This window comes from Methylobacterium sp. HMF5984 (assembly GCF_045033435.1).
In the GTDB taxonomy this organism is placed as follows: domain Bacteria; phylum Pseudomonadota; class Alphaproteobacteria; order Rhizobiales; family Beijerinckiaceae; genus Methylobacterium.
On the sequence record NZ_JBJFLN010000001.1, the window covers coordinates 3,526,837 to 3,634,467 of the forward strand.

The window sequence follows — 107,631 nt, forward strand, 5'->3', positions numbered from 1 at the left end:
GGAAGCCCGATGCGGCGCCGAACGACGGGGTCGGCGTCAAGGTCCACACGCAGGACATCCTCGCCCTCCTCGATGCGCTCGGCGTCGCCCGCGTCGGCGTGGTCTCGCACGACGTCGGCGCCTACGTCGCGCAGGGGCTCGGGCACATGGCGCCGGAGCGGCTCCGGAAGCTGTTCTTCTTCGACTGCCCCTACGGCGGCATAGGCCCGCGCCTCGGCGCGCCCGAGAAGCTGCGCGAGATCTGGTACCAGTCCTTCCACCTGATGCCCTACGCGGCCGATCTCGTCGGCTCGTCGCGGGAGGCCTGCCGGACCTATATCGGCGGCATCCTGCGGCACTGGTCCGGCCCGAACCCGCACGCCTTCGACGACGTGCTCGACGCCTTCGTCGACAACTTCCTCGCGCCCGGCAACCTGCAGGGCGGGTTCGACTGGTATCTCACCCAGAACGAAGGGCGGCTCGCGATGATCCGCGGCGAGGCGCCCGCGCCGAAGCCCATCGCGGTCCCGACCTGCATCCGCTGGGGCGATTCCTCGCCGCTCTTCCCCTACGCCTGGACCGACCGCCTGTCGGACTACTTCACCGACCTCGACCTCGCGCCGTTCCCCGGCGCGGCGCACTTTCCGCATCGGGAGAAGCCCGACGCGGCAGCGGCCGAGATCGCGCGGTTCTTTTCGGATCTGCGCGGCTGAGCGGCTGCTGAGGTGATCTTCGGCGCGAGCAGGAGTGAAGCCACCGCCTCTTCCCTCCCCCCTCTGCGGGGGAGGGTGGCCCGCGAAGCGGGTCGGGAGAGGGGCAGCGCGACGTTCGGAAACGTGGCTCCCCTCTCCCGACCCTCGCTGACGCGAGGCCCACCCTCCCCCGCAGAGGGGGGAGGGAAACGCGCTGATGCTTCGATATCGACGCGAGAACTCGTCGCCTACGCCGCCCGCCCGCGCCGGCCTTCCACCAGCCACATCGCCAGCACGGCCGCGGCCAGCAGCGCCAAGGCTGCCAGCCCGAGCGCCAGGGGATACACCTCGACGCCGCGGATCACCGCGCTGTCGCTCGGGCGGAAGCCGATCCAGTCGGCGCCGGAGAGGCGGCCGCCGCGCGCGCTCTGGAGGCGGGGCACCGCGACGGCCCCCGACGCGTCCGCCACCCGGCGGATCGAGCCGCCGGAGGCGTCGGCCACCGGCTTCAGGCGCTCGGTATCGCTGAACACGTCGGCGAGCTCGCGCGGGTTCGGCGGGCCGACGCTGACGAAGGCGGCCAGCGTGCCCGAGCGCAGGGTGTGCAGGCCGAGCTCGGCCGCCTCGAAGGTCGCGCCGAACAGTCCCGGCTCCGAGGGCTTCAGGGTCAGAGTGCTCACCTTGCCGGTCGGGCTCGTGACGGTGACCGGATCGGTCGCCTCCGCCATGGTCTGGCGCTCGACGCGGACCTCGCGGCCGCGCCCGGTCATCTGCGCGCGCAGCGCTTCCTCCTCGAGCGCCGGCTCCTTCATCAGCCAGTGCGCGAGGCGGCGCAGCAGGTCGAGATAGGGGCCGCCGTCCTGGTAGCCGCGCGCCCAGAGCCAGGCGTGATCGGACAGCATCAAGGCGACGCGGCCCTTCTCCTCGCGGGAGAGCGCGAGCAGCGGTAGGTTCTCGGCACCCGACAGCAGCGGCTGGTTGCCGGCCCGCGGCTGCGCCGCGACGATGCGGAGCCAGTCGCCCCAGGCCGGCGGCGTGGCGTCGCCCCCGGGCAGCGCCCGCGTCACCGGATGACGGTTGCCGGTGGCCGTCGCCGTCGGCTTGTAGGGCTGCTCGACGACCCGCCCGTTCGGGTCGCCCGGCAGGATGCCGGCGAGCCGGGTGCGCGCGAGGCTCGCCGGGCCGGCGAATTCCGGGCCCGCCGCGATCAGCAGCGCGCCGCCCTCCCGGACGTAGCGGGTGATGTTGTCGAAGTAGGCCGAGGGCAGCACGCTCTGGTTGGCGTAGCGATCGAAGATGATCAGGTCGAAGTCCTTGATCTTCTGGACGAACAGCTCGCGCGTCGGAAAGGCGATCAGTGACAGCTCGGAGATCGGCGTGCCGTCCTGCTTCTCCGGCGGGCGCAGGATGGTGAAGTGCACCAGGTCGACGTTGGCGTCGGACTTCAGCAGGTTGCGCCAGGTGCGCTCGCCCTGGTGCGGCTCGCCGGAGACCAGCAGCACGCGCAGCTTCTCGCGGATCCCCTCGATCGGCAGCACGGCGCGGTTGTTGACCGTGGTCAGCTCGCCCGGCAGCGGCTCGACCTCGATCTCGACGACGTTCGGGCCGCCGTGCTCGATCTTGACGGTGAGGTCGAAGGGCTTGTCCGTCGGCACGGTGCGCCGCCCGATCTCCTCGCCGTCGCGGCGCAGGGCGACGACGGCCGAGCCGGTGCCGCCGCGCTCCATCACCTCGGCCCGGATCGTCAGGTCCTTGCCGACGATGCCGAAGCGCGGCGCCTCCAGCAGCTTGATCTGCCGGTCGCGCTCGTCCGGGTGGCCGGTGACGAGCACGTGCAGCGGCGCCTTGATGCCGAGCGCGGCGAGCGAGGTCGGGATGTCGTGGACCACGCCGTCGGTGAGCATGACGACGCCGGCCAGCCGCTCCGGCGGCACGTCGGCGAGCGCCTGCCCGAGCGCGGTGAACAGCTTGGTCCCGTCGTCGCCGGCGGCGTCCGGCACGTCGATGAAGCGCGGCTCGATGTTGGCCAGCGCGCCGAAGCGTCGCTGCAGCTCGGCCCGGACATGGTCGGTCACCGCCGGCCGATCGCCGAGCGCCTGCGACCCGGACCGGTCGACGATCACCGCGGCGATGTCCTTCACCGGCTCGCGATCCTCGCGCACCAGCGCGGGGTTGGCCAAAGCCGCGAGCACCAGGCCGAGCGCCAGCGCCCGTAGGATCGCCGTGCGGCCGCGCGCCAGGAAGGCGAGGACCGCGAACAGCATCACGACGACGGCGAGCACCGCGAGCACCGGCCAGGGCAGCAGCGGCGTGAAGCTGAGGCTCAGCATGGGGTGAGAGCCTTGTGTCCTGGGCGCGCGCACCGCGCATGCTCCCTCCCCCCTCTGCGGGGGCGGGTGGGCCTTGCGTCAGCGAGGGTCGGGAGAGGGAAGCGCCCGATCCGGCACCGTCGCTCCCCTCTCCCCCCCTGCTCCGCAGGGTACCCTCCCCCGCCGAGGGGGGAGGGAGAAGAGCTGGCCTGAACGCGAAGAGATCTCACTGTCCCAGCCGCTCCAGTAGGGCCGGCACGTGGACCTGGTCCGCCTTGTAGTTGCCGGTCAGCGTGTACATCACGATGTTGACGCCGCCGCGGAACGCCATCTCGCGCTGGCGCTGGTCGCCGCCGACCACCGGGTAGAGCGGGTCGCCGCGGCGGTCGATCGCCCAGGCGGCGGCGAGGTCGTTGCCGGTGATGACGATCGGGCTGACGCCGTCCCCGGCCCGCGCCGGGCGGCGCTCGGTGCCCTCGGCGGCCGGCGGCAGCGCCTCGACCCAGGTCTGGCCGGTGGCATAGCGCCCGGGAAAGCTGTCGACGAGGTAGAACGCCTTCGTCAGCACGTGGTCGGACGGCACCGGCTCAAGCTCCGGGATCTCCAGCGTCGCCAGCATCTTGCGCAGGTAGGCGGCCTCCGGCGTCGGTGGCCCACCGGCCCGCGCCGTCAGCGCGTCTCGGGTGTCGAACAGGACGGTGCCGCCGTTGCGCATGAACGCATCGACCCGCCGGATCGTCGCTTCCGAGGGCTGGGGCCGGCCCGGCGCGATCGGCCAGTAGATCAGCGGATAGAACGCCAGCTCGTCCTTGGCCGGGTCGAGGCCGGCGGGCTCTCCCGGCTCCAGGGCGGTCCGCGAGGCCAGCATCTGAGTCAGGCCGGTGAGACCGGCCCGGCTCGCCTCGTCGACCGCCGCGTCGCCTGTGACCACGTAGGCGAGCCGCGTGACCAGCGCCGACTCGATGCCGTTCGGGCGGTTCGCCGGCGGCTCCTCCGCCCGCGCCGGCGGCGCGCCGAGGCCGCCGAGCATGAGCACGCCCGCCATCGCGAGCATCGCCGCGCGGCCGCGCAGGCGGCCGACCAGTCCGCCTGAGCCGCGGTTGAGGAAACCGCCGAGCCAGAGCCCGGCCAGCGTGTCGAGCACCAGAAGCAGCAGCGCCAGCGTGAACAGGCTCGGGCGCAGGTCCAGGGTCTCGGCGCCGGCGAGCGTCCCGGTGCGGGCGCCGTTCAGCGGCGCGAGGTCGAGCGCCCTGAGGCGGTCTTCGGTCCGCAGGGCGTTCACCGCGGTGCCGCCGTCGGCGGGACCGTAGAAGCCCGGGGGGTGCTCCGGCGAGGCGCGGTCGGCGTAGTCGGCCGGCACCGCGGTGGCCGAGGCCGGCGGGGTGCCGAGCGCGCCGAAGCCGTCGAGCGCCAGCCGCGGGGCGAGGATCGCCGCGGCTGGGCGCGGGCCGCCCTCGGCGGGGGCGGCCGAGGAACCTGCCAGCGCCACCACCCGGCGCAGCATGTCGATGAACAGGCCCGACAGCGGCAGGTTCGACCACGTCGTGTCGGCGGTGACGTGGAACAGCACCACGAGCCCCTGCTCGCGATGCTCGGCGGTGACGATCGGCGTTCCGTCCTGCAACGAGGCCCAGGTGCGGCCGGGCAGGTCGCCGTCAGGCTCGGCCAGGATCTGGCGGCGCACGCCGATGTCGGCAGGCGGCGCCAGGCCCGCGAACGGGCTCTCGGGCGCGAACGGCGCCAGCGTCTTCGGGCTGTCCCACGAGAGGGTGCCGCCGAGCGTCCGCCCGCCGCGGCGCAGGCGCACCGGCACCAGCGGATCGCTGCCGGCGGCGAGCCGCGGACCGGCGAAGCGCAGCAGGAGGCCGCCATTCTCGACGAACGTCTGCACGCGGGCCGCGGTGCGGTCGTCCATGGCGCCGACGTCTGCGAGCACCAGCACCGTCACCTGGTTGTCGAGCAGCTGCCCGACCTGGTCGGCGATGCCCTTGGCGCCGCGCGCCTCCTGAACGTCGGCGAAGGGCTGCAGCGCGCGGGAGAGATAGTAGGTCGGCGCCAGCAGCGGCTGCGCCTGGTCGTTGGTGCCGCCGAAGACGAGGCCGACGCGGCGGCGCTTGCCGCGCTCGTCCACCAGCGTGACGGCGCCGGCCGAGCGCTCGCCCGCGATCTCGATGCGGCTGACGCCGTTGCGCAGCTCGATCGGCATGTCGAAGGCGATTTCGGTGTCGGTGGCGTCGGGTGCGAGGGCGAAGTCGTGCTCGGCGAGCGGCAGGCCCTTCGGGTCGAGCGCCCGCACCAGGCCGGCGTCGCGGCCGTTGGCGGCGGCGCGCAGCACCCGGGCCGTGAGCTTGCCCCCGGTCTCGGACGCGGTCAGCGCCAGGGCCGGCGGCGTCTCGGCGCGCAGAATCGTCAGGGCGGCGCCCGACGACGCGACGAGCTCGGCGAGACGGCCGGGGAAGCCGGCGGGCTCGATGCCGGCGACGCCGTCGCTGATCCAGACGATGCCCGCGCCGGCATTGCGCTCGAGGAAGCCGGCCAGGACCTGGAGATGCGCGTCCCGGTCGGCCAGGTGCGGGCGCGGCGCCAGCGCGCGCAGCCGTTCCAGGCTGGCCGCGGGCGTCCGCGCCTCGATCGCGGCGGCTGCGTCCGCCAGCCCGACCACGGCGACGGGGCGGCCGTCGCGGGCGGCGCCCTCGACGGCATCGGTCGCGACCCGCATCCGGTCGCGCCAGTCGTGGGCGGCGGAGACGCCGTTGTCGACTATCACCAGCAGCGCCTTGCGTCCGCCGCCGGCGCCGACGCCGCTCGGGTTCCAGACCGGGCCGGAGACGGCGAGGATCAGGGCGGCGGCGGCGAGCACGCGCAGGATCAGCAGCCAGGGCGGCGTCCGCGCCGGCGTCTGGCGCTGCGCAGCCAAGTCGGCGACGAGCTTGAGCGGCGGGAAATCGATCCGGCGGGGGCGCGGCGGCGTCACCCGCAGCAGCAGCCACAGGGCGGGCAGGCCGATCAGCGCGGCGAGCGCGAAGGGGGCGGCGAAGGTCAATCCGAGCACGACGCCCTCCTAGCCCGTGCCGCGGGCGGCGGCGACCAGGGTCGCGAGGCGAAGCGCCGCCTCGCTCGCGGGGCGGTCGGTGCGGTGCAGGGTCAGCGTCCAGCCGATGCCGCGGGCGATCTCGGACAGGCCGGCCCTGTGCGCCCGGATGCGCCCGCGATAGGCGTCGCCCCAGGCGGCGGCGTCGCCGACGTCGAGCGAGAACCCGGATTCGAGGTCGTGCAGCACCGCTTGTCCCGCGAACGGAAACGTCTCCTCGATCGGGTCGGCGACGACGACGAGGTGGCCGCGGCTGCCGCGGCCGGCGATTTCCTGGACGGCCGCGGCGACGCGGTCGAGGGGGGTGAGGAAGTCGCTGATCAGGATCACCTCGTCGAAGCGGGCGGGGGCCGCGCGGGGCGGAAGGTCCTGGGTCAGGCCGGGCACGTCCGCGACGAGCGCCTGCGCCATCGCCTCCACGATCTTCCGCGATGCGGTCGCGCGGGTGAGGCCCAGCAGCCCGACCCGCTCGCCGCCGTCGACGAAGGCGTCGGCGAGCGCCAGCCCGAGGACGAGCGCGCGCTCGACCTTCGCGGCCTGCGCGAGATCGGACGCGAAGCCCATCGAGGCGGAGCGGTCGATCCAGATCCAGATGTTGTGGGCGGCCTCCCACTCGCGCTCGCGCACGTAGAGCCGGTCGTCGCGGGCCGAGCGGCGCCAGTCGATCCGCGCCGCCGCCTCGCCGTTCACGAAGGGCCGGAACTGCCAGAAGCTCTCGCCGGGCCCGGCGCGGCGACGGCCGTGCAGCCCGTGCGCCAGCATCGACGAGACGCGGCGGGCTTCCAGCACGAGCCGCGGCATGCGGTCGGAGAGCGCCACCGCGCCCTCGTTCTCCCGCCGGCCCGGGACGCGCGGGATCGCTTCGAGGGCGCGGGCGGCCGCCACGCGCTAGAGCTTCTCGGCGAGCTTGGCGATCAGCCCCTCGACGGTATCGCCGTCGGCGCGCGCGGCGTAGCTCAGCGCCATGCGGTGCTTCAGGACCGGCTCGGCCAAAGCCTTCACGTCGGCGATCGAGGGGGCGACGCGGCCCTCGATCAGCGCGCGGGCACGCGCCGCCAGGGTCAGGGCCTGGCTGGCGCGGGGGCCCGGCCCCCACATCAGCTTGCCCTTCACCAGCGGATCGCCGCTGTCGGGGCGGGCCGAGCGGACGAGGTCGAGGATCGCGTCGACCACCGCCTCGCCAACCGGCAGGCGGCGCACGAGGCGCTGCGCGGTCAGCAGCGCGTCGGTCGACATCACCGCCTTGGCGCCCTGGTCGGCGATGCCGGTCGTCTCGATCAGGATGCGGCGCTCGGCGGCGCGGTCGGGATAGCCGACGTCGATCTCCAGGAGGAACCGGTCGAGCTGCGCCTCGGGCAGCGGATAGGTGCCCTCCTGCTCGATCGGGTTCTGGGTGGCCAGCACGTGGAACGGCCGCGGCAGGTCGTAGCGCTCGCCGGCCACCGAGACGAAGTTCTCCTGCATCGCCTGCAGCAGCGCCGACTGCGTGCGCGGGCTCGCCCGGTTGATCTCGTCGGCCATCAGGAGCTGGGTGAAGACCGGGCCCTTGACGAAGCGGAACGACCTGCGCCGGTCGGCATCCTCGTCCAGGATCTCGGTGCCGAGGATGTCGGACGGCATCAGGTCGGGCGTGAACTGCACCCGGCGGGCGTCGAGGCCGAGCACCGTGCCCAGCGTCTCGACGAGCTTGGTCTTGGCCAGGCCCGGCAGCCCGACGAGGAGGCCGTGGCCGCCGGCCAGGATCGTGACGAGGGCGAGGTCGACGACCTTCTCCTGCCCGAAGATCACCCCGTGGATCGCCTCCCGCGCTTGGCCCACGGAAGCGAGGCAGCTTTCGGCGGTGGCGACGATGCCGTCGTCGAGGGAGGTGGCGGACGAGCCCTGACTCATGCCGATGGGGTTTCCGTCTCGATTGTCGGGCCTTGCGGCCGGGGGCGACGCTGGCGTCGTTCTGGGCTCGGAGTGTGCGGCGGTTCGTGACCGGCTGGCAAGGCCGGCATCGCCGCAGGTTCGCCGGGCGCGGCCCGCGGCGCTTCAGCCGCGGTCTGGTGCCGCCACCCGGGCCAGTCCGTCCGAGGCCTCGACCGCATCGCAGGAAAACGGGTTTTCCGGCGCGTTCACCCCGCGCCAGCGCGCGTAGCGCCAGGGCAGGAACCAGCGCGCCCGCGGAGGCAACGCGTCGGGCACGAGGTCGATGCCGTGGGTGCCGAAGGGCCCGCAGCGGCAGATCCGCGAAAACCCCATCCAGGCGCCGGGCCAGAGCCCGTGCCGGGCGATCGCCGCGTCGGCGTAGTCCGAGCAGCTCGGCCAGTGCCGGCACTGACGGCCGACGAGGCCCGACAGCGTGAGCTGGTAGCCGCGGATCGCGACGTGGGCGGCCCGCCGCAGCATCGCGTCAGGCGGCGGCTTGCTTGCCGGCCTCGATCCGGTCGAGGGCGTCCACCACCGCGTCGAAGGTCAGCAGAGTCGAGGCGTGGCGCGCCTTGAACTCGCGCACCGGCTCCAGCACGGAGAGGTCGGCCCACCGGCCTTCCGGAGCCGGGCCGTTCGCCTTCAGCATCGCGCGCATGGTCTCGCGCACCGCCCGGAGCTCGCCGGGGCTGGAGCCGACCACGTGCCGCCCCATCAGCGAGGACGAGGCCTGGCCGAGCGCGCAGGCCTTCACGTCGTGGGCGAAATCGGCCACCGTCCCGTCGGGGCCGAGCACGAGGTCGACGGTCACCGTCGAGCCGCAGAGCCTCGAATGCGCCGTCGCGCTGGCGTCCGGCGCGGGAAGCCGGCCGAGCCGCGGGATGTCGGCGGCGAGTTCGAGGATGCGCCGGTTGTAGATGTCGTCGAGCATGGGCGCCTGCCGATCCTTGTCCTCGGTTTCGATCGTCGCGCGATCGATCCGTGCGATCGCCGCGCTTCGTCCCCGGACGGTCCGGGCCTGCCCCGCGCGCCGTGCATTGCGCGATCGTGCAAGAACGACGATATAGGCCGCGTGACGCCGTTTCGCGAGGAGGCGGCTCGTCGACCAGGGTCGCGCCCACGGCCACGGACACCGTAACAACCGGGGCGCCGGCCCGGAGCCTTCCGGGCTCCGAGACGGTTCGACCGCATGTATGCCAAGCCGGACAGTACCACGATGAAGGCCCGTGTGGCGCGGGCTGGAGATGCCATGGATGCCGCGCTCAAATCCCTGTCCTACGGCGCCAGCCGGCCCGTTCCCGAGGCCGAGCCGAGCTTGAGCGTCATGCGCAACGACAACGATCGCGTGGTGGCGAGCCTCGCCGAGCGCCGTGCCGAGACGGCCGCGCTGGAGGTTGCGGAGGACGCCACGAAGGACATTGCCAGAAAGCCCGCATCCGCGACGCGCGTGCCCGAGGGCATCGCGCTGGCGCGCCCGAGCCGCGAGGAGGCCGAGGCCGCCGTGCGCACGCTCCTGCGCTGGGCCGGCGACGACCCGAACCGCGAGGGGCTGCTCGACACCCCGGCCCGCGTGGTCAAGGCCTACGGCCAGCTCTTCGGCGGCTACGACGTCGACGCCGACGCCCTGCTCGAGCGGGTGTTCGAGGAGGTCGAGGGCTATTCCGACATCGTGCTGGTGCGCGACATCCCGTTCTACTCCCATTGCGAGCACCACATGGTGCCGTTCATGGGGCTGGCGCACATCGCCTACTATCCGACCAAGGGCGTCGTCGGCCTGTCGAAGCTCGCCCGCGTCGTCGACACCTTCGCCCGCCGCCTGCAGACGCAGGAGACGATGACAGCGCAGATCGCCGACGTGATCGAGAGCATCCTCAAGCCCCGCGGCGTCGCCGTCCTGGTCGAGGCCGAGCATCTCTGCATGGCGATGCGCGGCGTGCAGAAGGCCGGCGTCTCGACCATCACCACCCAGTTCCGCGGCGCCTTCCGCGAGGATGCCAGCGAGCAGGTGCGGTTCCTGACGCTGGTCCGCGGCGGGAAGGCGTAAGGTTCAGGCGCTCCGCGCGGAGATGGTCGTCCATGGTCCCGTTCGATCCGCCCGGTAGCCGTGCCGAGGTCGAGGAAGGCACGGCCTTCACCCCGCGCTTCGACCGCGACGGGCTCATGGCCTGCATCGCCGTCGACGCGCAGGACGGCCGCGTGCTGATGCTGGCGCACATGAACGCCGAATCCCTGCAGCGCACGCTGGAGACCGGCGAGGCCTGGTACTGGTCGCGCTCGCGCCGCGAGCTCTGGCACAAGGGCGCGACCTCGGGGCAGATCCAGCGCGTCGTCGAGATGCGCACCGATTGCGACCAGGACGCGCTGCTGATCACCGTCGCGGTCGGCGGCGACGGCGGCTGCTGCCACACCGGGCGCCGGGCGTGCTTCTACCGCGGCGTCACCCTCGATCCCGACGGCCGCGCGGTTCTGCATCCCGCCGGCGCATGAGCGGCGCGCACGCCCTGCTGCGGCACGCCACACCCGCCGCGATCGCCCCCGGAACCGTCGAGCCGACCCGTGACGCGGCGCCCTGGGAACCGCGGATCGGGCTGGCGCTCGGCGGCGGTGCGGCGCGGGGCTGGGCGCATATCGGCGTAATCCGCGCCCTCGACGAGGCCGGCATCCATCCGGCGGTCGTCGCCGGCTGCTCGATCGGCGCCGTGGTCGGCGGCTGCTTCGCGGCGGGCAAGCTCGACGCGCTGGCCGAGTTCGCGCTCTCCCTCACCCGCCGCCGGGTGCTCGGCCTTCTCGACCCGCGCCTGTCGGGCTCCGGCCTGATCGGCGGCGACCGCCTGCGCCGGCGGCTGGTGCGCGACCTCGGCGACCGCCTCGTCGACGACCTGCCCGTGGGTTTCGCCTCGGTCGCCACCGAGCTCGGCACCGGGCATGAGGTCTGGCTCACCCGCGGGTCGCTGATCGAAGCCTTGCGCGCCTCCTACGCCCTGCCCGGGCTGTTCGCGCCGGTGGAGCGCGACGGGCGCCTGCTGATGGACGGGACGCTGGTCAACCCGGTGCCGGTGACGTTGGCCCGCGCGATGGGCGCCGACCTCGTCATCGGCGTGAACCTCGCCTGCGATCCGCGGCTGCGGGGCGGCGTGATCGAGCCCGAGGCGGTCGATCCGGTCGAGCAGGTCGTCACCGCCGTCGGCGCACGCCGCTGGAACCTGCTCGCCGGCCTGCGCAACCGCCGGGTCGCGCCGTCCGGGCCCGGCATCGGCCGGGTGATGTTCGATGCGTTCAACATCACGCAGGACCGCATCTCCCGCGCGCGCCTCGAGCGGGACCCGCCCGATTGCGCGATCGGGCCCGATCTCGCCGCCATGGGCCAGTTCGAGTTCCACCGGGCGGCCGAGGGGATCGCCGCCGGCCATGCGGCGACGCGGGCCGCCCTGCCCCGCATCCGGGCGATGGTACAGGCCGCGGCCGCGCGGGCCTGATACGCTACGCGACTGTCGTGTCGGCCTGCGATGCGGCCTCACGTCGGGGATCGGCACAGTGCCCGCCCGCCGCGAGGAGCCGACCCGATGGTGTCCAGCCGCCGCCAACTCCTGCTGACCGGCGGGGCCGGGCTCGTCGGGCTCGCCTCCGGCCTCGCCAGGCCGGGCCTCAGCCGCGCCGCCGACCGGCCGATCCTCACCCACGGGCTGCAATCGGGCGACGTCGGCTCCGACTCCGCGATCGTCTGGGCGCGTGCCGACCGGCCGTGCCGCGCGATCGTCGAATGGTCCACCACCGAGAGCTTTTCCGAGATCCGCGGCGGCACCGTCGCCGACGCGCTGCCGGAAACCGACGGCACCGTGAAGGTCGCGCTCACCGATCTGCCGCCGGGACAGGACATCCTCTACCGGATCCGTCTGGAAGACCTGGCCGCCCCGACGATCCGCGGGCCGGCCCAGGTCGGCCGTTTCCGCACTGCGCCGGCCGACCGTCGCTCGGTCTCGTTCTGCTGGTCCGGCGACACGGCGGGCCAGGGCTGGGGCATCGACGAGGCCCGCGGCGGCATGACGATCTACAAAGCGATGTTGGGCAACCGCCCGGACTTCTTCCTGCATTCTGGCGACACGATCTACGCAGACGGGCCGATCGCAGCCGAGGTGATGCTGCCGGACGGCACCCTCTGGCGCAACCGCGTCACCGAGGCGGTGGCGAAGCCGGCCGAGACGCTCGCCGAGTTCCGCGGCCGCTACAAGTACAACCTGACGGACGCGAACGTGCTGGCGATGAACGCGGCCGTGCCGATCCTGGCGCAGTGGGACGACCACGAGGTCACCAACAACTGGTGGCCCGGCGAGCCGCTGACCCGCGCCGAGCACCTCAGGAAGAAGTACGCCGACCCGAACGTGCGGGCCCTCGAGGTGCGGGCGTCCCGCGCCTTCCACAAATACATGCCGATGCGCTTCGAGCCGGCCGAGCCAGGCCGCGTCTACCGCAAGATCGCCTACGGCCCCCTCGTCGACGTGTTCATGCTCGACATGCGCTCGTATCGCGGGCCGAACGGCGAGAACCGCGAGACCCGCTACGGTCCGGACGCGTACTTCCTCGGGCCGGTGCAGCTCGCCTGGCTCAAGCGGGCGCTGGCGGAGTCGCGCGCCACCTGGAAGGTGATCGCCACCGACATGCCGCTGGGGCTCGTCGTCACCTACGATCCCGAGCGGAGCTTCGGGTCGGAGGCGGTGGCGCAGGGCGACGGGCCGCCGCTCGGGCGCGAGCTCGAGATCGCCGACCTGCTGCGGTTCATCAAGACGGCGAACATCCGCAACACGGTGTGGCTCACGGCCGACGTGCACTACACGGCGGCGCACCATTACGATCCGAACAAGGCCCGCTTCCAGGAGTTCGAGCCGTTCTGGGAGTTCGTCTCCGGCCCGCTGCACGCGGGCACGTTCGGCCCGAACAAGCTCGACGACACGTTCGGGCCGCAGCTGCGCTTCGTGAAGGCGCCGCCGGAGGGACAGGCGAACCTGTCGCCGGCGGCGGGCTACCAGTTCTTCGGCCACGTCGCCGTCGACGGGCGGACGGAGCAGATGACGGTGACGCTGAAGGACGCGGCCGATGCCGACCTCTGGCACGTCACCCTCGACCCCGCCCGGGGATGAGCGCGGCCCGATCCGGCCTCAGGCCATCGTGATGTAGTCGCGCATCGCCTGATGCTCGGCCTCGACCGCCGCGATCCGGCGCTTGACCACGTCGCCGATGGAGATGAGGCCGACCAGGCGGCCGTCCTCGCAGACCGGGACGTGGCGGAAGCGCCCGTCGGTCATCAGCTGCATCACGTCCTCCACCGTCGTGGCGCGCTTGCAGGTGACGACCTCGGCGGTCATGTGCGCGGAGACCGGCGCATCGAAGGCGCCGCCGCCGAGCTTGGCCAGCGCCCGCATGATGTCGCGCTCGGAGATAATGCCAGCGACCGACCCGTCGCCGTGGGTGACCACGAGGGCGCCGATCCGCTTCTCGGCCAGCAGGTGGATCGCCTCGTCGAGGGTCCGCTCGGGGGTGATGGTGACGATGTCCCCGCCCTTCTCGGCGAGGATGCGTGCGATGGTCATGAAGATCCCTCCCAGGAGGTGAAGCCGCGCGCGCCGTCAGCCACGGTGCGCGCCGACCGCGACGTGCCCGGGTTGATCCCGGATCGCGCCTGCGCTCCGCGCGAGTGTGTGGCGGATGCCGCGTCATGGCAAGGCCAGGCACGACCGTCTCGGGGGTCCGTTCGCTACGCCAATGCTGATCTCGCCGACCGAGACCGGCGGCGGAACAGTCGTGCCCGCCCGCACCCGGACTATTGCGCGACCGGTTCCCGCGGATCGACGAACGGAAACATCAGGAAGCCGACGACGAAGCCGCCCAGATGCGCGTCCCACGCGACGGCGGCGCTCTCGGCGCCGAGCGGCAGGCTGATCAGGCCGAACAGCAGGTTCGTCGCCATCCAGATCACCAGGAAGGTCACCGCGGTGCGGTTGCGCAGGAGTTCCGGCACCGTCTCGACCGGCCGCCGGGGCGGCAGCTGCCAGGGCTGGGTGCCGTAGCCCGGCAGCGGCGGCTGGAACACGAAGCGGGCGGCGGCCGCCATCAGCGCCGACACGCCGGCCGAGGCGCCGATCAGCGGCGCGGTGCTCAACGGGTCGATCGCCACGTGCAGCGCGCCGCCGGCGACCGTCCCAGCGAGCCCGATCAGGCCGTAGCGCCAGGCACCGCAGCGCCGCGCCACCGGCGAGCCGAAGGCGGCGAGCCAGACGGTGTTGAAGATCACGTGCATCCAAGAGCCGTGCAGCAGGCCGTAGGTCGCGAAGCTCCACAGGTACGGGCCGGGATCGGTCAGCACGTAGCGGGCGAAGGCCTCGCGCGCGGCCGCGAACTGGGCGTCGCCGACCTCGCTCGCCGCCCGCATCACCGCGTCGGCCTGGGCCGGGTCGAGCCACGTCGTCCAGCGGGACGGCACCAGCGCGAGGTCGAGGACCAGGCGGATGTCCCAGCTGTCCGGCAGCAGGATCTCGCGGACCGCGTGGATCGCGAGCAGGAGGCCGATCGAGACGGTGACCACGCCCGGCATGTTGAAGACGGGCACGCGGCCCTGGCGCGGCAGATCGGGCGAGGCATCCATGGCGCCACATGTCGGCGCGGCGGCCCGCGGGGCAAGGGCCTGCGGCGACGGCGGCGGCCGGAATGCCGGTCGGCGAACAAAAAAAGGGAGGCGGCCCGGTGATGGACCCCCTCCCTGAAGCGAAGGATCTCCGAGCCCGCATCGGGTTCGGGCGCCGTCCGGACCAGGAGACGGCGGGGCGCCGAGCGCCCGATCCCTCCGTGCCCCTCGCAAAGGCGACCCGGAGGCGTGGCCGGCGCGGGGCGAACCCGAGCCGTCACGCTGTCGTGATCACTGTCGTGCGGCGGCGCGCGTCACGCAACGTCAACCTCTTCTTAACCTTAACGAAGGGTTGCGCGAGCTTGGCCGCGGCCGGGGGCATAGGCTGTGCGCCGTGGGTCTCGAACTGCCGCCGGATGCATCGCGCCTGATCGCAGGTGTTCCGAAGCGGCACCCATCGTCACGCCGCCGTGCATCGTTCCGGGACACTCATGAAGCATCCGACGAGCCGCATGCTCCACAGCTACTGGGATCGGATCCGCGGCCAGCGCTGTGCGCCGGAGCGCGCCGAGATCGAGCCGGGAGAGATCCGCCACCTGTTGGCCGACAGCCTAATCCTCGAGATCGACATGCCGCACCGGACCGCGACCCTCCGGCTCGCCGGCACCCGGGTCTGCGCCCTGTTCGGGCGGGAGCTGCGCGCCTCGCACCTGTCCGATCTCTGGGGCACGGCGCCCGCCGACCCCTGGCGGATGGTCGAGATCGTGGCGCACGACGCGCTCGGCGTCGTCGCGGGGCTGCGCGGCACCAACAGCGCCGGCGAGGCGATCGACCTCGAGTTCCTGCTCCTGCCGCTGCGCCACCGCGGGCGCACCCAGGCGCGGGCGCTCGGCACCCTGAGCCCGGTGAGCCCGCCGGCCTGGCTCGGCCTGCGGCCGCTCGTCCGCCTCGACACGCTCTCGCTCCGGGTGCTGAACCGGCCCGAGGCCGGGCTGTTTCGGGGTGATTCGGCCGACGGCGATGCCGGCCTCGCGATCCTCGCCTCGGAGGCCGGCTCGTTCGGTGCCCTCCCCCCGCCGGCCAACGACGGCAGCCCCTTCCGTCGCGGCCATCTCCTGGTCCACCGCGGCGGCCGAATCTGACCTGAGATTGCGTCATCCGAAAAAAAGGGTTTCGTAACGAGACCGCGTTAGGTTTTGAGTCCGATCACCAACGGATCAAGCCGGCTTCGGAATGAACACGGCGCAGACACCAGTGGGAACGACCACGTTGCGCCTCGCGCAGGCCTCCGATCTGCGCCGCCACCAGCGCGTGCCGGTGGCGCTGCTCGGTCGCTACATGCTGTCGGATCGCCGCGAATACCCGTGCCAGACCGTCGACATGTCGCCCGGCGGGGTCCGCCTGACCTGCGCGGTCGTGGGCGAGCTCGGCGAGCGCGTGGTGCTGTACCTCGAGCATATCGGCCGGATCGAGGGCGTCATCGCCCGGCATCCGCCGGGGGGATTCGCCGTGCAGCTTTCGGCGACGCCGCGCAAGCGCGACAAGATCGCCTCGCAGCTCACCTGGCTCGCCAACCGCGAGATCCTCGGCCTGCCGGAAGGCCGGACCCACGAGCGCGTCGTGCCCAAGCAGCCGGCGGTGATCGTGCGTCTGGAGAGCGGGCGCGAGATCAAGGCGCGGGTCATCGACATCTCGATGTCGGGCGTGGCCCTGGCCAGCCTGAACGTTCCCCCGCTCGGCGCGACCGTCACGATCGGCAGCACGCCGGGGAAGCTCGTGCGCTACTTCGAGGGCGGGTTCGGCGTTCAGTTCATGCTGCCGCTCTCCCCCGATCGCTTCCACGACGGCATGACGCTGTAGACGCCGCGCGCCCGAGACCTCGGACAGCCGCCATCGCCGGCGACCGGCACGCGCGTCGCGTCGCGCGATCGGCCGATCCCGAGCGATGCCGTCATCGCAGGCGCGCCACCGACCCGACCCGACACCGGCCAGCGCTGCGAGGGGCCGACTCACGCCCGCGGCGTTCGCTCCGATTCGCCATCGGCGTGCGGCTGCGACATCGGGCGGTCGCGATCCGGCGGCACAAGGTTTCCCGATCCTCAACGCGATGCCGACAATCCGCGGCGTCGCCACAGCGTCCGGTTCGGGCTGTTGCGAGCCGGTCCGGTCGCACCGGGGAATCGATAAAATTGCGCGGATCGGCTTCAGCGCCGCGGAGGGCGAGCGGCCCCATCCTGCCTCCATCGACGGAGGGTTGTGGCGATGGGCCGGGTGTTCAGCAGCAAGGGGACGGTGATCCGGGCGCTCGGCCTCGGGCTGTTCGCGCTTCTCGCCCCCGCCGTCGCCCCGGTCGCGGCGCAGACCCTGGCCTCGCTGCCCGCCCCCACCATCGCCGCCGCGCCGGTCGGCGCCGCCAAGCCGATCCTCGCCTGGGTCGCCTTCTGCCAGGGCTACCCGGCCGAGTGCGCGGTCGACCCCGCCGAGCCCGCCCGCATCGCCATGACCCCGGCGATCTGGAACACGATCCAGGCCGTCAACCGCCGGGTCAACGCTACGGTGACGCCGGTGACCGACATGGACCACCTCGGCGTTCCCGACCACTGGGACCTGGCCGAGGACGGCTCGGGCGATTGCGAGGACTTTCAGCTGCTCAAGCGCAGCCTGCTGGCGAAAGCAGGCCTGCCGCGCCGCGCCATGCGGATGACCGTGGTCATCGACGAGAAGGGCGAGGGCCACGCCGTGCTCACCCTGATCACCGACCGCGGCGACCTGGTGCTCGACAACAAGACCAGCCAGATCCTGCCCTGGCACCGCACCGGCTACACCTTCATCAAGCGCGAGAGCCAGGACGCCGTCGCCTGGGTCTCCCTCGGCGGCGTCACCTCCCCGGTCACCACCGCCAACCGCTGAGGCTCAGGCGGCCTGGAGCGCCGGCTCGGCCTCGACCTCGGACGGGACGGGTTCTTCCGTCATCTCGGCATCCGCCGGCACGGGCCGCTGCGCCGGACGCTTGAGGGCGTCGCGGCGGATCCGGCCGAGCTGCATCTCGATCCGCCCGATGAAGGCGGTGATGTGGGGGGCGACGCCGCGCAGGCTGGCCAGATCGCGCAGGAGGATGTCGACGGCGAGCGCGCGGTCGGCGTCGGTGGGCGAGGCGGCGAGGAACATCTCCACCGCGTGCTGGGCGATGTCGATCGCCCCCGGGGCGCCGTTCTCGGCGAGAGCCCGGATCATGAGATGGATGGGGGGTTGCGACACGGTTGCGATGATCCCTGGCGGCGCGTTGGCCGGCGTCTTGCTGGGACCCTCGAATGCCGATCCCATGGCACCGGCACGCCGTCACGCCGGTGTCACAGTCTCAAGCCGCGAATCACGCCGGAATCAAGGGCTGATCGACCGTGCAGGGCACGCATACCCACGGCGCATGTGCGGGTGGCGCCCTTACATCACCGCGCGGGATCGGAACCTTTCGCCGCCGCCGTGGTTAATCCGCCCTTAATTTTCGATTGAGCCGCCGACCGGAGCGTGCCAGCTTGGGCGCTTCGGCAGGGCGGAGCATCGAGCATGCGGCACGCGGTTGTCCAGGCGGCAGGTGCCCTCGGCGGCATCCGATGGCGCGATGCGGTGCGGCGCACGGGACGCGCCGCGGCCCTGGGCTTCGCCGGAACGATCCTGATGATCGGGGGCGCCTCCACCCAGCCGCGCATCGCCGCCCTTCCGCCCGATGCGGCCACCGCCGTGGAGACCGGGCCGGCGGCGCGGCCGGTGGCGGCCTGGACCGAGTTCTGCCGACGCATGCCGGCCGAATGCGACGTCGACACCCGCGAGCCGGCGACCATCGCGATGAACACCGCCCTGTGGCGGACGCTGGCGAGCGTGAACCGCCGGGTCAACGCACGGATCAGGCCGATCACCGACCAGGCGCACTGGGGCGTCGTCGACCGTTGGGACTTCCCGGATGACGGGTTCGGCGATTGCGAGGATTACCAGCTGCTCAAGCGCCGGATGCTGATCGAGCGCGGGCTTCCCCGGCGTGCCCTGCGGATGACCGTGGTGATCGACGACATCGGCGAGGGCCACGCGGTGCTGATGGTGCGCACCGACCGCGGCGACTTCATCCTCGACAACAAGACCAATACGATCCTGTCGTGGCGCAACACCGGATACGCCTACATCAAGCGCGAGGGGCAGGACGGGCGGGCGTGGGTGACGCTCGACGGCGGCGCGTCGCCGGTGGCGACGGCCAACCGCTGACGGCCCGGCTCAGGCGCCGACGACGAGGGCCGCGAGGTCGAGGGCGACGCGGCCCGAGAGCAGCCCCCAGCCGCAGGCGATGATCGTCGCCAGCATCACGAACGGGATCGGGCGCCCCTCGATCCGGCGCCCGCGCAGGGTGTTGCGCAGGATGATGAACGGAGCGCCGAAGGCCAGCATCGGCAGCGCGGCGACGGCGGTGACGCCGCCGAGCCCGAGCAGGTTGAAGCTTGCGCGGCGCGTCGTGCACAACTCGAACGCGCTCGCGAGCAACCCTGACAGGGCCAAGCCCACGCAGAGCGTCCGGATCGTATCGAGGGCAGCGGGGGCGAGGACCATGACGCGCGCACTCCATCCGAGGATGCGCGCAGTCTAGCCCGGATGTTTACGAAGCGTTAAGCACTTGTGCGGGTTAGCGTTAATTCGTGCACAGGCGAGACGCCGGCCTCAGGCCTCTTCCTCGAGGTCGATGTCGAGGATCGCCATCCGGAACACGAAGGAATCGTCGCCGTCCTCCTTGTCGTCGGAGATTACGCCGATCGACTCCTCGCCGATGTAGACCTCGGCGGAATCGCCGTTCTTCAGTGCCACGATGCGGATGCTGGCATTGGCGAATTTGCGGCGCAGGTAGTCCTGCAGCTTCGCGACTTCGGGCTTGGTCACGCTGTCGAGCCTTTCGGGTTCTTCATGCAGGGTGTCTTCGGCGATGCGCGCCGTGATCGGCGGCCCGCCCGGCGGCCGGGCCACCGCTTGCCACGCCCTCGGCGGTGGAGCAAGCGCGGCGGCCCGCCCGCGTCAGATCCCCTCGGCCATGTGGATGAACTGGTCGATGCTGACGAGCTGATCCATGGCGCGGGCGGGCTCGGCGCAGCCGGCGGTGCCGACGACGCGGGCCGGCACGCCGACCACCGTGGTGTTGGCCGGAACCGGACGCAGGACCACCGAGCCGGCGGCGACCCGGGCGCATTCCCCGACCTCGATGTTGCCGAGGATCTTGGCGCCGGCGCCGATCATCACGCCGCGGCGGATCTTGGGATGGCGGTCGGCGCCCTGCTTGCCGGTGCCGCCCAGCGTCACCGCATGCAGGATCGAGACGTCGTCCTCGATCACCGCGGTGGAGCCGACGACGAGGCCGGTGGCGTGGTCGAGGAACACGCCCCGCCCGATCCGCGCCGCCGGATGGATGTCGCACTGGAACACCTCGGACGACCGGCTCTGGAGGTAGAGGGCGAGGTCGCGCCGGCCCTGGTTCCAGACGTGGTGCGCCAGCCGGTGGGCCTGGATGGCGTGGAACCCCTTGAAGTACAGCACCGGCTCGATCGCGCGGCTGGTCGCGGGATCGCGATCCATCACCGCGACGATGTCGGCCCGGAACGCCTCGCCGATGCGCGGGTCCGCCTGGATCGCCTCGTGGAAGGCATGTGCCACGAGCTCGGACGGCAGCGCCGGATGCCCGAGCCTTGCGGCGACCCGGTGCGAGACCGCGCCCTCCAGGCTGGTATGGTTGAGGATCGTCGCCACGATGAAGGACGCGAGCTGGGGCTCGTCGCGGATCACCGCCTCGGATTCGGCCCGCAGGCGCGACCAGACCGGATCGACGGTGCCGGCGAGCCCGTCGGCGACGGGACGCCCGAGGGCGTGACTGCCAGTCATGGTATGCTCCTCGGTGGCGCGGGACGAAGCCCGATGGCCGGTCGGCGCCGGGGCGCCCCGGCCGGGTCGCGCCGGGTCACGGATGATCACGGGTCGGTTGCGGACCGGCGATGCCCGGTCGTCGCCCGACGCACGCCGAAAGCTTGGGGTGACGCCGGCCCACGATCAAGGGTCGGCGCGAGACGCCGGGCACGGCATTGCAACCCTCAGGCGGTCGCCGCCTGCGCCTGGAAGCGCGCCTCGATCGTTTGCGTCAGGCGATCGACCATCACCTCGACGGGGACGTCGGAGGTGTCGACCGTCGCCGAGGCGCGGGCGTAGAGCGGCTCGCGGCTGGCGAGCACCGCCCGCAGCTCCAGCATCGCCGAGGCGTGGTCGCCGGTCATGGCGAGGTGCCCCTGGTCGCGGACCCGCTGCATGTGCTCCTCCGGCCGCGCCTTGAGCCAGACGGTGAAGAACGCCTGCAGCAGGAGGTCGTAGGTCAGGGGCTCGGCGACGATGCCGCCGCTGGTCGCGAGCACCAGCGGGCCGGGATGCTCGGTCAGGCGCCGCAGCGCCGCCTGCTCGAGCCGGCGATAGCCTTCCTGCCCGTAGATCGCGAAGATCTCCTGGACCGAGAGCGCGTTCTCGCGCTCGATCTCAGCGTTGAGCTCGATGAACGGCCAGCCGAGGCGTTCCGCGGTCATCCGCCCGAGCGTGGACTTGCCGGCACCGCGCAGGCCGACCACCGCCACGCGGGGGCGCGGCATGCTGCCGTCGCGCGGGCCGCCGGAGAGCGCTTCCTTGGCGGCCGCGATCTGCGCCGGCGAAGCCTGCCCCAGCAGGTCGCGCAGCACCGGCCAATCCGGAATCGCGTCGTTGCCGGTGATCAGGTCGTCGAGGCGCACGCCCATGGCGTCGGCGACGCGCCGCAGCAGGATGATCGAGACGTTGCCCTGCCCGCCCTCGAGCTGGGCGATGTAGCGCTCGGACAGACCCGACGTCTGCGACAGCAGCTTGCGCGACAGCCCGCGAACCGTGCGCGCATGGCGGACCCGACGACCGAGGTCGTTCAGGAAGAGTGATTCTTGTTCCACCGCGCCGGCCATGGCGTCGTCCGCTTTCCGATTGATCCCAAGCGCGAGACCGGCCTCTCGGCCATCCCGACGCAAGTCATGCGCCGCGAACCTCGCGTGAGGGCGGCCATGACGCGGTCACGCCCGATCTCTCGCGAGACGTCCGGCGCACCCCTGCCCTCGGTGCATGATTGTTCGTCTCAAGGAATTCGAGCGGTTGCGATGCTGCGACGCAAAACACGTCCGCCTCACCGGTCCTCTCGTCCGACGCCCCGTATGTGTTGCGCTGCGGTCCCGCGGTCAACCCGGCGCGGCGATCGTTGTAGGGACAACGGGTGCGGTTTTCCCGCGCGATATGCCCGGTTCTCTCACTCGGTGGTGAGTGCGGTGGCTTCGAGGACGGGCTCCCCGGCGGGTGTCCTGCGGGGCGCCGCGGGCCGTACGACGGCGGCGAGACGCTCGGCCGAAGGCCGGCGCGGCGGCAGCGGCACCGCCACCGTGTCCGCCGCCGGATCGACCGACGTGGCGGCAACCGGCGTCGGCGCTGCCGGCGTCGCGGCGAGGGTCAGGTTGGAAAGGTCGGCGCTGGCCACCTGGACCGGGGCGCCGAAGGCATCGGGCCGGCGCGGCGGCAGCGGCACCGAGACGGTCGGGGCCGCGCCGGCCGAATCGGCCTGGGGCTGATCGGCCGCCGGATCCTGCGTCGGGCGCAGGCTCGCCATCTCCACCGAGTCGCCGGCGCCGAAGGCCGCGGGGCGACGGGGCGGCAGCGGCACCGCGACGGTCTCGGCCGGTGCTGCGGCCGCGGTCGGCGCATAGGCCAGGGCGACGTTGGCGGCGGCGAGGTTGGGGTCGGCCGGGGGGGCGCCGGTGAACAGGCTCGCGACCGCGCTCGCCGAGGCGGCGACCGGGGCGACCACGGAGGCGACCTCGGTGGAGATGCCCTGGCGCTTGGCCGCGTAATAGTACCCGCGATTGTAGTAGCCGTAGGCCTGCGTGATGTTGCCCTGCGCCGTGCGGTAGGCGCCGGCGAGGTAGGCGACGCCGTATTTGAGGTTCGTCGCCGGGTCGAGGAGGCCGGCGGCGTCGCCCTGGTAGCCGAGGCTGCGCGCGGTGGCGGCCTTGATCTGCATCAGCCCGAGCGCGCTGCCGCCCTTGGCCTTCGGGTTGTAGTTGCTCTCGCGCTTCACCACCGCGTGGACGAAGCTCGCCGGGACGCCGTTCGCCTTCGCGTGCTGCTCGATCAGCGCATCGATGTTGTCGCGGGCTCCCTGCGCGATGGCCGGGACGGTCACGACGGCCAGAGCTGCGGCGAGGAGAAGGCGTCGATGCATCCTGAAGACCCGGTCCCGCTTGTTCTGGTCAAGCTAGGTCGGGGTCAAATGAGGCCGGAAAGCGGCTCGGATGCGGTCGCCGGTGGGCGACGAGACCGGGGACGCCGGCCTGTGCCCGGCATGCCACAGACGTCGCCCTCTGGGCGTCAGGGCAGGATCAGCCGATCGACCGCCTCGGCGAAGCCGTCGGCATCGTTGGTGTCGGTGAGGTCGGTGGCCGCCGCCTTCACCGCCTCCTCGGCGTTGCCCATCGCCACCGAAACCCCGCTGCGCGCGAACATCGCCCCGTCGTTGCCGGCATCGCCGAAGGTGGCGATGCGGTCGCGCGCGATGTCGAGATGCCGGGCCATCCAGTCCACGAAGCCGCCCTTGTCGATGCCGGGCGGCGTCACGTCGAGGTAGTAGGCCTGGGAGCGGTGCACGACCGCGCGGCCCTCCAGGGCACCGCCGATCTCGGCCTCGCAGGCGGCCAGGTGCGCGTGGTCCCGGCTGACGCCGACGAGCTTGGAGGCGCGGCCCAGCAGGGGGGAAAGGTCGGCGACCACGTTCGGCTCGGCATCGAGGGTCCGGCGCTCGAGGTCCGTATAGGCCCCCGCCGGGTCGCGCAGGCTCCACGAGCCGTCGGCGAAGACCCAGACGTCGAGTTTCGCGGCGACGAGCCGGTCGACCGCATCCCGGGCGGTGGCCTCCGGGATCAGCCGCTCCTCGATCACGGCGAGGTCCGGGCCGACCACCGTCGCGCCGTTGAAGGCGCCCATCGGCAGGCGGAGCGCCAGGGTCTCGACGAGGCCGCGCAGGCCGACCGGCGGGCGGGCGGACGCCACGGTGAAGCCGATGCCGGCGGCGTGCAGGCGCGCCACCGCCGCGATCGTCCCCGGGCTCAGGCTCTTGTCGGTGCCGACGAGGGTGCCGTCGACGTCCGAAATCACGAGGTCGATGCGCCGTGCGCTCATGCGGATTCGCTTCCGGTTCCGTGGATCTGCGCGACGACCCGCTCCGCGACCGTCTCGGGGGGATCGTCGATCCCGACGACGATCGGGTGCTCGTCGGCGGTCGGCGGTTCGAGGATCGCGAACTGGCTGTCGAGGAGCGCCGGCGCCATGAAATGCCCGTGACGACCGGCGAGCCGGCCGGCGATGAGCGCCCGGCTGCCGTCGAGGTAGACGATCCGCACCTGCCGCGAGCCGCCGGTGAGCACCTCGCGATAGGCGCGGCGCAGGGCCGAGCACACGATCACGCCGGATTCGCCCCGCTCCAGCCGGTGCCGGATCCAGACCGCAATCGAGGCGAGCCAGGGCGCCCGGTCCGCGTCGTCGAGGGCGAGCCCGGCATGCATCTTGGCGACGTGCTCGGGCGTGTGGAAGCTGTCGCCGTCGACGAAGATCCAGCCGAGCCGCTCGGCGACCAGCGCGGCCACCGTGCTCTTGCCCGAGCCCGAGACCCCCATCACCACGAGCACCTGCGCGGCGGGCCGCCCCGCCTGGTCGTTCGATCGGGACGGGCTCACGGGGCTGCGGCTCCGGGTTCGGGTTCGGCGGCGGGATCGCAGCGGACGGATAGCACGCCGCCCGCCCGAGGGGGGAACGGCCGCGTCTCAGCCGGCGCCCTTCCAAAGGCCGGGCTGAAGGTCGGCGAGGATCGGGCGGACCGCCCGGTCGCGGAGGAATTGCGGCCCCAGCACCATCCGGAAATAGTCGTACGGGCCGGGCCGCTCGTTCGACATCAGGAACTGGAAATGCATCCGGAACGGCTTCCGGCAGACCTTGGCGTAGGTCTCCGGCGTGAGGATGTCGCGCACCTGCGCGGAGCGCACCAGCGGGTTGGCGATCGGGCCGCCGGCGAGCGGCAGGTCGAGGTCGAGCACTGGGTTGAAGCCGGGGAAGTTCATCCAGTCCTGCGGCGCCTGCACGTCGAGCCAGACGATCCGGCGCGAGGCGATGAGCGTGGCGACCTCGGCGCGGACGTGATCGGCGAAGGGCTGCGCGGCGACGAGGGGCAGGCCGGACCCGAGCGTGACCAGGGCGAGGGCCATGTCGTCCGCCCCGAGCTTCGGGGCGCGGGCCAGGATCCGGGCGGCGACCTCCGCGGCCGTGAGGCCGCCGGTGGAATGGCCGACGATCATCACCTCGTCCGGACGCTCGCCGCGGGCCTCGGCCTCGGCGATCTGCGCCAGGACGCGATCGGCGAACACCTCGAGCCGCTCCGCGTAGTCGCGCCGCCAGCCGTTTCCGTGCTGCCAGTTGAACACCCAGTCGTTCAGCAGCTGCCAGAAGAAGAACCGGTTGAGCAACGCCTCGATCGCGACGATCCAGGCGATCCCGGCGACGACGGCGAGGGGGAGGGTCACCCAGGGCGGCCAGCCGAGGCTGTGCCCGAACCAGTCGCCGAGATGGGCGTGCACCATCGTCCCGATCGCCGCGGACAGGGCCGTGAGCAGCACGACCATGACGAACGGGTAGATGACGACGTTCCCGTAAAGCCAGTTGAGCCGGTAGAACCGGAAGATCAGCCCGCGCAGCAGGGCATGCACCGTGCCGACGACCAGCAGCAGGACGCTCAGGACCCGCGGCCGGCGGAAATCCCGCGCGACGAGGTCGTCCCAGAGCAGCACGTCGTAGGACGTCGCCGCACGCCCCGGATCCCGGCCCGGACCGACCGTCCAGCTCTGGACGAGGCCGTCCGGGCTGAGGACCGCCGGGGAGATGTCGGGCCGGGGATCGCCGAACCGCTTCGCGTGCCGGAGGAGCTCGCGCACGAACAGGAGGCGATAGCGGGTCCGCGCCTCCGGGTCGTAGCCGGGAATGAAGAACACGTGCCGTCGGCGCACCGTGCCGGGCCGCTCGGCCTGCAAGTCCGGCGGTGTGTAGGAGAGGGGCAGCCTCATGAGCGACGAAGGTTTTCCAAGTCGTGCGATGTATCGCGGGGCGGCTCGATTGCCATCCCATAGAGCTTCATTTGTGCGAAAACCAGATCGCGCTTCCGGCGGGCGGCATCCCCTGCCCTCCGACCATCGGATCGCGACGGCTTCGTGTGTGCAGCGGGGATCATCACCCTCGATCCGGGCCTGCGCGGCTCAGTGTGTCCGCCCCGCTACGGACAGGGGGCTTCCGTTCGGCTAGGCGTCGAAGCCTCGAAAACGATCAGGCGATCCTGGATGCGCGTTCTTCCTCTGCTCCTGCTCACTGCGCTCGCGGTGTCGGGCTGCTCGGTTCTTCCGGCTTCGGGTCCGACGGCGCGTGCCGTGGAGGCGGGGGCGGAGCTGTCGACGCCGGAGGGGCTGCTGGCGCGCTACGAGCTGGTGGACGTGACCCCGGCGGTGATCGAGGCCCTGCGCGGGCGCCCGCTCGACAGCCTGCTGGCCTCCTTCGGCGACAAGCGCCCCTCGATCGAGCCGGTGATCGGCGTGGGCGACTACGTCTCGGTCTCGGTCTGGGAGGCCGGGTCGGGCGGCCTGTTCTCCGGCCCGCTCGTCGCCGACCGCTTCTCCGCCGGCTCGAAGTCGGCGCTGATCCCCGAGCAGGCCGTCGGCCGCGACGGCGCGATCTCGGTGCCGTATGCCGGGCGCATCCACGTCGCCGGACGCCGCACCCAGGACGTCCAGACGCTGATCGAGAACGAGCTCGCCGGCAAGGCGATCCAGCCGCAGGTGCTGGTCTCGGTCACCAAGCCGATCTCCCAGGCCGTCACCGTCACCGGCGAGGCGGTGGCCGGCGCCCGCCTGCCGCTGTCGACCGGCGGCGACCGCCTCCTCGACGTCGTGGCCTCCGCCGGCGGCGTGCGCTCGCCCGTCTCCGAGACCTTCGTGCGCCTCTCGCGCGGGGACCGCACCACCACCGTGCCGATGACGACCCTGGTGGCCAACCCGCGCGAGAACATCTACCTGCGCCCCAACGACGTGCTCACCCTGGTGCGCGACCCCCAGACCTTCCTGGCGGTCGGCGCGCTCGGCAACGCCACCGAGCTGCCGTTCTCGGCCGAGGGCATCACGCTTGCCCAGGCCTTGGCCAAGGCCCGCGGCCTGTCCGACTTCCAGGCCGACCCGGCCGGCACCTTCGTGTTCCGCTTCGAGCCGGCCGCCGTCGTCCGCCGCCTCAACCCGGCCTCGCCGCTTCTGACCACCCCCGTGGTCCCGGTGGTCTACCGCATCGACATGCGCGACCCCAACAGCCTGTTCACCTCCCAGGCCTTCCGCATGCGAAACCGCGACCTCGTCTACGTCTCCAACGCCCCCTTCACCGAAGTCTCCAAGGTCGTCAGCGTCTTCTCCACCGTCGCAGGCCCCGTCGCATCCGCAGCCTCCGTCTACGCCTACTCACGGTAGGCGTTTTCCCCGCCCGACGCGGTGCCTCCGTCCGCGATGCGTCGCCGGCCGACTTGCCCGATCGCGGGTTTTCCCGGAAACAGGCGGCCGTCCGGGACGCGGCTCGGTGTTTGGTCCGCTGCGGTGCCGGAGGTGCGTCGATGCCGAGAAGGGGCCTGATGACGATCGGACGCGCTTCCCGGTTCGACCCGACCCTGGCCCAGTCCCGCATCCGCAGCCTCCGTGCCGGCCTCGCGCTGGCGGTGCTGAGCGTGTTTCCCGCCTGCGCCGACGTGGTGGTCGGCGTCGCGGTCCCGCGCTCGGGCGCCTACGTCTCGGTCGGCGAGCAGGTGCTGCGCGGCGTCGAGGCGGCGGCCCGCGACGCCAACGCGAAGGGCGGCCTCGACGGGCAGGCCATCCGCCTCGACGTGCAGGACGACGCCTGCGATTCCAACACCGCCACGGCGGTCGCCAACCACTTCGTGCGGTCCGACGTGGGCCTCGTCGTCGGCCACGTGTGCTCGAACGCCTCGCTTGCGGCCTCGGAGATCTACAGCCAGAACGGCGTCGCGATGATCACCGCGGCCTCGGTCTCGGCGAGGCTGACCGATCGCGGTCTGCCGACGATCTTCCGCGTCTGCGGCCGCGACGACGACCAGGCGCGCCTCTCGGCGATCGTGCTGGCCGAGCGCTTCCGCGACCGCAAGATCGCCCTGCTCCAGGACCTGACGCCGGCCGCGCGCGCGCTCGCCACGGCGACCAAGGACAACCTCAACCGCATCGGCATCAACGAGGCGCTGCTCTCCGCCTTCTCGCCGAGCGATGCCGACGACGCGGCCTTGGCCGACCGGCTGAAGGCGGCCGGCATCGAGGTCGCCTATTACGGCGGCGACGCCGCCGAGATGGGCCGGCTCGTGCGGATCTCGGCCGAGCGCGGCTTCCGGCCGCAATGGTTCGGCACCTCCGCGATCGCCACGTCGGATTTCGCCAAGATCGCCGGCGGGGCGAGCAACGGCGTGCTGATGACCTTCTACCTCGACCCGAGCCGCCAGCCGGCGGCGGCCGAGGTGGTGAAGGCGTTCAAGGCCGAGGGCGGCGACCCGACGGGCTCGACGATCTACGGCTATGCCGCGCTGCAGGCGCTGGTCGCGGCAGCCAACTTCGCCCACACGCAGGACCCCAGGCGCATCGCCGCGACGCTGCACGCCGAGCGCTTCGACCTCGTGCTCGGGACCGTCGGCTTCGACGGAAAGGGCGACGTCACCGCCCAGGGCTACGTGCTCTACGTCTGGAAGGACGGCGTCTTCACCCCCGCGCCGAAGTAGCCCGTCCGCTCAGGCGGCCTCGGCGGCGTCGACCTCGGGCCCGCGGCCGAGGCCGCGCAGCAATTCGGCGAGGTGCGGGCGTACGCCGAGCTGAAGCTTGTGCAGGCGCCGCACCGCCGCGTCGAGCGTGCCCCGGCGGTCGAGCATCGTGTCCGCGAAGCCGATCATCCGCGCGTTCGGCCAGGCCGGCTCGCGGATCGCGTGCAGGCGCCGGACCAGCACCTCGGCGTCGGCCTCCGGCTCGGCGTCGCTCATCAGGATCAGCAGCGCCGCGGTCGAGCGCGACAGGCCGTAATGGCAGTGGACGAGGAGATGCGCGGCAGGTCCCGCCTCGCGGTCGCGCCCGAAGGCCAGGATCGCGGCGACGTGCTCGGGCTCCGGCGGGACCAGCCCCTCGCCCGGTCCGAGGCAGTCGTGGAAGTGCAGGGTCGTGCGCCGATGGGGGCCGTAGGCGGCGAAGTCCGCCGGCTCCGGCGTGCCCGGATCCAGCAGCGACAGCACGCGGTTGACGCCGCGGTCGCCGTGGCGCGCGAGCTCTTCCAGTCCGCAGACGGTGTGGAGGGTGATGGAGGCGGGTGTCACGACGGCGGGGCCTAGCACGGCACGTCGACGGTTTCGAGACCCGCACCGGACGTGCTAGGGGCCGCGGGATCGCAGCCGATGCCGAGGGAGGTGCCATGACGACCGTGAAGCGACGTGCGCTCCTCACCGCTGGGTTCGGAGCCGCCCTCGCCTCCCCCGCTCTTGCTTCCCCAGCACTTGCCGCCACCCCGGCCCAGGGCGGTCCCGAGGTCCGTTGGCGGCTCGCCTCGGCCTTCCCGAAGAACCTCGACATCCTGTTCGGCGCGTCGGAGACGCTCGCCCGCATCGTCGGCGAGGCGTCCGACGGCCGCTTCGCGATCCAGGTGACGGGTCCCAGCGAGCCGGTGCCGGCCGACGGGCTTCTCGATGCGGTCGCGGCTGGAACCGTCGAGATGGGTCACGGGCCGGCCACCGTCGCGGCCGGCAAGGATCCGACGCTCGCGCTCGCGACCGCGCTGCCCTTCGGCCTCAACGCCCGCGGCCAGAACGCGTGGTGGCTCGCCGGCGGCGCCAACGACCTGTTCGCCGACCTGCTCGCGAAGAACGGCCTGGCGAGCCTGCCGGGGGGCAACACCGGCGCCCAGATGGGCGGCTGGTTCCGGCGCGAGATCAAGACGGTTGCCGACCTCCAGGGCCTGAAGATTCGCATCGGCGGCCTCGGGGCGCAGGTCCTGGCCAAGCTCGGCGCCGTGCCGCAGGCGGTCCCGGGGCCGGAGATCGCGGCCGCGCTCGAGGCCAAGCGCCTCGACGCCGCCGAGTGGATCGGCCCCTACGACGACGAGCGCCTCGGCCTGCAGAAGGCCGCGCCGATCTACCATTATCCCGGATTCTGGGAGGGCGGCGCCATGCTGCACTTCTGGCTCAATGCCGAGACGTGGAAGGCGCTGCCCAAGCCCTACCGGGCAATCCTCCAGGCGGCCTCGGCCGAGGTCGCCGCGGACGTCCAGGCCAAGTACGACGCCCGCAACCCGGGTGCGCTCCGCCGGCTGGTGGCGACCGGGGCGCAGCTCCGCCCGTTCCCGCAGGACGTGATGGAGGCAGCGCTGAAGGCCGCCAACGACGTCTACGCCGAGATTGCGGGCAAGAACCCGGACTTCCGCCGCATCTACGAAGCGATGAAGACCTTCCGCAACGAGGAATATCTCTGGTTTCAGGTGGCGGAGTATACCTACGACAATTTCATGATACGAGCGCGGGCGCGCGGATAAGCGCGGTGCCGCAGTTTCGGTTTTCGTGGCAAGATCGCGATCCTCGGAGGTTTGCCCGCGGCTGCAAGTCCCAAGCCGTCGCGGGATCGCGCCGAAACTGTCGCGGAACAGCGTTCGATGATGCCCGATGACGATCTCGTTCCCGAGACCTTCGACGACGTGCCGGAGCGCTCCGGGCGTTGCCTGATCGTCGGCGTCGGGGCCTCCGCCGGCGGGATCGAGGCGCTGGAGGGCTTCTTCCGCGGCATGCCGAGCCTACCGGGGCTCGGGATCGTCATCGTGACGCATCTGAGCCCGTGGCGCGAGAGCGTCCTCCACGAGATCGTCTCGCGGTTCACGGATCTGCCGGTCGAGGTGGCCGCCGACGGCCACGCGGTCGCGGAGAACCACGTCTACGTCCTGCCGGCCGATGCCGTCGTCGGCATCCGCAACGGGATCCTCGTCGTGCAGCGCCAGGGCGCCGACCAGCGCGAGCGGCACCCGGTCGACATCTTCCTCAGCGCCCTGGCGGCCGACCAGGGCGAGCATTCCGGCGGCGTCATCCTGTCGGGGGGCGATTCGGACGGGACGCTCGGCATCAAGGCGATCAAGGAGCATGGCGGCATCACGCTGGCCCAGGTCGCCAACGGCGACGGGCCGCAGCACCCGGAGATGCCCTCCAGCGCGATCGCGACCGGGTACGTCGATTTCGGCGTTCCCTCCCACGAGATGGGCGACAAGCTCGTCGCCTATCGCCGAAGCCTGTCGATGACCGATGCGATCCTGACCGGCGGCGGTCCCGACGAGGCCGGCCGGTCTCCCGACGAGCTGCGCGGCGAGATCTACGCGATCCTGCGCGCCCAGGTCGGGCACGATTTCGGCGGCTACAAGACCAAGAGCTTCCTGCGCCGGGTCCAGCGCCGGATGCAGATCCTCCAGGTCGAGGCCGTCGCCGCCTACGTCGAGCGGCTCCGCCGGGATCCGGCCGAGGTCTCGGCCCTGTTCCGCGACCTCCTGATCAACGTGACCACGTTCTTCCGCGACGCCGACGCCTTCGCCGTCCTGAGCGAGAGCGTCATCCCGAAGCTCTTCGAGGGCCGCGGCGCCGACCAGACCGTCCGGGTCTGGGTGCCGGGCTGCGCCACCGGCGAGGAGGTGTTCTCGCTCGCGATCCTGATGCTGGAGCACATGGAGACGCTGAGCGCGGTCTGCCGCGTGCAGATCTTCGCCACCGACATCGACGAGCACGCCCTCGGCGTCGCGCGGACCGGCCGCTATCCGGAGCAGCTGCTCGACGGCGTCTCGCCCGAGCGCCGCCGCCGCTTCTTCGTTCGGGACGGGGCGAGCTTCGTGCTGACCAAGCCGGTGCGCGACCTGTGCATCTTCTCGCCCCACAGCGTCATCCGCGACCCGCCGTTCTCGCGGCTCGACATGGTCTCGTGCCGGAACCTGCTGATCTATTTCGGGCTCAGCATCCAGAACCAGGTGCTGCCGACCTTCCACTACGCGCTGAAGCCCGGCGGTTTCCTCTTCCTCGGCATGTCGGAGAACCTGAGCCAGTTCGCCGACCTGTTCGCGCCGATCGACAAGAAGCACCGCATCTTCCGCAGCCGCGCCGACCACGCGACGGAGCCGCGCGTTCCGCTCGCCCTCAGCGGATTGCGCGCGATGTCCCAGATCGGAGATCTGCGGCCGCGTCAGTCGGGCAGCAGCAGCCTGGCGCTTCGCCATTCGGTCGAGGTGCAGGTTCTCGAGCGGTTCTCGCCGCCCCACGTCGCCGTCAACCGCCAGGGCGACGTGGTCTACTACTCGAACCGGACCGGCAAGTACCTCGAGGCGGCGCCGGGCCTTCCCACCCGCCAGCTCCTGACGATGGCGCGCAAGGGCCTCAGGCTCGAGCTCCGGGCGGCGTTCCGCGAGGCGGTCGACACCAACGCTCAGGCGGTGCGCGAGGGACTCGTCGTGGAGGGCGACGACGGCCGCGTGCAGATCGTCACCGTGACCGTCGAGCCCCTGGTGGCGCAGCGCTCCGAGGAACCGCTGTTCCTGGTGCTGTTCAGCGACGAGGGGCCGTCGATCAGCCGCGAGGCGGCGCAGAAGCGCTCGGTCTCGGCCCAGGACGAGGTCGCGCTCCAGCTCGAGCGCGAGCTGCGCGAGACCCGCGAGCGCCTGCAATCGCTGATCGAGGAGTACGAGACCGCGCTGGAGGAGCTGAAATCCTCCAACGAGGAGCTGGTCTCGGTCAACGAGGAGCTGCAATCGACCAACGAGGAGCTGGAGGCTTCGAAGGAGGAGCTGCAATCGGTCAACGAGGAGCTCTACACGGTCAACGCCGAGCTGAACGGCAAGGTCGAGGCGCTGGACCGCGCCAACACCGACCTGCACAACCTCTTCGCCAGCACCGACATCGCGACGGTGTTCCTAGACGCGAAGCTGGTGATCCGCAGCTACACCCCGGCGGTGACGGAGATCTTCAACATCCTGCCGAGCGACCGCGGCCGCCCGATCACCGATTTCGCCGGCCGGCTGACGCTGCCGAACCTCGCCGAGGACGTCGCCGCGATCATGCGGGGCAGCGACACGATCGAGCGGCAGATCGACCGTGGCAAGGACGCCGCACGCTTCCTGGTGCGGCTCGCGCCCTACCGGAACGGCGAGAACCGGATCGAGGGCGTCGTCGTCAGCTTCATGGACGTCACCGTGCTCGCCCGCGCCGAGATGAGCCAGCGCGTCCTGGTCGCGGAGCTGCAGCACCGGACGCGCAACCTCCTGGCGGTGGTCCAGTCGATCGCTCGCCAGACCCTCGGGACCGGGCCGGCGGTCGAGGGCTATGCCGAGCGGCTGAAGGCGCTCGGCCGGGTGCAGGGCCTGTTCGGCCGCTCCGACAGCGGTGCGGTCGACCTCGCCGAGCTGGTGCGGCTCGAGCTGCATGCGCATGGCGGCGAGGAGAACGACCGGATCACCGTCTCGGGGCCGTCCGTCGCCTTCGACTTCGAGCACGTCCAGACCTTCGCCCTCGCGCTGCATGAGCTGGCCACCAACGCGGTCAAGCACGGTGCCCTGGCGCAGGCCGAGGCGCGCTTGGCGATCGGATGGACCTTGGGCGCGAGTCCCGCCGGCGGGCGGCTGCTCGTCCTCGACTGGATCGAGAGCGGCGTCGTCATGCCGGCCGCTCCGGAGCGCCGCGGCTTCGGGCGCGACCTGATCGAGAAGGCCCTGAGCTACAGCCTTCGCGCCCAGGCCCGATTCGAGCTCGGGACGGACGGTGTCCGTTGCCGCATCGAGATGCCCCTATGAGTTGTAGCGTCAAGAGGTTACACCTGTATCCGTCAGGCGGCGTGACCGGCGCGGCCTGCGCGGCGGCCAGGTTCGAGACGGCATGACCAATCCCTTCATTCGGAAGCTGGAGAACTTCACCCGCTTCTCCCTGGCGGATCGGAAGGCGCTCTCCGACGCGACCGCCCAGAACCTCCGCCGGCTCGGCGCGCGCGAGGACATCATCAACGAGGGCGACGAGCCGCGGGCCGTCAACCTCGTCCTGGAAGGCTGGGCCTGCCGCTACAAGCAGCTGCAGGACGGGCGCCGGCAGATCATCGCGTTCTTCCTGCCGGGCGACCTCTGCGACCCGCACATCTTCACCCTGCGCCGCATGGATCACGCCGTCGCTTCCCTGACGCCGGTGACACTGGCCCGGATCACGCAGGAGACCATCGAGGGCATGACGGCGGCCTCGCCCCGCATCGCCGAGACGCTGTGGTGGGAGATGCTGCACAACGCCGCCGTTCAAAGGGAATGGACCGTCAGCCTCGGGCAGCGCTCGGCCGTCGAGCGCCTTGCCCACCTGCTCTGCGAATTGTATCTGCGCCTGCGCGCGGTCGGCCTCACCGAGGGGACGGCCTACGACCTGCCGGTGACGCAGGCCGACCTTGCCGACACCCTCGGCCTGTCGAGCGTCCACGTGAACCGAACCCTCCAGGAGCTGCGCGGCGCGGGCCAGATCACCTGGAAGGGCCGACGCGTGACGATCCACGACCTGCCGGCGCTGATGGCGCTCGCCCTGTTCGACCCCGGATACCTCCACCTCGATCACGAGGGCGCGCATCTCGATGCGAACTGAGGTCGGCCTCGCACCGGACGCCGAGACCTGCCAAGCTGCCCCGGAACGAAGCGACCGCTTCGCAGGGACCGGGGCCCGATGACCATCGACGGTCGGATCGCCGCGCTCGAGGCCGAGAACGCAGCCCTGCGTCGGCACCTCGGCGCGGCCGGGCTCGACCTCGGGTCGCCGCCGGCGACCTCGACCGCACCGGCGATAGTCGCGGTCCTCCATCGGACCCGCAACACCCTGGCGATGATCCGCGCGATCATCCGACGCTCGGCGGACACCGATCGCAGCGTCGAGGAGTGCCTGATGCGCCTCGACGGCCGCCTCGGGGCGATCGCCCGCGTGCAGAGCGCGGGGATCACCGCTGCGTCCTGCGGCATCGACCTGCACTCGATCCTCGCCGACGAGCTGCTGGCCCTCCTCGCCCGCGAGGGCGAGCAGGTCGAGATCGACGGGCCGAAGGTTCTGCTGGCGCCCCGCGCCGCCGAGGTGTTCGCGCTCGCCGCCCACGAGCTCGCCAACAACGCGATGGAATACGGGGCGCTGACGATCCCCGACGGCCGCATCGCCGTCGCCTGGCGCCTGGAGCCCGGCGCGGCGGCTCCGATCCTGTCGCTCACCTGGACCGAGACCGGGCTGCACGACCTGCCGGCCGAGCCCGCGCGCTGCGGCTTCGGCACCGAGATGCTGGAGCACACGCTGTGCTACGAGTTCGGCGCGGAGACGACTCTGGCCTACGCTCCCGGCGGCCTGCGCTGCACGATCCGCTTCGCTCTGGTGCCGAGGATCGGCATCGTGCCCGACCCGTCGGCGGACGAGGACGGGCTCGACGCGTAGGTTGTTTGGATCGGACGGTCAGGCCCCGAACAGCGCGTGGGCGATCGCGCCCGGTTCCACCGGCTTCTCGCAATGGGCGACGTCGGCGTAGCGCGGCGGCACCATCTCCCGGTCGTAGCCGGTCGCGAAGACAAAGGGGATGCCGCGTGCCGCCAGCGCGTCGGTCAGCGGAAAGACCATCTCGCCCTGCAGGTTGATGTCGAGAACGGTGGCATCGAGGTGGCGCGTCTCGGCGAGCAGCGTCAGGCCGTCGGCGACGGTGGCGGCCGGCCCGACCACCTCGGCGCCCCCCGCCTCGAAGCTGCGCGCCAGGTCGGAGACGATGAAGTCGTCGTCCTCGACGAGCAGGACGCGGCGCTTGGCCAGCGGAGCCGGCACGGTTCGGTGGCCGAAGGGGTCCATCGTGCTCACGGTTCTTCCAGCCTCGTATCCGGCGACAGTATCGCACGGATCCGCGCGAGAAAGCGGCCGTGAACGCGCGGCGGGCGCGTCCGGCGGTCAGGGCGTGCGCTTGCGCAGCACGAAGGTGCCGGAGGCGAGGAATTTCTGCGCGCGCTTGCCGGTGTCGACCTCCGTCGTGAACACGTTCCCGCGCGAGTCGACGGCAAGGTTGTGGACCCAGTGGAATTGCCCGGCGCCGCGCCCGTTGCGGCCGAAGGCGCCGAGGGTCTCCCCGGTGGCGCGCGACAGGGTGCGGACCTCGTTGTTCGCCCCGTCGGCGTTGAGGAGGAAGCTCTCGTCGGCATCGGGCCACAGGGCGAGTTCCCAGACCGAGCCGTTGGCGCGGGTGTTGGTCTCGACGAACATCTCCTTCACGAAGCTGCCGTCCTTCCTGAAGACCTGGATGCGGTCGTTGGTCCGGTCGCAGACGTAGACGAGCCCGTCGCGTGCGATCTTCACGCAGTGGACCGGGTTGGCGAATTGCTGCGACGGGGCGGCGGCGGGATCGTAGGGCGGCAGCTTGTCGTCGGTCGGCGGCCGGCCGTAGGCGCCCCACATGCGCTTGAACGCCCCGGTTTCGGAATCGAACACGATGATGCGGTGGTTGTAGTAGCCGTCGGCGACGTAGACCTCGTTGGCGGCCGCGTCGAAGTCGACGTTGGCGGGCTTGCCGAGCCGGCTGGTGTCGCGGCTGTCGGTCTGCGGCCCGGACTTGCCGATCTGCATCACGAACCGCCCGTCGGCGGTGAACTTGAGCAGCTGCCCGTCGTTCGCGCCGTTGCCGGCGATCCAGACGAAGCCCTTCGGATCGACCTGGATGCCGTGCTCGTTCTCGGGCCAGTCGTAGCCCTGCCCCGGCCCGCCCCAGGAGCGCAGCACCGTGCCGGCCTGGTCGAACTCGAGGACCGGGGGCGCCGGCTTGCAGCACTTGGTCCGCGGCGGATCGAGGCTCGCCGCCTTCTCGTCGTCGGTGAGCGTGCGCGGGCGCTGGACCACCCAGACATGGTCCTGGGCATCGACCGCGACGCCGGCCGCCTGCCCCATGATCCAGTCGTTCGGCAGCGGCTTCGGCCAGGCCGGGTCGACCTCGAAGGTCGGCACCTCAACGGCACCGCACGGACCGACCGCCGTCGCGGCCCAGAACAGCCCGACCGCCAGCGTCTCGCCGAGCTTGCGCATGTGGATCCCCTCCCGGCGGCGCACTTCCGGCGCCTGCGGGCGCAGTCTGCGGCGGGTCTCGGCGGGAGGCCAGGGGGCGGGGGTGTCGGCGCGGCGCGACGGGTGACAGATCCACCACAACCGTCGGGCGCAGCGCCTCGCGACGATCGCGCCCGCGGGACGACCACGCCCAAGAAAAAAGGCCACTCCCGAAGGAGCGGCCCGAAGTCTAGGGAGGAAACGCCCAAGAAGGGCAACAGGACCGCGACGCCATCGCCGTCCCGCGCTGCACAACCTGATCCTCCCGATCGGAAATGCAAGGGGTTTCGGTCAGTGATCCTGTCGTTTCTCGCCGGCCGGCTCGGGTCGATCGCGGCATGTGTTGAAAATGTCGCAGGCGCGCGCAGCCATTTTTCGGCCTTCGATGGCCGGGCTGCCGCCGGTCGATTATCGGCAAGTCTCTGACAAGACACAAGTTTTGAGCATTCCCGCCGGAGCATCGAAGCGGGCGGGACCGCTTGCGATCGCGTCTCGCGCGCAGCGGGACGATCGCGCTCCACGCTCTAGCTGAGCCGACACGGTTCCGCGATGCGAGCCGGCGGGGACGACGCGACGACATGGCGATTCACGAAAAGCGCTTCCGGGTCCTCAACGATGCCGCACCGCGGCAGGGCGGAACCTACGTGCTCTACCTGCTGCAGCAGGCGAACCGGGCGCATCACAATCCGGCGCTCGAATTCGCGATCGAGGAGGGCAACCGTCTCGGTCTGCCGGTGGTGGCCTGCTTCGGGCTCCTCGACGGCGCCAGCGGGTTCCCCGAGGCCAACGCCCGGCACTACGCCTTCCTGCTGCAGGGGCTCGCCGATGCGAAGTCTGGGCTCGAAAAGCGCGGCGTCGGCTTCGTGATGCGCAAGGCCTCGCCCGCCGAGATCGCCATCGACCTCGCCCGCGACGCGGCGCTCCTCGTGCTCGATCGCGGCTACCTCGCGATCCAGAAGCGCTGGTACGGCGAGATCGCGAAGGCGGTCGAGGCCCGCGTCGTCCAGGTCGAGGGCGACGTCGTGGTGCCGGTCGAGGTCGCCTCCTCCAAGCACGAGTTCGCCGCCCGCACGCTTCGGCCCAAGCTGCACAAGCTCTGGGACGACTTCCTTGAGCCGCTCTCGGCCCGCAAGGTCGCGCACGGGGCCGACGGCCTGAAGCTCGCCAGCGAGATCGACGTGTCCGACCCGATGAAGGTCCTGGCCGGCATGAGCCTCGACACCGAGATCGCACCGGTGAAGCGCTTCGTCGGCGGCGAGACCCAGGCCCGCAAGCGCCTGAAGGCGTTCCTGGCGGACGGGCTGTCCGGCTACGGCAACGGCCGCAACCGGCCCGAGGCGGCGGCCGCCTCGCACATGAGCCCCTACCTGCATTTCGGCCAGATCTCGCCGGTGGAGATCGCGCTCGCCGTGCGCGCAGCCAAGGACGGCGACGGCGACGACCGCGGGGCGTATCTCGAGGAGCTGATCGTCCGGCGCGAGCTCGCCTCCAACCACGTGTTCTACACCGACGGCTACGACGACTACGCCAAGGCGGTGCCGGACTGGGCGCAGAAGACGCTGGCCGAGCACGCGGACGATCCGCGGCCCTACCGCTACACCGAAGCGCAGCTCGCGGCCGGCGAGACCCACGACCGCTACTGGAACGCCGCTCAGGCCGAGATGCGCGAGACCGGCTACATGCACAACCAGCTGCGCATGTACTGGGGCAAGAAGATCCTCGAATGGTCGCCCTCGCCGAAGGTCGGCTTCGAGCGGACGCTGCGGATCAACAACCGCTACTTCCTCGACGGGCGCGATGCGAACTCGTTCACCAACGTCGCCTGGGTCTACGGCCTGCACGACCGCCCGTGGGCACGCCGCAAGGTGTTCGGCACCGTGCGCTATCAGAGCGAGAACTCGCTCAAGAAGTTCGATGCCAAGTCCTACGTGAAGACCGTCGAGACGCTCTGCGCGGCGGAGAAATAGCCCCCCTGCCCCTCGGGGCATAGCAAGCTCCTCGCGGGAGCATGTTCCAAGATCACCGGATCGGGGAACATGCTCTTCCTTGTCGTGAAGTCGCATTTTTCTCACGCGAGCCGCCATTCACCGCGTTCGAAAATGCTTTAAGCCACGGGGGCTGACGCAACCCGGCTCCGGTCGGCTTGCCGAGGCGAGCGTGCCCCGTCCGTGTCGAGTTCTCGCGCCATGCCGCCCCGTTTCCGCACCCGCGCGTCGATCGCGCGCCTGCGCAGCGCCTCGATCGGGGCCTATCCGCTCTGGCGCGGACGGCTGCTGTTCCTGGTCGGCGGCATCTGCGTCGGCCTCGCCGCCGTCCTGATGGCGCGATGCGCCGACGCGGCGCAGGTCGGCTTCAAGGCGCTCGTCGGCGTATCGCCGCTGGCGGCGCTCGTCGTGACGCCCGCCGGCTTCGCGCTCGCCGCCCTGCTGGCGCGAACGGTGTTCCCGAACTCGCAGGGCTCCGGCATCCCGCAGGTGATCGCGGCGCGCCACACCCGCGATCCGGGCTTTCGCCACCGGCTGATCTCGCTCCGCGTCGCCTTCGGCAAGATCGTGGTGATGACGCTGGGGCTCGCCTGCGGCGCCTCCTCGGGCCGCGAGGGGCCGACGGTGCAGGTCGGCGCGGCGATCATGGCCGCGGTCGGGCGCCTGACGCCGGACCGGCTGCCCGGCCTGATCCTCGCCGGCGGTGCGGCCGGCGTCGCGGCCGCCTTCAACACGCCGCTGGCCGGCATCGTCTTCGGGATCGAGGAGCTCGGCCGCGCCTACGAGCCGCGCTCGTCCGGCCTGATCGTCGCCGGCATCGTCGCGGCCGGCCTCACCTCGCTCTGGCTCGTCGGCAACTACACCTATTTCGGGACCAGCGACGTGACGCTGCCGCTCGGCAAGGGCTGGCTCGTCGTCGTCGTCCTCGGAGCGGCGGGCGGCTTCGCCGGCGGCGTGTTCAGCCGCCTCGTCATCCTGTTCGCGCGCGGGCTGCCGGGCCGCGCAGGCCGCTGGATCGCCCGGCATCCGATCGCCTTCGCGGGTCTCTGCGGCCTCGGCGTCGCGCTCGCCGGGCTCGCCTCGGGCGGGTCGGTCTACGGAACCGGCTACGAGGAGGCGAAGGCGCTGCTGCACGGCGATTCCGCGGCGCGGCTCGACTTCGCGCCGTTGAAGTTCTGCGCCACCGCCCTGTCGGCGATCAGCGGGATCCCCGGCGGCCTGTTCGCGCCCTCGCTCGCGGTCGGGGCCGGCCTCGGGGGCATGCTGCAGGACGTCTTCCCGGGCGTGCCGATCGGCGCGCTGGTGCTCACCGGCATGGTCGCCTACCTGGCCGGCGTGCTGCAGGCGCCGATCACCGCCTTCGTCATCGTCACCGAGATGACCCAGGACCACGCGATGATGATCCCGCTGATGATCGCGGCGGTGCTGGCCGACGCCGCCTCGAAGACGGTCTGCCGCACCGGGCTGTACCACACGCTCGCCGAGATCATGCTCGCGCGCGCCGAGCCGGCGAAGGACGAGACGCGAATCGAGGGCGAGAAATAACGGATCGAACGCGCGCGCGGGCGGGAACGGTTGAGCTTGGCCCGCATTGATCGGTCGCCTTCCCTGCCGGCCGTTCGCCGGTTCGTTCCGGAGTGTTCGGCATGACCCTTCTCAAATGGGCCCTCATCTGCTTCGTCGTCTCGGTGATCGCCGGCGGCCTCGGCTTCACCGGGATCGCCTCGGGCGCCGGATCGCTCGCCCGCATCCTGTTCGGCATCTTCCTGGTCATCGCCATCGTCATCGTGGTCATCGCCTTCGCCGTCGGGCAGGCGGTGTTCTGAGGCCCGGACGGTGGCCTCGGATACGCGGCCGGGCGCCGTCCTGAACGGGCGCACCTGCCTCGTCACCGGCGCCACCTCAGGGATCGGCTACGAGGCCGCCCTGGGGCTGGCGAAGGCCGGCGCCCGGGTCGGCATCGTCGGCCGGGACGCGGGGAAGGTCTCCGCCTCGGCGCGCGCGATTTCTGCCGCGGTGCCCGGGGGGGCGGTCGACACCTTCGTCGCCGACCTCTCGTCGCAGGCCGAGATCCGGCGTCTGGCGGGCGAAGTCCGTGCCGCCTACCCGCGCCTCGACGTGCTGGTGAACAACGCCGGCGCGATCTTCGACCGTCGCCTCGTCACCGTCGACGGGTTGGAGCGCACCTGGGCCCTCGATCATCTCGGCTACGTGCTGCTCACCCTCGAGCTCCTCGACCTGCTGAAAGCTTCCGGCCGGGCAGGGGCCGCGTCGCGGATCGTCAACGTGGCCTCGGCCGCCCACACCCGCGGCCGCATCGCCTTCGACGATCTCCAGGCCGAACGTTCCTACGGCCCGATGCGGGCGTATGCGCAGGCCAAGCTCGGCAACGTGCTGTTCACCTACGCGCTGGCCCGCCGCCTCGCCGGCACGCCCGTCACGGTGAACGCCCTGCATCCGGGGGTGATCGATACCGGCTTCGCCAAGAACACCGGGGGCGCGTTCGGCTTCGCCTGGAACCTGATCCGGCCGTTCCTCACCAAGCCCGCCGAGGGCGCGACGACGACGCTGCACGTGGCGACCGCGCCGGCGGTCGAGGGCGTGAGCGGCCGCTACTTCGCGCGCAGCCGCGAGACGGGGTCGTCGCGCCACAGCCGCGACGAGCGCGTGCAGGAGCGGACCTGGGTGCTGAGCCTGCAGCAGATCGGGCACGCGCCCCGGTAGGGCGCACCCGACCTTTTCCCGCACCGTCAGCCGCCCGTCGCCTCGGCGGCGACCCTGCCCATCGCGGGTACGGATGCCGCGCGCGCCTGCGCCTCGATGAACACGCGGGTCACGTTCGGGACGCGGGCCTTCAGGTCGCGGTCGAGGCGCGCCGAGACCCGTTCGACCTCGCCCGCGCTGAGGTCGTCGGCCATGTCGAGGCTGACGTTCACCAGGATGTCGGACGGGCCCATGTGCTGGGTCAGCACCTCGTTGACGGTGTTCACCCCCGCTTCCGCGCCGACCACCTCCTGGATCGCCGCGACGACCTCGGGGTCGGCGGCCTCGCCGATCAGCAGCCCGTGGGTCTCGATCATCAGGAAGATCGCCATCCCGACCAGCACGAGGCCGATGCCGACCGACGACCATCCGTCGAGGGCCGGCCTGTCGAGCACGTGCGCCAGCACCACGCCGGTCAACGCGATGACCAGGCCGATCAGGGCGGCGACGTCCTCGACCAGGATGGTGAACAGCGCCGGGTCCTTGCTCCGCCGGATCGCGCTGAGCGGCGAGCGGTCGCCCTTCTCGGCCCAGAACGCGCGCATCGCGACGAAGCAGGAATAGCCCTCCGCCGCGACCGAGAAGCCGAGGATGGCGACGTTCACCCAGAACCCCGGCAGCGGGTAGCCGAACAGGCTCGCGTCGGCCGCCGGCTCGGGGTGCCGGATCTTGTGGGCGCCCTCGTAGATCGCGAAGATGCCGCCGCCGAGAAAGATCAGCAGCGCAACGATGAAGGCGTAGAAGTACACCTCGCGGCCGTAGCCGAACGGGTGCTTGGCATCCGCCGGCTTCTTTGCGCGCTTCAGGCCGACGAGCAGCAGGATCTGGTTGGCGGTGTCCACCACCGAATGCGCGCCCTCGGCCAGCATGGCGGTTGAGCCGGTGAGGAAGGCGCCGACGAACTTCGCCACGGCGATGGCGAGGTTGGCGCCGGCGGCGGTGTAGATGGCGCCGGTGCTCTCATGTGCCATGCGTGTGGGGTCCTGTCCGATCGCCGGGTCGGATCGCAGCTGGGCCGCAGCGATCCGACCACAAGCGCATGGACCGCCGGGGAGTTCCGGCGGCGTGGACGCCGGAGGCGGGCCGGTGCATCCTGGAGGCTGCAACCACGGGTGCCTGCATGCCGGATACGACCTACGACGCCGACAACATCTTCGCGAAGATCCTGCGCGGCGAGATTCCGGCGCACCGGGTCTACGAGGACGCCGACACTTTGGCCTTCATGGACGTGATGCCCCAGGGACCCGGCCACACCCTGGTGATCCCGAAGGCGCCCGCGCGCGGGCTGATCGACGCCGAGCCCGCTTCGCTCGCCGCGCTCGCCGCCAGCGTGCAGACGGTCGCACGGGCGGTGAAGGCGGCGTTCAAGGCGGACGGGCTGACGGTGTTCCAGTTCAACGAGGCGGCCGGGGGGCAGACGGTGTTCCACCTCCACGTCCACGTCGTGCCCCGCTTCGAGGGCGTGCCGCTCCAGCGCCACGAGGGCGGGATGGCCGATCCGGCCGTGCTCGCGGACCACGCCGAGCGGATCCGCGACGCCCTGAAGGGCTGAGGCCTCAGGCGGCGGTCGCGGCACCGGTCGGCGCCACCCCGGTCAGGAGCCGGCGCAGGGCCGCATTCTCGGCCTCGAGCTCGCTCACGCGGCGGAGCAGGAAGGCGATGGAGGTCTCGTCCGCTGCGGGTTCGGCGGCGGGCACCGCCGGCGCGGCCTTGGGCGTCTCGACCGCGAAGGTGATCCCGACGCCGTCGGCGCGCCGCCAGCGCATCGCCGAGCGGTAGGTCCGCTCCTTCTGCGGGATGAAGAGGTCGAACATCTCCGGCAGCGTCGCGGTCTCGCTGAGCACGAGACGCGCACCCGTCGAGGAGAAGTCCCGCACGAGGCAATCCATGCTCGAGGAGCCGTTGTTGAACAGGATGCGTCCCTTGAGGAACACCCTCTGCCGGACCTCGTTGCGATTCTCCGACGACATGAAACGAGCCTCAGGACCGAAAATTCAGGCTCAACCGTCCCACGGCGCCCCTTAAGGAATGCTCGCCGCGATCGCCGACTCCGCCCGGCTCACCTATAAAAAGCGCCGGTCTACGGTCTGGAACAGGTAGAAGCCGTTGAAGCGGACCCCGGTCTGCGCGGCGCGGCCGTCGAAATCGAGGGGGAGACCCGAGCTCTCGTCGAGCTTGCCCCCGAAGGTCCAGCGGCCGCCGCCGAGGAAGCTCGGGACGCGGCTGGACTCGGGAACGGCGCAGCACAGACCCTCGACGCTCTTCAGGCGAAACAGGTTGTAGCTCTGCATCGGAGAATCTCCGCTCAGCCGACCCCTCTGGCCGGATCCGTCTTACCCGACGATCCGGCTTGACCGTGTGGTTAATCACACACTCTGTCCGGTTTGTGTCGATCCGGTTTCGGGGACGTTGCGCTCCAGCTCGTCGAGCCAGATCCGGGCCGAGCCGTCGGACGGCGCGCGCCAGTCGCCGCGCGGGGAGAGGGCACCCCCGGCGGAGACCTTCGGCCCGTTCGGCAAGGCCGAGCGCTTGAACTGGCTGAACCCGAAGAAGCGGGACAGGAACACCCCGAGCCAGCGCCGGATCTCGGGCAGGCCGTAGGCGACCCGCTTGTCGGCGGGAAAATCCGGCGGCCAGGCGCCGGCCGCCGCATCGCCCCAGGCATGCAGGGCCAGGAACGCGATCTTCGAGGGCCGGAAGCCGTGGCGCAGCGTATAGAACAGCGTGAAGTCCTGCAGCGCGTAGGGGCCGATCGTGGCCTCGGTGCTCTGCGGCGCCGCGTCGGCCTCGGCGGGCACCAGCTCGGGCGAGATCTCGGTGTCGAGCACCGCGCTGAGCACGCGCCCCTCCTCCGTGCCGAACTGGCCCGAGGCGATCGTCCAGCGGATCAGGTGCTGGATCAGGGTCTTGGGCACCCCGGCGTTGACGGCGTAGTGGCTCATCTGGTCGCCGACGCCGTAGGTGCACCAGCCGAGCGCCAGCTCCGACAGGTCGCCGGTGCCGACGACGATCGCGCCGGCGTGGTTGGCCAGCCGAAACAGGTAGTCGGTGCGCAGGCCCGCCTGCACGTTCTCGAAGGTGACGTCGTAGACCGCCTCCCCCGCAGCGTAGGGGTGGCCCATGTCGGCGAGCATCTGGCGCGCGGCGGGTCGGATGTCGATCTCGGCCGCGGTGGTGCCGAGCGCCCGCATCAGCGCGTACGCGTTCCCCTTCGTCGCGTCCGAGGTGGCGAAGCCCGGCAGGGTGTAGGCCAGGATGTCCGAGCGCGGATACCCGAGCCGGTCGAACGCCTTGGCGATCACGATGAGGGCGTGGGTCGAATCGAGGCCGCCCGAGACGCCGATCACGGCCTTGCGGGTGCCGGTGGCCTCGAGGCGCTGGGCCAGCCCCGCGACCTGGATGTTGTAGGCCTCGTAGCAATCCTGCGCGAGGCGGGCCGGATCGGCCGGCACGAAGGGAAACCGCTCGATCCGCCGGATCAGCCCGAGGTCGCCGGTCGGCGGATCGAGGCGGAACGACGCCCGGCGGTAGGCTGGGCGGGAGCCCGGCCGCGCGTTGTCGTCGAAGCTGCCGGCCTGCAGGCGCTCCTGGGCCAGCAGGTCGAGGTCGATGTCGGCGAGCGTCGCCACCGGCCCGGCGGCGAAGCGCTGCCCTTCCGCCAGCCGCACGCCGTTCTCGTCGATGCTGGTCTGCCCGTCCCAGGACAGGTCGGTGGTGGATTCGCCGAGCCCCGCGGCGGCGTAGACGTAGGCGCACAGGCCCCGCATCGAGGCGGCGCGCGATAGCAGGGCGCGCGACTCCGCACGGCCGACGGTGATCGGGCTGCCCGAGAGGTTCGCCAGCACCGTGGCGCCGGCGAGCGCGGCGTGCATGCCCGGCGCGTCGGGCACCCACAGGTCCTCGCAGATCTCGACGCCGACGATCAGGCCCGGCACGTCCTCGGCCGCGAACAGCTGGTCGGCGCCGAACGGGACCGCGTGCCCGGCGAAGCGCACCGTCTCGGCCGCGATGCCGGCGCCGGAGGCGAAGTGGCGCTTCTCGTAGAACTCCCGGTAGTTCGGCAGGTGGATCTTCGGGACGATGCCGAGGAGGCGGCCGCCCTGGATCGCCAGCGCCGCGTTGTAGACCCGGTTGCGCCAGCGCACGGGCGCACCAACGAGGAGGAGGGGGCGCAGGGCCGCCGAGGCGGCGATCAGCCGTTCCGCCGCCGCCTCGACCGCATCGAGCAGCGTCGCCTGCAGAAGCAGGTCCTCGATGGCGTAGGCCGAGAGGGCGAGTTCCGGGAACACGGCCACCGCGACGCCTTGCCGGTGACAGTCTTGCGCCAGCGCCAGGATCGCGTCGGCGTTGCGCTCGGGGTCCCCCGGATGGCTGCGCCCGGTGCAGGCGGCTACGCGGGCGAAGCCCTGGGCGTAGAGGGACCGGAAGTCCCGTGGGAGTTGGGTGGGTGCCAAGGGCGTCACGACCCGCGCGAGGGAGGAGTTCCGCGCCACCTTACCGCCTGGCGGCCCGCCCCTCCAGCGGCCCGCGCCGGACCGGTTTCAAGGCTCTGTTAACGACGTTCGGCCTAACTCGGATCGACCGTTCCGGGCGGGACGGCCTTCCGTGTTTCGAGTTTTTGAGAACCCATGCGCGCATCGGGACGGCCTCCCTATTCTCATCGCGACCCCTCTCGCCCCAGTCGCGGCGGCGACCGCCCGAGCCTCACGCTCGGCGCGCTGGCCCATCGGCTGATGTCGTTGCGGGCCAGCCTGACGCGGCGCCTCGTCGGCGGGCCGCAGCGCCCGAGCTACGCCATCGCCGGTACCCGGCCGGCGCCGAGCTGGCTCACGCCGCCGAACGCGATGCTGGGTCGCGGCGCCGAGCCGGATGCCGGCGGCTGGACCGATTCGCGGGCCGGCCAGGATGCCGTGTTCGCCCATGCCTGGCCCGCCGAGATCTTCGACGACCGGGCGACCCTCGACATGCTCGACGGCGCCCGGCCCGAGAGCCGGATCGACGCCTCCGCCTCCTCGCCGGGCGTGCTCGTGCGCTCGCCGCGCCGGCCCGCCGCGATCACGCCGGAGGACATCGACCGGCCGCGCGGCGTCGCCCGCTCGGTTCCGGGGCCCTCCGACCGCTCCGGGACGGCTTCGGCCGTCGCTTCGCCCGTCCCTTCGGCCGTGCGCTACACCCGCACCCCCGACACCATCCTGCAGGAGCGCCGCCAGCGCGCGCTGGAAGCCGAGCGCAACGCCCTCGACCTGGCGCGGGCCGAGGCCCAGGCCGCGATGCTGGCCGCGGCCGCCGAGCGCGACGCCGCCGAGCGCGCGGCGCAGGCGCAGGCGGATGCCGAGGCGGCCCGCGCCGCCGCCGAGGCCGAGCAGGCCGCGGCCGAAGCCAGCGCGATCCCGCCCGGGCCGCCGCTGCCGCTCTGGCGCCAGCCCTTCGTCCCGCCGCCCGGCGTCCGCTTCTTCCGCACGCCCGATCGCCGCCCGGCGCGTCCGGCGGTCGAGCTGTCGGCGGGCACCGCGCCCGCCCCGGTCGTGCCGGCGGAAGCCCGCGACCTGTCGGAGCTGCCCGACTGGTCGGACGTCCAGCCGTGGTTCGAGGCCGGCGACTGGTCCTCGGCCGAGGCCTGGGAGGCGATCCAGCCCGAGGCCGCCCAGGGTCGTGGCCGCGATGCGATGCTGGAGACGGACCCGAGCGCGGAGGCAGCGCAGGCGGCTCCCGTCGCCGCGCCGGCCGGGTCCGTCCCGTCCGAGCGCTACGTCTCGGTGCCGGTCGACATCTCCCACCTGCGCTCGCTTCCGCCGGCTCCGGTCTACGTCCTCGACCGTCTCGTGCGCTTCGACCGCCCGCTGCATCCCGCGCACGGTCAGGACAACGCCAGCCAGGGCGGCATCGGCCGCTCGGACGACGCCGGCATGGATGGGTCCGAGCCGATTGTGCCCGCCCGCCCGGCCCTGTCGCTGGTGTTCGGACCCGGAACCCCCCTCCCCTCTCCGCCGCCTGCCGAGACCGTCGAGATCCGCCGTGCACCGGTCCTGTCGGCCATGGCCGCCCGCGCCGCGATCCGGCCCGCGCGCTCGATGGAGCCGGCGGTCGCCTCGCCGCGACCGTTCCTGCCCGAGGTCTCCCTGTCCGAGGTCTCCCTGCCCGAGGTCTCTCTGCCCGAGGTCCGCGAGCCGGAGATCGAGCTCGGCTTCGAGAACGCCGAGCCGGACTTTGCCGAGCCGGATTTCAGCGAGCATGCTTTCGCGGCGCACGCCTTCGAGCCTTCCTTCGCGATGCCGGCCGCCGCGCCGCCGGTGATCGTCCCGATCCCGCCGCGTCCCGTGCTGCTGCGCGGCAAGGCCGCCCCGGCACCGGAGCCGGTCGCGGTCGCGCCGGCCCCCGAGCCCGAGGAGGTCCCCGCCCCCGTGGAGGCCTACGCCGAACCGGTCGTCCAGGCGCCCGCGATCCCCGCCCCGGCGATGCCGATCGTCGGCCGCCCACACCTGATCGCCGCCGGCCGGCACCTCGCCATCGCCTCGGTCGAGAACGCCGACTACGAGCTTCCCGCCCTCGATCTCCTCGCCATGCCGGTGCCCGGCGAGAGCCCCGAGGTCGATGCCGACGTGCTGGAGCAGAACGCCCTCAACCTGCAGCAGACGGTTCAGGATTTCGGCGTGCGCGGCGACATCCTCGCCGTGCGCCCCGGCCCGGTCGTGACCCTCTACGAGCTCGAGCCGGCGCCCGGCACCAAGTCCTCCCGCGTCATCGGCCTGTCGGACGACATCGCCCGCTCGATGTCGGCGGTCTCGGCCCGCGTCGCCGTCGTGCCCGGCCGCAACGTCATCGGCATCGAGCTGCCGAACGAGATCCGCGAGACGGTCTTCCTGCGCGAGCTGCTCTCGGCGCCGGACTTCTTCGCCAGCAAGCACAAGCTCGCGCTGTGCTTGGGAAAAAACATCGGCGGCGAGCCGATCATCGCCGATCTCGCCCGCATGCCGCACCTGCTGGTGGCCGGCACTACCGGCTCGGGCAAGTCGGTGGCGATCAACACCATGATCCTCTCGCTCCTCTACCGGATGAAGCCGGAGGAGTGCCGCCTGATCATGGTCGACCCGAAGATGCTGGAGCTGTCGGTCTACGACGGCATCCCGCACCTGCTCTCCCCCGTCGTCATCGACCCGAAGAAGGCGGTCATCGCCCTCAAGTGGGCGGTGCGCGAGATGGAGGAGCGCTACAAGAAGATGTCCAAGATCGCGGTCCGGAACATCGACGGCTACAACGCCCGGATGGCCGAGGCCCGCGCCAAGGGCGAGACCATCACGCGGACGATCCAGACCGGCTTTAACCGCGAGACCGGCGAGGCGGTGTTCGAGGACGAGGCGATGGACCTCTCCCCGCTGCCCTACATCGTGATCGTGGTCGACGAGATGGCCGACCTGATGATGGTGGCCGGCAAGGACATCGAGGGGGCGATCCAGCGCCTGGCGCAGATGGCGCGCGCGGCCGGCATCCACCTGATCATGGCGACGCAGCGTCCGTCGGTGGACGTGATCACCGGGACGATCAAGGCGAACTTCCCGACCCGGATCAGCTTCCAGGTGACGAGCAAGATCGACTCGCGCACGATCCTGGGCGAGATGGGCGCCGAGCAGCTCTTGGGCCAGGGCGACATGCTGTTCATGGCCGGCGGCGGGCGCACGACCCGGGTGCACGGGCCGTTCTGCTCGGATTCGGAGGTCGAGAGCGTGGTCGCCCACCTCAAGCACCAGGGCCGCCCGGCCTACCTCGAGGCGGTCACCGCCGACGACGGGTCCGACGAGGCGCCGAAATCGGCCGGCAGGGGCAAGGGCAAGGCCGAGGCGGTCGAGGCCGAGACCGAGGAGGCCGACCTTCCGGTCTTCGACGTCGGCGCTTTCGTGGCGGCGTCGGGCGGCGAGGCCGGCGACCTCTACGAGCAGGCGATCCAGGTGGTCTTACGCGACCGCAAGGCGTCGACCAGCTACATCCAGCGCCGTCTGCAGATCGGCTACAACCGCGCCGCGTCGATCATGGAGCGGATGGAGATCGAGGGCATCGTCGGGCAGGCCAACCACGCCGGCAAGCGCGAGATCCTGGTCGAGGGCGCACCCCACGCCGCCAGCATGTACGACGACGAGTGACGACGAGGCGCCGGCCGGAAACGCGGCCGGCGTCGCATCTTCGCCACAGGGCGCCGCTCTAACGGCATCCGACGACACGGCCCGGCGCCCCGAGGGGGCATCACGGCGCGACGGGCGTTTCGCACGCCTTCGCGCTTGAAGCCGACCATCGCTTGCGGGACGCCGCACCCGCCCAGGAGACGCCTGACCATGCTCGGCCGCCGCACCCGACTTGCCGGATCGCTCCTCGCGGTCGCGGCCTGGATCGCCCCGGTGGCGCCGGCCGACGCACAGGTCAGCAGCTTCCTCGACGGCCTGTTCGGCCGCAAGGAGCAGCCCGCTCCCGCGCCCGAGCCCGAGGCGGCCCCCGCCGCACCGGCCGCGGCACCCGCGAAGAAGACGGTCGCCAAGCCTGCGGCCAAGGATGCGAGCAAGGATTCGGTGAAGGACGCGAAGTCGCGCTCGGCCGAGAAGCCCGCCGCCAAGCCGGTCGCCGCCAAGCCCGCCGCGGCGGATGCGAAGGTCGCCGCCGTCGGCGCGCCGACCCCCGCCCCGGCCGCCGCCTCCGACGAGGCGCCGGACGCCGCCACCGTGCTGGCCCAGGCCAACGCCTATTTCAACGGCATGAGCACGCTCACCGGCTCGTTCATCCAGATCGCCGCGGACGGGCGGAAGATCGGCGGCAAGCTCACCATCGCCAAGCCCGGGCGCCTGCGCTTCGACTACGACGCGCCCTCGCCGCTGGAGGTGGTGGCCGACGGCACCTCGGTGGCGGTGCGCGACCGCAAGCTCGCGACCCAGGACCTGTACTTCATCGCGCAGACCCCGCTGAAATTCCTGGTCCGCGAGAAGATCGACCTCGCCCGCGACCTCACCGTCACCGACGTCTCGAACGACCCGGGCGGCGTCCGCATCAGCCTGGAGGACCGCGCCACGCTCGGCGGGACCTCGAAGATCCAGCTGTACTTCGATGCCGACATGAAGGTGCTCGGCCAGTGGCGGATCACCGATCCGCAGGGCTACCTGACCACCGTGCAGCTCTCGAACCTGCAGAAGGGCAAGGCCGTCGACGGCAACCTGTTCTTCATCAATTACGGGCGCCCCGAGGACAAGGCGATGCAGGAGCGGATCAAGCAGTCCCAGACCCCCTGAGGTCCGCGAAAGGCCGCCATGGTGAGGCTTCCTTAACGCTTTCCGCATCGATCCGGGGAAGGACGTCCCGAAGCGCGCCGATCGGCGTGGCCTGGCGCGCCGGTGAACCTGCCGTCAAGGCGCGCCGCCCGATCGTGCCCCTCGATCGATTCGAGGAAGGGTTCGACATGGAAATCGCCAGGCTGCTCCACACCTTCGCAGGTCCCGTCGCCGCGTTCCTCGCGGTGGTGCCGGGCCTTCGCCGCCCGGCCGGCCCGCCGCCGCCGGTGCTGGATGGGCCGACGATGACGAACGTCGACTTCCCGGCCGTCCAGCCGCCGAGCGCGACGTACTGGCCCGAGCGCTCCTGCATCCTCTCGGGCCGCCCCGAGCAGACCGCCACCTACGTCTACGAGAGCCCCGACAAGCTGTTCGCCGCCGGGATCTGGACCTGCCGGCCGGGCAAGTTCCGCATCGATTTCGGCCGGGACGAGTTCATCCACCTGCTCGAAGGCGTGGTGACCGTCACCGACGCCGAGGGCCGTTCGAAGACCTATCGCGCGGGCGACGCCTTCGTCACGCCGAAGGGCTTCTCCGGCACCTGGGACGTGATCGAGCCGGTGCGGAAGCACTTCACCTATTACGGCGCGGTCGATTGAGGGCCCTCACGCCGCCTGCGGGCGCCAGCGGTCGAGCTCGCTGTCGATCGCGCCTTCGGTGCCGCGCATGAACTCGGCGGCCGGCAGGCCCGGCGCCAGGGTGGCGAGGTAGCTCACCGTCACGGTGCCGGCGCGCGTCGACGACCCGGTCGGCCAGTACAGCCCGGAATTGACCGCCACCGGCAGCACCGGCAGGCCGAGACGCCCGTACAGCAGCTCGACGCCGCGCTTGAACTGCAGCTTCTCGTCGATGGTGCCGCGGGTGCCCTCGGGGAAGATCAGCACCGAGCGCCCGTCGGCTACCGCGGCGCGGCTCTCGTCGATCATCGTGCGCAGGGCCTGGGTGCCGTTGGCCCGGTCGATGATGATCATCGGCGAGCGCCGCAGGAACCAGCCGACCACGGGGATCGCGACGAGCTCGCGCTTGGCGATGATCGCCACGTCGGGCACCAAGATGAGGAAGGCCAGCGTCTCCCAGGCCGACTGATGGTTGGCGACGATCAGGCAGGGCTCGGCCGGGATGCGCTCGCGCCCCTCCTCGACGTAGCGCAGGCCGCAGATCGTGCGGAGCCCGAACAGGATGCCCCGCGCCCACAGGCGCGTCGCCGCGCGGATCGGCCGGACCGGCGAGCCGGAGGCGGCCAGCACCGCGAGCGGTGCCAGGAACAAGGCCGTCCAGGCGGCCCAGTAGGCGTTGAACAGGACGGAGCGGATGCGCGGCAAGGGGCTATGTCTCTGGGTGTCGTCGAGCGGGGCCGACCGATGGTCTTTGCGCGGACATACCCCGTCGTCCGGGGCGGAGCACGCCATTTCCGCAGGCCGCCCGGTCGCAGCGTCGATCGCGCCGGCGAATCGCGCTATCCACCGGCCTCCCCCCGACAACCGCGAGCGTTTCCGTTGCGCCTCACCGTCACGTCCTGGAACATCAACTCGGTGCGCCTGCGCATCGATCTCGTGCTGCGCTTCCTCGCCGAGGCGAAGCCCGACGTGCTGTGCCTGCAGGAGACCAAGTGCCCGGACGACGCCTTCCCGCTGAAGGCCCTGCGCGGCTCGGGCTACGAGAACGTCGTCTTCGCCGGGCAGAAGGGCTACAACGGCGTCGCGATCCTGTCGCGGTTTCCGCTCGTCACCCGCGCGGTGATGAGCTTCTGCGAGCGCCAGGACGCGCGCCACATCTCGGCGGTGCTCGGGCCCGAGGCCGGCGCCGCGGCGGGCATCGCGCTGCACGACTTCTACGTGCCGGCCGGCGGCGACGTGCCCGACACCGCGCTCAACCCGAAATTCGCGCACAAGCTCGACTTCCTGCGCGACCTGCGCGCCTGGGGTGGGCGGCGCGTGAAGGGCCCCGCGATCCTCGTCGGCGACCTCAACGTCGCGCCGCTGGAGCACGACGTCTGGTCGCACAAGCAGCTGCTCAACGTGGTGAGCCACACCCCCGTCGAGACCGAGGCGCTGGAACGCTTGCGCAACGAGGCTGGCTGGGTCGACACCGCGCGCCTGCTGACGCCGCCGCCGGAGAAGATCTTCACCTGGTGGAGCTACCGCTCGCCCGACTGGTCGGCGGCCGACAAGGGCCGCCGCCTCGACCATGCCTGGGTCTCGCCCGACCTCGCCGGCACCGTGCGCAAGGTCGAGGTCGCGCGCGAGGCCCGCGGCTGGGCGCGCCCGTCCGACCACGCGCCCGTGACGTTGACGCTGGAGCTCTGACCGGAACGCGAACGGGGCCGGCGCATTGCATCTTCACACGCTCGTGAAGAAGGTTCGCCGACCCCATGCGAAAGATCCTGCTCGCCTTCCTGCTGCCGAAGGTCGTCTCTTATCTCCGCCGCCGCTACGGCGGCGCCCAGACCCCGCACCGCCGCTCGTTCTGAGCGTCCGTACCCAGCCTCATGGGTCAGGCCCCATGAGGCGCGGTTCCAGCTCTAAGCCCGCGACGCGCCCGCCCTCACCCGGCGGGCGTTCCTGCGTCCGTAGCCCACGTACAGGGCGAGGCCGAGCGTCAGCCAGACCGCGAGGCGGATCCAGGTCTGGCCCGGCAGGCCCGCCATCAGCAGCAGGCAGGACAGGATCCCGAGGCTCGCCACCAGCCCGACCGCCGGGACCCGGAACGGGCGCGGCCGCTCCGGCTCGGTCCGGCGCAGGATCAGCACGGCGGTGCAGACCAGCACGAAGGCGAAGAGCGTGCCGATGCTAACCAGCTCGCCGAGTTCCTCGATCGGCACGAGGCCGGCCACGAGCGCGGTCATCAGGCCGATCGTCGCCTGGCTCAGCATGGGCGTGCGCGTCGTCGGGCTCACCCGCGCGAACAGCCGCGGCAGCAGGCCGTCGCGGGCCATGGCGTAGAAGACCCGCGCCTGGCCGTAGAGCGCGGTCAGCGTCGAGGTCGTCAGCCCGATCAGCGCGCCGAGCTTGATCGCGACGGCGAAGCCGCCGAGCCCGATCGCGTCGATCGCCTTGGCGATCGGGTCGGCGACGTTCAGCGCCCGGTAGGGCACGAGCCCGGTGAGCACCGCGGCGACCGCGACGTAGAGCACCGTGCTCACCGCCAGGGACCCGAGGAGGCCGATCGGCGCGTCGCGCTGCGGGTCGCGGGTCTCGCCGGCGGCGGTCGAGACCGTCTCGAAGCCGATGAAGGCGAAGAACACCACGCCGGCGCCGCGCAGGATGCCGCTCCAGCCGAATTCCCCGAAGGTGCCGGTGTTCTCCGGGATGAACGGGTGCCACAACTCCGGCTTCAGGTGCGCCGCCCCGACGCCGACGAAGGCAAGGATGATCGCGACCTTCAGCGCCACCATCGCGGTGTTGACGAGCGAGGCCTCGCGGCTGCCGCGCATCAGGAGCGCCGTCAGCGCGAGCACGATCCCGGCCGCCGGCAGGTTGACGAGGCCGCCTCCGCCGGGCGCCGCGGCGAGCGCCGCCGGCAGGCGCAGGCCCGCATCCGCGAGCAGGCTCTGCGCGTAGCCCGACCAGCCCACCGCGACGGTGGCGGCGGCGAAGGCGAATTCGAGGACGAGGTCCCAGCCGATGATCCACGCGCAGAGCTCGCCGAGCGTCGCGTAGGTGTAGGCGTAGGTCGAGCCCGGCACCGGGATCATCGCGGCCAGCTCTGCGTAGCACAGCCCGACGAAGGCGCAGGCGATCCCGCCGGCGACGAAGGATAGCGCGAGCGCCGGGCCGGCATAGTCCGCCGCCGCGGTGCCGGTGAGGACGAAGATTCCCGCCCCGATCGTCGCGCCGAGGCCGATGCAGACCAGCCCGAACGCCGACAGGCTCCGCGCCAGCGCCGGCCCGTGGTCGTCCTCATGCCCGGCGACGAGCGCGGCGACGGATTTCTTCGCGGCGAAGAAGCCTGTGGTCATGGCGTGGCGATGTCCGAGCCCGCGGAAGATGCAGCGAGGCTGCGGCAAGTGCCGCGCCAGCGATAGCCGCGCCACGGAAAGTTTTTCAGGGTCGTCCGCGACGGAGCGCTCAGGCACCGGCCGGACGCCGAATCGAGCACGGGTCCCTTCGCCCAGGGGGAAAAGGACAGGATGAGGGGCGTGAGCTTTCGGAGAGTCACGCCCCTCTCCCCGACACACTTTTCATGGGAGAGCGAGCGCGGCGTGCTTCGCAGGATCCATCCGGCGCCGTCACGCCGCGATGGAGACCGGATCGATCGCAGGGCGGCGTCCGCGAACGCCCCGCTCAGCGGCGCTCGTACAGCAGCCGCGCGCGGATCGTGCCCGGGATCGCGCGGATCTCGGCGAGCAGGGTCTCGGCGTCGGCGTTGGTGGCGTCGGTCTCGAGCACCACGTAACCGACCTCGCCGTCGGTCTGGTAGAACTGCCCGGCGATGTTGATGCCCGCGCTCGAGAACACCGCGTTGAGGCGGTTGAGCATGCCGGGCAGGTTCTGCTGCACGTGGATGAAGCGCGCGCCGGTCGGGCGCGGCGGGAGCTGCACCTGCGGGAAGTTCACCGCGCCGATGGTCGAGCCGATGTCGGAGTAATCCACCAGCTTGCGCGCGACCTCCGAGCCGATGCGCTCCTGGGCCTCCTCGGTCGAGCCGCCGACGTGGGGTGTGAGGATCACGTTCTCCAGGCCCTGGAGCGGCGAGACGAAGCGCTCCTGGTTCGAGCCGGGCTCGACCGGGAAGACGTCGACGGCGGCGCCGGCGAGGTGCCCGTCGCGCAGGGCCCGTGCGAGCGCGTCGAGGTCGACGACGGTGCCGCGGGCGTTGTTGATCAGGTACGCGCCCGGCTTCATCGCGCGGATCTCGGCCTCGCCGATCATGTTGGCGGTGGCGTCGGTCTCGGGCACGTGCAGCGAGACCACGTCGCTCTGGGCGAGCAGCTCGGCGAGCGAGGCGGTCGGCTCGGTGTTGCCGTGGCGGAGCTTGTCGGTGTGGTCGTAAAAGACGACCCGCATGCCCATGGCCTCGGCCAGCGTCGAGAGCTGCGTACCGATGTTGCCGTAGCCGACGATGCCGAGCGTCTTGCCGCGCACCTCGACCGAGCCGGCCGCCGACTTGTCCCACTGGCCGGCATGCGCCCCGACCGAGCGCGGCACGATCCGGCGCAGGAGCATCACGATCTCGCCGATGACGAGCTCGGCGACCGAGCGGGTGTTCGAGAACGGCGCGTTGAACACCGGCACGCCGCGCCGCCGCGCGGCGTCGAGGTCGACCTGGTTGGTGCCCACCGAGAAGCAGCCGACCGCGAGCAGGCGGTCGGCGGCGTCGAGGGCCGCCGCGTCGAGCTGCGTGCGCGAGCGGATGCCGAGGATGTGGATGCCCTTCAGGGCCTCGTGCAGCGCATCGCGGTCGAGCGCCTTCGGCAGGCGGACGAGGTTGGTGTAGCCGGCCGCGCGCATCAGCCCGACGGCGCTGTCGTTGATGCCTTCGAGCAGCAGCACCCGGATCCTGTCCTTCGGCAGCGACAGCTTCTCGGGCAGGGCCAGGGTTTCGGGCAGCGGGAGCGGTTCGGAGTTCATGGTGCGATCGGCCGTTCGACGAGGGCGCCTCCGGGCGCCGAAGGCCGGCAGCGATAGGAGCGGTGATTTCGCGATGCAACGACGCGGGCGGATGGCTGGGATGCATCGGCTTTCCGGTGCGACCGTTCCGTCATGCGAAATGGCCGCCGCTCACCCGCGCGGGCGGGCGGTCCGCGCGGCGCCGAGTTCGGCGATCTGCCGGGTCTGCGCGCGGATCAGATCCTCCAGCTGCTTGGTCCGGATGCGGTCGAGCTTGTCGTGCAGGGACACGATCTCGATCTCGGCGCGCAGGTTGACCTCGTAGTCGAGGCCGGCGGCGATGCGGTCGCGCTCCGCCTGCCGGTTCTGCGACATCAGGATCACCGGCGCCTGCAACGCCGCGACCATCGACAGGATCAAGTTGAGAAAGATGTAGGGATAGGCGTCGAAGCCGCCCCCCGACCCTGCGAGGACGACGGTGTTCAGGACCACCCAGCCGACGAGCAGGCCGGTGAAGGCGATGATGAACCCCCACGAGCCGCCGAGCCTGGCGACCCGGTCGGCGAGGCGTTCGCCGAAATCCGGGCCCGCGCGCGACGTCGCGGCGGCGCCCGCGTCGCGGGCATGGACGCGCCCGGCGATGTGCGCGAGGACGCGCCGACTGTGCGGCGACAGGCAGCCCAAGCCCTGATCCAGGAGCTGCCGGGCGAGCCGGGCGACCGCCTCGTCTCCGTCGGCGGACATGCCGGTGCCCCTCTCCTGCTACGTCGCCATGCCCTTCACGAGGCGTTCGATGGCGTCGAGGGCATCGCCGATGCGTGCGGTCTGGGCCAGGATCTTCCCGGCTTCGACCTTGGCGTTCGCATCCGTCTGCCACCAGATGCCGCCGTCGATGTTCCTGATCATCGTCGTGAGGCGGTCGTTCTGGACACCCATCGCCTCGATCGCAGTCTGACAGATCATGATGTCGCCCCCTGATGTTCAGCGAACATATCTCAAACGGGCGGGCAGCAGCGAAGAATTCGCATCGCGGCCCGGGAGACGCCCGGTGGCCGGGACTGGCGCCGCGAACCGTTTCGTGTATGGTCCGCGCGGCCTCGGCCCGGCGACGGGCGGGGCCGAAACCGCTTGGACCAACGACCCTGCTGGACGACATCCCGGCATCGGCCAAGGCTCGAGCATGCCTCAGGCGCCGTCCTCCCGATCCGGAGGGGCGGCCGCACGGCGCTTCTGAAAACCTCACCTGAAAGGCACTGCGATGTCGATCTCGGCAGAGCGCAAGACCGCGCTCATCAAGGAATACGCGACCGTCGCCAAGGACACCGGCTCGCCGGAGGTCCAGGTGGCGATCCTCACCGAGCGGATCACCAACCTCACCAGCCACTTCAAGACCCACGGCAAGGACAACCATTCCCGCCGCGGCCTCCTGAAGATGGTCTCGCAGCGCCGCTCGCTGCTCGACTACGTGAAGCGTCGCGACGAGGCCCGCTACCGCAGCCTCATCGAGCGCCTCGGCATCCGCCGCTAATCCAGCCCACGCGGTTCCGAGCCCGGCTCGGGACCGCTTTTTTCAAGATCTCGGGTGGCCGGAACGGGTCCGGCCCCGCGAGCAACGGGCGACTTCGAGGCGCGAACACCAGGGACAGGATCGCAGGGCACTCCTCCAGCCGGAGTGCCCCGCCGTCTTGCCCCTGGCCGCGCCGGGTTCGCCCGCCGCATGATGGCAAGGACGACAAGAATGTTCGACGTACAACGTGAAGAGCTGATGTGGGGCGACCGCCGCCTCGTTCTGGAGACCGGCAAGGTCGCCCGCCAGGCCGACGGCTCGGTGATGGCCACCTACGGCGAGACCTCGGTTCTCGCCACCGTCGTCTCCTCCAAGGAGCCGAAGGTCGGGATCGACTTCCTGCCGCTGACCGTGAACTACCAGGAGCGCGCCTACGCCGCCGGCCGCATCCCCGGCGGCTACTTCAAGCGCGAGGGCCGGCCGTCCGAGAAGGAGACGCTGGTCTCCCGCCTGATCGACCGCCCGATCCGCCCGCTCTTCGTCGAGGGCTGGCGCAACGACACCCAGGTCGTCGTGACCGTGCTCACCCACGACCTCGAGAACGACCCCGACATCCTGGCGATGGTCGCGGCCTCGGCGGCGCTCACCCTGTCCGGCGTGCCGTTCATGGGCCCGATCGGCGCCGCCCGCGTCGGCTACGCCAACGGCCAGTACGTGCTCAACCCGCCGGTCCCGGAGATGGACGGCGCGGTGCTCGACCTCGTCGTCGCCGGCACCACCGACGCGGTGTTGATGGTCGAGTCGGAGGCCAAGGAGCTGTCCGAGGAGATCATGCTCGGCGCCGTGATGTTCGGCCACAAGCACTTCCAGCCGGTGATCGAGGCGATCGTGCGCCTGGCCGAGAAGGCCGCCAAGGAGCCGCGGGCCTTCTCGCCGCCGGAGAATGCCGACGTCGAGGCCGCCGTGCTCGGCGTCTGCGAGTCCGAGCTGCGCGACGCCTACAAGATCACCGTCAAGCAGGAGCGCTACAAGGCCGTCGACGCCGTGAAGGCGAAGGTGGTCGCGGCTCTGTGCCCGGCCGAAGGCGAGCAGAAGTTCGCCCCCGAGAAGGTCAAGGCCGCTTTCAAGGAGGCCCAGTCCAAGGTCGTTCGCTGGAACATCCTCGACACCGGCTCGCGCATCGACGGCCGCGACGTGAAGACCGTCCGCCCGATCGAGAGCCAGGTCGGCGTGCTGCCGCGCGCCCACGGCTCATCGCTGTTCACCCGCGGCGAGACCCAGGCGCTCGTGGTCGCGACGCTGGGCACCGGCGAGGACGAGCAGTACATCGACGCGCTGCAGGGGACCTACAAGGAGACCTTCCTGCTGCACTACAATTTTCCCCCCTACTCGGTGGGTGAGACCGGCCGCATGGGCTCCCCCGGTCGCCGCGAGATCGGCCACGGCAAGCTCGCCTGGCGCGCGATCCACCCGGTGCTGCCGCCGGCCCACGAGTTCCCGTACACGATCCGCGTCGTGTCCGAGATCACCGAGTCGAACGGCTCGTCCTCGATGGCCTCGGTCTGCGGCGGCTCGCTGTCGCTGATGGATGCGGGCGTCCCGCTGCGCCGTCCCGTCGCCGGCATCGCCATGGGCCTCATCCTCGAGGGCGAGCGCTACGCGGTGCTCTCCGACATCCTCGGTGACGAGGACCACCTCGGCGACATGGACTTCAAGGTGGCCGGCACGGACGAGGGCATCACCTCGCTCCAGATGGACATCAAGATCGCCGGCATCACCGAGGAGATCATGCAGGTCGCCCTCGCCCAGGCGAAGGACGGCCGCGCCCACATCCTCGTGGAGATGGCCAAGGCGCTCACCGCCGCCCGCCCCGAGCTCGGCGAGTACGCGCCGCGCATCGAGACCATGCAGATCCCCACCGACAAGATCCGGGAAGTGATCGGCACCGGCGGCAAGGTGATCCGCGAGATCGTCGAGAAGACCGGCGCCAAGATCAACATCGACGATTCCGGCACGGTGAAGATCGCCTCGGCCGACGGCAAGGCGATCAAGGCGGCCTACAACTGGATCCGCTCGATCGTCGCGGAAGCCGAGCCGGGCATGATCTACGAGGGCACCGTCGTGAAGACGATGGAGTTCGGCGCCTTTGTGAACTTCTTCGGCGCCAAGGACGGCCTCGTCCACATCTCGGAGCTCGCCGCCCAGCGGGTCGCCAAGGTGACGGACGTCGTCAGCGAGGGCCAGAAGGTCAAGGTTAAGTTCCTCGGCCAGGACGATCGCGGCAAGATCCGCCTCTCGATGAAGGTCGTCGACCAGGAGACCGGCGAGGACCTCACCGAGAAGCTCAAGGCCGAGCGCGCCGAGCGCGGCGAGCCCGAGCGCGAGGAGCGGGCCCCGCGCGAGCGGAGCGAGCGCAGCAGCCGCGGCGAGCGTCGCCAGTCGAACGACTGATCGTCCGGACCCGCGGTCCTGACGGCGAAGACGGCGCGGTCCCCTCGGGGCCGCGCCTTTTTCGTGGGCGGTTCCGGCGCGGCGGCAAGGAACGCCGGCCTTCGGAGGGCGTTCGATCCGCGACCCCAACAGGAGCGCACCCGACCCCATGGCCAACGACATGATCCACGACATCTTCAGCGGCGAGCCGAACCTCAGCACCACCGAGCGCGCGGTCTCGGTGGTGCTCGGCCTCGGCATCGCGGCGGCGGCCGCGCAGCCGCGCCCGAACAAGTGGCTGAGCCTCGCGGCCCTCGTGGTCGGCGTCGGCCTCGCATTGCGCGGCGCCACCGGCCATTGCGCAATCAAGGCGGCCTCCGACCACATCTGAGCATCGGACCAGTCGCAACGAAGAAGGGGGCGCCTCGCGGCGCCCCCTTTTCTACGTCGTGGTCCGTGTCGGCGAGCGCGACCTCAGAGCGTGGTGGTGCGGCCGCGGCTGGCGATGAAGCCGTAGATCGCGAGGACGACGATCGCGCCGACCACGGCGCCGATGAAGCCCGCGCCCTGGTTCGGGCCGTACCAGCCGAGCGCCTGGCCGAGGAAGGTGGCGACGAAGGCGCCGACGATGCCGAGGATGGTGGTCAGGATGAAGCCCGACGGCTCGTTCGAGCCGGGCATGATGAACTTGGCGACGATGCCGGCGAGGAAACCGATGACGATGGTCCAGAGAATACCCATGACGAACCCCTTGGCGACGTGACGCCTGACGATGTGACGCCGCTTTCGGATGACGCGACGCTGGAACGGTGTTGAAACGCACGGTGGCAGCGGGGGTTGCGACGGATTGGCCGTCGCCGGATCTTTTTCCGCACTGCAATGGGCCAAGGCCGCCGGCCCGGCGCCCCTTTACCTCGCACGCGCCCGGCGGCAGAAGCGATCCGAAGATCAGCCGGGGGACAGGACATGACGATCGAACGCTTCGAGCCGGGCGCGCGGATGGCGCAAGGCGTGGCCTACGGCGACACGGTGTATCTCGCCGGCCAGGTCGCCGCCGACACGGTCGGCACCGGCGTCACCGCGCAGACGCAGGCCATCCTCGGCCAGATCGAGCGCCTGCTGGCGGCTGCCGGCAGCGACAAGGAGCGGATCCTGATGGCGACGATCTACCTGGCCGACATGGGCACATTCGCCGAGATGAACGCCGCCTGGGACGCCTGGGTGTCGAAGGACAACCCGCCCGGCCGCGCCACGGTCGAGGCCAAGCTCGCCGGGCCGGAATACCTCGTCGAGATCGTCGTCGTCGCCGCGCGGTCGGGCGCATGAGGGCCGCCGCCCTCGCACGCGCGATCCTCCTCGCGGGCCTCACGCTCGTGAGCGGGCCGGCGTTGGCGGCGGGGCCGGAGCGGGTCGTCAACATCTACAACTGGTCGGGCTACATCGATCCGAAGGTGCTAGAGGCCTTCACCCGCGAGACCGGGATCAAGGTGGTCTACGACACCTACGACAACAACGAGATCCTCGAGACCAAGCTGCTCGCCGGCAAGTCCGGCTACGACGTGGTGGTGCCGTCGGGGCCGTTCCTGCAGCGGCTGATCCGGGCCGGCGCGTTCCTGCCCCTCGACAAGGCCAAGCTGACGAACCTCGGCAACGTCTGGCCGGAGATCGCCGGGCGCCTCGCGACCTACGATCCGGGCAACGCCTACGCCGTCGACTACATGTGGGGCACCACCGGGCTCGGGCTCAACCTCGGGCTGGTGCGCGAGCGTCTCGGCGCCGGCGCCGCGCTCAACACCTGGAACCTCGTCCTCAACCCGGCCTCGGCGAACAAGCTCAAGGATTGCGGGATCATGATGCTCGACTCGCCCGAGGACCTGATCCCGAGCATGCTGCCGACCTTCGGCCTGAAGAGCGACTCCAAGCGCTGGGACGACATCACCCAGGTCGCCGACGCGCTCTTCAAGGTGCGCGGGACGGTGCGGAAGTTCCACTCGTCGGAATACATCCAGTCGCTCGCCAACGGCGATCTCTGCGTCGCGGTCGGCTATTCCGGCGACGTGCTGCAGGCGAAGAAGCGGGCCGACGAGGCGAAGAACGGCGTCGAGATCGCCTACCTCATCCCGAAGGAGGGCACGCTGATGTGGTTCGATGCCTTCGCGATCCCGAAAGACGCCCCCCATGCGGCGGAGGCGCTGAGCTTCATCGACTACATGCTGCGCCCCGAGGTTGCGGCGGCCAACACCAACTTCGTGTCCTATGCCAGCGGCAACCTGCCCGCGAAGAAGCTCGTGAAGCCGGACATCCTGGCCAATCCCGGCATCTATCCCGACGACGCGACGATGCAGCGGCTCTCGGTCAACACCGCCTGGGACGACCGCACCCAGCGCTTCGTCACACGGGCCTGGACGCGGGTGCGCACCGGCAAGTGAGCCGTCAAGTGAGCCGTCGCCGCGGGGAGCGCGCACGAAAAAGCCCGGCGCGATGGCCGGGCTTCGATCGTCGCGGGCGACCGTGATCAGTCCTTGAGGTCGGCCGGCACCTTGCCGCCGTTCTCCTCGAGCTTCTTGATCACCTGCTTGTGCAGCCAGACGTTCATCGTGGCCGAATCGTCCTTGTCGCCGGTGTAGTGCAGCTCGTCGGCGAGCTGCTTGCGGGCGGTCAGGCTCGAATCGAGATCGAGGAGCTTCATCAGGTCCACGATCGAGGTGCGCCAGTTCAGCGTCTGGGAATTCTTCTGGGCCATGCCGTTGAGCACCGCCTCTACGTCCACGGGCTCGCCCGAGGCGGACGGCGTCGCGTCGGCCGTGGTGGTCGAGGCCGGGCTGCTGGCGCCGCCGGCATCCGCGGTCGAGGGGGCCGCCGCGGAGGAGGCGCCTCCGAACGGATGCAGGATCTTGCTGACGATGCTGCCGAGTAGGCTCATGAGATCATTCCCTCGATCGATGCCGCGGAAAAGCGCCGCAGTCGCGTGACAACGGGAGCCGGACCGGCCTGTTCCGGCCGCGCCGCAACGTCAGCGGAAGAGCGGCAGGGCGGCTCCGAGCAGGGCGAGGCCGGCGAGCAGGCAGAGCCCGCTCCATCGTTCCAGGATCGGCGCCCGATCCGGGTCGCGCGTCGACATGCGGGCAAGGCCAACGCCGCAGGTCAGGCAAGCGAAGCTGAGCATCGCGACAATCATCCCCAAGGCAGACTTCTCTGGTGGAAAGGATGGATGCCTTATACAGAAATGAATGGCAATAAAATTCGACTCTGTGGATATCTCTCAGACACGCTTTCTATGAGTACAGAACCGTTTTCCAGCATCTGAAAGTTGCATTGGAATACCTAGGCGATTTTGCGCGGCTTCATTCTTCGTAACCATGTGGTCGCAATCGAAGTGCTTGCCACGCGCGAGCGAGGGCGGATGGCGTTTTCGGCGCGCCGATTTGCACTTTCGCCGGCCTGTGGCATGGGAGCGGCCGAAGCCGCTCCGCTCCCGAGCCCGGAAATCCCGAGCCCATGCGTCAGTTCCCCAATCGCCGTACGATCCTCGCTGCGGGCCTGCTCGCGTTCGGGGCGGACGCCCTCGGGGCGGGCTCCGCGACGGCGCAGGCCGCGCCGGTGCCCGTCCGCATCGGCGTGATCCCGGTGATCGGCGCGGCGCCGATCTTCGTCGCCAACGGAGAGGGCTGGCTCGAGGCCGCCGGGCTCAAGCCGGGATTCACCACCTTCGAGTCCGGGCCGAACATGATCCAGGCGCTGGCCTCCGGCACCATCGACGTCTACGTCGCGGGCATCGCGCCGCTGGCGGTGGCGCGCACCAAGAACATCGACGTGCGCGTGGTCGCCGCGACCGCGGTCGAGGAGATGGTGTTCGTCGCAGGCCCCAAGCTCGCGCCCTACTTCGCGGCGACCGCCGACAAGGCGGAGGCCTTCCGCCGCTACCGGGAGAAGGAGGGCCGCGCCGCCCGCCTCGCGACCCAGCCGCCGGGCTCGGTGCCGAACACCACGCTGCAGCACTGGCTCTGGCAGGTGGCCAAGACCGACAAGACGAACGCCGAGGTCGTCGCCATGGGCATCGACGCGACGCAGCAGGCTCTGCTCGCCGGCGCCGTCGACGGCGCCTCGATCCGCGAGCCGGCGCTGACGATCGTCCAGCAGCGCAACCCGGCGATCGCCCTGATCGCCACCGGCGCCGAGATGTTCCCCGACCAGCCCGGCACCGTGGTCGCCGTCTCGGGCGCCTTCGCCGACAGGAACCCGGCCGCGGTGCAGGGCCTCGTCGACGCGCTGGTGAAGGCGACCGACCTGCTCAAGACCGATCCGGCCCGCGCCGCGCCGCCGGTCGAGAAGGCGCTCGGCAAGGGCATCACCGATCTCGCCACGATCCGGAAGGCGTTGTCCTCGCCGGCGGCGAAGTTCACCGCCGACCCGCGGGTGATCGTCGAGGCGACGCGGAAGATGCAGGCCTATCAGGTGAGCATCGGCACCCTCGACAAGGACGTGCCGATCGACGGCCTGTTCGTGCCGGGCTTCTACGAGAAGGCGATCGCGCGCTGACCGTCCTCCGCGCGATCCTGCTGTCAACCCTCGGGCTCGCCGCCTTCCTCCTGGTCTGGGAGGCGGCGCCCCGGCTCGGGCTGATCAACCCGGCCTTCCTGCCGCCGCCGAGCACGATCCCGGCCGCGTTCCTGCGCGAGATCGAGCTCGGGGTGTGGTTCGAGGCGGTGGCGTCGAGCCTTAGCCACTACCTCGTCGGCCTCGCCGTCGGCGCGGGCGCCGGGATCGCGCTCGGCCTCGTCGGCGGCATGTCGCGGACCTTCGAGGCCGCGACCGCCTGGGTTGTGCGTCTGCTGCGGCCGATCCCGGGCCTCGCCTGGGTGCCGTTCGCCATCATCTGGTTCGGCGTCGAGCCGTCGGCGGCCGTGTTCATCATCGCCATCGGCGTGTTCTGGATCGTCTTCTTCGCGACGCAGGGCGCCGTGCGCGGCGTCGACCGCGACCTGATCGAGGTGGCACAGGCCTTCGGCTTCCGCTCGGCCCCCGCACGTCTGACCAAGATCCTGCTGCCGGCGGCGACGCCGGGCATCCTCGTCGGCCTGCGCACGGCGCTCGGCCAGGCCTGGATGGCGGTGGTCGCGGCGGAGATCTTCGGCGTGCCGGGCGTCGGGCAGCGGATGATGCAGGCCTCGAGCCTGCTCTCCACCGACATCGTGGTCGTCTACATGCTCACCATGGCCGGGCTCTACGGATTGTTCGATTCGGCGTTCGTCGCCCTGCAGGGCTGGCTCCTGCGCTGGCGGGCCTGAGCGCATGGCGACCCAGGCCGACACCGCCATGCGCGACCCGATCATCGCCTTCCGGGCCTTGAGCCTCGCCTACGCGCGCGGGGGCACGCGCAACGTCATCCTGTCGGACCTCGACCTCACCGTCGCGCGCGGCGAGTTCCTGGTGATCGTCGGCGAATCCGGCGTCGGCAAGTCGACGCTCTTGCGGGTGCTGATCGGCCTCGCCGCGCCGAGCTCGGGCACGGTCGAGCTGGCGACGCGGCCCGGCTGCCGCACGCCGATGGCCCTGGTGTTCCAGGATGCGCGCCTGCTGCCGTGGCGGCGGGTCGTCGACAACGTCGCCTTCGGCCTGGAGAACAGCGGCCTGTCGCGTTCCCAGCGTCGGGCCAAGGCCGCCGAGATGCTGGCCCTCGTCGGGCTCGACGATCTCGCCCAGCGCTGGCCGCATCAGCTCTCGGGCGGGCAGCGCCAGCGCGTCGCCATCGCCCGTGCGCTCGCGGTCGACCCGGACGTGCTGCTCATGGACGAGCCGTTCTCGGCCCTCGACAGCTTCACCCGCGAGGGTCTCCAGGACGAGGTGCAGCGCATCCAGGCCGCCACCGGCAAGACGGTGCTGTTCGTGACCCACGACATCGACGAGGCGGTGACGCTGGCCGACCGGGTGGTGGTGCTGGCCGGCAAGCCCGGCCGCGTGTCGGCGGAGGTGCGGATCGACCTGCCCCGTCCGCGCAGGCGGCGCGATGGCGCATTGCTCGAAGCGGCACGGCGCCTGCGGAGCGAGCTCTCCCGCGATTCGGCCGAACTCTGACGCCGCGATCAGTTGCCGGAATACGCCCGCAGCATGCCGACGATGCGGTTCCGGATCTCGGGATCGCGCACCCGCAGGAACGCCGTCATCAGCAGCTCGCACTCGGCCGCCGAGGGCGTCGCGGCGCTGGAGGCTTGCACCTCGTCGCGGAAGAAATCCTGGACCGGGATCGCGAGCACGGCGGCGATCTTGCCCAGGACCTGCAGGCCGTTCGACGGATGCGGGCCGTCCTGCAGGCGGCGCGTGGTTCCCAGGTTGGTCATCGGCTTCGCCCGCTCAGATTTCCGGCTTCTGTTCGCATAGTCACACGCGAGCGCGAACGGGCCCATCGGTCGAAACCGTATTCACGGAATTCGTTGTGCACGCAACTACAAGTTTCGATGCTGCGTAGAAAATACGAAATGGCGTGAATGCCGGCGCGGCCTCGCGCCGAAGCTGCCCTGGATCAGCCGAACACCGCGGAGACCGCCAAACCGGCCAACGCGATCACACCGAGCAGGCGGCGCCAGGGGTTCACGCCGCGCAGGATCTCGTCCGCCGCCCACCAGGCGAGCGCCGCGCCGGACGCGATCCGAAGCCACATCCCGACGTCATTCTGCCCGCCGTCAGCCTTCGGCGCGAGCAGCCATCGCGCGGCAGACAATCCGAGGAACAACCAGAGCGGCAGATTGGGCCATTGTCCAATCACGATCGCGCCGGTGTTCCGGTCGCGGAACGTCCAGTCGACGGCGCGGCGCAGGGCCGACATCCCGGGGTCAGACCTTGTCGCTGCCCTCGGCCTGCCGGATGGGCGCGCAGATCTGCGGGCTCACCTTGTCGAGGTGGACGCAAGCGTTGTCGCGATACCAAGTGCGCAGGCCGGGCTGGGTCGGCGCGATGTACATCGCGACGAGGACGAAGCCGGCGGCGAGCACGATGAGGGCGAGGAGGAGGTTGCGCATCACGGGACTCCGATCGGGACGGGCTGCCGCCAAGCGACCGGACGTCCATGAAAAAGGCCCGCCTGCCGGGAAAGGCGCGGGCCGAGCGGTCGTCGCGGCACCTCAACGTGGAGGCAGGTTCCGCGCACCCAACGAGTGGGATGCGGCTCGGGTTCCGGCGAGCCGCCGCGGCGGGAACATGGTTGACGGCGGCCTGACGAATGTCGGAGGCCTTAACGAGGCGTGAAGCACGTCTCCGGGAAGTCCGGGACGGCCGGTTAAGAAAGCCTGAAACGATTCGCTCGAAATCGCGCGACGGCGGAGGGTGAGGAGGCCGGGCTGGTCCCGGTCTTCAGCGTTCAAGCACGTGCGGGCGGCGGCCATGACCGAGACGATCGACGACCTCAAGTTCCTGATGACGCTCGCCTTCGTGGTCTTCGGCGGCTTCGGTCTCGACGCCCTGCTGCGCTGAGGCGAGCGCGGAGCGCGCGCCGTCAACGCACCGACGCGCCGAACGCGCTTCGAAGGGCGAGCAGCGCGTCCGAGGGATCGATCGGCTCGGGCGGCCGCATCGTCGAGCCGAGCCGGATGGCAGGCGCCGGGCGGGCGGTGGCAGCCGGTCGAGGCTTCGGCAGCGGCACGTCCGGGACCTGCCCAAACCGCAGGAAGCGGGCGAGCTCGGCGGCCTTGGCACGTTGCTCCCGGTGAAGGCGGAACAGCGCCACGACGATCCCGATGGCTCCGGCGCCTTCCAGACAGGCGGCGATCACGTAACCGGGGGCCATGGTCGTTGCTCCTTCGAACTCGGCCGGGGCGCAGGGGCGAGCCCGCCGCCGTTCAGGGCCCGGTTCTCGAAGGTTATGGTTACCGCGGTGTTAACCGCCCCGGCCGCGGCGCCCAGCTCGGGGTTTCGTGATCGCGACCGCGCGCTCCGCCGGGTTCGGGCCCGGCGGACGCGGATCGCCCTGCGTCCGAATCCGATCGATCGCCGTCGATCAGGCCGCGCGGATGGCCGACAGGAACGCCTCGACCTCGCGCTGCACGTTCACCGATTGCGTGGCCAGCTCGTTGGCCGCCATCGTCACCTGCTGGGCGGCGGTCCCGGTCTCCCCGGCCGAGGCCAGCACCTGCGCCACGTTCCGGGAGACGTCCTGCGTCCCGTGCGCCGCCTCGACAGCGTTGCGCGAGATCTCGTCGGTCGCGGCCGTCTGCTCGACGACGGTCGACGCGATGGTCCCGGTGATCGCGTTGACCGACACGATGGTCTGCCCGACCTGCCGGATGGTCGCGGCCGCCTGGCTGCTGGCGTTCTGGATCGCCAGGATCTGCCCGCCGATCTCGTCCGTCGCCCGCGCGGTCTGGCCGGCCAGCGCCTTGACCTCGGCGGCGACCACCGCGAAGCCGCGGCCCGCCTCCCCGGCCCGCGCCGCCTCGATCGTGGCGTTCAAGGCCAGCAGGTTGGTCTGCCCGGCGATCGCGGTGATGGTGGCCACGGCCTCGCCGATCCGCTCCGCCGCCTCCGACAGCGTCGCCATCGCGGCGTCGGTGGCGCGCGCCTCGCGGGATGCGGTGGCGGCGACCGCGTTCGATTCCTGCACCTGGCGCTCGATCTCCCGAAGCGAGGCGACCATCTCCTCGGCTGCGGCGGCGACCGTCTGGACGTTTGCCGAGGTCTCCTCCGCCGCCGCACTGGATGCCAGGGCCTGGTTGCTGGTGGCGTCGGCCACCTGGGTCATCGAGCGGGCGGTCGCGTCGAGCTCGGTGGCGGCCGAGGTGACGATGCCGATCGCACCCGCGATCGTCCGGTCGAAATCGACCACGAGCTGGTCGACCCGGTCGGCCCGGTGCTGCCGGGCGGATTGCTCCGCGACCTTCTGGGCTTCCAGGGCGAGGCGCTCGATCCCGTTCTGGCGGAAGACGTCGACCGCCCGGGCCATCTCGCCGATCTCGTCGCGGCGCGCGATCCCCGGAATGTCCACGGCGGTCGCGCCGCGGGCGAGCCGGCTCATCGTGTCGGTGAGCCCGTAGATCGGGCGGGTGACCTGCCGCCCGATGAGGAAGGCGGCGCTGCCGACCAGCAGCGCGATGCCGCCGAGGCCGAGCGACAGCTTGATCACGAGGGCCTTGAGGTGGGCCAGCGTGTCGTCGGCGTAGACGCCCGAGCCGATGATCCAGCCCCACGGCTCGAAGCGCTTCACGAACGAGATCTTGTCGACGGGCTGCTCGGCCCCGGGTTTCGGCCACATGTAGGACACGAAGCCGGCCCCCCGTCTCCGTGCCACGTCGGCCATCTCGACGAACAGGGCCTTGCCCACCGGATCCTTCAGCGCGGCGAGATCCGTGCCGTCGAGGGCCGGCTTGATCGGATGCATCACCATCCGCACCTGGTCGTCGATGATGTAGAAGTATTCGTTCGCGCCGTACCGCAGGTTCCGTACGCCCTCGAGCGCGGACCGCCTGGCGGCCGCTTCGGTCATCCGGCCGGACCGCCCCTCCCCCTCGAAATGCTCGAGCACGCCGGCGGCGACCTCGACCAGCTGCTGCGTCTTGACCGCCCGGCTGTTCGTCACCTCGTCGCGGAGTTCGATGACCGAGAGGGCGATGAGGCTCACCAGCCCCAGCACGCAGATCACCGTGATCGCGTGGATCTTCGTACCGATCGACAAGCTCATGATTCACCGCGGCACGAAGACGGATCCCTATCCGTAGGAGTGATGTCCGCATCCGGTTAAAGGACGATGAATTCGAACCTAGGATGCGTGATGTCGCGGCGTCGCGAAAGCGAAGCCCGGTTCCGTGCATGCGCGTTCGAAAGCCGGCCGGCGATCGGGGATGGGGACCGATCGCGCCTCTGCCCGACACCACGCGTCGGTGGAATTCGACGCCGGATCGGGCGACACCGGCGTCGTCAGATGCTGGGCCTGCAGGGCGACGCCTTTCCCGATCGCGGCGTCCACCGCGACGTCGCGGAGAATGCCCGCCGCGTCGTGACCGACGCCGAGACCGCGGCATGGGCGCCCCCTGACAAGCCGTTCACGACGCTGATCGTCACCTTCGCGGCCGTGGGTGGCTGCCTCAGCGCGGCCGTTGCCGGGCACCGAAGCGCGGCCGACCGGGAGGCGCACCAGGCGATGGGGTTACACAAGGGCTGGGGGCATCTGCGCCGACCAGCGCCCGGCGCTCGCCGCCCCGTGACTTTTTCGGCCGACCTCCGGTCGATGCCGGTCGGAAAGTGATCCCGGAAACGAAAAAGGCCGCCCTCTCGGGCGGCCTTTCGCGCGAACGTCGAACCGATCACATGCGGTGGCGACGGTGATGCATCATGCGGTGGCGGCGCTGGTGGCGCATCATCGGACGCGCCATCGGACGCATGCCGGGGCGCATCGACGAGCCCATCTCCGGCGTGCCGCCCGGCGCACCCATCGCGCGCTCCATGCCGCCGCGCGGGCCGCCGGCCTGGGAGCCGGACGAGTTGTAGGGGGAGTTCCCCTGGGCGAAGGCGGTCGCGGACATGAGCGTCAGCGACGCGGCGATCAGGAACAGTTTCTTCATTGGGGAAGTCCTTGGGTCGTCTGCGGAGGCGGAGCCTCCGCCTCGAACGGCGCCGCTGCCCGATTCGGCGTCGGCGTACGCTGGTGAACCGTCGCCGTCGCGTCGGGGTTCCTCCGTCGGGAAGCGATTCCGCGGGCGCGACGATCCGATCGGCTCGCTCTACTCACGGTTAGTGATCGAACTCGGTATTCCACCCCCGTGCGGACGGGCTTCGCGCAGGCCGCCGCCGGCGCGGTTCCCCACGTCGGACGCGACATCAATCCCGTTCCGCGATGGCATCCACCAAGCGCTGGAAATGGTCTAGGGAGGCGCAGCTTCGGACCGCGGATGCGGCCGCACGAAGGGGGACGCTCATGGATCCGGTACTGATCACCGGGGCGGCCGGGTTCATCGGGTACCACGTCGCCGAGCGCTACCTCGCGGCCGGCCGGCCGGTGATCGGCATCGACAACCTCAACGCCTATTACGACGTCGGCCTGAAGCAGGCGCGGCTCGCACGGCTCGAGGCCCATCCGAACTTCCGCTTCCTGAAGCTCGACATCGCCGAGGCCGATGCCGTCGATGCGCTGTTCGCCGAGCACCGCTTCCGGCTCGTGGTCCACCTCGCGGCGCAGGCGGGCGTGCGCTACTCGCTCGAGAACCCGCGCGCCTACGCGCGCAGCAACGTCGACGGATTCCTGAACATCCTCGAAGGTTGCCGCCATCACGGCTGCGTGCACCTCGTCTACGCCTCGTCGAGCTCGGTCTACGGCGCGCTCACCAAGATGCCGTTCTCGATCCACGACAACGTCGACCACCCGGTCAGCCTGTACGCGGCGACCAAGAAGGCGAACGAGCTGTTCGCCCATTCCTACAGCCACCTCTACGGTCTGCCGACCACGGGCCTGCGCTTCTTCACGGTCTACGGCCCCTGGTACCGGCCCGACATGGCGTTGTTCCTGTTCACCCGGGCGATCCTCGCAGGCGAGCCGATCTCGGTGTTCAACAACGGGCTGATGCAGCGCGACTTCACCTACGTCGACGACGTGGTCGACGGGGTGGTGCGGATCGGCGAGCGCATCGCCGCGCCGAACCCGGGCTGGGACGGTGCACGCCCCGACCCGGGCACGAGCGCCGCGCCCTACCGGCTCTACAATATCGGCAACAACCAGCCGGTGCAGCTGCTCCACCTGATCGACGTGCTGGAAGGCTGCCTCGGCGTGAAGGCGGTCCGGCGGATGCTGCCGATGCAGGCCGGCGACGTGCCGGCGACCTTCGCCGACGTGGACGACCTCTCCGCCGCCGTCGGCTTCGCGCCGTCGACCCCGATCGAGGCCGGCGTCGAGCGGTTCGTGCGCTGGTATCGCGCGTATTACCGGGCCTGACCTTCGGACGGCTTGATCTTCAGCTGGTCGATCACCCAGCGCCACGTCCCGTCCGCCTGCTCGCGCGCGGTCTCCGCGGAGATCGTGCCGTTGGGCAGCCGCGCGAACGTCATCGCGATCGGCCCGTTGCGCAGCGGCGGCAGCACGTCCGCGGCCGGGAAGTCCGAGCGGCGGGACAGCAGGTCGGCGTAGAAGGCGCGGATCTCCGCGTGCCCGGTGGCGACGATGCGGCCCGCGGCGAGCACCGCATCGGGCTCGTAGAGTGCGACGAGCCCCTCGACGTCGCCGGCATTGGCGCGCTGGTTGAACAGGCGGGCCAACGCCTCCGGCGCCTCGGCGCCCGCCCTGTGCATGTCCGACATCGCATCTCCTCTCGTGGTGGGCGCCGCGCTCCCGCTTCGCGGGCCCGCCGTCAGGTCAACGCCGTGCCGGTGCCGTCGTGCACCGAGACGGCGATGGGAATGCCGAGCTTCACGCTCTCCGACACCGTGCAGAACCGCTGGAACTGGTCGAGCACCCGGTCGATCCGCGGCATGTCGGCGGCTGCGGCGCCGAGCGCGATCCGCACGTCGATGCCGACGATCCGAAGGCGGTCGGCCTCGTTGCGCGCGATCCGGCAGGTGGCTTCCGCGGACACGCCCTTGCCGTCCTGGCGGAACTTCCCCAGCGCGAAGACCAGGCTGGCGCACAGGCAGTTCGCCACGCCGGCGATCAGCAGCTGTTCCGGATGGGGGCCGGTCCCGCCGCCGATCGGCTCCGCCTCGTCCACGCGCAAGGCCGTCAATGCTTTGCCGAAATCCACCGTGAAGACGTAATCGCCGACCTGGCTGATCGTGATGCTCGGCGCCGGCGTCATCGCATTGCTCCCTGTGCTGCCGAATGTTGCGATCGGCACCGGCGTTCCGTGGTTCGAGCCCGGTCGGCTGACAGATCCGCGATTTGAAACCGAAGCGAGGCGGCGCGGGCATCGCGTGCCTTGACGCGATTTCAGCTCTGGCATACCAAATACCAAATAAGGAATCGAGCCCTCGACGGATCGTCTCGGCGATTGCGAGCGTGGCCCGGCTCCGCCGCAGGGAGAGCTTCCATGCCCGGCCGAATTCCCGACCGCTGACCTCGATCCCGATCAGGGTCCGCGTCGTCGCGTGCTCCGCGGCCCGCGCGACCGACGACGACCCTCGCGGATCGACGATCGGCGGTGGACGACGGGTCCAGGATTGATGAGCGTCCTCCATGTCCCAGGCGATCGACTTCGAACAACTGGTCTCGAATGCCGGCGACGCGATCGTGGTCTCGGATCCCGAGGGGGCGATCGTGGTGTGGAACGCCGCCGCCGAGCGCATCTTCGGGTTCACGCCGGAGGAGGCGCTCGGGCGATCGCTCGACCTGATCACCCCCGATCGCCACCGGCACCGGCACTGGGAGGGCTACCGCAAGACCATGCGCACCGGCGTCACCCGCTACGGCGCCGAGGTGCTTCGGGTGCCGGCCCTGCACAAGGACGGCCGCGCCCTGTCGATCGCCTTCACGGTCAGCATGCTGTTCGACGCCGACGAGAACGTCACCGGCATCACCGCCGTGATCCGCGACGAGACGGAACGCTGGAACGCGGAGCGCGCGATGCGGCGCCGCCTCGCCGAGCTGGAAGCCTGACGACGGCGTTCGGCGGTCCGCCGCCGGGAACAGCCGACGTCCTCGAGATCGAGGCCGGATTTCGCAAGCAAGACGGCATCCGGCCGAAAGCAACGTGACCGCGGATCGAGGCTCCGCAGAAGAGCCCGGTCTCCGCTCGCCGAACGCGGCACCGATCGAGGGTCGGCGTCGCCATCCATCCACGCAAGAGAGGAAAAGCCGACGATGAGCAAGCCACTCGAGGGGATCAAGATCATCGACTTCACCCACGTCCAGGCCGGGCCGGCCTGCACGCAGCTGCTGGCCTGGTTCGGCGCCGACGTGATAAAGGTCGAGCGCCCCGGCTCCGGCGACGTCACCCGCAACCAGCTGCGGCACGTCGAGGGCGCGGATGCGCTCTACTTCACGATGCTGAACTCCAACAAGCGCTCGCTGACCCTCGACACCAAGACGCCCGAGGGCAAGCAGGTGCTGGAGAAGCTGATCGCCGAATCCGACGTGCTCGTCGAGAATTTCGGCCCCGGCGCCCTCGACCGGATGGGCTTCTCCTGGCCGCGGATCAACGAGCTCAACCCGGGCATGATCGTCGCCTCGGTGAAGGGCTTCTCCGACGGCCACCACTACGAGGACCTCAAGGTCTACGAGAACGTCGCCCAGTGCGCCGGCGGCGCCGCCTCGACCACCGGGTTCTGGGACGGGCCGCCGACGGTCAGCGCGGCCGCGCTCGGCGATTCCAACACCGGCATGCACCTCGCCATCGGAATCCTCACCGCGCTCCACCAGAAGAACAAGACCGGCAAGGGCCAGAAGGTCGCCGTGTCGATGCAGGATTCGGTGCTGAACCTCTGCCGCGTGAAGCTGCGCGACCAGCAGCGCCTCGATGCGCTCGGCTACCTCGAAGAGTACCCGCAATACCCGCACGGCACGTTCACGGACGTGGTGCCGCGCGGCGGCAATGCCGGCGGCGGCGGCCAGCCCGGATGGGTGCTCAAGTGCAAGGGCTGGGAGACCGACCCGAACGCCTACATCTACTTCACGATCCAGGGCCATGCCTGGGCCCCGATCTGCCGGGCGATCGGCAAGGAGGAGTGGATCGACGATCCGGCCTACAAGACCGCATCCGCCCGCCAGGACAAGATCATGGACATCTTCGGCACGATCGAGGAGTGGCTTGCCGACAAGACCAAGTTCGAGGCGGTCGACATCCTCCGCAAGTTCGACATCCCCTGCGCCCCGGTGATGTCGATGAAGGAGATCTCGGTCGATCCGTCCTTGCGCGCCAGCGGCACGGTCGTCGAGGTGCCCCACCCCCATCTCGGCTCGTACCTGACGGTCGGAAGCCCGATCAAATTCTCGGACATGACGGTCGAGATCAAGTCCTCGCCGCTGCTCGGCGAGCACACCGACGAGGTGCTGGTCGACCTCGGCTACACTCAGCAGCAGATCGAGGAGCTGCATCAGGCCCGCGCGGTCTAAGCGGTCCGATGCTCTGCGAAGCCGCTTCCGGTCCCACAGGACGCGGGGGCGGCTTCCGCCGTTTTCGCGTGAGAACGACTGGATGGGTCGCGCGAAGCACCAGACGGCCCCCTCTCCCAAGGGGAGGGGGTTGGGGTGAGGGGCGTGACCTCTCCGGAAAGCTCACGCGCCTCATCCTGTCCTTCTCCCCATGGGAGAAGGGACCCGTGCCTCGTCCCGTCGGCCGTGCGAAGACGACGGCCTCGGTGGGTGTAGGCGTGGCGCGGCGCTGAAACATGCAAAGGCTCGGATCCATGCAGGCCCTGTGGCGCCGGTTCGTTCCGGCCGCGACGCCGCTCAGCGTCCGCGAGCGCATCCGGTCGGCCCTCGGCGCGATGCTCGGCATTCTCGTCACCGGGGTGCTCGGCGCTTGGGCGCTGGGACCGACCACCGCCCTGCCCTTCTTGATCGCGCCGATGGGCGCCTCGGCGGTGCTCCTCTTCGCCGTGCCGGCGAGCCCTCTGGCGCAGCCGTGGTCGATCATCGGGGGAAACCTCGTCGCGGCCCTGGTCGGCGTCAGCGTCGCGACCTTCGTGCCCGATCCGGTCTCCGCGGCGGCGCTGGCCATCGCCGGCACTGTCGGCCTGATGATGGCGCTGCGCTGCGTCCACCCGCCGAGCGGCGCGGTCGCGCTCACCGCGGTCCTCGGCGGCCCGGCGATCCACGACCTCGGCTACGGCTTCGTGCTCTGGCCGGTCGGCACGAACTCGTTGCTGCTGCTGGCCTCGGCGCTGCTGTTCAACAACCTGACGGGCCGGCCCTATCCGCATCACGCGGTCGCCGCCTCGCCCGGCCGGATCGGCGCCGAGCGCGCCACCGCACCGCTCGGCTTCACCGCCGCCGACCTCGACGCGGCGCTCGAGGACTTCGACCAGCTTCTCGACGTCGGCCGGAGCGACCTCGAGGCGATCCTGCGTCAGGCGCAGATCCGCTCCTACCGCCGGCGCTCCGGGCAGACCGACTGCGCCGCGATCATGACCCGCGACGTCGTCGCCATCGCGCCCGGCGCCCCGCTGATGGATGCCCTCGCCCTGCTCCGACGCCACCACATCAAGGTCCTGCCCGTCACCGACGAGAGCGCCCGCGTGGTCGGCATCGTCACGCAGACCGACCTCCTCGACAAGGCGGCCTGGGACCGGCGCGGCCCGCGACTCGGGCTCGGGCGCCGCCTGCGCCTGACCGCATCGCGCGGGCGTGCCCCCCACGGATGCGTCGAGGACATCATGACCAGCCCGGTCGTCACCCTGCGGCCGGAAAGCCCGATCGGCGAGGTGGTTCTGCAGATGTCGGGCCTCGGCCTGCATCACCTGCCGGTGGTCGGGCCGGACGACCGCCTCGTCGGGATCGTCTCGCAGGGCGACCTCGTGGCGGCGCTGCTCACCGACGCGGAACGGCCGAGGGCCGACGCGCCGGCGCCTCGCGCACTCGCCGTCGCGCCGGCCTGATCCGCAACGACGTCAGGGCGGGCTCGGCTCGCCGAGGAAGAACGCCACCGCCTGCGCGACCACGGCCGGATCGTAGGCGTGGGGGCCGTCGTACTCGACGTAGGTGACGTCGTAGCCGGCCCGCTCCAGCTGCGCGGCGTGGCTGCGGCCGCCATGGCCGACCGCGATCTGCCCGTCCTGGGTGCCGTGCGAGACGAAGATCCGCGGCGCGCCGGCCTGGACCTGCACGCTGAGGAAGCCGGCGGACGAGGCGATGACGTGGGTGACCACGTCGCCGTTGGTCAGGCCCGACGAGAGGGCGTAGCTGCCGCCGTCCGAATGCCCCGCGAAGGCCAGCCGCGCCGGATCGAGCAGGAACCGCGAACCGACCTCGGCGAGCGCGGCTTCGAGGCGCTCGCGGTCGGGCCCGTGGCCGGCGATGACCAGGTCCCAGGTCGGGAACAGCGATTGCGGCGCCAGCAGCAGGAAGCGGCGCGTCTCCGAATGCGCCTCCAGCATCGGCAGGATCTTCTCCGCGCTGCCTCCACCGCCGTGGAACAGCACCACGAGCGGCGTCGGCCTGCGCGGGTCGATGCCACGCGGCACCCGCAGGATCGCGTCCCGCTGCGCAAACAGCCCGAGCGCGTGCCGCCCCGGCGCCAGCGGCGGCCGTGTCGGCAGCCGGTGCGCGAAGGCGATCCGGCCGATGAGGCGAGAATCGATCATCGTGTTCTCGCCGAAGAACCCGGAAGGCCGTTGACGCCGAGCCCGTCATTCCGGGGCTGCGAAGCCGAGCCCGGAATGACGGGCTCGGCGTCGATCGACGGGTTACGAGCCCCGATCTGTTCGCCTCACTTCCGCTTCACGGTGCTCTGCGGGTTGAGGCTGCCGATGTTGCCGCTCTCCGTGCCGGCGGCGGGGTCGATGACCGCGTTGATCAGGGTCGGCCGCCCCGAATCCATCGCCGTGTTGACCGCCTCGCGCAGGGCGTCCGGCGTCGTGACGTGGACGCCGACGCCGCCGAAGGCCTCCATCATCTTGTCGTAGCGCGCGTCCTTCACGAACACGGTCGGCGCCACGTCGGCGGCGCCCGAGGGGTTCACGTCGGTGCCGCGGTAGATGCCGTTGTTGTTGAACACCACGATGCAGACCGGCAGCTCGTACCGGCAGATCGTCTCGACCTCCATGCCCGAGAAGCCGAAGGCCGAGTCGCCCTCGACCGCGAGCACCGGCTTGCCGGTCTCGACGGCCGCCGCCACGGCGAAGCCCATGCCGATGCCCATGATGCCCCAGGTGCCGACGTCGAGGCGCTTGCGCGGCTGGTACATGTCGATGACGCCGCGGGCGAGGTCGAGGGTGTTGGCGCCCTCGTTGACGAGGATCGCGTCCGGCCGCTCCCTGATGATGGTGCGCAGCACGCCGAGCGCGCCGTGGAAGTCCATCGGCGTGGAGTTCTTCAGGAGGCGCTGGCCCATCTTGGCGATGTTGGCGTCCTTCTTCGCCTTGATCGTGTCGGTCCAGGCGGCGGGCGGCGCCGGCCAGCCGCCCTTCATCCCGTCGAGCAGCGCCGCGACGCAGGAGCCGATGTCGCCGACCACCGGCGCCACGATCTCGACGTTCGAGTCCATCTCGCGCGGCTCGATGTCGATCTGGATGAACTTCTTCGAGCCCGGCGCGCCCCAGGTCTTGCCCTTGCCGTGCGAGAGCAGCCAGTTCAGGCGGGCGCCGATCAGGAGCACCACGTCGGCCTCCTTCAGCACCGTCGAGCGCGCCGCGCCGGCCGACTGGGGATGGGTATCGGGCAGGAGGCCCTTGGCCATGCTCATCGGCACGTAGGGAATGCCGCTGCTCTCGACGAGCTCGCGGATCGCCGCGTCGGCCTGCGCGTAGGCGGCGCCCTTGCCCAGAATGATCAGGGGGCGCTCGGCGCCTTTCAGCACCGCGAGCGCGCGCGCGATCGCCTCCGGCGCCGGGATCTGGGCGGGAGCCGGGTCGATCACCTGCACCAGCGACTTCGCGCCGGCTTCCGCGTCTATCACCTGCGCGAACAGCTTGGCCGGCAGGTCGAGGTAGACGCCGCCGGGCCTGCCCGAGCAGGCGGCGCGGATCGCGCGCGCGACGCCGATGCCGATGTCGGCGGCGTGCAGCACGCGGAAGGCGGCCTTGCACAGGGGCTTGGCGATGGCGAGCTGGTCCATCTCCTCGTAGTCGCCCTGCTGCAGGTCGACGATCTCGCGCTCGGAGGAGCCCGAGATCAGGATCATCGGGAAGCAATTGGTGGTGGCGTTGGCGAGCGCCGTCAGGCCGTTGAGGAAGCCCGGCGCCGAGACCGTGAGGCAGATGCCCGGCTTCTTCGTCAGGAAGCCGGCGATCGCGGCCGCGTTGCCGGCATGCTGCTCGTGCCGGAACGAGATCACCCGGATGCCCTCGGCCTGGGCGAGGCGCCCGAGATCGGTGATCGGGATGCCGGGCACCCCGTAGATCGTGGTGATGCCGTTGAGCTTGAGCGCGTCGATGACGAGGTGGAAGCCGTCGGTCAGCGCCGGCTGCGTGTCGGCCTCGGCCATGTTGACGTCGGCGGTGTGCATATCGATGACTTGGGCGCGTGCGGACATCTCGGCCTCCCGAATGGATGAATGTTGGGCCGCTCCGGGGCCTCGGCCCCGGATGGCTGGTCGCAGGATCCGCGCCGCGCGCGGGTCGATCGAGCGATCGTCGAAGGGGGCGGGCCCTGAAGCGACGGACCCGCCGCCTCAGGCGATCCGGACGGGCTCGGCCTTCGGCACCGGCAGCGTGGCGTCGAGGGCGAGGTAGCGGCTCCGCATCGGCTTCAGGACGAAGATCGCCAGCGCCGCCGCGGCGAGGTTGAGGGCGACGATCATGCCGAACACCGCATACCAGCCGTACGCCGCGGCGATCAGGCTGCCGAACGGCACCAGGAACGAGGCGGTGCCCTTCGCGGTGTAGAGCAGCCCGGCATTGCTGGTGGCGAACTTCGAGCCGAACGTGTCGCCGCAGGTGGCAGGGAACAGCGAGTAGATCTCGCCGAACACGCCGAAGTAGAGGGCGGTCGCCAGCACGAACACCGCCGGGGTGGTGCCGTAGCTCAGGAGCAGCAGCACCGCGACCGCGGCGGTCGAGAAGGCGATGAACATCGTATTCTCGCGTCCGATCTGGTCGGAGACCCAGCCGAAAAACGGCCGGCCGAACCCGTCGAAGATCCGGTCGAGCGAGATCGCCAGGGTGAGCGTCGCCATGGTCAGGCCGAGCATGCTCACCGGCACGTCGGCGACGTGGAAGTCGTGGGCGATCGGGGCGATCTGCGCCGCCGCCATCAGGCCGCCGGCCGCGACCATCACGAACATCGCGTACATCACCCAGAACACCGGGGTGCGCACGGTCTCGCTTGGGGTGCGGTCGACCTGGCTCTGCGGCAGGTTGTGGCGCCGGCGCTGGATCGGCCCGGCATGCCTCGGCTTGCGCAGGAAGATCGAGAGGAACACCACCACCGCGCCTTGGATCAGGCCGAAGGTGAGGAACGCGCTCTGGTAGCCGCTCGAGGCGATCATCTTCGCGATCGGCACGACGGTGATCGCGGCGCCCGCGCCGAACCCGGCGGCGGTGGCGCCGGCGGCCAAGCCCCGGCGATCCGGGAACCACTTCAGCGCGTTGCCGACGCAGGTGCCGTAGACCGACCCGGCGCCGATGCCGCCGACCACCGCGCCGAGATACAGCACCGGCAGCGATCCCGCGTAGGCGTTGATCACCCAAGCCAGGGCGATCATCACGCCGCCGAAGGCGACGACGACCTTGGGGCCGTAATTGTCGACGAACCAGGCCTCGACCGGCACGAGCCAGGTCTCGGTGGCGACGAAGACGGTGAAGGCGAGCTGGATCGAGGCCCGGCCCCAATGGTGGTCCGCGTCGATCGGGTCGACGAACAGCGTCCAGCCGTATTGAAGGTTGGCGATCATCGCCATGCAGAGCACGCCGAAGGCGAGCTGCCACCATTTCGCCGCAGGGGCGTCCTGACGTTCCATCCCGGTCTCCTCCGCCTGCGACTCTCTGTTCGCGTGTCTGCATCATGCATCGATTCAGCAGGTATGCAATATACCAGACCTGAAGAGGCCTGCGAAACGTATTATCCTGCCGCTTTCTGTCATTCGGCCCCGACGCCGCTCCGCGCAAGGCGGTTGAAATGCCAGGCGCGATTGCGCCTTGGCGATGTAGGGGCCGCACACGGCCGGCTCACGCGGAGACCGCTTTGCGGCCGTCTCCCGCGGACGCTCCGGCCGGCCGTCGTTCGATCGTGATCGGATCGCGCCTGCGCCGCCGCGATGCGCGCTGGCTCGACCGGCCCGCCGCGTGCGAGAGCATGCGGCGACGCCTTCCGAGATGCCGATGCCCTGCGCCCTCCTCCGATTGTCCGCGTGACCGATCCCGCACCTGCGTCGCGCAAGCGCGACCCGCGCGTTGACGTCCTGCGCGGCCTCGCCCTGCTGATCATCTTCATCGACCACATCCCGAACAACGCGCCGGCGCTGATCACGCCGCACAATCTCGGCTTCTCGGATGCCGCGGAGCTGTTCGTTCTGTTTGCGGGCTACTCGGCGACGGTGGCCTATGGCGGCCTGTTCCGGCGGGCGGGCGTGCCGGAGACCCTGAAGCGGATCGCGATGCGGTGCCTGCGCATCTACGTGTTCCAGGCCGGCCTGCTGCTCGCCACCCTGCTGATCGTGCGCGCCTGGATGGACGCGACCGGCCTCGTCCCGCGCTTCGGGGTCGCGCCGCTGCTGCAGATGGGGTTGTGGTCCGGCCTGTGGCGCGGGCTCCTGCTCAACGCCCTGCCGAACTACCTCGACATCCTGCCGCTCTACATCGTGCTGCTGGCGGCGTTTCCACTCTACTATGCCGGCATCCGCCGCAGCGTCTGGGCGGTGCTGAGCCTGTCGGGCCTGGTCTGGGTGCTGGCCAACCTCGACCCGGCCCTCAACCTGCCGAACGCGGCGGCCGACGACGGCTGGTACTTCAACCCGTTCGCCTGGCAGTTCCTGTTCGCGATCGGGATGGCGCTCGCCGTGATGATCGCGGCCGGCGACGGACTGCTGCCGCGCCGCGCCTGGCTCACGGCGGCGTGCTGGGCCTATCTCGCCGTCTCGCTGTTCCAGGCCGTCCCCTGGGACGTCTTCGGCCTGCCGGATATGAGGCCGTTCGAAATGGCGGTGCCGGACAAGGCCCGGGTCTCGCCGCTGCGGCTCCTGCACATCCTCGCGCTGATCTACCTCCTGTTCGGCTCTCCCGTGCTCCACCGCCTCGCGACGAGCCCGCGCCTGCGGCCGCTCGAATGGTGCGGGCGCCATTCGCTCGAAGTGTTCGCGCTGGGCTGCCTCGCGGCGCTGATCGGGCGGATCAGCTACCGCACCTTCGGGCCGAGCTGGCCGCTGCAGGTGGGCGTCAACCTCGGCGGCCTCGCGGCGATGATCGCGCTGGCGTGGTTCCTCAACCGCCGGGCGCGCCTCAGCGCCGCCCCATGACCACCCGCAGCTTGTCGGCCAGATCCTCGCGGCCGTAGGGCTTGTTGAGCAGGGGCAGGTCGGCCGGCAGGCCGTCCTCGCCGAACGCGGACGCCGTGTAGCCGGAGGCGAGCAACACGCGCAGGTCCGGCCGGAGGCGACGCGCTGCGACGGAGAGCTGTACCCCGTTCATGCCGCCCGGCATCACCACGTCGGAGAACAGGATGTCGACCCGCTCCGGCCCCTGCAGGCGGGCGAGCGCTTCGGCGGCACGGGTCGCGGTCAGGGTGCGGTAGCCGAGCTCGCTCAGGCTCTCGACCGCCATGTCGAGCACCGCCGGCTCGTCCTCGACCACGAGGATCACCTCGCCGTCGGTCGCTCGGCGCAGCGGCATCGGGCCCTCGGGGCGGGCCGCTGCGGGCTGCTCCTTCGAATGCGGCAGGTAGATCGACACGGTCGTGCCCGTGCCGACCTCGCTCTGCAGCACGACCTGCCCGCCGCCCTGGCGTGCGAACCCGTAGACCTGGCTCAGCCCGAGGCCGGTGCCCTTGCCGACTTCCTTCGTGGTGAAGAACGGCTCGAAGGCGCGCGAAGCGGTGCCGGCCTCCATGCCCAGGCCGGTGTCGCTGACCGCGACGTGGACGTAGTGCCCGGGCGCGAGTTCCGGCGGCGCGGCACCCGGCTCGCCCGTCGCGGTCAGGTTCTCGGTCCGGATCAGAAGGCGGCCGCCGGACGGCATCGCATCGCGGGCGTTGACCGCGAGGTTGAGGATCGCGCTCTCGAACTGGCCGGGGTCAAGCCGCACCGGATCGAGCGCGGGGTCGAGGTCGAATTCGACGGCGACGGTCTCGCCGACGGCGCGCTGCAGCAGGGTGTGGAAATCCTTCAGCAGGCGGTTCGGGTTGACCGTCTCGGGCCGCAGCACCTGCCGGCGCGAGAAGGACAGCAGCTTCTCGGTCACCTCGGCACCGCGCCGCGCCGCGGTCATCGCCGAGCCGGCGAGGCGCTCGACCCGCTGCGCGTCGCCCGGGCGCCGGACGATCATGTCGAGGTTGCCGATGACGATGGTCAGCAGGTTGTTGAAGTCGTGCGCGATGCCGCCGGTGAGCTGGCCGATCGCCTCCATCTTCTGAGCCTGATACAGGCGTTCGTCCGCGTCCTGGCGGGCGGTGACGTCGACGACGATTCCGGCGAGGCCGGTCGCCCGGCCGGCCTCGTCCCGCGCCGCCCGGCCCTTGAGCTCGATCCAGCGCGTCGCGCCGTCGCCGGCGCGCAGGATGCGGCATTGCAGGTCGAGCGATCCGGTGGCGGCGACGGCGGCGAAGGCCGCCTCCGCGACGTCGCGATCCTCGCGGACGACGTGGGCGAGGGTCGTCGCGACGTCCCAGCGCGGCTGCAGGGCGTCGTATCCGAAGATCGCATCATGGCGCAGGCTCCGGCGGGAGGCGCCGGCGGCGAGGTCGAACTCCCAGTCGCCCATGTCGGCGGCGTCCAGCGCGATGGCAAGGTGGTCGCGTGCGGCCTGGAGGTCGGCGCGCTGGCGCTCGCGCGCCTCGGCGATGCGCTCGGCGTGGCCGTAGAGCAGATCGACCTTGCGCAGGTAGGCACACAGGACGACGACGCCCGATATCAGCGCCTCGATCCGCCCGGCGAACCAACCGACGGTGCCGCGCGCCGCGCCCGTCTGCGTCACGAGGTTGTCGAGGAGCAGCAGGAACAGCGAGACCGCGAGCCAGAGCTGGAGCAGGCTGCGCAGGCGCGTCGTCCAGCAGAGGATCGCCAGCGAGGCCAGGGTGAGCGCGACGACCGCCGGCCCGACGCCGGAGGTGGTCAGCGCCCAGTAGTCGTCGCCGACGACCGTCGTCGGCAGCCGATCGACATGGGCGACCACGAGGTAGCTCAGGCCGGCTACCGCCGCCGCGACGCCGATCGCCGTGGCGATCCCGGCACGCGCGGATCGGTCGGGTGCGATCAGCCTCGTACGGCCGTCGCCCTCCATGATCGCGTAGGGGAGCGCGAACAGCGGCGGCCCGAGATGCCACAGGGTCCAGAGCCACGTCGTCGTCGCCGGGCTCGAGCCGAGGATGCGGTCGGCACCGAACACGTTCGGAAAGCTGAGAAGCTGAACCGCGACGATCAGCGTCACGTAGAGGCTGCCTGCCGAGAGCACCAGCAGCGGCACCGAGCGGGTGCGGCCGTACTGCGCGAAGAACAGCACGGTGGTCACCGCGTAGACGACGACGAGCGCGGACTGATAGCTCGCCACGAAGCCCGGCATCGGGGCCATCGGGCGGCCTGCGACGGGGAGCAGCGCGAAGGTCAGCGCGGTGAAGGCTGCGCAGGCGAGGCCGGCGAACCGGCGCTGCCCCGCCCCCGGTGCCGCTGTGGCGAGGGTCCTCAGGTCGGTGGGGCGCGGTGCGTCGTTCACGATGGTCTCCGACCGCGCGACACCAGTGGTGATGCCGAGCGGTCAAGGTTGTGGCAGATTTCCACAACCTAAGATACCCGCCTTGAAGCTCGGCGAAGTCGTTCGGCGTCGAACGATGCGGCGACGTCAGTGCTTCGGGCGTCGAAGAGCGAGAAGGATCTTACGCGTCGCGCGCCGCTCGGCCTGAATCTGCGCGACCAGGGTCTCGGCACTTGGGACGCCCATCGCCGTGGCCATGCGGGCCAGCGCGCCGCGCGACGGCGCCGACCCGTCCGCGCCGACCAGCCGCTGCCAATGATGCACCGTGTCGAACAGCCGATAGGCGTCGGCGAGCCGGGTTGCGGTGTCGATGGGGAGGATCCCGCGGGCGCCGGCCCGCTCCAGCACCGCGTCGGCGGTGGCGCCGACCAGATCGGGATCGGCCTGCGCGTGGCCGAGCACGAGGGCCTGGGCCAGGAACTCGAGATCGAGCAGGGCGCCCGGCGCCAGCTTCAGGTCGAGCGGCCCGCGATGGCCCTTCTCGCGGGCGACCAGCCCGCGCATGTCGCGCACCGCCGCGCACACCGCGGTCGCGTCGCGCGGCCGCGCCACGGTCTCGCGGATGCGCGCCGCAATCTCGCCGCCGAGGCCGGCATCGCCCGCGATCACGCGTGCCCGGGTCAGCACCATGTGCTCCCAGATCTCGGCTTCGTCCTGGTGATAGGCGACGAAGCCCCGCACCTGCACCGCGGTCGGGCTGTGCTCGCCGCCCGGCCGCAGGCGCAGGTCGACGGCGTAGAGGCCGCCGCGCCGGGTCTGGACGGTCAGCGCCGCGTAGAGCCGCTGGGCGAGGCGGTTGTAGGCCACCACCGCGTCGATCGCCTTCGGGCCCGTGGTGGTGCGGTCCTCGGGGTCGAAATCGTAGACGACGATGAGGTCGAGGTCGGATTCCGCCGTGAGCTGGCGCGAGCCGAGGCGGCCGACGGCGAGGATCGCGCAGCGCCCCTGCGGCACCGTGCCGTATTCCGCCGCGAACCCGCGCTCGACCGCCGCGAGGCTGGCGGCGACCGCGGCTTCGGCGATCCCGGAATAGGCCTCGCCGGCCTGGGCCGCCGACAGGATGCCCGAAAGCAGCCGCGCTCCGGTGACGAAGCGCAGCTGCCGGGCCGCGTCGCGGCTGCGGTCGAGGAAGGTCTCGTGGTCCCCCGGGCTGCCGACCAGCGCCCGGTACTGCGCGGCGATCGCCCCCGCATCGGTGGTCGGCAGGACGAAGTCGGGATCGAGCACCGCGTCGAGCACGTGCGGGCCGCTCCCGACGGTCGCCGCGAGGCGCGGCGCGGTGCCGAGGATGTCAGCGAACAGCAGGCGCAGGCGTTCGTGCGCGAGCAGGATCGTCAGCAGCTCGGCCGCGTCCGGCATCCTTCCGAAGGCGTGGTCGAGGGTGTTCAGCGCCGCGTCCGGCTCCGCCGTGCCGCCGAGCGCCTGGACCAGGCTCGGCAGCAGCTCGGTCAGGACGGCGCGCGCGCGCGCGGTGCGCACCGCAGGGCGCCGGCCGAAATGCCAGCCGCGCACGGTCTCGATCGTGCGCGCCGGCTCGGCGAAGCCGAGCGACGAAAGCGTGGCCAGCGTCGCGGGATCGTCCTCGCTGCCGCTGAAGACGAGGTCGCCGACCTCGGCCGAGAGGCTCGGCGCGGTCTCGAACAGCAGCACGTAATGGGCCTGGACACGGCCGGCATGGTGCAGGAGCGCCGCCTCGAACGCCGCGCGCGTGGCGAAGCCGCAGAAGCGTGCGAAGGCGGTGAGATCGTCCTGCTCGAGCGGCAGGCGCTGCGTCTGCTCATCGCGACGCATCTGCAGGCGATGCTCGATCGTGCGCAGGAACGCGTAGGCCGCGCGCAATTCGTCCCGCGCGGCCCCGGTGATCCAGCCGGCGTCGGTGAGGCGGCCCAGCATCGGCACCGTCCGGCTGCCGCGCAGTTCCGGGCGCCGCCCGCCGAAGACCAGCTGCTGCGTCTGGACGAAAAACTCGATCTCGCGAATGCCGCCGCGGCCGAGCTTGATGTCGTGGCCGCCGACGGCGAGGGCCTCGTGCCCGCGCACAACGTGGATCTGGCGCTTCATCGCGTGGATGTCGGCGATGGCGGCGAAGTCGAAGTATTTGCGCCAGATGAACGGCGTCAGCTCGGCCAGGAAGCGCGCGCCGGCCTCGCGATCGCCGGCGATCGGCCGAGCCTTGATGAAGGCGGCCCGTTCCCAGTTCTGGCCGAGCGACTGATAGTAGTCGAAGGCGAAATCGGTGGAGAGCGCCACCGCGGTCGAGCCGGGATCGGGCCGCAGCCGGTAATCGACCCGGTGGACGTAGCCCTCGGCGGTGCGCTCCTCCAACAGCTTGGCGATGCCCTGCGCGACCTTGGCGAAGAAGGGCTTCGCCTCGACGCCGTCGGCGAGCGGCGCGCGGGCGGCGTCGAAGAACACGATCAGGTCGATGTCGCTGGAATAGTTGAGTTCGCCCCCGCCGAGCTTGCCCAGGCCGAGGACGACGAGCCCCGAACCGGCCTGCGGGTCGCCCGGGTCGGGCGGATGCAGCTTCCCCGCCCCGGCCGCCTGGAGCAGGAGCGCGTCGGCCGCGGCGCCGACGGACGCGTCGGCGAAGTCCGACAGGGCCTTCGTCACCGTCGGGAGGTCCCAGAGCCCGCCGAGATCGGCCAGCGCGACGAGCAGCGCATGCTCCGCCCGGTTCCACCGGAGCGCTCGCCCGATCGCGACGAGGTCCGGCTTCGTGCCGCCCGCGCGCCCGGCGGCGCGCTGGCGCGCCGTGATCGCCGCATCGGACGCTTCCGGGGCCTTCTCGACCAGGGCGACGAAGCGCTCCGGCGCCTGTGCGATCAGCCGCCACAGGAACGGGGAATGGTCGGCGATCCCGAGGAGCAGCGCCCGCAGGGGCGGCGTGAGGAACCCCGCCGGGAATGCGCCTTCGACGTCGCCGAGCCGGGCGGCGGCGGTGTCCGGATCGTGGAGCGCCGGGGCCGCCCCGAGGCGGTCGCGCAACGGGTCGAGGGCTGGCATGGGGTTCGACCCGTCCGTGGCCGGGATGGGGGAGGTTGCCGGTGCGGTCCTCCGATCGGGCGACACGCTACCCGATCGCCGCGCCTTTGGGGATGCGCATGCCGCGTCTCGGCGCAACGGCAACGGCGGCTTTCCCGGGCCGACGCCCTAATCCATCAGCGCGAGGGTGCGCAGCACCGCCATGCCGACGAGCTCGGCATCGATCTCGCCGGCCTCCGTCCGGGGCAGGACCGCGACGGCCTCGACGATGTTTCCCGAAAGCGGCCCGACCACGACCTTGAGCACGGCGCCGGCCGGCGCGTCGGGATCCTCGACCAGGGCGACGACGTGGCCGGCGGCCTCGCCGTAGACCCGAAGCGGCTGATAGGCCGCCTCGTCGGACTCCGCGTCGACGGGATGCGGCTGGCGGCCGAAGGTGGGACGAATCACGTTGCTCATGCGTCGAGTCCCTCGCACGCGGTGGGGCCGGGCATCCGCTCCGTCGGACCGAGGTTCGGGTCGCAGCTTCGGCCGGACGAGGATAACGCCGTCCGCCGGATCGCGCATCAGCGCGCTTGCCAGGACGTGTCGTCCCCGGTCGACGCGACGGCCCGGACAGAAAAAAGGCCGCCCCGAAAGGAGCGGCCCGAAGTCTAGGGAGGAAACGCCCAAGATGGGCAGCAGGACTGCGACGCCATCGCTATCCCGCAACGCACCAATAGTGCGTTGCGACGCACCATGCAAGCGTCGGACGTTCCGTACCGATGACGGAGCGCAGCGTTCCCCCCGCTTCGGAACGCGGCGTCAGGAACCGCCCTGTCGATCGTCGTCGAGCTGCCGCATCAATTCGGCCAGGCGTGGATCGAGCGCTTCGTCGATCACCGGCTCGTAGAGCGCCTGGAGATGGCGCCCGAGGCGCTGGCGCGTCAGCGCGTCGAGGGTCGGCGGCGCGTCCGGCTTGGCGACGATGGTCTGGGCTTGGCGGTTCGTTTCGAGCATGAGCCTTACATTGGCGCCGGGGCGGACATGGCAACCGTCCTGCGGTCGAACCCTGTCGTCCGGCCCGGGGATGCGGCGACGACGACGCCCGGAAAGCGGAACGGCGCGGACCCTGGGGGGCCGCGCCGTTCCTGTCTCGCAAATCGAAGGGTCGTGGGCCTTAGCGGTCGCCGACGCCCGACAGCAGCTTCTCGATCTGGCCGAGGCCGCTCTCGCGGGCCTTCGCCTCGCTCGGCAGGCTCCGGTCGGAGCGCTGGGTCAGCTTGCCATTCTTGCGGATGGCCCACTGATACGAGCCGCCGTCGGCCTTCGGGGGAATGATCTCCAGGGAGTACGGATGGATGTTCGTTGATGTATCGCTCATGCGCCGATTATGCCACGGACAGGGAGCCAGACCAAGTCCGGTCTGAAACATCGGCTCGAGATGCCGCATCGGGCGATCCGCCGCGCGACGTGTCCGCCGCGCCGATGCCGCCGGCGGGCATCGGCGCGGGACGCCCGCGGGGAGCGCAAGACGTCTGCGACGACGCTCGCGAGAGCGGCCTTCAACGCCGTGGCCCGAGCCGAAGCCGGGCCTGACCGGTCGTCATCGGTGCGGCCTACTGCGCCTTCTCGTGCTCGCCGAGGCCGACGGCCCTGTAATCGTAGGTCGGGTAGAACTCGGTCCGGTAGGCGCCCCAGGCGGTATCCTCCAGCACGCGGTTGATCTCGCGGGTCCGGTTCGCCGGCAGGCGCAGGACGATGACCTGGCCGATGCCCATCACGACGTTCCACGACACCACCTCGATGCCGGGCGGCGGGAAGGCCTTGTAGAACCCCTGCCGGGTGAGCTGCGCGTTCAGCTCGGCCAGCGGCCGCGACTGGTCGTGCTTCAGGAAGACCGTGAGCAGGATCGCGTTGTCGGGCGTCGCCGCCGCGGAGCCGGACGGCGGCGCCGCGACGGTCTGAGCCTGGGCGCGGGGCATGCCCGCGACCGGGAGGACGATCATCGCCAGGGCCGCGAGCGATCGGATCGCAAAGGGTGGGCGTCGCATCGCATCGTCCTCCTGCGGCCTTCGTCCGACGCATGGGGCGCCAGGTCCGAACATGGGCCGCGATGCCGAAAGCCCCGAGCCGGCCTCATGGATCCGCGTGGGCGGGTTTGGCCGGCGCGGCATTCCAGCTCGTCGCCTCGATGCGCGCCGTGCCCCAGCCGGTGCCGACGGCGATCGAGAGCGGCAGCAGCAGCCCGGCTTCCGTGATCGGGGCCAGGCGCACGCGCATGTCGTCGTTCTCCGACATCCGGCGCACTGACGAACCCTTGGCGCGGTGGCCCGCCACCGGGATCCAGCGGATCCGGCACTCGAGCGCGGGCCCGCGGTAGGGCCCGGCGGCGACCTGGACCACCGTGCCGCGCGACAGCGCGATGTCGGCGCGGGCGGCGCCGTCGAAGACCGGGATGCGCCGATCGCACATGGCGGGGACCAGCGGGCCGGGGCCGACCTGCACCGCCAGCATGCCGATCGGATCGGTGACGTTGGTCGTGTCGGCGGCGGTGACCGGGACGCGATCGGGTTTCGGCTGCGGCTCGGGCTCGACCTCCGCCTTGCGGACGGTGCCGGCATCGAACGTCACCAGCACGCGCACCGGTGCGGTGCCGTAGCGGCTGTCGATCCGAAAGGTGCTCGGCACCGCCCCGGCCGGCGACAGGCGCCCGCTCGACCGCGCCGTGCCGTCGCCCTGGAAGAACCAGCCGGCGAGACCGGTGAGGCGCCCGGTGAGGCCGATCGCGTAGCGCTCGGGGGTGAGGTCGGCCGTGAGATCCGCGGTGCCGACGCCGAGATTGAGGAAGCTGAGGCCGTACTTCACGACGACGTGCCGAGATCCGTCCCCGCGCGGCGCCGCGGACGCCGCCGGCACGAGGGCGACCATCGCCACGAGCACCGCAGAGAACGTCGACGGCGGGGCCGACGGACGTGATCGCTTCGGGAAACGCACGCTCCTCACCCCGTGCCCTCGCATGCCGGACATCCTCGTGTCGCCGAAGCCTAGGGCAACCCCGTCGACCGGTCGAGAAGCGGTGCCAGCCATCGAAGAGCGACTTGAGCGACCTCGCAGCGATGCCGCCGAGGATAGGCCGGTGGTCGACCTGCCGAATCCCCCGGGTTTCGGATGAACCGCGTCTGCTTCCGTCCGTTGCCGTGCGACCTCTCATAAAATGGACGGCCCGATGACACGCTCGACGATCGCACTCGCCTCCGCGCTCGGAGTTCTCCTAAGCGGTCCCGCCTCGGCGCAGATCGTCACGGGCGGCGCCGGCAATACCGGCGTCACCGCCCCTCCCGGCACCGGCGGTGTTGGCGGCGGAGCGCGCGACCTCGGCCCGAGCCCGATCACCCGCGGCAACGAGGCCAACCCGAGCAACTCGTCCGTGCCCGGTACCACCCCGAGCGTGAACATCGGCGGGACGCCGACCAGCGGACCGCCCGGCACCGGCGGTGCGGCCGGCGGCCCGTCCCTCGGCCGGTGAGGCCGGCGACCTGCAAGGGTCGCATGGCTTCGTTGTCCGCGCCGCACGCACCGCCTGTCGCTTTGGTGTTGCGGCGCACACGACGCGGCGCGATGATCACCGTCGTTCGCCGCCATCCCGGTCGGCGAGCACCGCGCGACGCGGCCCCGGCGAGACTCCGGCGTGCCCTCCGCCCACGGTGACGGCCCCAGGCCATCTGGGGCATCTCACGTCTCGCTGCAGACCCCCATCCATGAGCACCACGCTTCGTATCGCGTTGACGACGCTCGTCGTCGGCACGGATGTCTTCGTCCTGCGTGCAGGGCCGGGCGACCGGCTCGGCGCCGCGGAGGCCGGGCGCATCGCGGCCCGCCAGTTCCAGGATGCCGACTGGCCGGCGGCCGAGACCGCCTGGGCCGCGACGGCCCTGAACGGCGCTGGCCCGTTCGCGGCAATCCTGTCCCTGGCCCTGATCGCCGCGATCTGGTGCGTCGGACGGCGCGGGGCCGGATATGCCGGGCTCGCGGTCGCGGGCTTGCTGGTCGAGGCGCAGCCCGAGCCGGCGCAGGCCTACTACGACACCCGCGACTACCCGGAATTCGTCGAGGTCCTGCCGAACCAGACCGCCTTCCTCATCCCCGAGGTCGGCGAATCGAAGTCCGGCCAGGCGGCCTTCATGTCCGAGCAGTTCCTGAACGAGCGCAAGGTCGCGATGAAGCGGGTCCAGATCCCGCACACGCTGATCCGCAATCCCGGCTGGGCCTACGACTACTACGTGCCCGCCGCGCGGCTGATGCTCGTCGACCGGTCGCCGGTCTCGCGCGAATGGGTGAGCTCGACCGATCGCGGCACCTCGGCCAAGGACCAGGGCATCCGCTTCGAGACCGCGGAATCGGTGACCCTGCGCACCGGCGTCGTCGTCTCGGCCTTCGTGAAGGAGGAGGATGCGAGCAAGTTCGTCTACTGGTTCGGCGCGCGTGCCACCGGCGGCAACGCGAGCGACCCGCAGGTGAACTTCGCGAGCGTGATCCAGGGCAAGTCGCTGGCCGAGGTGGTCGACGAGAACGTCCACCGCACCGTCCAGGCGGCGATGGCCAAGGAGTTCGGCCGCCGCACCACCGACGAGGCGATCCACGGCAAGGCCGCGATCATCGAGGCCGTCGAGAAGGAGGTCCGGCGCGTCTACGAGCCGATGGGGATCACGGTGACGACGCTCGGCTACGCCGAGGGTCTGACCTTTGACAACCCCGAGATCCAGAAGGCGATCGACCTGACCTTCGTGGCGATGAAGAACGCCCAGTCGGCTCAGGCGCAGATGCAGACGCTGCCGATCCAGGAGAAGATCCTCGACATGAAGATCCGCGAGATGGATGCGGAAAGCCGCCAGACCCTCGCCGGCCGCTGGAACGGCTCGGCCGCCAACGTCCTGCCCGCCCTGCCGAGCTGGGTCGTGCTGCCTGCCGGCTGGCTCGACGCGCTGAAGACCTGGCTCCAGCCGGGTCAGCCGGCGCCGGCCGGGCACTGACCGTCGGCCGCCGGTGCGTGGATGCGGCGCGCCGGCGGACTGTTCGCGAAGGGCGTGGATCGGTGCGGAAGGCCTAAACGTCGGCCCCTTGCGTCTCACGGATCATGCGGTCGACCAGCGCTTCGCGCTTCCCCTGACGGATCAGGATGCGCGCGGCGGCTCGGGCGTTGGCCGCCCGCACCTCCGCATTCGGCGCGCCGTCGCGAAGCGCGCGCGCGGCGAGCTTTCGGAACCAGCGCACGTTGGCGATGACCGTCGATCGGCGGCTCAAGGGGCCGCCGACATCGAGGAGCCGTTCCGTCGTTGATGAGGACATCGTTTCGATCCCGGATCGCGGGCCCCCGCTTGTCCGTGAGTGAGACAAGAAATGGCGAACGCACCAAGTTTCGGCAAGAGCGATGCCGTCGATGATGTGCCGAATTTAGATATCGGAGCTTCGGCCGACCGGAAAGCGACTGCGGCGTCCGGCCCGGCGTCAGAGTTCGGCCGTGGTCCGACAAGGCTTCCGAAGCACAGTGCGGGCCCTCGCCGAGCCGGAATGACCCTCTGCGAAGATCGTTGCGCGACGTCGGGCCAAGCGCGTTCGGGCGCGTCGGCGATACCGTTTTACGGTTTCGGACGACCCGAGCTTCAAGCGGTCGACCCGCTCGCAGGGTCGCGGCACGACGGAACGAAGCGGTGCGACCGCACTTCTCCGAGGGACTTCCCGCTGCTTGAGGTGAACGCCATGGACGACGACCGGGTCTGGTCTTTCGAGAAGAGCCTCTGGGACGGCAGTCCCGACCATTATCGCGAGCTCGTCGACGAGGAGTGCCTCATGGTGCTGCCGCACCCGCCCTTCGTGCTCAGCGGCACCCAGGCGATCGAGGCCGTCGCTCATACGCCGCGATGGACCGAGGTCGCGTTCTCGAAGGGCCAGATCGCCCGGCCGCAGGAGGGCATCATCGTGGTCGCCTACCACGTCGAGGCCGCGCGCGACGACGAGGCGTATCAGGCGAACTGCACCTCGACCTATCGACGCGTGTCGCACGAGGTCTGGCGCGTGATCCAGCACCAGCAGACGCCGCCGCTCGTCCTGCCGAGCGCCGTCGAGAAGACCGGCTGATCGGGTCCGTCCCACCGAAAGCGCCGATGCCGTCACGCTGCCGGAGGCCTCGCGGCCTCGACGGGACGGCGTGGCGGCGTCGCTTCGCCGATCGGACCTTATGGCATGGCGAACCCAGCGGCTCGCGCCGATCCGCGTTCGGGACAGGTTGCGAGTTCGCGTCGTCGGGTCCAGCCGCGCCTGGCGGCCTACGGACGCCGAGCCTTATCCTCGGCCTCCGTTCCCGGCCGGTCCATCGGGCCCGCGCCCGGCTTGGTCTCCCCGGTGACGGTGTCCTGGGGCGTGATCGCCGCGCCGTTCGGCTTCGGTTTTCCCTGCGGCATCCGCTGGGCCTGGGTGTCGGTGGTGTCGTCGGTCATGCGGACACGGTCCTTCAGATCTCGGTTTCGCGGCGGACGACCGCGGCCTCGCCGGTGCCCTTCTGGGCCAGGCCGACCTCGGCATCCTCTCCCGGCACCGGGAGCGGCTCGGAACTGGTCGCGTCGGTCAGGCCTTCCTCCGGCTTCCGGGCGGCTGGCGCATCACGCGTTTCCCCAGCGTCGGCGGGACGGCCGGCGTCGTAGGTGGTGTTCGCGAGATCTTCGGTGTTGGCGACCTGATCGGGCATGGGGGACTCTCCGGTTCGGAAGAGCAACGTCCTGTGATCGGTCGCGGTTCTCGCAAGCGCGTCGCGATGTTCCGAGCGGCGCCGGCGGCATGATCCGCGGTGCCGTTCGCGTCCGAGCCGGGGAGCCTCGACGGGTCGTCCTCGGTCAGGTCACCTCGTCCGCCGCATTGGCCCGCGAGCCCGGCGCGGCAAAATCCGCAGCACCGATCCGAACGCGGTCGCTCGGCTCGGACAGGCGCTCATAGGTCTGCTTCGCGGTTCCCTCGATCACGGCACGATGCGACTCGAAGAAGTCGACCGGCCCGAGCTTGGTCGCGCCGAACTCGGCATGCATCACGTCGACCGGGATCTCGACGTGGATCACCCGCCCACCCTCGATCATGGCGAAGGCCACAATGTTCGGATCGGTGGCGGAAAGGTGCGCATCCTGATCGGAATGCTTTTCCAAGGCCATGGGACGGTATCCGGCTCGCGCCGGCGGATCGCCGTCGCTCAAGCACACGCACCTAGCGTTCGATCACCGCCGAACCAGGGCCCTGAATGCGTGGGTCCGATCCAGCATGGGACGCGCGCGGCGGGACCTTGCCCCGTCGCGCGCGCCCCAAGTCCTTCGGTCAGAAGCCGACAATCACGCTGGCCGTCCCGATGACGGTCGCAACGAGGCCGAAAGCGAAGGCCCCGATCATCGCGTAGCTGAACAGCTTCAGTTTCATGCTTGGCATCCTTACCGGTTGTGGCGAAGCGATCCGCCGGCGGTGCAGCCGCACCGCGATCTGCGTCGATCCAGAGATGGCGATCCGACCTCGGCCGTGACGTGCCGGTGCGCACGCTGCGTCGCAACACGTCGCGGTGCACCATCCGGAGCAAGGTCGGTGCCAGGATGATTGCAGGAGACGCCGCCGGCGGAGCGTTGCCCGCCGTGATCCAGCGTGACCGGGGTGCAACAGCCTTCCGAAAAACCGCGAGGCCGAAGCCTGCACGCGGTAAGCCACGGTCATGCCTTGCGGATGAGTACGCACACACGGCACGATTGAATGTTTGGCAATGTTAACAACCTATGATTTACGTGCTCAGGTTGGGAGGCAAGCATGCAACCGTCGGAATGCTGCATCTTTCGGATCGTGCTGGCGTCGGCCGTCGGGCTCGCGATCACGACTCTGCTGCTCTGGAAATACTCGCCGGTCCTGGCCATCGTATCGGCACCGGTCGGAGGGTCGATGGCGGCCATCATGGCGATGATCGTGTTCCAGGCGGCCCGGCCCTTCGTCTCGTCCGAGCCGATGGGCGTCAATCCGCACAGCGACTATTTCGCCCGGAAGATCGACTTCCTGTAGCGTCGCCCTCGCGCGGAAGACGCGTCGCGGTCGACGCGAAAGGGCCCCTTCATCGGATCGCCTGCCGTGCCGCCCGGTGCCGGACGTGGCCGTGTGCGGCCGCTGACCGCTTGCCGATCCGACGCGCGCGGACGATGCGCTGCGATGCCGTCGCGAACCGCTCGCTGGGCTCTGTACGGACCTGCCGCATGCTACGGACGTTCTGCACGTCGTCGTAGGGCCCGCGGCCCGTGCGCGCCCGATAGGCCGCGCCCGCGAAATCGCCGGGCGTCGGCGGCGTGCCGGGTTGCGAGAAGCTCGTCTCCGGCCTGTAGGCCGGCCCCCACCCGATCTCGTCGTCGCCGGCCGGATCCTTGCCCGGAAAGCCGGTGACGTAGCCCGTGCTCTGCGCCGCGGCAGGCCATGCCGGCCCCAGTAGGCAGGCGACGCAGCCGAGGACGCAGATCGCCTTGTTCGGTGAAAACGGCACCCGGAACCTCCTTCGTCGCGACATGCCGGGCAGGCCTGCCCATGCCACCCATGGTCGCGAGGCCAACCGTCCGTTCGCCACCCGGTTCGGAGCCTGTGGTCAGGTGCCGCGGAGGTCGCGGTCGCGAGCCTGACCTCACGCAGACGGTCGCCCCGACGGTCGCGACCGCTCGATCGGCCGGGCCGTCGCCCGTCACCGGGTGCGACCGACGTTTCGTGGTCATGCCGAGGCTCACGCCGCGATCGCCTGCTCGACGGCATCGCAGGTCGCGCCGAGCCCGTCTTCGTGCGCGACCCGCTGCGCGGCCTCGCGGCAGGCGTCCGCCACGGTCGGGGAGGTCAGGAGCCGATCCATGACGCGCGCGCCGCGTGACGGCGTGAACCGGCGACGGCTCAGCGTCGCCCCCACGCCGAGCTTCCTCAGGCGGGCGGCTTCGTCGAAGTGATCGAACGCCACCGGAACGACGAGTTGCGGGATGCCGGCGGTGAGCGCCTGCGCCACGGTGCCGATGCCGCCGTGATGGACCAGGGCGGCACAGTGCGGCAGCAGCGCGCTGAACGGCGCGTAGGCCACGTGCCGGATCTCCGGCGGCAGGGTGTCGGAGACCTGATCGGCCTGCGGCGCCAGCAGGATGCCGCGGCGGCCCATGCGCCGACACAGAGCGGTCGCGGTGCGGAAGAACGCCCGACCCTGGCGCATTCCCGAGCCGTAGGTGAAGGCGATGGGCGGCGCGCCCGCGTCGAGGAAGGCCGCCACCTCCGGGTCGAGCCCGTCCCGGTCACCGAAGCGATCCGAGAGCGGAAAGCCGACCTGCACGGCCTGCTCGGGCCAATCGGGCTGCGGCTCGGCGAACCAGTCCGGGCAGGTGAGCACCATCCGCGTCGGGCTGTTCCACCAGTGGCGCAGCCGGCGGACCGGCGGCAGGCCGAGGGTCGCCCGAAACGCGTTCAGGCCGGGCAGCACCGCCGGGTCGACGACGTAGCGATCCCCGCCCCGCCCGAGCCAATGCCGGGTGCGCGACGGCAGGAGGTGCGCCAGCGGCAGGCCCGGAAGCACGGGGGCGTCGCGGCGGCTCTCGATCAGGAACGGCGCGACGTGGAGCGTCACCAGGGGCAGGCCGAGCTTGTCCTGCGCGACGCGGGCGCCGAGGCTGTTGGGGGAGGCCACGACGACACCGCCTTCGGCCGACCACCGTGTGCGCAGCCAGTCGAACACCGGCTCGGTCGCCGAGGACAGGGTCCGCAGAAGCGGTGCGACCCCGCGCCGCGGATGCCAGAGATCCGGGTGCCGGATGGTGCGCTCGTAATCCGCCTGCGTGCCGAGAGCGTGGAAATCGACCCCGGCCCGTTTCGCCAGCCCGCCGAACGGCGCCGGCGCCGCCAGGGCGACGGCATGACCGCGCCGCTTGAGGGCGGAGGCGAGCGCAAGGAACGGCAGAACGTCGCCGTGTGAGCCGAGCGTAACGAGATGCACCTGCATTGCGCTCTATTACGATAAATTCCGGCCTTTGACTTCAACAAACTTAAGAATGCGCATATGACATAAGTCATAGGCCGGATTTCCTAGTATAATGCGTTCGTACTAGTTGCCGCGGTCAAGCTTCTTCTCGCCTGCACGATCGGGCCGTGGCACCCCAACCCGGCAAACGCCTATGTCGTAAGGGTCTCGCGCAGGACGCGAACCCGGACCTGCTCGCCTCGCGAAGCACGTCGCGACGGAGCGCGAGCATGTCCGAACTCAAATGGTGACCGTCGTCCTGACCGGCGCATCGAGCGGTATCGCCCATGCGGCCGCTGGGGCGTTCATGGCGCGCGCGGGCTGCGTCGTTCCGGCCGCGCGCCGTATCGGTGGGCCCGATGCCACGCGGTCATGAGTTCCGGGTCGGCAACGACGAGGTGGTCGCGATCCCGACCGACGCGACCGATCCCGAGGCGGTGGCGGCCATCGCCGCCGAGCCCCTTGCGGCCGTTCGGTCGGATCGACGTCCGGGTCGGCAAGGTCGGCGCGGGCGCGTTCGGGCCGCTTCTCGACACGGCACTCGACCTGCAGAGGCGGGTTGTTGCGATCGACCTGATCGATGCGATCCACGGCGCCTGCGCGGTGCCGCACGTCCTGAAGTTTCGCGCTGCACCCGCGCTGCAAGGTGCCGGTCGCCTGGCGGACGCGCCGGCACTCCCAAAGCAAGAAATTAAGTGCGGGTTGCGGGTCTCGCGCTCGCCGTGGCCGGACCTCAGCGGGCTATGTGACAACACCACCACGCGCCGAAACCGACGGCACCGGCACGAACGGCGGCCGACACGCGAGGATGCGTTCTCCACCGACCGCATCGGTCCGGGGCTGGCGGTGCCGGCCGCCTGCGGCACCGCCCGCCTCGAAGGCGGCCCTGTGGGACATCGAACCCGAGAGGTCGCGGGCGGCCGTGCGGCTGCTAGCTTTCGGCGTGCAGGCTCTTGATGAAGCGCCGCGCGATCTCGCGCACCGCCTCGTCGTCGCGGGCCTCGCCGTGGGCCTTGTCCCACAGGTGGTCGAGGCTGCCGTCGAGCTCGTCGAGGAGCTCCGGATGGCGCTGCGCGACGAAGCGGATCGTGCCGAACAGCAGGTGCTCGACCGCCATCTCGCGGCGGCGGGCGTCGATGATCGCGTCGGACGCTGGGGCGGATGTCGGATCGGTCATGGCGCATCAACGGCCGCCATCCGGGTTCGGTTCGCACGCTCGCGCTGCTCCGAGTGCCGCAGCCCGATCATGGTCCGGCGTACGGCGGGCCGGCGGCTCAGGTGAGCCAGCGTTCGTCGATGTCGGTCGCGTTCCACGCCGCCATCGGCTGGCTGGCATCGCCCTCGGCGAACACGACCACGTCGTCGGGCCCGACATCGTGGACCGCGAACCAATCCCAGCGGCGGTGGATCACCCGGGGACCGCCGAAGATCCGGACGGCGTTCCAGTAGCGATCGTCCTTGAAGCCGACGTAGTGGACGCAGCGCGGCGATCGGTCCGACGTCTCAGGCATCCGGACGATCGAGCGGCAGGCCGCCTTGGACGTGGTGACGGCTGGCTTCGGGAAAGCGCATCGGTGGAGGATAAGCGCCGGGATCGCCTTGTCGAGGCAACTGGTTGTCGCGCGAAGGCGCTCGCGCGTGATGACGCTTCGCCTCGTCGGCCCCGATCCGGTTCGGCTCGACGGCACGGAGCGACCTGCGGATGACGGTCGACGCCGGCGGCACGCGGCCTACGGCGTCGCGGCTCCGTCAGCCGCCCCGCAGGTGTGATCCATCAGGTCCTCGGCGCTCGCCCGCGGCGCCCGATAGGCCAGCACGTAGTAGCCGGGATCCGGATCGCCGGCCGGGGTCGTGACCGCCGCGAGGCTGGTCTGCCGCAGGTCCCGACGCCCCGGCAGGCGGACGAGCGCTGCGAACGGGTTGAAGCGTTCCGCCTCGGCAGCCGTCACCCGCAGGGCGAGGTAGCGGTCGCCTGCGAGGGGAACCGGGAACGGCGCCCAGGTGGCGCGGATGCCGTGGCCGTGCGTCCGCAGGGCGGCCAGCACCCGCGGCTTGATGCAGTCGAGATGGATGTGCAGCTGGTCCTGGCTTCGGCCCCGGGCCGAGTTCACCGCGAGGCCGACCTCCTCCACCGGCACGCGGCCCTTCAGCGGGGCGGATGCGAAGCGCCGGGCCGCGAGGGCGGCGCGCCAGTAGGCGATCCCCCGCGCCCCGCGCAGCACCGGCGCCTCGAGCCCGGCGACCGTGTCCGTCGGCATCACGACGACGTGGGTCGGCTCGCCCGGCGCGCGCAGCACCGCCGTCCCAGGCCGGTCCTTGTCGCCGAGATCGACGTCGAGGCAGGGAAAGGTCCGGTCGGCGAGCCTCTTGGCGAGGACGCAGGTCTTCAGCGCCGCCCAGAGCACGTCCCGGCTCGGATCGCCGGCGGCGCGGGCGGCCGCGGGAAGCGCGGCGAGAACGATCGCGGTCGGCACGATCCAGCGCATGACGTCCCTCCCGGATCCCCGACGCGCCGTCCGCCCGAGGCGGCCGCGATCACCCCCGCCGCGTCGCATCGGCGATCGCGCCTTGCAGCACGGCTTTCGAGCACCCTGCGGGCATGAAAAAACCCGCCACGTCGAGACTGGGCGGGTTGAAGAAATGGTAGCGGGAGAGGGACTCGAACCCCCGACACGAGGATTATGATTCCTCTGCTCTAACCAGCTGAGCTACCCCGCCCCAGCCCGCGGCCGTCTGCTCGGGCAGGCGGCCGGTTCGGAGATCGGCGGTATAGGGAACGGCGGCTTGCGGTGTCAACGCCCTGTTTCGGGATGGAGCCCGGGTTTTTTCGGGACCGGTTTGCGTCGCTTCCGCCGGGCCGCAACGGATCGGGCCGGGGCGGCTTATCGCACTGCGTGTCGTTCGAATGCCGGAACCCAGCGAGGGCCGTTTCCTTGTCAGACTTCCCATCCCAAGCGGCGCGGCCCTCCCGCCGCCATGCCGACCTCGGCGGCGACTTCTTCGACGTGGTCGAGGCCGCGCGCTTTCCCGAGACCATCCTGCGCGTCCGCAACCAGCCCTGGGCCGCGCGCGTCGGCCTCGACGGGCTGTCGGACGCCGAGTGGATCGCGCGGTTCGGCCGGTTCGAGCCCCTGCTCGGCTCGTTCCCGGCGCCGCTGGCCCTGCGCTATCACGGCCATCAGTTCCGCTCGTACAATCCCGATCTCGGCGACGGGCGCGGCTTCCTCTTTGCGCAGCTGCACGACCTGCGCGACGGGCGCCTGCTCGATCTCGCCACCAAGGGCAGCGGCACGACGCCGTGGTCGCGGGCCGGCGACGGGCGCCTGACCTTGAAGGGGGGCGTGCGCGAGGTGCTGGCCACCGCGCTCCTCGAAGCGCAGGGCGTGAACACCTCCAAGAGCTTCAGCCTGATCGAGACCGGCGAGGCTTTGGAGCGCGGCGACGAGCCCTCCCCCACCCGCTCGGCCGTGCTGGTGCGCCTGAGCCACGGCCACATCCGCATCGGCAGCTTCCAGCGCTTCCTGGCGCTCGACGAGCCGGGCAACGTCGCGCGGCTGCTCGATCACACGATCACCACCCACATGCCCGATCTCTGGCGCGAGTCGGTGGCCGAGCGGGCCGTCGCGTTCCTCGGCGAGGTCACGCGGCGGGTCGCGCGGATGGGCGCGCAATGGGCGGCGGCCGGCTTCGTCCACGGCGTGCTCAACACCGACAACATCAACGTCACCGGCGAGAGCTTCGATTACGGCCCGTGGCGCTGGCTGCCGGCCTACGACCCGAACTTCACGGCGGCCTACTTCGACACGCAAGGACTCTACAGCTTCGGCCGGCAGCCGGAGGCGCTGTACTGGAACCTCGCCCGGCTGGCGGATTGCCTGCTGACGCTGGCGCCGCAGGCGGATCTCGAAGCCGCGCTCAAGGGCTTCGGCCCGGCCCTACAGGAGGGGTTCGCGGACGCGTTGCTCGCGCGGCTCGGGCTCGCTGAGGCGGGCGAGGAGGCGACCGATCGCCTGGTCGGGGCGTTCTGGCGCTTCCTGGCCGAGAGCGGCGCCCCGTTCGAGCAGACGTTCTTCGACTGGTACGGCGGGACGGCCAGCGCGGACCGTGCCGCGGCGAGCCCGTCCGCCGCGCTCTATGCCGGCGAGAGCTTTGCGCCGGTGCGCGCGGCCCTGCAGGGCATGGCGCCCGCCGCCGGGGCGAACCTCGCCCACCCCTACTTCGCGCAGGCGCGGCCGTGCACGCTGCTGATCGACGAGGTCGAGGCGCTCTGGGCGCCGATCGCGTCGTCCGACGACTGGTCGGCGCTCTCGGACAAGCTCGCGGCGATCGCGCGCATGGCGGAGGCCTACGGCACTGCGCCGCTGCCCGTCGGATAGGGGCTCAGCGCTCCTCCTCCTCGCGCCGGCGCGCCTCGGCATGCCCGGCGCTGATGCCGAGGTCGACCATCACGCGGGTGATGCGCAGGCCGAGCCAGAACAGCAGGGCGCAGACGGCGACCGCGGCGGCGATCTTGAGTGGGCTCACGGGCGAAGGTCTCGCGACGGTGGACGATGCGTCCGAGTTAGGGCAGAGGCACGGCGGTGCGCGAGACCTTTCACATCGAAGTCCTCGGCCCCGAGCCGGGCGACGTCCAGACGCGGATCTCGGTGCGCAGCGCCGGGCTCGAGGGCGCGCAGGAACGCGCCTTGCGCCTGTTCGCCCGCGCCCGCGTCCCGCAGCGTTCGGGCGGGCCGGCGGAGGCGGTCCGGGTGATCGACGGCGCCGGGCGCGAGGTGTTCTTCCGCAGCCGCTTCGACGAGCCGGGCTGAGGCCATGCGCAAGGCTCTCGTCGTCCTGGCGCTGCTGGTGCTGGTCCCGGCCCTGTTCGTGCGCAGCTACAGCCTGCCGCCGGCCCCCGACCGGCGCGGCGGCACCACGATCCAGCTGACGCTGCCGAACCGGCCGCTGTTCGGCAGCCCGCGGGCCGACTGCGTCGGCGCGCCCGAGGACGATCCCGTGATCGCCTGCCTGATCGCCTCGGTGAACCGATCGCGGACCGAGGGCGTCGTGCTGCTGTCGCTGCCGTTCTCGCCGACCGCCTACGGCTTGTCCGAGCGGGTCGCGCTCCTCGGCCGGGACGAGGCCGCCGGCAATGCGCAGCTCGCCCGGATCGCGCGGTTCGGCTGGTAGAGGCGGACCGACCCGGGCTTCCCCATCATGTGGGCGTGATCATTTGGGCTTAGTCATTTGGGCTTGGCCGGCGCGGCCGGCTCCAAGGCGGGCTTGGGCTTGCGCGCCTCCTGCAGGTCCTCGGCCTTCTCCTCGTCGGTGTCGCCCTTCTCGATCGTCTTTTCCGGGTCGGCGGCCAGGGTCTTCACGATCTCCAGAACGCGCTCGCACTCGGTGACGTAGGAATAGGTTTCGAGCACGATCGCCGCGTCGCGCAGCGTGCGCAGGTCGCGCACCGTCTGCTTGTTGGCGGCTTCCTGCAGCTCGCTCTTCCGGGCGATCGTCTCCTCGATCTTGGCGCCCTTCACGTCGCAGGCGGCTTCGACCGGCGTGGCGAGGCCGGCGGCGAGCATCAGGAGGGCGGCGTGAGCGAGGCGCATGCGTCAGGGTTCCGGGCGTCGTGCGTCGAGGGATCGGGATCAGGCGTGGTGGGCGTGGCTGCGCAGGATGTCGTTCGTGAGCGCGACCAGCTGGCTCGGTCGATAGGGTTTCGGCACGAAGATCGATTCGGGGACGGCCTCGCCCTGCGAGAGGCAGGCGCGGCCGCCGGAGGTGTAGACCACCGGGAGCGAGGGGCAATGCGCCCGGGCGGCCCGCGCCAGCGTGATCCCGTTCGTGTTGCGGGCGAGATCGATATCGGTGAAGAGCAGATCGACGGTCTCCCGGGCGAGGATCGCCTCGGCTTCCCAGGCATCCGCGGCGGTCAGGACGCGGTAGCCCTCGTCGAGCAGCGCCTCCGCCGCCAGTTCGCAGACGAACGGCTCGTCCTCCACCACCAGGACGGTGGTGGGCGCGCGGTCGAGGTAGCTCGGCAGGCCGATGGCGGCGCAGGCGAAGGACATCATGACGCAACTCCAACTCACCCGGCGCGGAACGAAGGTCCCGCAGCCGGATCGCAAGACCAACGGGGCCCTGTGCTCCGGCGTTCGCCGTGATTGCATCGAATTGCCGAGGTTTGGTGAGCGAAGCCTTAACCCTGCCCGCCCGCCCCTGGACGAGGCGCTGGGAATGGTTAACCGAGTGTTGACGGAACGCGCACCGGATCGGGTTTCGTGAGCCGGTCCTGGCAGCTCGGCACCGGCCTCGTGCTGACGGCGCTCGCTGGATACGTCGACGCCCTCGGCTTCGTGCGCCTCGGCGGCCTCTACACCTCGTTCATGAGCGGCAACACCACGCAGCTCTCGGTCTTCCTCGGGCACGCCGACTTCGCGCACGTGGTGCTGCCGGCGGTCCTGATCGGCGGGTTCCTCGCCGGCGCGGTCCTCGGCAGCGGGCTGTCGATCCTGGTCCCCTTCCCCTGGGCGACGCCGGCGGTGCTCGGCTACGAGGCCTTGCTGATCCTGGCCGCCCTGGGCGTCGGCCTCGCGATCCCGGAGCTCGGCATCGCCTCGTTCTTCATGGCGGTGGCGATGGGCTCGCAGAACGCCGTGCTGGCGCAGGTGAAGGGGTTTCGCGCCGGCACCACCTTCGTCACCGGAGCGCTGTTCAGCCTCGGGCAGAAGATCGCGCAGGCGCTCACCCGCACCGGGCCGCCCTTCGGCTGGGTCGGGGACGGGGCGGTCTGGGCCGCCCTCCTGGTCGGCGCCCTCGCCGGCGCCGTGGCCTATGCCCGCCTCGACCTCTATGCCCTGGTGATCCCGGCGGCGATATCGGGCGTTCTCGCGCTGGTCGCCGCGATCTTCGCGCTCCGCCACCGCGCGATGATGCCCGAGCCGCCCGCCGCCTGATCCCGTTCCGCACCCGTCCTGTCCGCCTTCGTTCCGATCGAGTCGCCCGATGAGCAACACCTCGCTGACCACCCACGTCGCGCCGATCGAGGCGGGCGCCCACGTCGTCGCCGCGCACTTCGTGAAGGACGCGCTGCTGCTGGCGCTCGGCGACGGCACGATCGTCCTGAGCCGCGACGGCACCTCGAGCCGCCTCGCCGCCCATCCCGAGGCCGGCATCCTCGCCGCCGCCGGCGATGCTAACCGCCTCGTCACCGGCGGCGACGACGGGCGCGTCGTGGCGATCGGGGCCGACGGCACCCTGTCCGAGGTCGCCACCGCCAAGGGCGGCGCCTGGATCGATGCGCTGGCGCTGCACCCCGACGGGTCGGTCGCCTACGCCGCCGCGCGCAGCGTGGTCGCCCGCGACGCCAAGGGGCGCGAGCGGACCCTCACCGCCCCCTCCACCGCCCGCGGCCTCGCCTTCGCCCCGAAGGGCTACCGGCTCGCGGCGTCGCACTACAACGGCGTCTCGCTCTGGTACCCCAACCACGAGACCCCGGCCGAGATGGTCGAGTGGAAGGGCTCGCACATCGACGTGACGTGGTCGCCCGACGGGCGCTTCGTCGTCTCGACCATGCAGGAGAACGCGCTGCACGGCTGGCGCCTGCAGCCGGACCGCGGCCACATGCGGATGTCCGGCTACCCGGCCAAGGTGCGCTCGGTGTCGTGGTCGTCGGACGGGCACTGGCTCGCCACCAGCGGCGCGGAGGCCGCGATCGTCTGGCCGTTCGATTCGAAGGAGGGCCCGACCGGCAAGGCCCCGCGGGAGTGCGGGGTGCGCCCGGCCCGCGTCTCGCGCGTCGCGTTCCACCCCAAGGCCCTGGTGCTGGCGATGGGCTACGAGGACGGCTGCATCCTGCTCGTGCGCTTCACCGACGCCTCGGAGCTGCTGGTCCGCCCGGCGGTGAAGGGCAGCGCGATCTCGGCGCTCGCCTGGGACGCGAAGGGCGGGCGGCTGGCCTTCGGATGCGTCGACGGCGCGGCGGGCCTGCTGACCCTGCCGGCCTGAATCCGACCGGGTTCTGGAACTGCCGCCGTCGCCGTGCTCTTCTGCAACGACCATTTCGACGAGGCGATGCCGTGTTCCGTGTCTTCCGCACCCTCGGTCTGGCGCTCGGCCTCCTCGGCGGCGGGCTGGCGGCGCAGGGCCCCGAATTCGCCCAGCAATACGCCCAGCGCCTCGGCGGCGCCCTCGACGAGCTGAAGCGCGAGATCGCGACGCTCGATTCCGACGCCAAGGCCACCGGCAACACCCGCGACGGGGCGGTCGACCGGCTTCGCACCAACCCCGACACCCTGGTCGCGCGGCGGGGCGAGGCGGCGCGCTACGACATCGAGCGGCTCGCCCGGCTTTCGGCGCAGCAGCAGGCGCTGGCCTCGGCCACGAGCCCGCTCGGGCGGCTCGCCGCCGTGATCCGCGACCCGGACGTGCCGCTCGCCCGCGCCACCTACCAGGATTACGACCCGGCGCTGCCGACCACGACGGACGGGGTGGTGGCCGGGCTGCTCGGGTTCCTCGCCGCCTGGGGCGGCTGGCGCGTGCTGTCCGACGTCGGTCGCCGCGTGGTCCGCCGCCGGCCGCGGACGGAGGTCACGACCGCCTGAGGCGGGCGACGTCGGCGCCCCTGTGTGGCCGGGCGTCTACAGCTCCTAGCGCGCGGCTTGCTTAAGCGGAAAGGCAAGGACGGGCGCGGCCGGGTTTCCCGGGCACGTCGCCGTCACGCTGGTTTCGAGTCGCACCATGGCGCGCCCATCCACCCAGACGATCGACCCGGCGCTCGATGCGGCCGCGCTTCTGCGCCGCGTCGGGTTCTTCGGGCTGTTCGTGATCGTGCCGGTGGTGGCGCAGGTGGCGCGCCGCGCCACGGTGATCCTCGCCCCGATCGCGGTCGCGCTGCTGATCATCGCCAGCGCCATCGACGGGCGCCAGCGCCCGCTGCTGTCGGGCAGCGCCCGGCTGCTGCGCGCGCCGGCCTTCCTCGCCGGCCTGCTCGTGCTGGTGTGGATGGCGCTGTCGCTGGTCTGGACGCCGTTCCCCGGCGCCGCCTCCGAGCGCTTCGCCAACCTCGTCGCGACGATCCTGCTGACGCTCGCCGGCTACATGGCGCTGCCGGACCGGATGCGCTCAGCGAACCTCTACCTGCTGCCGCTCGGCGTCACCGCGGCGGCGATCGTCGCCATCGTGCTCGGCCTGTTCGGCGACACCCTGATGCGCGGCGTGCCCGATGACGACAACGCGCTCGATCGCGGCCTCACCCTCCTGGCCTTGCTGCTCTGGCCCTCGGTGGCGTGGCTGCGCTCGCGCCGGCGCGACCGCGAGGCGCTGGGCCTCGCCGTGGTGGTCGCCGTGGCGCTGGCGGTCTCGCCGAACGTCGGGCAGATCGCGGCCCTGGCGATCGGCGCCCTCGCCTTCGCCGTGACGAGCTTCCGGCTGCGCCTCGGCGTCGGCCTCACCGCGGGCCTGGCCGCCGGCCTGCTCGCGGTGGCGCCGCTGCTGCCGTTCCTGGCGCGACCGATCGGCGCCGCCCTGTTCGGGCCGCTCAGCCCCGGCGTGCTGACGCTGAAGAGCTGGCAGCGGATCGTGACCACCGAGCCGGTCCGGCTGATCACCGGCCACGGCTTCGAGACGGCGCTGCGCGGCCGGGTCTTCGGGTTGATCCCGGTGAACGCCCCGAGCACGGCGCTGTTCGCTATGTGGTACGAGCTCGGCGTCGTCGGGGCGCTCGCCGCCGCCTTCGCCCTCTACGCTTCGATTCGCCGGGCGGGCCGCGACGTG

The 107,631-nt window shown here is 71.2% G+C and carries 112 protein-coding genes and 1 tRNA gene (2 of these 113 cut by a window edge); 50 read left to right on the forward strand and 63 right to left on the reverse strand.

From position 1 onward, the window contains the following. On the forward strand, nt 1-692 hold the 3' portion of the coding sequence (locus ACFZ8E_RS17060) for an alpha/beta fold hydrolase (protein ID WP_405043315.1). Its footprint begins 193 nt before the window's first position; 692 of the gene's 885 nt are visible here — the last part of the coding sequence; the start codon falls outside the window, past its left edge; it ends in the stop codon at nt 690-692. Nucleotides 693-919: 227 nt separating this feature from the next. On the opposite strand, the gene ACFZ8E_RS17065 is transcribed toward ACFZ8E_RS17060, so the two are convergent. The 6 genes from ACFZ8E_RS17065 to ACFZ8E_RS17090 form a co-directional block, all read right to left on the reverse strand. Then, on the reverse strand, nt 920-3,001 hold the full coding sequence (locus ACFZ8E_RS17065) for a hypothetical protein (protein WP_405043316.1): 2,082 nt from the start codon (nt 2,999-3,001) through the stop codon (nt 920-922). Nucleotides 3,002-3,206: 205 nt separating this feature from the next. Further along, nucleotides 3,207-6,032: a DUF4159 domain-containing protein gene (locus tag ACFZ8E_RS17070; protein WP_405043317.1), complete on the reverse strand. Its 2,826-nt coding sequence runs from the start codon at nt 6,030-6,032 to the stop codon at nt 3,207-3,209. A gap of 9 nt (nt 6,033-6,041) precedes the next feature. Further along, the gene (locus ACFZ8E_RS17075) at nt 6,042-6,956 is read right to left on the reverse strand and encodes a DUF58 domain-containing protein (protein WP_243936189.1); all 915 of its coding nucleotides are present in this window, start codon (nt 6,954-6,956) and stop codon (nt 6,042-6,044) included. 3 nt (nt 6,957-6,959) lie between these two features. Then, entirely contained in the window at nt 6,960-7,961 is a 1,002-nt protein-coding gene (locus ACFZ8E_RS17080) for an AAA family ATPase (RefSeq protein ID WP_405043318.1), read from the reverse strand. Nucleotides 7,962-8,105: 144 nt separating this feature from the next. Beyond that, on the reverse strand, nt 8,106-8,462 hold the full coding sequence (gene yidD, locus ACFZ8E_RS17085) for a membrane protein insertion efficiency factor YidD (RefSeq protein ID WP_147728535.1): 357 nt from the start codon (nt 8,460-8,462) through the stop codon (nt 8,106-8,108). Nucleotides 8,463-8,466: 4 nt separating this feature from the next. Next, nucleotides 8,467-8,913, reverse strand: a complete 447-nt coding sequence (locus tag ACFZ8E_RS17090; RefSeq protein ID WP_147842289.1) for an iron-sulfur cluster assembly scaffold protein — start codon at nt 8,911-8,913, stop codon at nt 8,467-8,469. Between the two features lie 258 nt (nt 8,914-9,171). Here ACFZ8E_RS17090 and folE point away from each other — a divergent pair, with 258 nt between their 5' ends. The 4 genes from folE (at nt 9,172) to ACFZ8E_RS17110 (ending at nt 13,117) form a co-directional block, all read left to right on the forward strand. Further along, nucleotides 9,172-10,026: a GTP cyclohydrolase I FolE gene (gene folE, locus ACFZ8E_RS17095; protein WP_147842278.1), complete on the forward strand. Its 855-nt coding sequence runs from the start codon at nt 9,172-9,174 to the stop codon at nt 10,024-10,026. Between the two features lie 32 nt (nt 10,027-10,058). Further along, nucleotides 10,059-10,469 (forward strand): phosphoribosyl-AMP cyclohydrolase, encoded by a 411-nt coding sequence (gene hisI, locus ACFZ8E_RS17100; protein WP_405043319.1) that lies wholly within the window; start codon nt 10,059-10,061, stop codon nt 10,467-10,469. Further along, nucleotides 10,466-11,458 (forward strand): patatin-like phospholipase family protein, encoded by a 993-nt coding sequence (locus ACFZ8E_RS17105; protein WP_243945679.1) that lies wholly within the window; start codon nt 10,466-10,468, stop codon nt 11,456-11,458. Before hisI ends, ACFZ8E_RS17105 begins: the two co-directional genes overlap by 4 nt. An 87-nt stretch (nt 11,459-11,545) precedes the next feature. Next, nucleotides 11,546-13,117: an alkaline phosphatase D family protein gene (locus ACFZ8E_RS17110; protein WP_405043320.1), complete on the forward strand. Its 1,572-nt coding sequence runs from the start codon at nt 11,546-11,548 to the stop codon at nt 13,115-13,117. Nucleotides 13,118-13,135: 18 nt separating this feature from the next. Here ACFZ8E_RS17110 and ACFZ8E_RS17115 read toward each other — a convergent pair whose 3' ends face one another. Continuing rightward, nucleotides 13,136-13,567 carry a CBS domain-containing protein gene (locus tag ACFZ8E_RS17115; protein WP_147728267.1) on the reverse strand — a complete coding sequence of 144 codons (432 nt, stop codon included), beginning with the start codon at nt 13,565-13,567 and terminating at the stop codon, nt 13,136-13,138. 230 nt (nt 13,568-13,797) lie between these two features. Continuing rightward, on the reverse strand, nt 13,798-14,619 hold the full coding sequence (locus tag ACFZ8E_RS17120) for a rhomboid family intramembrane serine protease (protein ID WP_147728268.1): 822 nt from the start codon (nt 14,617-14,619) through the stop codon (nt 13,798-13,800). A 470-nt stretch (nt 14,620-15,089) separates the two neighbouring features. Between ACFZ8E_RS17120 and ACFZ8E_RS17125 the strand changes: the two genes are divergently transcribed. The 3 genes from ACFZ8E_RS17125 (at nt 15,090) to ACFZ8E_RS17135 (ending at nt 17,508) form a co-directional block, all read left to right on the forward strand. Continuing rightward, nucleotides 15,090-15,740, forward strand: coding sequence for a PAS domain-containing protein (locus ACFZ8E_RS17125; protein WP_147728269.1), 651 nt, complete (start codon nt 15,090-15,092; stop codon nt 15,738-15,740). A 91-nt stretch (nt 15,741-15,831) separates the two neighbouring features. Next, nucleotides 15,832-16,458 carry a PilZ domain-containing protein gene (locus tag ACFZ8E_RS17130; RefSeq protein ID WP_147728270.1) on the forward strand — a complete coding sequence of 209 codons (627 nt, stop codon included), beginning with the start codon at nt 15,832-15,834 and terminating at the stop codon, nt 16,456-16,458. A 402-nt stretch (nt 16,459-16,860) separates the two neighbouring features. Beyond that, a complete protein-coding gene (locus ACFZ8E_RS17135; protein WP_405043321.1) occupies nt 16,861-17,508 on the forward strand; it encodes a transglutaminase-like cysteine peptidase in 648 nt (215 codons plus the stop codon). A 3-nt stretch (nt 17,509-17,511) separates the two neighbouring features. Here the strand turns inward: ACFZ8E_RS17135 and ACFZ8E_RS17140 are convergent, their stop codons facing one another. Beyond that, nucleotides 17,512-17,856, reverse strand: a complete 345-nt coding sequence (locus ACFZ8E_RS17140) for a hypothetical protein (protein WP_243932331.1) — start codon at nt 17,854-17,856, stop codon at nt 17,512-17,514. A gap of 306 nt (nt 17,857-18,162) precedes the next feature. On the opposite strand from ACFZ8E_RS17140, the gene ACFZ8E_RS17145 reads away from it, so the two are divergent. Continuing rightward, complete coding sequence (locus ACFZ8E_RS17145) at nt 18,163-18,852, forward strand: transglutaminase-like cysteine peptidase (protein WP_147842283.1); 690 nt, start codon at nt 18,163-18,165, stop codon at nt 18,850-18,852. A 9-nt stretch (nt 18,853-18,861) separates the two neighbouring features. On the opposite strand, the gene ACFZ8E_RS17150 is transcribed toward ACFZ8E_RS17145, so the two are convergent. From ACFZ8E_RS17150 to ACFZ8E_RS17185, 8 genes are all read right to left on the reverse strand, one after another. Continuing rightward, a complete protein-coding gene (locus ACFZ8E_RS17150) occupies nt 18,862-19,191 on the reverse strand; it encodes a DUF6949 family protein (RefSeq protein ID WP_147842284.1) in 330 nt (109 codons plus the stop codon). Between the two features lie 108 nt (nt 19,192-19,299). Further along, nucleotides 19,300-19,515, reverse strand: a complete 216-nt coding sequence (locus ACFZ8E_RS17155) for a DUF3126 family protein (protein WP_147728559.1) — start codon at nt 19,513-19,515, stop codon at nt 19,300-19,302. 132 nt (nt 19,516-19,647) lie between these two features. Then, nucleotides 19,648-20,505 (reverse strand): serine O-acetyltransferase, encoded by an 858-nt coding sequence (gene cysE, locus ACFZ8E_RS17160; RefSeq protein ID WP_147728555.1) that lies wholly within the window; start codon nt 20,503-20,505, stop codon nt 19,648-19,650. A gap of 206 nt (nt 20,506-20,711) precedes the next feature. After that, nucleotides 20,712-21,617 carry a helix-turn-helix transcriptional regulator gene (locus ACFZ8E_RS17165; RefSeq protein ID WP_281406289.1) on the reverse strand — a complete coding sequence of 302 codons (906 nt, stop codon included), beginning with the start codon at nt 21,615-21,617 and terminating at the stop codon, nt 20,712-20,714. Nucleotides 21,618-21,928: 311 nt separating this feature from the next. Next, on the reverse strand, nt 21,929-22,894 hold the full coding sequence (locus ACFZ8E_RS17170) for a transglycosylase SLT domain-containing protein (protein ID WP_405043322.1): 966 nt from the start codon (nt 22,892-22,894) through the stop codon (nt 21,929-21,931). A 146-nt stretch (nt 22,895-23,040) separates the two neighbouring features. Then, the gene (locus tag ACFZ8E_RS17175) at nt 23,041-23,847 is read right to left on the reverse strand and encodes a Cof-type HAD-IIB family hydrolase (protein ID WP_244028096.1); all 807 of its coding nucleotides are present in this window, start codon (nt 23,845-23,847) and stop codon (nt 23,041-23,043) included. Beyond that, nucleotides 23,844-24,341: a gluconokinase gene (locus ACFZ8E_RS17180; protein ID WP_405044401.1), complete on the reverse strand. Its 498-nt coding sequence runs from the start codon at nt 24,339-24,341 to the stop codon at nt 23,844-23,846. Before ACFZ8E_RS17180 ends, ACFZ8E_RS17175 begins: the two co-directional genes overlap by 4 nt. Nucleotides 24,342-24,488: 147 nt before the next feature. Next, complete coding sequence (locus ACFZ8E_RS17185; protein ID WP_405043323.1) at nt 24,489-25,778, reverse strand: alpha/beta hydrolase; 1,290 nt, start codon at nt 25,776-25,778, stop codon at nt 24,489-24,491. Between the two features lie 270 nt (nt 25,779-26,048). Between ACFZ8E_RS17185 and ACFZ8E_RS17190 the strand changes: the two genes are divergently transcribed. After that, nucleotides 26,049-27,215 carry a polysaccharide biosynthesis/export family protein gene (locus ACFZ8E_RS17190; protein WP_147725611.1) on the forward strand — a complete coding sequence of 389 codons (1,167 nt, stop codon included), beginning with the start codon at nt 26,049-26,051 and terminating at the stop codon, nt 27,213-27,215. A 158-nt stretch (nt 27,216-27,373) separates the two neighbouring features. Next, nucleotides 27,374-28,519 (forward strand): branched-chain amino acid ABC transporter substrate-binding protein, encoded by a 1,146-nt coding sequence (locus ACFZ8E_RS17195; protein WP_243931686.1) that lies wholly within the window; start codon nt 27,374-27,376, stop codon nt 28,517-28,519. Between the two features lie 9 nt (nt 28,520-28,528). Here the strand turns inward: ACFZ8E_RS17195 and ACFZ8E_RS17200 are convergent, their stop codons facing one another. Then, entirely contained in the window at nt 28,529-29,101 is a 573-nt protein-coding gene (locus ACFZ8E_RS17200) for a tyrosine phosphatase family protein (RefSeq protein WP_405043325.1), read from the reverse strand. 95 nt (nt 29,102-29,196) lie between these two features. Between ACFZ8E_RS17200 and ACFZ8E_RS17205 the strand changes: the two genes are divergently transcribed. The 4 genes from ACFZ8E_RS17205 to ACFZ8E_RS17220 all read left to right on the forward strand — a co-directional run bounded on the left by ACFZ8E_RS17205 (nt 29,197) and on the right by ACFZ8E_RS17220 (nt 35,230). Further along, nucleotides 29,197-30,309: a TRAP transporter substrate-binding protein gene (locus ACFZ8E_RS17205; protein WP_243931690.1), complete on the forward strand. Its 1,113-nt coding sequence runs from the start codon at nt 29,197-29,199 to the stop codon at nt 30,307-30,309. 117 nt (nt 30,310-30,426) lie between these two features. Then, the gene (locus ACFZ8E_RS17210; RefSeq protein WP_405043326.1) at nt 30,427-33,585 is read left to right on the forward strand and encodes a CheR family methyltransferase; all 3,159 of its coding nucleotides are present in this window, start codon (nt 30,427-30,429) and stop codon (nt 33,583-33,585) included. 82 nt (nt 33,586-33,667) lie between these two features. Then, nucleotides 33,668-34,405, forward strand: a complete 738-nt coding sequence (locus ACFZ8E_RS17215) for a Crp/Fnr family transcriptional regulator (protein WP_147725607.1) — start codon at nt 33,668-33,670, stop codon at nt 34,403-34,405. A 78-nt stretch (nt 34,406-34,483) separates the two neighbouring features. After that, nucleotides 34,484-35,230 (forward strand): sensor histidine kinase, encoded by a 747-nt coding sequence (locus ACFZ8E_RS17220; protein WP_405043327.1) that lies wholly within the window; start codon nt 34,484-34,486, stop codon nt 35,228-35,230. 18 nt (nt 35,231-35,248) lie between these two features. Here the strand turns inward: ACFZ8E_RS17220 and ACFZ8E_RS17225 are convergent, their stop codons facing one another. Together ACFZ8E_RS17225 and ACFZ8E_RS17230 are read right to left on the reverse strand one after the other, a co-directional pair. Then, on the reverse strand, nt 35,249-35,632 hold the full coding sequence (locus ACFZ8E_RS17225; protein WP_405044402.1) for a response regulator: 384 nt from the start codon (nt 35,630-35,632) through the stop codon (nt 35,249-35,251). A gap of 96 nt (nt 35,633-35,728) precedes the next feature. Beyond that, a complete protein-coding gene (locus ACFZ8E_RS17230) occupies nt 35,729-36,850 on the reverse strand; it encodes a hypothetical protein (RefSeq protein WP_405043328.1) in 1,122 nt (373 codons plus the stop codon). A gap of 596 nt (nt 36,851-37,446) precedes the next feature. Between ACFZ8E_RS17230 and ACFZ8E_RS17235 the strand changes: the two genes are divergently transcribed. The 4 genes from ACFZ8E_RS17235 (at nt 37,447) to ACFZ8E_RS17250 (ending at nt 41,577) form a co-directional block, all read left to right on the forward strand. Beyond that, on the forward strand, nt 37,447-38,835 hold the full coding sequence (locus ACFZ8E_RS17235) for a deoxyribodipyrimidine photo-lyase (RefSeq protein ID WP_147725605.1): 1,389 nt from the start codon (nt 37,447-37,449) through the stop codon (nt 38,833-38,835). A gap of 219 nt (nt 38,836-39,054) precedes the next feature. After that, nucleotides 39,055-40,398, forward strand: a complete 1,344-nt coding sequence (locus ACFZ8E_RS17240) for a chloride channel protein (RefSeq protein WP_147859935.1) — start codon at nt 39,055-39,057, stop codon at nt 40,396-40,398. A 101-nt stretch (nt 40,399-40,499) separates the two neighbouring features. Then, nucleotides 40,500-40,679 carry a DUF1328 domain-containing protein gene (locus ACFZ8E_RS17245; protein WP_147752961.1) on the forward strand — a complete coding sequence of 60 codons (180 nt, stop codon included), beginning with the start codon at nt 40,500-40,502 and terminating at the stop codon, nt 40,677-40,679. Nucleotides 40,680-40,719: 40 nt separating this feature from the next. After that, nucleotides 40,720-41,577, forward strand: coding sequence for an SDR family NAD(P)-dependent oxidoreductase (locus ACFZ8E_RS17250; protein ID WP_405044403.1), 858 nt, complete (start codon nt 40,720-40,722; stop codon nt 41,575-41,577). A 26-nt stretch (nt 41,578-41,603) separates the two neighbouring features. On the opposite strand, the gene ACFZ8E_RS17255 is transcribed toward ACFZ8E_RS17250, so the two are convergent. Beyond that, on the reverse strand, nt 41,604-42,587 hold the full coding sequence (locus ACFZ8E_RS17255) for a cation diffusion facilitator family transporter (protein WP_147843920.1): 984 nt from the start codon (nt 42,585-42,587) through the stop codon (nt 41,604-41,606). Between the two features lie 149 nt (nt 42,588-42,736). On the opposite strand from ACFZ8E_RS17255, the gene ACFZ8E_RS17260 reads away from it, so the two are divergent. Beyond that, nucleotides 42,737-43,168, forward strand: a complete 432-nt coding sequence (locus ACFZ8E_RS17260) for an HIT family protein (protein WP_405044404.1) — start codon at nt 42,737-42,739, stop codon at nt 43,166-43,168. Nucleotides 43,169-43,172: 4 nt separating this feature from the next. On the opposite strand, the gene ACFZ8E_RS17265 is transcribed toward ACFZ8E_RS17260, so the two are convergent. The 3 genes from ACFZ8E_RS17265 to ACFZ8E_RS17275 all read right to left on the reverse strand — a co-directional run bounded on the left by ACFZ8E_RS17265 (nt 43,173) and on the right by ACFZ8E_RS17275 (nt 46,070). Continuing rightward, nucleotides 43,173-43,586 (reverse strand): PilZ domain-containing protein, encoded by a 414-nt coding sequence (locus tag ACFZ8E_RS17265; RefSeq protein WP_147843922.1) that lies wholly within the window; start codon nt 43,584-43,586, stop codon nt 43,173-43,175. A 93-nt stretch (nt 43,587-43,679) separates the two neighbouring features. Continuing rightward, the gene (locus ACFZ8E_RS17270) at nt 43,680-43,907 is read right to left on the reverse strand and encodes a hypothetical protein (protein ID WP_147725599.1); all 228 of its coding nucleotides are present in this window, start codon (nt 43,905-43,907) and stop codon (nt 43,680-43,682) included. A 75-nt stretch (nt 43,908-43,982) separates the two neighbouring features. Further along, on the reverse strand, nt 43,983-46,070 hold the full coding sequence (locus tag ACFZ8E_RS17275; protein ID WP_405043329.1) for an NAD(+) synthase: 2,088 nt from the start codon (nt 46,068-46,070) through the stop codon (nt 43,983-43,985). Between the two features lie 279 nt (nt 46,071-46,349). On the opposite strand from ACFZ8E_RS17275, the gene ACFZ8E_RS17280 reads away from it, so the two are divergent. From ACFZ8E_RS17280 to ACFZ8E_RS17290, 3 genes are all read left to right on the forward strand, one after another. Continuing rightward, nucleotides 46,350-49,751, forward strand: a complete 3,402-nt coding sequence (locus tag ACFZ8E_RS17280; RefSeq protein WP_405043330.1) for a DNA translocase FtsK — start codon at nt 46,350-46,352, stop codon at nt 49,749-49,751. A gap of 189 nt (nt 49,752-49,940) precedes the next feature. Beyond that, nucleotides 49,941-50,882, forward strand: a complete 942-nt coding sequence (locus ACFZ8E_RS17285) for an outer-membrane lipoprotein carrier protein LolA (protein WP_243937140.1) — start codon at nt 49,941-49,943, stop codon at nt 50,880-50,882. A 167-nt stretch (nt 50,883-51,049) separates the two neighbouring features. Further along, nucleotides 51,050-51,520 (forward strand): cupin domain-containing protein, encoded by a 471-nt coding sequence (locus ACFZ8E_RS17290; protein ID WP_147728930.1) that lies wholly within the window; start codon nt 51,050-51,052, stop codon nt 51,518-51,520. Between the two features lie 6 nt (nt 51,521-51,526). On the opposite strand, the gene ACFZ8E_RS17295 is transcribed toward ACFZ8E_RS17290, so the two are convergent. Further along, nucleotides 51,527-52,243, reverse strand: a complete 717-nt coding sequence (locus ACFZ8E_RS17295; protein WP_147858237.1) for a 1-acyl-sn-glycerol-3-phosphate acyltransferase — start codon at nt 52,241-52,243, stop codon at nt 51,527-51,529. Nucleotides 52,244-52,417: 174 nt separating this feature from the next. Between ACFZ8E_RS17295 and xth the strand changes: the two genes are divergently transcribed. Then, nucleotides 52,418-53,227, forward strand: coding sequence for an exodeoxyribonuclease III (gene xth, locus ACFZ8E_RS17300; protein WP_405043331.1), 810 nt, complete (start codon nt 52,418-52,420; stop codon nt 53,225-53,227). 215 nt (nt 53,228-53,442) lie between these two features. On the opposite strand, the gene ACFZ8E_RS17305 is transcribed toward xth, so the two are convergent. From ACFZ8E_RS17305 to ACFZ8E_RS17320, 4 genes are all read right to left on the reverse strand, one after another. Continuing rightward, nucleotides 53,443-54,879: an amino acid permease gene (locus tag ACFZ8E_RS17305; RefSeq protein WP_243949309.1), complete on the reverse strand. Its 1,437-nt coding sequence runs from the start codon at nt 54,877-54,879 to the stop codon at nt 53,443-53,445. A gap of 325 nt (nt 54,880-55,204) precedes the next feature. After that, nucleotides 55,205-56,491, reverse strand: a complete 1,287-nt coding sequence (gene serA, locus ACFZ8E_RS17310; RefSeq protein WP_187276239.1) for a phosphoglycerate dehydrogenase — start codon at nt 56,489-56,491, stop codon at nt 55,205-55,207. 150 nt (nt 56,492-56,641) lie between these two features. Further along, complete coding sequence (locus ACFZ8E_RS17315) at nt 56,642-57,214, reverse strand: DUF1003 domain-containing protein (RefSeq protein ID WP_405043332.1); 573 nt, start codon at nt 57,212-57,214, stop codon at nt 56,642-56,644. Nucleotides 57,215-57,232: 18 nt separating this feature from the next. Then, complete coding sequence (locus ACFZ8E_RS17320) at nt 57,233-57,433, reverse strand: hypothetical protein (protein ID WP_147840989.1); 201 nt, start codon at nt 57,431-57,433, stop codon at nt 57,233-57,235. A 295-nt stretch (nt 57,434-57,728) separates the two neighbouring features. Here ACFZ8E_RS17320 and rpsO point away from each other — a divergent pair, with 295 nt between their 5' ends. The 3 genes from rpsO (at nt 57,729) to ACFZ8E_RS17335 (ending at nt 60,798) form a co-directional block, all read left to right on the forward strand. After that, nucleotides 57,729-57,998 (forward strand): 30S ribosomal protein S15, encoded by a 270-nt coding sequence (gene rpsO / locus ACFZ8E_RS17325; RefSeq protein WP_147726935.1) that lies wholly within the window; start codon nt 57,729-57,731, stop codon nt 57,996-57,998. A gap of 210 nt (nt 57,999-58,208) precedes the next feature. Continuing rightward, entirely contained in the window at nt 58,209-60,428 is a 2,220-nt protein-coding gene (gene pnp, locus ACFZ8E_RS17330; protein ID WP_147840990.1) for a polyribonucleotide nucleotidyltransferase, read from the forward strand. Between the two features lie 148 nt (nt 60,429-60,576). Continuing rightward, nucleotides 60,577-60,798 (forward strand): DUF2892 domain-containing protein, encoded by a 222-nt coding sequence (locus ACFZ8E_RS17335; protein WP_405043333.1) that lies wholly within the window; start codon nt 60,577-60,579, stop codon nt 60,796-60,798. A gap of 83 nt (nt 60,799-60,881) precedes the next feature. Here ACFZ8E_RS17335 and ACFZ8E_RS17340 read toward each other — a convergent pair whose 3' ends face one another. After that, on the reverse strand, nt 60,882-61,148 hold the full coding sequence (locus ACFZ8E_RS17340; protein ID WP_147726932.1) for a GlsB/YeaQ/YmgE family stress response membrane protein: 267 nt from the start codon (nt 61,146-61,148) through the stop codon (nt 60,882-60,884). Between the two features lie 225 nt (nt 61,149-61,373). On the opposite strand from ACFZ8E_RS17340, the gene ACFZ8E_RS17345 reads away from it, so the two are divergent. Next, a complete protein-coding gene (locus ACFZ8E_RS17345; protein ID WP_147726931.1) occupies nt 61,374-61,733 on the forward strand; it encodes a RidA family protein in 360 nt (119 codons plus the stop codon). After that, the gene (locus ACFZ8E_RS17350; protein ID WP_405043334.1) at nt 61,730-62,836 is read left to right on the forward strand and encodes a polyamine ABC transporter substrate-binding protein; all 1,107 of its coding nucleotides are present in this window, start codon (nt 61,730-61,732) and stop codon (nt 62,834-62,836) included. Before ACFZ8E_RS17345 ends, ACFZ8E_RS17350 begins: the two co-directional genes overlap by 4 nt. An 86-nt stretch (nt 62,837-62,922) precedes the next feature. Here the strand turns inward: ACFZ8E_RS17350 and ACFZ8E_RS17355 are convergent, their stop codons facing one another. Together ACFZ8E_RS17355 and ACFZ8E_RS17360 are read right to left on the reverse strand one after the other, a co-directional pair. Continuing rightward, complete coding sequence (locus ACFZ8E_RS17355) at nt 62,923-63,330, reverse strand: DUF3597 domain-containing protein (protein WP_147726929.1); 408 nt, start codon at nt 63,328-63,330, stop codon at nt 62,923-62,925. Between the two features lie 90 nt (nt 63,331-63,420). Further along, nucleotides 63,421-63,573 carry a hypothetical protein gene (locus ACFZ8E_RS17360; protein WP_187274661.1) on the reverse strand — a complete coding sequence of 51 codons (153 nt, stop codon included), beginning with the start codon at nt 63,571-63,573 and terminating at the stop codon, nt 63,421-63,423. Nucleotides 63,574-63,905: 332 nt separating this feature from the next. Here ACFZ8E_RS17360 and ACFZ8E_RS17365 point away from each other — a divergent pair, with 332 nt between their 5' ends. From ACFZ8E_RS17365 to ACFZ8E_RS17375, 3 genes are read left to right on the forward strand one after another with little or no spacing between them, the layout of a single operon-like run. Continuing rightward, nucleotides 63,906-64,946 (forward strand): ABC transporter substrate-binding protein, encoded by a 1,041-nt coding sequence (locus ACFZ8E_RS17365; protein ID WP_405043335.1) that lies wholly within the window; start codon nt 63,906-63,908, stop codon nt 64,944-64,946. Continuing rightward, nucleotides 64,943-65,695, forward strand: coding sequence for an ABC transporter permease (locus tag ACFZ8E_RS17370; protein WP_405044405.1), 753 nt, complete (start codon nt 64,943-64,945; stop codon nt 65,693-65,695). Before ACFZ8E_RS17365 ends, ACFZ8E_RS17370 begins: the two co-directional genes overlap by 4 nt. A gap of 28 nt (nt 65,696-65,723) precedes the next feature. Next, the gene (locus tag ACFZ8E_RS17375) at nt 65,724-66,482 is read left to right on the forward strand and encodes an ABC transporter ATP-binding protein (RefSeq protein ID WP_147841028.1); all 759 of its coding nucleotides are present in this window, start codon (nt 65,724-65,726) and stop codon (nt 66,480-66,482) included. Nucleotides 66,483-66,490: 8 nt separating this feature from the next. Here the strand turns inward: ACFZ8E_RS17375 and ACFZ8E_RS17380 are convergent, their stop codons facing one another. The 5 genes from ACFZ8E_RS17380 to ACFZ8E_RS17400 all read right to left on the reverse strand — a co-directional run bounded on the left by ACFZ8E_RS17380 (nt 66,491) and on the right by ACFZ8E_RS17400 (nt 70,074). Beyond that, entirely contained in the window at nt 66,491-66,745 is a 255-nt protein-coding gene (locus tag ACFZ8E_RS17380) for a hypothetical protein (RefSeq protein ID WP_405043336.1), read from the reverse strand. A gap of 182 nt (nt 66,746-66,927) precedes the next feature. Further along, nucleotides 66,928-67,221: a hypothetical protein gene (locus ACFZ8E_RS17385; protein ID WP_243938060.1), complete on the reverse strand. Its 294-nt coding sequence runs from the start codon at nt 67,219-67,221 to the stop codon at nt 66,928-66,930. Between the two features lie 16 nt (nt 67,222-67,237). Continuing rightward, nucleotides 67,238-67,423, reverse strand: coding sequence for a hypothetical protein (locus tag ACFZ8E_RS17390; RefSeq protein ID WP_405043337.1), 186 nt, complete (start codon nt 67,421-67,423; stop codon nt 67,238-67,240). A 473-nt stretch (nt 67,424-67,896) separates the two neighbouring features. Continuing rightward, a complete protein-coding gene (locus ACFZ8E_RS17395) occupies nt 67,897-68,187 on the reverse strand; it encodes a hypothetical protein (RefSeq protein ID WP_405043338.1) in 291 nt (96 codons plus the stop codon). Between the two features lie 210 nt (nt 68,188-68,397). Continuing rightward, nucleotides 68,398-70,074, reverse strand: a complete 1,677-nt coding sequence (locus ACFZ8E_RS17400) for a methyl-accepting chemotaxis protein (RefSeq protein WP_405043339.1) — start codon at nt 70,072-70,074, stop codon at nt 68,398-68,400. A gap of 240 nt (nt 70,075-70,314) precedes the next feature. Here ACFZ8E_RS17400 and ACFZ8E_RS17405 point away from each other — a divergent pair, with 240 nt between their 5' ends. Continuing rightward, nucleotides 70,315-70,638: a hypothetical protein gene (locus tag ACFZ8E_RS17405; protein ID WP_405043340.1), complete on the forward strand. Its 324-nt coding sequence runs from the start codon at nt 70,315-70,317 to the stop codon at nt 70,636-70,638. A 58-nt stretch (nt 70,639-70,696) separates the two neighbouring features. Here ACFZ8E_RS17405 and ACFZ8E_RS17410 read toward each other — a convergent pair whose 3' ends face one another. Continuing rightward, nucleotides 70,697-70,954: a hypothetical protein gene (locus ACFZ8E_RS17410; protein ID WP_147726234.1), complete on the reverse strand. Its 258-nt coding sequence runs from the start codon at nt 70,952-70,954 to the stop codon at nt 70,697-70,699. 353 nt (nt 70,955-71,307) lie between these two features. On the opposite strand from ACFZ8E_RS17410, the gene ACFZ8E_RS17415 reads away from it, so the two are divergent. Continuing rightward, nucleotides 71,308-72,318, forward strand: coding sequence for an NAD-dependent epimerase (locus ACFZ8E_RS17415; RefSeq protein ID WP_405043341.1), 1,011 nt, complete (start codon nt 71,308-71,310; stop codon nt 72,316-72,318). Here the strand turns inward: ACFZ8E_RS17415 and ACFZ8E_RS17420 are convergent. Together ACFZ8E_RS17420 and ACFZ8E_RS17425 are read right to left on the reverse strand one after the other, a co-directional pair. Beyond that, complete coding sequence (locus tag ACFZ8E_RS17420) at nt 72,306-72,680, reverse strand: nuclear transport factor 2 family protein (protein ID WP_147726232.1); 375 nt, start codon at nt 72,678-72,680, stop codon at nt 72,306-72,308. The genes ACFZ8E_RS17415 and ACFZ8E_RS17420 overlap by 13 nt on opposite strands. A gap of 50 nt (nt 72,681-72,730) precedes the next feature. Then, nucleotides 72,731-73,174: an OsmC family protein gene (locus ACFZ8E_RS17425; RefSeq protein WP_405043342.1), complete on the reverse strand. Its 444-nt coding sequence runs from the start codon at nt 73,172-73,174 to the stop codon at nt 72,731-72,733. Between the two features lie 377 nt (nt 73,175-73,551). Here ACFZ8E_RS17425 and ACFZ8E_RS17430 point away from each other — a divergent pair, with 377 nt between their 5' ends. The 3 genes from ACFZ8E_RS17430 (at nt 73,552) to ACFZ8E_RS17440 (ending at nt 76,910) form a co-directional block, all read left to right on the forward strand. Next, the gene (locus ACFZ8E_RS17430) at nt 73,552-73,971 is read left to right on the forward strand and encodes a PAS domain S-box protein (RefSeq protein WP_244027839.1); all 420 of its coding nucleotides are present in this window, start codon (nt 73,552-73,554) and stop codon (nt 73,969-73,971) included. Between the two features lie 204 nt (nt 73,972-74,175). Beyond that, nucleotides 74,176-75,426 carry a formyl-CoA transferase gene (gene frc, locus ACFZ8E_RS17435; RefSeq protein ID WP_147841001.1) on the forward strand — a complete coding sequence of 417 codons (1,251 nt, stop codon included), beginning with the start codon at nt 74,176-74,178 and terminating at the stop codon, nt 75,424-75,426. Nucleotides 75,427-75,719: 293 nt separating this feature from the next. Beyond that, nucleotides 75,720-76,910 (forward strand): HPP family protein, encoded by a 1,191-nt coding sequence (locus tag ACFZ8E_RS17440; RefSeq protein WP_405043343.1) that lies wholly within the window; start codon nt 75,720-75,722, stop codon nt 76,908-76,910. Between the two features lie 12 nt (nt 76,911-76,922). On the opposite strand, the gene ACFZ8E_RS17445 is transcribed toward ACFZ8E_RS17440, so the two are convergent. From ACFZ8E_RS17445 to oxlT, 3 genes are all read right to left on the reverse strand, one after another. After that, complete coding sequence (locus ACFZ8E_RS17445) at nt 76,923-77,615, reverse strand: alpha/beta hydrolase (RefSeq protein ID WP_405043344.1); 693 nt, start codon at nt 77,613-77,615, stop codon at nt 76,923-76,925. Nucleotides 77,616-77,740: 125 nt separating this feature from the next. Next, complete coding sequence (oxc, locus tag ACFZ8E_RS17450; RefSeq protein ID WP_405043345.1) at nt 77,741-79,504, reverse strand: oxalyl-CoA decarboxylase; 1,764 nt, start codon at nt 79,502-79,504, stop codon at nt 77,741-77,743. Nucleotides 79,505-79,642: 138 nt separating this feature from the next. Then, the gene (gene oxlT, locus ACFZ8E_RS17455) at nt 79,643-80,929 is read right to left on the reverse strand and encodes an oxalate/formate MFS antiporter (RefSeq protein WP_147726225.1); all 1,287 of its coding nucleotides are present in this window, start codon (nt 80,927-80,929) and stop codon (nt 79,643-79,645) included. Between the two features lie 390 nt (nt 80,930-81,319). Between oxlT and ACFZ8E_RS17460 the strand changes: the two genes are divergently transcribed. Beyond that, entirely contained in the window at nt 81,320-82,423 is a 1,104-nt protein-coding gene (locus ACFZ8E_RS17460) for an OpgC family protein (RefSeq protein WP_405043346.1), read from the forward strand. Here the strand turns inward: ACFZ8E_RS17460 and ACFZ8E_RS17465 are convergent. The 7 genes from ACFZ8E_RS17465 to ACFZ8E_RS17495 all read right to left on the reverse strand — a co-directional run bounded on the left by ACFZ8E_RS17465 (nt 82,407) and on the right by ACFZ8E_RS17495 (nt 90,764). Further along, the gene (locus ACFZ8E_RS17465; RefSeq protein WP_405043347.1) at nt 82,407-84,830 is read right to left on the reverse strand and encodes an MASE4 domain-containing protein; all 2,424 of its coding nucleotides are present in this window, start codon (nt 84,828-84,830) and stop codon (nt 82,407-82,409) included. The genes ACFZ8E_RS17460 and ACFZ8E_RS17465 overlap by 17 nt on opposite strands. Nucleotides 84,831-84,956: 126 nt before the next feature. Next, nucleotides 84,957-87,875, reverse strand: coding sequence for a bifunctional [glutamine synthetase] adenylyltransferase/[glutamine synthetase]-adenylyl-L-tyrosine phosphorylase (locus tag ACFZ8E_RS17470; RefSeq protein WP_405043348.1), 2,919 nt, complete (start codon nt 87,873-87,875; stop codon nt 84,957-84,959). Between the two features lie 147 nt (nt 87,876-88,022). Beyond that, entirely contained in the window at nt 88,023-88,313 is a 291-nt protein-coding gene (locus ACFZ8E_RS17475; protein WP_147726733.1) for a hypothetical protein, read from the reverse strand. A 345-nt stretch (nt 88,314-88,658) separates the two neighbouring features. Beyond that, nucleotides 88,659-88,853, reverse strand: coding sequence for a hypothetical protein (locus tag ACFZ8E_RS17480; RefSeq protein WP_147726735.1), 195 nt, complete (start codon nt 88,851-88,853; stop codon nt 88,659-88,661). Nucleotides 88,854-89,013: 160 nt separating this feature from the next. After that, nucleotides 89,014-89,217: a hypothetical protein gene (locus tag ACFZ8E_RS17485; RefSeq protein WP_147726737.1), complete on the reverse strand. Its 204-nt coding sequence runs from the start codon at nt 89,215-89,217 to the stop codon at nt 89,014-89,016. Between the two features lie 235 nt (nt 89,218-89,452). Then, nucleotides 89,453-89,887 (reverse strand): hypothetical protein, encoded by a 435-nt coding sequence (locus tag ACFZ8E_RS17490; protein WP_405043349.1) that lies wholly within the window; start codon nt 89,885-89,887, stop codon nt 89,453-89,455. A gap of 85 nt (nt 89,888-89,972) precedes the next feature. Next, entirely contained in the window at nt 89,973-90,764 is a 792-nt protein-coding gene (locus ACFZ8E_RS17495; RefSeq protein WP_243949319.1) for a DUF3108 domain-containing protein, read from the reverse strand. 298 nt (nt 90,765-91,062) lie between these two features. Here ACFZ8E_RS17495 and ACFZ8E_RS17500 point away from each other — a divergent pair, with 298 nt between their 5' ends. After that, nucleotides 91,063-91,362: a hypothetical protein gene (locus ACFZ8E_RS17500; protein WP_147726742.1), complete on the forward strand. Its 300-nt coding sequence runs from the start codon at nt 91,063-91,065 to the stop codon at nt 91,360-91,362. 232 nt (nt 91,363-91,594) lie between these two features. Beyond that, entirely contained in the window at nt 91,595-92,866 is a 1,272-nt protein-coding gene (locus ACFZ8E_RS17505; protein ID WP_405043350.1) for a hypothetical protein, read from the forward strand. Nucleotides 92,867-92,939: 73 nt separating this feature from the next. Here the strand turns inward: ACFZ8E_RS17505 and ACFZ8E_RS17510 are convergent, their stop codons facing one another. After that, entirely contained in the window at nt 92,940-93,182 is a 243-nt protein-coding gene (locus ACFZ8E_RS17510; RefSeq protein ID WP_147726746.1) for a hypothetical protein, read from the reverse strand. Nucleotides 93,183-93,593: 411 nt separating this feature from the next. Between ACFZ8E_RS17510 and ACFZ8E_RS17515 the strand changes: the two genes are divergently transcribed. Then, nucleotides 93,594-93,971: a DUF4440 domain-containing protein gene (locus ACFZ8E_RS17515; protein ID WP_147841012.1), complete on the forward strand. Its 378-nt coding sequence runs from the start codon at nt 93,594-93,596 to the stop codon at nt 93,969-93,971. Nucleotides 93,972-94,159: 188 nt separating this feature from the next. Here ACFZ8E_RS17515 and ACFZ8E_RS17520 read toward each other — a convergent pair whose 3' ends face one another. The 3 genes from ACFZ8E_RS17520 to ACFZ8E_RS17530 form a co-directional block, all read right to left on the reverse strand. Further along, nucleotides 94,160-94,330, reverse strand: coding sequence for a hypothetical protein (locus ACFZ8E_RS17520; RefSeq protein WP_187275350.1), 171 nt, complete (start codon nt 94,328-94,330; stop codon nt 94,160-94,162). 14 nt (nt 94,331-94,344) lie between these two features. Next, a complete protein-coding gene (locus tag ACFZ8E_RS17525; protein ID WP_147841013.1) occupies nt 94,345-94,578 on the reverse strand; it encodes a hypothetical protein in 234 nt (77 codons plus the stop codon). Between the two features lie 145 nt (nt 94,579-94,723). After that, on the reverse strand, nt 94,724-95,074 hold the full coding sequence (locus ACFZ8E_RS17530) for a hypothetical protein (RefSeq protein ID WP_405043351.1): 351 nt from the start codon (nt 95,072-95,074) through the stop codon (nt 94,724-94,726). A 592-nt stretch (nt 95,075-95,666) separates the two neighbouring features. Between ACFZ8E_RS17530 and ACFZ8E_RS17535 the strand changes: the two genes are divergently transcribed. Then, nucleotides 95,667-95,912, forward strand: coding sequence for a hypothetical protein (locus ACFZ8E_RS17535; protein ID WP_147726754.1), 246 nt, complete (start codon nt 95,667-95,669; stop codon nt 95,910-95,912). Between the two features lie 49 nt (nt 95,913-95,961). Here the strand turns inward: ACFZ8E_RS17535 and ACFZ8E_RS17540 are convergent, their stop codons facing one another. Then, complete coding sequence (locus ACFZ8E_RS17540; RefSeq protein ID WP_243949321.1) at nt 95,962-96,381, reverse strand: hypothetical protein; 420 nt, start codon at nt 96,379-96,381, stop codon at nt 95,962-95,964. 231 nt (nt 96,382-96,612) lie between these two features. After that, entirely contained in the window at nt 96,613-97,860 is a 1,248-nt protein-coding gene (locus tag ACFZ8E_RS17545; RefSeq protein WP_405043353.1) for a glycosyltransferase, read from the reverse strand. Nucleotides 97,861-98,340: 480 nt separating this feature from the next. Between ACFZ8E_RS17545 and ACFZ8E_RS17550 the strand changes: the two genes are divergently transcribed. Further along, nucleotides 98,341-98,835 (forward strand): hypothetical protein, encoded by a 495-nt coding sequence (locus ACFZ8E_RS17550; RefSeq protein WP_405043354.1) that lies wholly within the window; start codon nt 98,341-98,343, stop codon nt 98,833-98,835. On the opposite strand, the gene ACFZ8E_RS17555 is transcribed toward ACFZ8E_RS17550, so the two are convergent. The 4 genes from ACFZ8E_RS17555 to ACFZ8E_RS17570 form a co-directional block, all read right to left on the reverse strand. Further along, the gene (locus ACFZ8E_RS17555) at nt 98,810-99,055 is read right to left on the reverse strand and encodes a hypothetical protein (protein ID WP_187274660.1); all 246 of its coding nucleotides are present in this window, start codon (nt 99,053-99,055) and stop codon (nt 98,810-98,812) included. The genes ACFZ8E_RS17550 and ACFZ8E_RS17555 overlap by 26 nt on opposite strands. A 97-nt stretch (nt 99,056-99,152) precedes the next feature. After that, complete coding sequence (locus ACFZ8E_RS17560; RefSeq protein ID WP_147726758.1) at nt 99,153-99,389, reverse strand: hypothetical protein; 237 nt, start codon at nt 99,387-99,389, stop codon at nt 99,153-99,155. Nucleotides 99,390-99,608: 219 nt separating this feature from the next. After that, complete coding sequence (locus tag ACFZ8E_RS17565; RefSeq protein ID WP_243937991.1) at nt 99,609-100,364, reverse strand: CDP-diacylglycerol diphosphatase; 756 nt, start codon at nt 100,362-100,364, stop codon at nt 99,609-99,611. A gap of 155 nt (nt 100,365-100,519) precedes the next feature. Beyond that, nucleotides 100,520-100,596, reverse strand: a tRNA-Met gene (locus ACFZ8E_RS17570). A 215-nt stretch (nt 100,597-100,811) separates the two neighbouring features. Between ACFZ8E_RS17570 and ACFZ8E_RS17575 the strand changes: the two genes are divergently transcribed. Continuing rightward, on the forward strand, nt 100,812-102,254 hold the full coding sequence (locus ACFZ8E_RS17575; RefSeq protein ID WP_405043355.1) for a protein adenylyltransferase SelO: 1,443 nt from the start codon (nt 100,812-100,814) through the stop codon (nt 102,252-102,254). 4 nt (nt 102,255-102,258) lie between these two features. Here ACFZ8E_RS17575 and ACFZ8E_RS17580 read toward each other — a convergent pair whose 3' ends face one another. Continuing rightward, nucleotides 102,259-102,402 carry a hypothetical protein gene (locus ACFZ8E_RS17580; protein ID WP_405043356.1) on the reverse strand — a complete coding sequence of 48 codons (144 nt, stop codon included), beginning with the start codon at nt 102,400-102,402 and terminating at the stop codon, nt 102,259-102,261. A gap of 56 nt (nt 102,403-102,458) precedes the next feature. On the opposite strand from ACFZ8E_RS17580, the gene ACFZ8E_RS17585 reads away from it, so the two are divergent. Continuing rightward, entirely contained in the window at nt 102,459-102,686 is a 228-nt protein-coding gene (locus ACFZ8E_RS17585; protein ID WP_147844422.1) for a hypothetical protein, read from the forward strand. A 4-nt stretch (nt 102,687-102,690) separates the two neighbouring features. Then, nucleotides 102,691-103,047, forward strand: a complete 357-nt coding sequence (locus ACFZ8E_RS17590) for a hypothetical protein (protein WP_405043357.1) — start codon at nt 102,691-102,693, stop codon at nt 103,045-103,047. Nucleotides 103,048-103,100: 53 nt separating this feature from the next. Here ACFZ8E_RS17590 and ACFZ8E_RS17595 read toward each other — a convergent pair whose 3' ends face one another. Next, nucleotides 103,101-103,466, reverse strand: coding sequence for a photosystem reaction center subunit H (locus ACFZ8E_RS17595; RefSeq protein WP_147728009.1), 366 nt, complete (start codon nt 103,464-103,466; stop codon nt 103,101-103,103). Nucleotides 103,467-103,505: 39 nt separating this feature from the next. Further along, the gene (locus ACFZ8E_RS17600) at nt 103,506-103,931 is read right to left on the reverse strand and encodes a response regulator (RefSeq protein ID WP_147728008.1); all 426 of its coding nucleotides are present in this window, start codon (nt 103,929-103,931) and stop codon (nt 103,506-103,508) included. 207 nt (nt 103,932-104,138) lie between these two features. Between ACFZ8E_RS17600 and ACFZ8E_RS17605 the strand changes: the two genes are divergently transcribed. The 4 genes from ACFZ8E_RS17605 to ACFZ8E_RS17620 form a co-directional block, all read left to right on the forward strand. Further along, nucleotides 104,139-104,813, forward strand: coding sequence for a YoaK family protein (locus ACFZ8E_RS17605; RefSeq protein WP_147858227.1), 675 nt, complete (start codon nt 104,139-104,141; stop codon nt 104,811-104,813). A gap of 49 nt (nt 104,814-104,862) precedes the next feature. Then, nucleotides 104,863-105,864 (forward strand): WD40 repeat domain-containing protein, encoded by a 1,002-nt coding sequence (locus ACFZ8E_RS17610; RefSeq protein ID WP_405043358.1) that lies wholly within the window; start codon nt 104,863-104,865, stop codon nt 105,862-105,864. 71 nt (nt 105,865-105,935) lie between these two features. Then, on the forward strand, nt 105,936-106,460 hold the full coding sequence (locus ACFZ8E_RS17615) for a DUF2937 family protein (protein WP_147842044.1): 525 nt from the start codon (nt 105,936-105,938) through the stop codon (nt 106,458-106,460). 136 nt (nt 106,461-106,596) lie between these two features. Continuing rightward, nucleotides 106,597-107,631, forward strand: partial view of a peptide ABC transporter permease gene (locus tag ACFZ8E_RS17620; protein WP_243932522.1) — the 5' portion only. It continues 210 nt past the right edge of the window; 1,035 of the gene's 1,245 nt are visible here — the first part of the coding sequence; the start codon lies at nt 106,597-106,599; its stop codon lies off the right edge, out of view.

What these genes read in the sequence shown, in the direction of transcription:
- ACFZ8E_RS17430 (WP_244027839.1), top strand. Translation starts at nt 73,552, where the DNA reads ATGTCCCAGGCGATCGACTTCGAACAACTGGTCTCGAATGCCGGCGAC.
- folE (WP_147842278.1), top strand. Translation starts at nt 9,172, where the DNA reads ATGTATGCCAAGCCGGACAGTACCACGATGAAGGCCCGTGTGGCGCGG.
- ACFZ8E_RS17135 (WP_405043321.1), top strand. Translation starts at nt 16,861, where the DNA reads ATGGGCCGGGTGTTCAGCAGCAAGGGGACGGTGATCCGGGCGCTCGGC.
- ACFZ8E_RS17305 (WP_243949309.1), bottom strand. Translation starts at nt 54,879, where the DNA reads ATGACCACAGGCTTCTTCGCCGCGAAGAAATCCGTCGCCGCGCTCGTC.
- ACFZ8E_RS17125 (WP_147728269.1), top strand. Translation starts at nt 15,090, where the DNA reads ATGAAGCATCCGACGAGCCGCATGCTCCACAGCTACTGGGATCGGATC.
- ACFZ8E_RS17595 (WP_147728009.1), bottom strand. Translation starts at nt 103,466, where the DNA reads ATGCGCCTCGCTCACGCCGCCCTCCTGATGCTCGCCGCCGGCCTCGCC.
- ACFZ8E_RS17170 (WP_405043322.1), bottom strand. Translation starts at nt 22,894, where the DNA reads ATGCATCGACGCCTTCTCCTCGCCGCAGCTCTGGCCGTCGTGACCGTC.
- ACFZ8E_RS17185 (WP_405043323.1), bottom strand. Translation starts at nt 25,778, where the DNA reads ATGAGGCTGCCCCTCTCCTACACACCGCCGGACTTGCAGGCCGAGCGG.
- ACFZ8E_RS17525 (WP_147841013.1), bottom strand. Translation starts at nt 94,578, where the DNA reads ATGCCCGATCAGGTCGCCAACACCGAAGATCTCGCGAACACCACCTAC.
- ACFZ8E_RS17600 (WP_147728008.1), bottom strand. Translation starts at nt 103,931, where the DNA reads ATGATGTCCTTCGCCTGCGCCGCCATCGGCCTGCCGAGCTACCTCGAC.
- ACFZ8E_RS17425 (WP_405043342.1), bottom strand. Translation starts at nt 73,174, where the DNA reads ATGACGCCGGCGCCGAGCATCACGATCAGCCAGGTCGGCGATTACGTC.
- ACFZ8E_RS17190 (WP_147725611.1), top strand. Translation starts at nt 26,049, where the DNA reads ATGCGCGTTCTTCCTCTGCTCCTGCTCACTGCGCTCGCGGTGTCGGGC.
- ACFZ8E_RS17350 (WP_405043334.1), top strand. Translation starts at nt 61,730, where the DNA reads ATGAGGGCCGCCGCCCTCGCACGCGCGATCCTCCTCGCGGGCCTCACG.
- ACFZ8E_RS17340 (WP_147726932.1), bottom strand. Translation starts at nt 61,148, where the DNA reads ATGGGTATTCTCTGGACCATCGTCATCGGTTTCCTCGCCGGCATCGTC.
- ACFZ8E_RS17360 (WP_187274661.1), bottom strand. Translation starts at nt 63,573, where the DNA reads ATGCTCAGCTTCGCTTGCCTGACCTGCGGCGTTGGCCTTGCCCGCATG.
- ACFZ8E_RS17590 (WP_405043357.1), top strand. Translation starts at nt 102,691, where the DNA reads ATGCGCAAGGCTCTCGTCGTCCTGGCGCTGCTGGTGCTGGTCCCGGCC.
- ACFZ8E_RS17515 (WP_147841012.1), top strand. Translation starts at nt 93,594, where the DNA reads ATGGACGACGACCGGGTCTGGTCTTTCGAGAAGAGCCTCTGGGACGGC.
- ACFZ8E_RS17320 (WP_147840989.1), bottom strand. Translation starts at nt 57,433, where the DNA reads ATGATCTGTCAGACTGCGATCGAGGCGATGGGTGTCCAGAACGACCGC.
- ACFZ8E_RS17210 (WP_405043326.1), top strand. Translation starts at nt 30,427, where the DNA reads ATGATGCCCGATGACGATCTCGTTCCCGAGACCTTCGACGACGTGCCG.
- ACFZ8E_RS17545 (WP_405043353.1), bottom strand. Translation starts at nt 97,860, where the DNA reads ATGCAGGTGCATCTCGTTACGCTCGGCTCACACGGCGACGTTCTGCCG.
- ACFZ8E_RS17080 (WP_405043318.1), bottom strand. Translation starts at nt 7,961, where the DNA reads ATGAGTCAGGGCTCGTCCGCCACCTCCCTCGACGACGGCATCGTCGCC.
- ACFZ8E_RS17110 (WP_405043320.1), top strand. Translation starts at nt 11,546, where the DNA reads ATGGTGTCCAGCCGCCGCCAACTCCTGCTGACCGGCGGGGCCGGGCTC.
- ACFZ8E_RS17375 (WP_147841028.1), top strand. Translation starts at nt 65,724, where the DNA reads ATGCGCGACCCGATCATCGCCTTCCGGGCCTTGAGCCTCGCCTACGCG.
- ACFZ8E_RS17240 (WP_147859935.1), top strand. Translation starts at nt 39,055, where the DNA reads ATGCCGCCCCGTTTCCGCACCCGCGCGTCGATCGCGCGCCTGCGCAGC.
- ACFZ8E_RS17480 (WP_147726735.1), bottom strand. Translation starts at nt 88,853, where the DNA reads ATGCTCGAAACGAACCGCCAAGCCCAGACCATCGTCGCCAAGCCGGAC.
- ACFZ8E_RS17195 (WP_243931686.1), top strand. Translation starts at nt 27,374, where the DNA reads ATGACGATCGGACGCGCTTCCCGGTTCGACCCGACCCTGGCCCAGTCC.
- frc (WP_147841001.1), top strand. Translation starts at nt 74,176, where the DNA reads ATGAGCAAGCCACTCGAGGGGATCAAGATCATCGACTTCACCCACGTC.
- ACFZ8E_RS17500 (WP_147726742.1), top strand. Translation starts at nt 91,063, where the DNA reads ATGACACGCTCGACGATCGCACTCGCCTCCGCGCTCGGAGTTCTCCTA.
- pnp (WP_147840990.1), top strand. Translation starts at nt 58,209, where the DNA reads ATGTTCGACGTACAACGTGAAGAGCTGATGTGGGGCGACCGCCGCCTC.
- ACFZ8E_RS17315 (WP_405043332.1), bottom strand. Translation starts at nt 57,214, where the DNA reads ATGTCCGCCGACGGAGACGAGGCGGTCGCCCGGCTCGCCCGGCAGCTC.
- ACFZ8E_RS17065 (WP_405043316.1), bottom strand. Translation starts at nt 3,001, where the DNA reads ATGCTGAGCCTCAGCTTCACGCCGCTGCTGCCCTGGCCGGTGCTCGCG.
- ACFZ8E_RS17380 (WP_405043336.1), bottom strand. Translation starts at nt 66,745, where the DNA reads ATGACCAACCTGGGAACCACGCGCCGCCTGCAGGACGGCCCGCATCCG.
- ACFZ8E_RS17130 (WP_147728270.1), top strand. Translation starts at nt 15,832, where the DNA reads ATGAACACGGCGCAGACACCAGTGGGAACGACCACGTTGCGCCTCGCG.
- ACFZ8E_RS17365 (WP_405043335.1), top strand. Translation starts at nt 63,906, where the DNA reads ATGCGTCAGTTCCCCAATCGCCGTACGATCCTCGCTGCGGGCCTGCTC.
- ACFZ8E_RS17245 (WP_147752961.1), top strand. Translation starts at nt 40,500, where the DNA reads ATGACCCTTCTCAAATGGGCCCTCATCTGCTTCGTCGTCTCGGTGATC.
- ACFZ8E_RS17255 (WP_147843920.1), bottom strand. Translation starts at nt 42,587, where the DNA reads ATGGCACATGAGAGCACCGGCGCCATCTACACCGCCGCCGGCGCCAAC.
- ACFZ8E_RS17535 (WP_147726754.1), top strand. Translation starts at nt 95,667, where the DNA reads ATGCAACCGTCGGAATGCTGCATCTTTCGGATCGTGCTGGCGTCGGCC.
- ACFZ8E_RS17290 (WP_147728930.1), top strand. Translation starts at nt 51,050, where the DNA reads ATGGAAATCGCCAGGCTGCTCCACACCTTCGCAGGTCCCGTCGCCGCG.
- hisI (WP_405043319.1), top strand. Translation starts at nt 10,059, where the DNA reads ATGGTCCCGTTCGATCCGCCCGGTAGCCGTGCCGAGGTCGAGGAAGGC.
- ACFZ8E_RS17345 (WP_147726931.1), top strand. Translation starts at nt 61,374, where the DNA reads ATGACGATCGAACGCTTCGAGCCGGGCGCGCGGATGGCGCAAGGCGTG.
- ACFZ8E_RS17120 (WP_147728268.1), bottom strand. Translation starts at nt 14,619, where the DNA reads ATGGATGCCTCGCCCGATCTGCCGCGCCAGGGCCGCGTGCCCGTCTTC.
- ACFZ8E_RS17225 (WP_405044402.1), bottom strand. Translation starts at nt 35,632, where the DNA reads ATGGACCCCTTCGGCCACCGAACCGTGCCGGCTCCGCTGGCCAAGCGC.
- ACFZ8E_RS17260 (WP_405044404.1), top strand. Translation starts at nt 42,737, where the DNA reads ATGCCGGATACGACCTACGACGCCGACAACATCTTCGCGAAGATCCTG.
- ACFZ8E_RS17415 (WP_405043341.1), top strand. Translation starts at nt 71,308, where the DNA reads ATGGATCCGGTACTGATCACCGGGGCGGCCGGGTTCATCGGGTACCAC.
- ACFZ8E_RS17560 (WP_147726758.1), bottom strand. Translation starts at nt 99,389, where the DNA reads ATGCCTGAGACGTCGGACCGATCGCCGCGCTGCGTCCACTACGTCGGC.
- ACFZ8E_RS17520 (WP_187275350.1), bottom strand. Translation starts at nt 94,330, where the DNA reads ATGACCGACGACACCACCGACACCCAGGCCCAGCGGATGCCGCAGGGA.
- ACFZ8E_RS17410 (WP_147726234.1), bottom strand. Translation starts at nt 70,954, where the DNA reads ATGAAGAAACTGTTCCTGATCGCCGCGTCGCTGACGCTCATGTCCGCG.
- ACFZ8E_RS17090 (WP_147842289.1), bottom strand. Translation starts at nt 8,913, where the DNA reads ATGCTCGACGACATCTACAACCGGCGCATCCTCGAACTCGCCGCCGAC.
- oxc (WP_405043345.1), bottom strand. Translation starts at nt 79,504, where the DNA reads ATGTCCGCACGCGCCCAAGTCATCGATATGCACACCGCCGACGTCAAC.
- ACFZ8E_RS17495 (WP_243949319.1), bottom strand. Translation starts at nt 90,764, where the DNA reads ATGGTCGCCCTCGTGCCGGCGGCGTCCGCGGCGCCGCGCGGGGACGGA.
- ACFZ8E_RS17565 (WP_243937991.1), bottom strand. Translation starts at nt 100,364, where the DNA reads ATGCGCTGGATCGTGCCGACCGCGATCGTTCTCGCCGCGCTTCCCGCG.
- ACFZ8E_RS17205 (WP_243931690.1), top strand. Translation starts at nt 29,197, where the DNA reads ATGACGACCGTGAAGCGACGTGCGCTCCTCACCGCTGGGTTCGGAGCC.
- ACFZ8E_RS17180 (WP_405044401.1), bottom strand. Translation starts at nt 24,341, where the DNA reads ATGGGGGTCTCGGGCTCGGGCAAGAGCACGGTGGCCGCGCTGGTCGCC.
- ACFZ8E_RS17270 (WP_147725599.1), bottom strand. Translation starts at nt 43,907, where the DNA reads ATGCAGAGCTACAACCTGTTTCGCCTGAAGAGCGTCGAGGGTCTGTGC.
- ACFZ8E_RS17145 (WP_147842283.1), top strand. Translation starts at nt 18,163, where the DNA reads ATGCGGCACGCGGTTGTCCAGGCGGCAGGTGCCCTCGGCGGCATCCGA.
- ACFZ8E_RS17555 (WP_187274660.1), bottom strand. Translation starts at nt 99,055, where the DNA reads ATGACCGATCCGACATCCGCCCCAGCGTCCGACGCGATCATCGACGCC.
- ACFZ8E_RS17490 (WP_405043349.1), bottom strand. Translation starts at nt 89,887, where the DNA reads ATGCGACGCCCACCCTTTGCGATCCGATCGCTCGCGGCCCTGGCGATG.
- cysE (WP_147728555.1), bottom strand. Translation starts at nt 20,505, where the DNA reads ATGACTGGCAGTCACGCCCTCGGGCGTCCCGTCGCCGACGGGCTCGCC.
- ACFZ8E_RS17470 (WP_405043348.1), bottom strand. Translation starts at nt 87,875, where the DNA reads ATGCCAGCCCTCGACCCGTTGCGCGACCGCCTCGGGGCGGCCCCGGCG.
- ACFZ8E_RS17215 (WP_147725607.1), top strand. Translation starts at nt 33,668, where the DNA reads ATGACCAATCCCTTCATTCGGAAGCTGGAGAACTTCACCCGCTTCTCC.
- ACFZ8E_RS17235 (WP_147725605.1), top strand. Translation starts at nt 37,447, where the DNA reads ATGGCGATTCACGAAAAGCGCTTCCGGGTCCTCAACGATGCCGCACCG.
- ACFZ8E_RS17390 (WP_405043337.1), bottom strand. Translation starts at nt 67,423, where the DNA reads ATGCGCAACCTCCTCCTCGCCCTCATCGTGCTCGCCGCCGGCTTCGTC.
- ACFZ8E_RS17150 (WP_147842284.1), bottom strand. Translation starts at nt 19,191, where the DNA reads ATGGTCCTCGCCCCCGCTGCCCTCGATACGATCCGGACGCTCTGCGTG.
- ACFZ8E_RS17440 (WP_405043343.1), top strand. Translation starts at nt 75,720, where the DNA reads ATGCAGGCCCTGTGGCGCCGGTTCGTTCCGGCCGCGACGCCGCTCAGC.
- ACFZ8E_RS17220 (WP_405043327.1), top strand. Translation starts at nt 34,484, where the DNA reads ATGACCATCGACGGTCGGATCGCCGCGCTCGAGGCCGAGAACGCAGCC.
- serA (WP_187276239.1), bottom strand. Translation starts at nt 56,491, where the DNA reads ATGAACTCCGAACCGCTCCCGCTGCCCGAAACCCTGGCCCTGCCCGAG.
- ACFZ8E_RS17115 (WP_147728267.1), bottom strand. Translation starts at nt 13,567, where the DNA reads ATGACCATCGCACGCATCCTCGCCGAGAAGGGCGGGGACATCGTCACC.
- ACFZ8E_RS17280 (WP_405043330.1), top strand. Translation starts at nt 46,350, where the DNA reads ATGTCGTTGCGGGCCAGCCTGACGCGGCGCCTCGTCGGCGGGCCGCAG.
- ACFZ8E_RS17405 (WP_405043340.1), top strand. Translation starts at nt 70,315, where the DNA reads ATGCTGGGCCTGCAGGGCGACGCCTTTCCCGATCGCGGCGTCCACCGC.
- ACFZ8E_RS17475 (WP_147726733.1), bottom strand. Translation starts at nt 88,313, where the DNA reads ATGAGCAACGTGATTCGTCCCACCTTCGGCCGCCAGCCGCATCCCGTC.
- ACFZ8E_RS17485 (WP_147726737.1), bottom strand. Translation starts at nt 89,217, where the DNA reads ATGAGCGATACATCAACGAACATCCATCCGTACTCCCTGGAGATCATT.
- ACFZ8E_RS17510 (WP_147726746.1), bottom strand. Translation starts at nt 93,182, where the DNA reads ATGTCCTCATCAACGACGGAACGGCTCCTCGATGTCGGCGGCCCCTTG.
- ACFZ8E_RS17335 (WP_405043333.1), top strand. Translation starts at nt 60,577, where the DNA reads ATGGCCAACGACATGATCCACGACATCTTCAGCGGCGAGCCGAACCTC.
- ACFZ8E_RS17285 (WP_243937140.1), top strand. Translation starts at nt 49,941, where the DNA reads ATGCTCGGCCGCCGCACCCGACTTGCCGGATCGCTCCTCGCGGTCGCG.
- ACFZ8E_RS17445 (WP_405043344.1), bottom strand. Translation starts at nt 77,615, where the DNA reads ATGATCGATTCTCGCCTCATCGGCCGGATCGCCTTCGCGCACCGGCTG.
- ACFZ8E_RS17395 (WP_405043338.1), bottom strand. Translation starts at nt 68,187, where the DNA reads ATGGCCCCCGGTTACGTGATCGCCGCCTGTCTGGAAGGCGCCGGAGCC.
- oxlT (WP_147726225.1), bottom strand. Translation starts at nt 80,929, where the DNA reads ATGGAACGTCAGGACGCCCCTGCGGCGAAATGGTGGCAGCTCGCCTTC.
- ACFZ8E_RS17105 (WP_243945679.1), top strand. Translation starts at nt 10,466, where the DNA reads ATGAGCGGCGCGCACGCCCTGCTGCGGCACGCCACACCCGCCGCGATC.
- rpsO (WP_147726935.1), top strand. Translation starts at nt 57,729, where the DNA reads ATGTCGATCTCGGCAGAGCGCAAGACCGCGCTCATCAAGGAATACGCG.
- ACFZ8E_RS17355 (WP_147726929.1), bottom strand. Translation starts at nt 63,330, where the DNA reads ATGAGCCTACTCGGCAGCATCGTCAGCAAGATCCTGCATCCGTTCGGA.
- ACFZ8E_RS17420 (WP_147726232.1), bottom strand. Translation starts at nt 72,680, where the DNA reads ATGTCGGACATGCACAGGGCGGGCGCCGAGGCGCCGGAGGCGTTGGCC.
- ACFZ8E_RS17400 (WP_405043339.1), bottom strand. Translation starts at nt 70,074, where the DNA reads ATGAGCTTGTCGATCGGTACGAAGATCCACGCGATCACGGTGATCTGC.
- yidD (WP_147728535.1), bottom strand. Translation starts at nt 8,462, where the DNA reads ATGCTGCGGCGGGCCGCCCACGTCGCGATCCGCGGCTACCAGCTCACG.
- ACFZ8E_RS17230 (WP_405043328.1), bottom strand. Translation starts at nt 36,850, where the DNA reads ATGCGCAAGCTCGGCGAGACGCTGGCGGTCGGGCTGTTCTGGGCCGCG.
- ACFZ8E_RS17505 (WP_405043350.1), top strand. Translation starts at nt 91,595, where the DNA reads ATGAGCACCACGCTTCGTATCGCGTTGACGACGCTCGTCGTCGGCACG.
- ACFZ8E_RS17610 (WP_405043358.1), top strand. Translation starts at nt 104,863, where the DNA reads ATGAGCAACACCTCGCTGACCACCCACGTCGCGCCGATCGAGGCGGGC.
- ACFZ8E_RS17175 (WP_244028096.1), bottom strand. Translation starts at nt 23,847, where the DNA reads ATGAGCGCACGGCGCATCGACCTCGTGATTTCGGACGTCGACGGCACC.
- ACFZ8E_RS17265 (WP_147843922.1), bottom strand. Translation starts at nt 43,586, where the DNA reads ATGTCGTCGGAGAATCGCAACGAGGTCCGGCAGAGGGTGTTCCTCAAG.